The organism is Bacillus sp. FSL L8-0528 (assembly GCF_038593085.1).
Taxonomy (GTDB): domain Bacteria; phylum Bacillota; class Bacilli; order Bacillales; family Bacillaceae; genus Bacillus; species Bacillus paralicheniformis.
In genome coordinates this window covers 2003299-2118641 of the sequence record NZ_CP151961.1, presented here as the reverse complement: position 1 = coordinate 2118641, position 115343 = coordinate 2003299, and the positions used below count along the sequence as shown (strand labels likewise).

Genomic DNA, 115343 nt, shown 5'->3' with positions numbered 1-115343 from the left:
ATATTCGTCTCCATTTTCTGAGGAAGCATCAAAAAGACAGGGAGCGCGCTGCATGGACTGCGGCACCCCCTTTTGCCAAATCGGCATGGATATAGGCGGTTATACGTCAGGATGTCCGATTCACAATTTAATCCCTGAATGGAACGACCTCGTTTACAAGGGAAGGTGGAAAGAAGCGCTTGACCGCCTTCTGAAGACAAACAACTTCCCTGAATTCACGGGGCGGGTCTGTCCGGCGCCTTGCGAGGGCTCTTGTACGGTGGCGATTTCCGACCCTGCGGTATCCATCAAAGGGATCGAACGGACGATTATTGACAAAGGATTTGAAAACGGATGGATTCAGCCGCGGATTCCGAAAAAACGGAGCGGCAAGAAAATCGCGATCGTCGGCTCAGGGCCTGCCGGTCTGGCAAGCGCCGATCAATTGAATCAAGCGGGGCATTCGGTCACTGTTTACGAGCGCAGCGACCGCCCGGGCGGCCTGTTAATGTACGGCATTCCAAGCATGAAGCTTGAAAAAAGCGTTGTCGAACGCCGCATCAAACTATTGACGCAGGAAGGCATCGACTTTGTCACCAATACGGAAATCGGCAAAGATATTACAGCCGACGAGCTAAAAGAACAGTACGATGCGGTTATCCTTTGCACAGGAGCCCAAAAACAGCGAGATCTCTTGATTGAAGGCCGTGAAGCAAAAGGTGTCCATTTTGCCATGGACTATTTAACAGGCACTATAAAAAGCATGCTCGATTCGAATTTTAAAGATAAACAGTTTATCAATACGAAAAATAAAGATGTCATCGTCATCGGCGGGGGAGACACCGGGGCAGACTGCGTTGCAACGGCCTTGCGCCAAAAAGCGCGAAGCGTCGTCCAGTTCGGCAAACATCCGAAGCTGCCCGATACAAGAACCGCCGAAAATATGTGGCCTGAACAGCCGCATGTCCATTCACTGGACTATGCTTATGAAGAGGCGCAAGCAGCATTCGGCAGCGATCCGAGACAATATTCGATCCAAACGAAAAAGCTTGTCGCAGATAAAAACGGCCATTTGAAAGAACTGCATACGATTCAAATGAAAAAAGAAAAGAATGATCAAGGAAAATTTGAGTTTCACGAAATTCCGGGAACGGAAAAAGTATGGCCTGCTCAATATGTCTTTATTGCCATCGGCTTTGAAGGAACGGAACAGCCGCTGCTTGAACAATTCGGGGTAAATACGGTGAGAAATAAAGTTGACGCAGCATACGGGGAATTTAAAACGAATGTCGATGGAGTCTTCGCAGCAGGGGATGCGAGAAGAGGACAAAGCCTGATCGTTTGGGCGATTCACGAGGGACGCGAAGTCGCCCGTGAGGTTGACAAATATTTAATGGGAAGTTCTGTACTGCCGTAAAACAAAGGGGTATTCACATCATATAAATAAAGCCTGTCCTGCGACCTTCTTTAGGTTGACAGGGCAGGCTGTTTTTTGTTTGATTTACAATGCCATATCGTTATTTGTTCGAATTTATACAAAAGCAATGATAAAAAAATTGTGTACGTACTCCATTTCATGGTATATAACATAACCTAAATTATGCAACGCAATAAAGGAGGCTATAACAGTGGAAGAAACTTATCAATATCAAGATGACTGGACGGATGCGGATAGACAGCAGCCTTTTACTTATGGCGGCTACGGCGGCTACCCCTATCCGCGGCCAAGGCCGCGCCCTAGACCAAGACCGCCGTTTTATCCGTATCCATTCTTCTATCCGTTCTTTCCTTTTTATCCATACTACCCTTACTACCCGTACCCTTGGTAATGGGTAAAGCGAAGCTGTCTGGTGAAACAGACAGCTTTTTTCATTTTGATGAATTTTTCAAAACGCTTCCACGAATAATAACAGCGATATGATAAAAGCTCTATATTTCCAAAAGAGAACAAAATTGGATGTGGTATTCGTGTCGTTATTCGTCAAAAAGACCAGCAAGGAAAAGCGATATTTGATTTTCGCATTCAGTGTCATTCTTCTCTATGTCCTTCCGCTTTACATATTAAATGAAGACGCTCATATCCGCGTGCATGACAACCTGGATTCCAACATCGCATGGTATAAGGTGCTGGCGGAAAGCGGTCAACTGCTCGGCGGTGTTAAAGCCGTTATTCCGCAAATCATCAACGGACTGCCGCGGGATGCTTACGGAACGGAATGGAGCGGCATTGTATGGCTTCATGCCTTGTTTCCCTCGATGACCGCATACGCTATAAGCCAAACGATCACGAGGGTGTTTGCCTTTGTCGGGATGTATCTGCTGCTGAAAAGCCATTTGATTCGCGATGAAAAAGCGTATTTCATCAGAATCGCGGTATCGCTTGCTTTTGCTCTGACACCCTTTTGGCCTTCGGGAATGCTCAGCACGCTTGGCCATCCTTTAGCTTTATGGGCGTTTTTAAACATCAGGGCAGGAAGAGACTCATGGAAAGAATGGGCGACCCTTGCGCTTTTGCCGCTTTACTCAAGCTTTGTGCTCGGTTTCTTCTTTTTCCTTGCGGCCGTTTCGCTGATTTGGCTTTATGATTTGGTTACAAAGCGCAGCTTTAACCTTCGCTTTCTCGGAAGCATCGCTCTCATGACGGGCATTTTTCTGGCGATAGAATACCGGCTTGTTTATTCGGTTTTCGCTTCAGGCGAAACGATGCATCGGGTTGAATTTATTTCATCCAGGCATGACATCCTTCATTCGTTTCGGCTTTCATTTAAAAATTTCGTGCTCGGCCACAATCATGTCATGACCGTCCATACGGCGGTGATACTGCCTTTGATTGTGCTCACTTTCGGGCTCGTCGTTGCGAGACAACGAAAAAAGCGGCCAAGAGAAGAAAAGCTGTTCATCTTTTTATTCATTTTAAATTATGCGCTTTCTTTATGGTATGCCCTCTGGTTCAACAAGCTGTGGGCGCTTCCAAAGGAAAAGATCAGTCTGCTTTCGGCATTCAATTTCGCGCGTTTTCACTTTTTGCGCCCTCTTGTGATATACGCAAGCTTTGCAGTTGCATGCTACATATTGTGGAAAATGGGGAAGAGATGGCGGCGCTTCGTCCATGCCGCGCTGGTCGCCCAGCTGCTCGTGCTTATACCGTTTCATGAAGAGCTGACTTACGGCGCATACCACCATGCCCCGACCTTTCGGGAATTTTATGCATCAGATCAGTTCAAACAGATCAAACGGTTCATCGGCCGTTCTCCCGATTCCTACCGGGTGGCGAGCATCGGCCTTCATCCCGCGATTGCGCAGTATAACGGTTTTTACACACTTGATACGTATGCCAATATTTATCCGCTGAAATACAAGTATCAATTCCGGAAAATCATCGCCAAAGAGCTTGATAAAAATCCGGTCCTGAAGCGCTATTTCGATGAGTGGGGGAGCCGCTGCTACCTGTTTGTTGACGAGCTCGGAAAACATTACGCGTTCAAAAAGAACACGAAGAAAAAAATCACGAACCTCGAATTGAACACTGAAGCGTTCAAAAAAATGGGGGGGCGATATATTTTTTCTTCGGTTCCGATTATGAATGCAGAACAAAACAAGCTGGCGTTTTTAAATCGGTTCAGCCACCCGCAGTCCGCTTGGAACATCTATGTATATGAAGCGAAATAAGCATCGATAAGGAGGAAGCAAATTGAATCTTCAACAGCCTTTGCTGACAATCGTCATACCCTGCTATAACGAAGAGGACGTGTTTGCCGAAACCGCAAAACAGCTGACTGCGGTATTGGATGATCTCACAGCAGACAAGCTGATCTCTGCAGAGAGCAAGCTTTTATTTGTCGATGACGGATCGACGGACCGCACATGGCCGCTGATTGCTATGGAAAGTACAAGAAACCGCTATGTGACAGGCTTGAAGCTGGCCCGTAATTCCGGACATCAAAAAGCTCTCTTAGCCGGACTAGATAAAGCGAAGCAAAAATCGGATTGCGTTATTTCAATCGATGCCGACCTTCAGGATGACATTTCGGCGATTCGCCGGTTTATCGAAAAATATCATGAAGGCTATGAAATCGTCTACGGCGTACGCCGCAGCCGGAAAACAGATACATGGTTTAAACGAACGACAGCCGCATGGTTCTACCGGATCATGAATAAGCTCGGCATCCAGCTGATCGATAACCATGCCGACTTTCGGCTTTTGAATAAACGGGCGCTCGAAGAGCTCAGCCGCTATGCAGAAGCAAATGTTTTCCTGCGCGGTCTGGTGCCTTTGATCGGCCTCCGGTCGGCCAAAGTGTTCTATGACCGAAAAGAGCGGCTGGCTGGAGAAACGAAATATCCGCTGAAAAAAATGCTGTCTTTCGCTTTTCACGGGATTACGTCATTCAGTGTCGCTCCGATCCGTTTTTTTACCCTGATTGGCTTCTTCTTATTTTTCCTAAGCTGTATCGCAGGTATATATGCAATGATTCAAAAGCTGCTCGGCTACACGAATGCAGGCTGGGCTTCGTTGATCATTTCGATATGGTTTTTGGGCGGTTTGCAATTGATGGGGATCGGCATTATCGGCGAATATATCGGAACGATTTTCACCGAAGTGAAAAGAAGGCCGAGGTATGCGGTGGATATCGATTTATATACGGAACGGCTCGGCCGGCGCGAACCTGAAAAACGGCCGGGAACGAAGTTCAGTTGATGACGGGTCAAACGGATTACTTAACTTTTACAGTTCATTTTGAATAAGGAAGGATGTACAAATTTATGGCAGAAAAACAAACCTCTGGCATGACGGTTGTCGCTATCGGGTCGATCCCATTGATTATGACGTTGGGAAATTCGATGCTGATTCCGATTTTGCCGAAGATGAAATCTGAACTCAATTTATCGCAATTTCAAGTCAGCCTTGTCATTACCGTGTTTTCGATTACTGCAGCGCTCTTTATTCCGCTGCTGGGTTACTTGGCGGACCGCTTCTCAAGGAAAGTGGTGATTATTCCGTGCCTGTTCCTTTACGGGGCCGGCGGGATTCTTGCAGGATTTGCATCGACGACCTTTGCGAACGCTTTCCCGTGGGTGCTTTTCGGGAGAGGACTGCAGGGGCTTGGAGCAGCCGGTACAGCGCCGATCGCAATGGCGCTGACAGGAGACCTTTTTAAAGGATCTGAAGAAAGCCGGGTGCTCGGTCTCGTTGAAGCCTCGAACGGCTTCGGAAAAGTGCTGTCTCCGATTTTAGGATCATTGATTGCATTGATCGCTTGGTTTTGGGTGTTTTTTGCATTTCCTGCTTTCTGTATTGCACCGATCATTTTGACTTGGATTTTTATCAAAGAAAAAGACAAGAAAAAAGATCCGCCGCCTCTCGGAAAATATGTGAAAGGGCTGACAAGCGTTTTTAAACATGAGGGCAGATGGCTTTTCACCGCATATCTCGCAGGAGCCGTCTGTTTGTTTACTCTGTTTGGCATCCTCTTTTACTTATCTGATGTTTTGGAAAAAGAATTTCATACAGACGGCGTAAAAAAAGGTCTGATCTTGGCGATCCCCCTGCTTGTCATGTGTACAACATCATATATTACGGGCAGCAAAATCGGACAAAATCAGCAGCTGATGAAAAAAATGATGGTTATCGGGCTCGCTCTGATTACGATTTCCTACGGCACACTGTCTTTTTTCTCCGCGCTCATTCCTTTTATCTCGATCCTTGTCATCAGCAGCATCGGTACAGGCTTTGTTCTGCCGTGTGTCAACAGCTTCATAACCGGGGCTGTCGGAAAAGAGAGGCGCGGCTTTGTGACCTCGCTGTACGGATCGGTCAGATTTTTAGGAGTCGCGATCGGTCCGCCGATTTTCGGGAGGCTGATGGAATGGTCGAAACTCGGCATGTTTATGTCGATTGCAGGCCTGACATTAATCGTCGGTGTGCTGGTGCTGACTATGATTCACGTCAAAAAGGAAGACACCAAAAAAGGGGAGAAAGGGCTGCAGCCTGCTGACGCAAGATAGGAGGGAAGGAAAAAATATGCGCATTGAAAAGGTTGACACATTTCCGCTGTTCCACAAGCTTTCCTCCCCTTACGGCGATGCGAACGGATTGAAAAGCTACAGAACATGCTACCTGATTCGGATCACGACAGCTTCAGGCCTGTCGGGATGGGGGGAATGCGCGGATTGGCTGCCTGCTTTGGATGCGGGCTTTAAAAAACGGATCATTCCTTACTTAATTGGAAAAGAAGCGGGCAATCGCACGGAGCTTGTCACCGTCATTAAAAAGTGGCATCAGCGGGCCGCAGCTGCTGTAAGCATGGCTTTAACGGACATCACGGCGAAAAAAGCAGGCCTTTCGGTATGTGAATTATGGGGAGGAAAACTGAGGGAGCAGATCCCGGTCTATGCGTCATTCCAATCGTATTCAGACAGGCCCGATTGGAGCCGCCATTCCCTCCGGCTCGTCGAAAAAGCCGTGCGGTTCGGATTTAAAACCGTCAAGCTGAAAGCGGGAGGCAAGTTGTTTTCCGAAGATTTGGCGCATATTCAGGCATTCCAGGAGATGGCAGGGCAAAACACCGGACTGATCCTCGATGCAAACCAGAGTTATGACCAGGCCGCCGCACGGAAGTGGGAAACGTGGTTTTCCGCCTGGGGCAACGTACTTTGGTTTGAAGAGCCCATGCCGTTTGACGTTCCCGCTGAATACCGGATGCTGCGTTCAGCGCTTTCTGTTCCGGTTGCCGGAGGAGAAAATGTAAAAGGCGCAAAACCGTTTTTGCCGATTTTTCTGGAGAACGCAGTCGATATTGCTCAGCCAGATGTTATGCACTGTGACGGCACAGACGATTTTCAAACCGTTCTGAAGCTCGCCAGGCATTTCGGAAAAAGGGTTTCTCCCCACAGCTATGACGGCGGACTTTCAAGAATGTACGCCGTTTTCGGACAAGCCTGTCTGCCGCCTTGGACCAAAATGGACGGAGAAGATATCGAACCGCTCGAATGGGATGCGATGGAGAATCCGTTCACACAACTCGTGCCCGTCAGCATAAAAAACGGCTGCATTCAAGTCCCGGACAAAATCGAAATCGATACAGAGCTCGTAGAAGCGTATGGATGGGACGGCTCGTCTTACATGTGATAGCGCCAACTCGAAAAAATGTGATATTTTTCATTTCCCCTTACATATAGTAGGAAAGAGGACAAGTTTCTTTAAAGGGGATTATATCCGTATGGGAAGAAAGCTCAAAATCGTACAGGCTATCGTGTTGGGCAGCGTGTTACAGGGTCTCGGCATGGCGCTGTTTTTGTTTCCGAATCATATTCCTTCAGGGGGCGCAGCCGGCATCGCTGTTTTGCTCAATTTTTGGTTTCAGGTTCCGCACGGATTAACCGTCTGGGCTGTCAACTTTTCGCTGCTTTTGACGGCCGTTAAATGGCTTGAACCCGTGACAGTCTTCGGGACGATGGGGGCGATTACCATGACGTCCGTTTCGGTGCAGATCTTCGAATCCTGCATGCCCTTCATGACGACGAACAATATCTGGCTGGATTTATTTTACGGATCCGTCCTTTTGGGGACGGGGGTTGGACTGCTATATAAATACAATATTTCTAACGGCGGTTTTGGCGCCCTGGCTTTAATGATATCGATTTACCGCGGCGGAAAACCGGGAACTGCGCTGTTTATGATGAACGCATTTATCTTCCTTTTGACGGCGTCTGTCATCGCCTGGGGAATCGTTATCCAAGCTCTAATCTGCCAGTGGATTTCTACGAGGATCATCGATGCGATTTATCAGATTCGCTTCCGTCCGTTATTGATGCCTATCGCCAGTCTCCGCAATAAAAAATAGGCCGCTTTTCAAACGACCCTAATCATATAAATAAAATGTATCTGATCGAAGTCCCAGTCTCAGCGTTTCAAGCGGAATGGCATCCTGAAACGGTATATTAGCCAAATTGGCGTCAGGACCGATTTTTTCAATGAAACACGTCTGCAGCTGTTTCGTCGGCGCTTCAAAAATTAAATCCCTTGAAGCGATGCCGGAATGAAGGATCTCCTCAATAAGCTGGGACCGCATTTCTCCATCGCTTTTGCACAGCCCGCTCGTGCCGCTTTCCCTCGTTTCCGTGATCACTTTTTCGGCCCCGGCTTCAAGATCTTCGAGGATGTAATCGATCCATTCGGCTGACTCCAGCTCACTGCTGAGGGCGCTGTCTTTGCTGCCGACTTCGCTGAACACGTGAAACTCTTTCGAAAAATCGGAAATAAAGCTTGCTTTATCTTTATTAGAGAGACGGACCGTTCCGTTTGATATTTCCACATAACGACATCCATATAATTTGCAGTAGCGATAGTAATCTTCAATTTTATCCTGGCTTAAAAACTTCTCAAACAATGTTCCGCCAAAAAAGAATTGAACGTCATTTTGCTTCAGACATTCGATTTTCTCAACCAAATATTTCGTAATTAAAGATGTTCCCCAGCCAAATTTCACAAAATCTATATAATCTGCCGCTCCGTGAATCGTATCTTTAAAAAAGTTCAAGGGAACCCCGTTATCAATCAGGATGGTGATCCCTTTCAATCTTGGTTTAAGCTGCCTGTCGGGCAGTATCAGTTCAGAAGAAATCATTGATTACCCCTCACAATCTGCTGTATCTTTCATACTTTTAGGTAAATGTCTGTCGGCCATTATTCAGCTGTCACATTAAGAATTCACCTTTTCCCGTTTATCGTTTCTCCCATTCATGTGTTGCCGTTCGGCAAGGAGTGATCTTCGTCCACCTCCCCATTAGGCAGCATGTTAGCCTCTCATCGCCTGACTTGCTTCTCAACTAGGTATCTATCCATTTTGTGAAGTCAAAGTAAGTATATTCGCCGTCCTTTCATATGGTTCCTCACTAGTTCTTCACAATGAAAACTGACGTAAAAAGAAAGCCTGCGACAGATTCGCGAAGCCCTTACTTAACATTAGAAAATATATCAGTATATCAAATCCGGATCTCTCACCGTCAGTTTTTATTTTTAATGCCACAAGACAGATGTAATGATTGACTGATATGAATCGGTTTATTTCAATTTGGCGCGCCGGGTCTTTCAGATATTCACAAAATTGCTGAAATCAAAACAATTTCCAGATCACATTTAGTTTAAAAAGTGAATAATCTGCCTATATGTTCTTTCAGTTCATGTTTCGTATCAGGGGGTAAGAAAACTAACCTTTAGGACGTATTGGGGGAAAATCGATGAACGATGTTTTAACGTATCACACATGGAATGAAAAAGCTTCTGAAGAGGTGATGGATACCTTCAGCGGCGAGATGGACGTTTTGAAATGGGCGTACAGCACGTATCAAAAAATCGTTTATGCCTGCAGTTTCGGCGCGGAAGGAATCGTTTTGATCGACTTGATTTCAAAAGTTGTGAAAGAAGCGGACATCGTGTTTTAAGATACAGGACTGCATTTTCCGGAAACATATGAACTTATCAATGAAGTGAAAGATCGCTATCCCGGTCTGTCGATTCGCTTTTTAAAACCCGGCCTCTCACTTGAAGAGCAGGAAAAACGCTATGGCAGCGAACTTTGGAAACGCCATCCGGACCATTGCTGCCGCCTTCGCAAAATTGAGCCGCTCAGAGAGCATCTGTCAGGGATGGAGGCATGGATTACCGGGCTGAGGCGGGAGCAGTCGGAAACACGGAAACATGTCCGTTATATCAACAAGGACGACAATTTTAAACTGATTAAAATCTGCCCCCTTATTCACTGGACATGGGAAGATGTCTGGACTTACATTAAGCTGAATCAGCTGACGTATCACAAACTTCATGATCAAGATTATCCGAGCATCGGCTGTGAGGTGTGTACGTCTCCCGTGGCAGACGGCGGCAATTTAAGAGCGGGAAGGTGGGCCCGTCAGGAAAAAACAGAATGCGGGCTGCATCAATTCCGGTAGGAGCTGGGTAAAAGATGACGATTACCATTTTGGCATTCATTATCGCTTTGTTTTTTGCCATGAACATAGGAGCGAGCGGAGCAGCAGCTTCAATGGGAATAGCGTATGGCGCAGGCGCCGTCCGGAAAAGGCAGGCGGCCTTGTGGATCAGCGGAATCGGTGTATTTCTGGGCGCCATAATAGGCGGAGGAGAGGTTGTGAAAACAATCGGTTCAGGCATTATCCCCACGTCTATTCTCAATGTGCATATTGTCGTGATTATCCTCGGAGCATCTGCGATTTCACTGTTTATTGCAAACATCGCGGGGATTCCCCTTTCAACCAGCGAGGTGACGGTCGGCTCGATTGTCGGGGTCGGCGTCGCATTTCAAGCGGTATTTACCGATAAGCTGTTGGTGATTGTCATGTATTGGCTGATCATTCCGGTTGCCGCTTTTTTTCTCGCTTTTTTCATTGGACAATTGCTGAAAAAAGCCGAGAAGAGGCTGCGGTGGCTCAAACAGCAAAAATGGGCGCGGCTGCTCACCGCACTAGTGATTTTAACCGGGTTTTTAGAAGCCTTTTCGGCGGGAATGAACAATGTCGCCAATTCCGTCGGACCTCTCGTTGGAGCAGGCCTCTTGTCAGTCAGCAGCGGAACGTTTCTTGGGGGGCTGTTCGTGGCTATCGGAGCCATTTGCCTTGGAAGCAGAGTCATTGAGACGAACGGAAAAAAAATCACCGAGTTTTCGCTTTTGCAAGGGTCATGTGTTTCCGGACTCGGTGCGTCCCTGGTCATCGGCGCTTCGCTATTCGGCATTCCCGTGCCGCAAACCCAGATTACGACTTGCAGCATCATCGGGATTGGCCTTTCTGAAAAGGGAAGGGCAATTTTTCGTAAAAGCGTGATTTTGAAGTTAATGAAAGTATGGGTTGTTTCACCGGTTTTTTCACTTGTCATTTCGTATAGTCTCGTAAAAATCTTTCTCGATTTTGATTTATATTCAGTGGCAGTTGTTTTATGTGTTTTTCTTGCCACTCTTGGATCTGTAAGCCTTATGAAACATGCCAGGCAGAAACAATCAGATGTCCGAAGAAACAGGGATCATGTAAAGTCGATCGTTGGAGGAAGAGGACGTAAAAGAGAGCCTGCCGCATGGAGGGACTTTAGTTAACCGGGCCGCCTGTTTTGGATGATTGGGACTAAGGCCCGGAATCAGCCGGATTGAAAAAAGGCGCTCGTGCAGCTTTATCTGTTTCATTGCCTGATGTGATCGTGAGAAGTCAAGAGCGGAACGGCACTTCTCAGCCGTTTGAACGAAGAAGAGGTTGGCACGACGCCGCTATTTTTTGAAGAATACAATGGATTGGCTGAAGGCGCGGCGCAGCGCAGCAGATGGTCCTTTTTCTCAGGAAAAGTATTCCTCTGGTTTAAACTGCATCCCGATTGTTAACAATGAAGAGAGAGATTCGGGAGGGAACCTTGATGGAATATGTACACTTGGTAGTCGAACTGACGATAGGGTTTGCAGCTTTATTTCTGATGACGAAAATTCTGGGGAAAACCCAATTTGCCCAAATTACGCCGTTTGATTTTATTTCCGCTTTAATATTGGGGGAGATGGTTGGAAACGCGATTTTCGATCAGGATGTCACCATCTGGAAAGTCCTTTTCGCCATCCTCGTTTGGGCCATTCTAATCTATTCAATAGAAGTTTTATCACAAAAAGTTCAAAACATCAGAGGTTTTCTCGAGGGCAGGCCAAGTATTGTGATCAATAAAGGAAAAATCGATTACAGCGCCCTCAAAAAAAATAAATTGGACCTGAACCAGCTGCAGACATTGGCACGTGAAAAAGGCTGTTTTTCCTTAAACGAGATCCAATATGCCATCCTTGAAACAGACGGTTCGATCAGCGTCCTCCCAAAACACAAATACGGGATGCCGACAAAAGAAGACTTAAATATCCCTTACAAGCCGGTTCAGCTCCCGGTGCCGGTAATCCTCGACGGCGAGCTCGAAAAGAACAATCTGCATGAAGCCGGCTTTGATGAGCTTTGGCTGCAAAATCAATTATCAAGTCAAGGTATTACACAGTATCAAGAGGTGCTTTATGCGGAATGGCGCGGCGATGAAGGGCAGCTTTACGTTACAACATATTGATACTGGCAAGCGCGGGTTCGACATGCTTCGAGCCCGCGCTTTTCTATTTGCGCTCACACGGCTAAAGGATCATACTTTTTTACCAGTCCGAAAGGCTGTCAATCTCTAAAAAATTCCGTTAAATCATTCAAACGGCCTTCAAATGGAGGAAAGACAAACGACAAAAGGTGCAATTGAAGCTGAAAAATCTGCTTTCAGCCTCTTTTTCTTTTCCTTTTTTCTTCAAAAATCTCCATTTTTCACATGACCTGCGCCGTCCAATCAAAACACGCAAACTTGACATAAATATCTAAAGTGTTAATATACTAACCGTGTTCGAAAAATACGAACAGAAATGCGAACAAAGGGAGATGTTAAAGATCTTTAATCAAAAAAACGTAGCTTTTATAGGGGCAGGATCAATGGCAGAGGGAATGATCTCAGGCATCGTTCAATCCAAAAAACTGCCTGCTTCGCAAATCTATGTTACAAACCACACGAACCACCGGCGTTTAGAAGAACTCCAGCAGAAATATGGAATACGAGGCGTCAGAAAAGAAGAGCTTGACTATCAGAACATCGATTGCTTCATCTTGGCGATGAAGCCGAAAGATGCAGAGAGTGCTCTCATTTCCATGAAACCGCATATTCAACCCCATCAGCTTATCGTGTCAGTTTTAGCTGGCATATCAATTTCATTTATTGAAAACGAGCTGCACGACATGCAGCCTGTCATCCGAATCATGCCTAACACCTCAAGTGCAATCGGCGCATCTGCAACCGCCATGGCCGAAGGCAGCCATGTAACAGCCGATCTGTCAAAAACCGCGAAACAACTGCTTCAATGCATGGGAGAAGTCTATTCCATCGAAGAAAGCAAAATGGACATTTTCACCGGCATTGCCGGCAGCGGGCCTGCTTACTTTTATTATTTAATGGAGCACATCGAAAAAGCGGGAGCCGAGGCTGGATTAAGCCAAAAACTAACGAGGGAAATCGGCGCGCAGACATTGTTAGGTGCCGCCAAAATGCTCTTGGAAAGCTCTGAAGATACAGCTGTTCTCAAAGACAACATCACTTCCCCTAACGGTACGACTGCCGCCGGTTTAAAGGCCTTGGAGGAAAGCGGCGGAGGCGAAGCGATCGAACAGGCGGTCAAACAAGCCGCAAAACGATCCAAAACCATCAGTCTCGAACTTGAACAATTAGTCGCAGCAAAGTAAGCACCCGTAACGAAGAAAAATACTACAGGAGTGATAAAATGACCTCTAATCAACAGAGGGTAGTTGTCAAAGTGGGAAGCAGTTCTTTAACAAGTCTTCACGGCGAAATCAGCAGCAAAAAGCTCGAAAAGCTCGTTGAGCAGATCGTCCGCCTCAAAGATGAAGGGCACGAAGTCCTCCTCGTTTCATCTGGCGCTGTGGCGGCCGGATACCGGAAACTTGGCTTCATCAACAGGCCGGATACATTGCCTGAAAAACAAGCATCCGCTTCTGTCGGCCAAGGCTTATTAATCGAAGCGTATTCCAAGCTTTTTTTATCCCACGGCTATATCGCTTCACAAATTTTAATCACAAAAAGCGATTTTTCAGATGAAAAACGGTACAACAATGTGAGAAATACGATGAACGTGCTGCTGAAACGCGGCATTATTCCGATCATCAACGAAAATGATACGGTTACCGTCAATCGGCTCAAATTCGGAGACAATGACACGCTTTCTGCTAAAGTGGCGGGTCTGATCGACGCCGACCTGCTGACCATCCTCTCTGATATAGACGGCCTTTATGACGCGAATCCGCGAAAAACGCCGGACGCCGCACTCGTCCAGGAAGTAACTGAAATCACGCCGGAAATAGAAGCTTCAGCAGGGGATGCAGGAAGCGAAGTCGGAACCGGCGGCATGAAGTCCAAACTGGACGCTTTTAAAATTACAATGGCTTCAGGCATCAAAGGGTTTTTAGGGCGCGCGGACACCCCCGGCATTTTGCACGAAGCGATCTGCGGGACTGCGAGGGGAACGTATTTTATACCGAATGCGGATTCACACGCCCTCAACCATAAAAAGCAATGGATAGCATTTAACTCTGGACCTGAAGGAGACATCGTCGTCCACAACGAAAGCAAAGAGTTTATTATCGACCGTAAAAAAAGCCTGTATCCTTCTAGTATTTACGACATCAACGGCCGTTTCAGCAACGGATCCGTCGTTCGAATCCTTGATCAGGAAGGAGAGGAAATCGGCCTCGGCGTCGTCAACTTTTCCTCATCCCAGCTTCGTAAATGGAAGAAGGATACGAATCAGGAAACAGCCGCTTCCTCACAGGCTGTCGTTGACAGAGAAGCGTTTGTCTGTCATTTAGAGCTATCCGTTCCGCTTTAAAAAACAAATCAAAGGAGGAATTGACATGACTGCGACGAGCGAGAGCATCAGTGCACAAATCGAAGAAAAAGCGATAAAGGCAAAAACGGCCGCAAAATCTTTGCGGCTGGCAACTGAAAAAGAAAAGAACGAGGCGCTTGCTGCATTGGCCGACCACCTGAAACAAAACATGAGCTATATTCTCACTGAAAATGCCAAAGATATCGAAGCGGGACGAAAAAAAGGCTATGATGCAGCCTACATCGACCGCCTGTCGCTCAATGAAGACAGGGTTCTGGATTTTGCCGATGGGCTGCTGGAAGTCGCGGAACTTGATGATCCGGTCGGAGAAACGCTATCAAGCTGGACGCTCGACAACGGGTTAAAAGCGGAAAAAGTCAGCGTTCCTCTCGGCGTCATCGGCATGATCTATGAAGCGCGTCCGAACGTAACTGTCGATGCGACCGGGCTTGCTCTAAAATCAGGCAATGCGATCGTTTTGAAAGGCGGCTCTTCCGCCATTCATTCGAATACAGCGATCGTATCGGGCATGCATCAAGCACTTGAGACGACAAACATCCCCCGCGATGCCGTTCAATTCATCGAAAGCACAGACCGAAGCGCAACGAAGCAGCTCTTTAAGATGAAAGAACATATCGATGTACTCATCCCCCGGGGAGGCGGGGCCCTCATTCAGGAAGTCGTTGAGAACGCAACCGTTCCGGTCCTTGAAACGGGAGTCGGCAACTGCCACATCTATATTGACCGGGAAGCGGACCCTGAAAAAGCGATCGATGTCATGATCAATGCGAAAACAGACCGCCCCGCCGTCTGCAATGCACTTGAAACGCTGATCGTCCACGAAAAATGGCTTGAGGAAAACAGCGCCGCGCTTATCAATGCTTTAAACGAACACGGGATTCAAGTTCACGGGGACGAAAAGGCTGTTCAAATGATTCCAGGCGCAAGACCAGCAGGGGAAGCCGATTGGCAGAACGAATATTTAAGCCTTGATCTCGCGGTTAAAGTCGCAGGAAGTCTTGAAGAAGCCTGCGATCATATCGAAACATACGGAACAAAGCATTCAGAAGCGATTATCACCGAAAATCCGGAAACAGCCAAAGCTTTTCTGAATACCGTTGATGCTGCAGCATTGTACCACAATGCCTCAACCAGGTTCACCGACGGCGGCGCACTCGGATTCGGCGCTGAAATCGGGATTTCTACACAGAAGCTTCACGCCCGCGGACCTATGGGTCTGAAAGAATTGACCACATGCAAATATATCATGAGAGGCGACGGCCATATCAGAAGATAAATAAAGAGACCTGTACTGAAACTGCACCTGGTTTGTCAGACACCATCTGACAATCCGGAGGTGCAGTTTTTTTCGGCTGAATTTACATCCTCATAAAACATACAGGCGCAGAATTTTTTTACCAGGCACCTTTCAAACTCCTCCCTTTACATCCTTTCAATCACATTACATAATGATCTATGATATAAGAGTCAGAAGGAGAGTGTGCGTTATGCAAATCCCATCCGGAAAAACCTGCGTTCCGACCGGTGTGGAACTTAAAGACACCGGCTTTGGCTATACGTTGTCATTGATAAGCGGCAAATATAAAATAGTCATTCTATATTGGCTGTCTGAACGCGAAGTGATGCGGCATAATGAATTGAAGCGAAGCATCGGCACCATTTCCTTCAAAACGCTAAGCATCATGTTAAAAGAGCTGGAAGCAGACGGCCTTATCATTCGCAGAGAATTTCCCCAAATCCCCCCAAAGGTTGAGTATTCATTATCTGAACGCGGACGCTCCATCGTGCCTTTGTTAAATATGATGTGTGAGTGGGGGGAGAAAAACAGGCTGGGCTGACAGCCTGTTTCAGCCCGAATGATTTTCAGCAAAACCCCTTGCTACATATGATCAATAAAATGCAAATAATCTCGTGCGCTTTTCTCCAATTCTCCTGCTCCCGGCTCATTTTCTTCTTCCTCGTTTCCGCCAGGCTCTTTTTCCTTGCCGTAAAATGCAAAAAATGAACGATAATCTGCGCGGCAATACCGGAATGTCGTTTCAAATGGAACTAATATTTGTTCAAGCGTATACCGGTACCTTCCGTTTTCACGATAATCTTCCTCTTTAATTCCGGCGGATACACCTAATGCCACTTTACGATTGTTTAATCGATCTCCTCCATTTGAACCATAAGCCCAGCCGTAAGCTAATACATCATCAAGCCATTTTTTAAGAAGAGGCGGACAGTTAAACCAATAGATAGGGAATTGCAAAACAAGATTGCCGTGCGATTCCACCAATTTTTGTTCTTTTTCCGCGTCTATGTTTCCATCTGGGTAAACGTCGGACAATTCGTGAACCGTATACTTTTCCGGATATTTTTTGAGTTCCTCTACCCAGCGCTTATGAACCACTGATGTTTCTAAATTTGGGTGTGCAACGATAACTAGCGTTTTCAAAGATTTGCCCTCCTTCAGCATGTTTTCATCTTGAGTATAAAGTTCACACTGCCAATTTGTAAGTATGCACTTTTAGTTCAGGTACTTACATAAAGGTAAGTACCTGTTGGCGATCAAACATGCAATTTACCTGTCTAAAATCCTCTGGCATGAAAAATGCACTTTTTTAATATAATGTTACAAAGCTCTGCTGCCTAAGGAATTTGACGATCCAAAAAGGGGGGCACTTTATGAATTTTGAACTAACCAGAGAACAGCAAATGATTCGTGAACTCGCAAGAGATTTTGCGAAACAGGAAATTGCACCGCACGCCGAACATGTTGACAGGACGGGAGAATTTCCGATTGAGACATTTAAAAAAATGGGGGAGCTCGGCCTCTTGGGGATTCCGTTTCCTGAAAGCTACGGCGGTTCAGGCGGAGATACGATTTCCTATGCACTTAGCGTCGAAGAAATCGGCAAAGCGTGCGGAAGCACCGGTCTTAGCTATGCTGCGGCTGTATCGCTCGGGGCTGCACCGATTTATTATTTCGGCACTGAAGAACAAAAACAAGAATATCTCGTCCCGCTTGCGACGGGCCGGGCGCTCGGAGCATTTGGGCTGACCGAACCGAATGCAGGTTCCGATGCGGGCGGCACCCGGACAAAAGCCCGCTCGGAAGGGGACAGCTATGTGATCAGCGGTGAGAAATGCTGGATCACAAATGCAGGATTTGCCAGGACCGTCATCGTCACCGCCGTCACCGGAATAGATGACAACGGAAAAAACATCATTTCCGCCATCATCGTTCCGACAGATTCGGAGGGCTTCACCATTAAAAGCGAATATGACAAAATGGGTGTCCGCGGCTCCAATACATCACAGCTCATATTGGACAATGTCCGCGTACCAAAACAAAATCTATTGGGAAGCCCGGAAAAAGGGTTTAAACAATTTCTCAATACACTTGACGGCGGCAGAATTTCGATCGCAGCGCTGGCTGTCGGTATTGCCCAAGGCGCATTTGAGGCGGCGCTCACATACGCGCGCGAACGAAAACAATTCGGCCGACCGATCTCTTATTTCCAGGCGATTCAGTTCAAGCTTGCCGACATGGCCATGGAAATTGAGCTCGCCCGCAATATGGTGCTGAAGGCCGCCTGGCTGAAAGATCAAGGACGTCCGTTTACAAAAGAAGCGGCTTTTGCCAAGCTTTATGCCTCAGAAATGGCGTTCAGGACATGCAATCAGTCCATTCAAATACACGGAGGATACGGGTATATGAAAGAGTATGGAGTGGAGCGCATGCTGCGGGACGCAAAATTAATGGAAATCGGTGAAGGCACTTCAGAAATTCAACGGCTCGTCATCGCAAGGCAGCTCGGCATCGGCAAACAAGCGCTGAAATGAAAACGCTTTCTATCGGAAGGGAGGGACAACGTTGGCAGAGCTGCTCCATTTGACAATTGGAAAGTTATTGGAGAAAACCGCGGCAGACGCCCCTGATCACGAGGCTGTCGTCTATCCGGACCGCGGCCTGCGTTATACGTACCGGGAATTTGACCAGTTGTGCAGAAAAGTCGCAAAAGGACTGATGGCGCTCGGTATTGATAAAGGTGAACATGTCGCAATTTGGGCTTCCAATACTCCGGAATGGCTCACCGCCCAGTTTGCTTCGGCAAAAGCGGGTGCTGTACTAGTCACAGCCAACACGAACTATCAATTATCAGAGCTTGAATATGTGCTGAAACAGTCAGATGCCACAACACTCATTTTAATGGAATCATACCGGGGCACTTCCTACATTGATATCCTTTGCAAACTGATTCCTGAATTAAAGGAGGGCGAACCGGGCAGGCTTGCATCTGAAAGACTGCCTTTCTTAAAAAATATTATTTTGCTGGGGGATCAAAGGCATCCCGGCATGTACCTATGGGATGATTTATTAAAGCTCTCAGGGTCAGTAAGCGAAAAAGCGCTTGATCGCAGGATGGAACGGCTCAAAGAGCATGATGTCATTAATATGCAATATACATCAGGTACGACAGGCTTTCCGAAAGGCGTGATGCTCACCCATTCCAATTTGGCAAACAATGCGGCAAATATTGCGGAATGCATGAATTTATCGAAAAAAGACAGAATGTGCATCCCCGTTCCGTTTTTCCACTGCTTCGGCTGTGTACTGGGGACTCTCGCTTGCGTCACCGCCGGCGCGACGATGGTGCCGGTACAAGAATTCAGTCCGAAAGAAGTGCTTTCAGCCGTCGAAACGGAAAAATGCACGGCGCTTCACGGTGTACCGACCATGTTCATCGCCGAACTGAATGATCCAGATTTCGCATCATATGACCTGTCTTCTTTAAGAACGGGCATCATGGCCGGTTCAAACTGTCCGATCGAAGTCATGAAAAAAGTGATCGATAACATGGGGATGTCTGAAATAACGATTGCATACGGACAGACGGAAGCCTCACCGGTCATTACCCAGACTAGGGTCAACGATTCGCTCAAAAGAAGGGTCGAAACCGTAGGGCGCGCTTTGCCGAATGTAGAAGTCAAAATAACTGAACCGGGTACGAACCGGGAGGTTGAAAGAGGCGTTCAAGGCGAGCTGTGCACACGCGGCTACCATGTTATGAAAGGCTACTACAAAAATCCTGAGGCCACGGCAGCGGTCATCGATGAGGATGGATTTTTGCATACGGGAGATTTAGCCGTAATGGATGAAGAAGGCTACTGCCGGATTACCGGGAGATTAAAAGACATGATCATCAGAGGCGGTGAAAACATATATCCGCGGGAAATAGAAGAGTTTTTATACAAGCATCCCGACATTCTCGACGTCCAAATTGTCGGAGTGCCTGACGAAACATTCGGCGAAGAGGTATCGGCCTGGATCAAACTGAAAAGCGGAGCATCGATGACGGCTGACGAATTAAAAGAATACTGCAAAGGCAAAATCGCCCGCTATAAGATTCCGCGCTATATCGCATTTGTAGAAGAGTTCCCGATGACGGCATCAGGGAAAGTGCAAAAATTCAAGTTAAGGGAGCAGGCGCTTGAGCATTTTCAATTGTAATTTTCTCTTGCAAGTGCGACGAACTAAAATGAGGGACTCTTTTGTTTAACGGATCATCTGCACATGTAAACGGATGCCGTGTAGCCTAAAGCTTTTGAAAGCGAAGCAAAACTGTATCTTGATTGGTTAAGGTACAGTTTTTTTTATGAGGTTTTTCAAGAACACGTGAGACGATATTTTTTATGTATAAATGATGACAATTTATTTCCATTTCTCTCAGAGTGCGTTGAATTTCAGCTCTGTTTTTTGAATAAAATGGTATAAACATCCTGATATTCTCTCCGTTTACTCATTCTATTTAGAGCTTTTCATATGTTATGAGCAGTAAAGACAAGAATTTTGCAGATGAGATAAAATAACCATTTTCTAATAAATTATTGAATTTATTGTAAACATTGTTGTATTTTATCGAATTTGTATTACAATGATTCTCATACGTATGATTTAGCCATATATTGTCATATAACCTGTAATTATTTTACTTTTTTATTCTCTTATATTTGAAATGGAGGGGTTCCATTGAACACAACCTACACTTTGACCCATGCTCAAAGGAGAGTATGGTTTACCGAGCTGCTCGATCCGGGTACAAGTATCTGCAATCTTGCAGCCTGTGTCAAATTCAGAGGTGCTATCGACCTTGATGTGCTGCGGCGGGCTTTGGACTTTTCAGTTTCCCGGCATGATTCACTTCATTTTCAGCTGACAGAAGGGAAAGGGGAAGAGCCTGATCTTTATCTCGCTGAACATCGCCCGCTTTCCATAGAGACAATTGATTTGACAGAGGCCGTCAAGTCCGAACGGAATAAGTGGATTGACGATCAGACTTCGATTCCGTTTAAGCTGTTTCATTCACCGCTTTATCAATTCACCCTGCTGGCGATTTCAAGCGAAGAAGTTTGGCTCTATGCAAAATTCCACCATATCATAATGGACGGTATTTCTCTTAATCTGCTAGGCAATCAGCTGATTGAGATGTATCAAAAAATGATTCGGAATGAACCCTTACCTCAACATCATGAACCTTCCTATCTCACCTATATCGAAAAAGAGAAGCAATACTTGCAATCTTCCCGGTTTGAAAAAGACCGCTTATTTTGGACAAACACCTACCACACCATTCCAGAACATTTCCCACTAACAGAAAAAGCCTTGCCTCAACAACAAAGCACCGCCGCTATAAGAGAAACCCTGACTCTTTCACATCCCTTGGCAGAATCAATCCGACACTTTTGTGAAAAGAATCAAATCAGCATTCTTTCTCTGTTTATGGCTTCGTTTTACATATGCATCAGCAGGATGACATCCAGCAAGGATATTGTGATTGGAACCTATTACGGAAACCGCGCCTCCAGGCTGGAAAAAGACATGCTCGGTATGTTTGTCAGCACACTGCCAATCAGAATGGAAGTTGATCCTGATTGTGATGTTCTTTCCTTTGTCACAAGCATCGGGAAAGAACAGCTGTCAGTCATGCGTCATCAAAAATATCCCTACAATCTGCTGATGAACGAATTAAGGCATCAGCATGGTGATCTGCAAAATTTAATCGCCACTTCCATACAGTATCAGCCGCTTCAATGGCAACAAGCGGATGGCTTTGAATATGAAACGGCCATGTACTTCAGCGGGCGCACTGCAAATCAGCTGTCTGTTTCAATTAAAGAGCGCCTTGATACCGGTATCATACAGTTAAATTTTGATTATCAAACCGCTATGTTTACTGAACATGACATCAAACGGATTCAATCCCATCTTTTAACCGTTTTGGAGAAGGCGCTTGAGAAGCCGGATCAGCCGATTAAAAACATCGATATGGTAGAGTCCAACGAAAAGGAACGGATTTTGTCTGCTTTTAACGAAACAGATTCCGTCAAACCTTTGGCGTCGACGCTGCATAACTTTTTCACCCGCCGCGCGGCTCTGTCGCCGAACATGCCGGCGCTTCGTTTTTCCGGCGGTATCTTAACGTATCGAGAGCTTGATCAGTATACCAATCAGCTCGCTATTCGGTTGAGGAAAAAAGGCGTGGCCAAAGAAAGTGTGGTCGGCGTGCTCGCCGACCGTTCACCGGAGATGGTGATCGCGGTGCTGGCTGTTTTGAAAGCCGGCGGCGCTTACGTGCCGCTTGATCCAGACTATCCTGATGAACGGCTCAGATACATGTTGAGCGACAGCGGTGCCAAGCTTCTCGTCACAGGGCCGGGTTTGTCCGTCTCCGGATTTTCCGGGGAAACGCTTGAAGTCAACCTGTCATCACTTCGAACGGAACCAGCGGAGACCGAACCGGTTTGCGCTCATACGGATGGCGGCTCACTCGCCTATGTCATCTATACATCCGGTTCAACCGGGACACCGAAGGGCGTCGCGGTTGAGCACCGACAGGCTGCCGCCTTTTTGTCCGGGATGCAGCGCCAGTTCCCATTAACTGAAGATGATGTCATCGTGCTCAAGTCATCGTTTTCATTTGATGCTTCGATCTGGCAGTTGTTTTGGTGGATGATTCCCGGCGCCTCCATGTATTTGCTTCCGCCGGGCTGGGAGAAAGATCCCGCTTTGATGACAGAAGCCTTCGTCAATGAAGGGGTGACAACGGCGCATTTTATCCCGGCGATGGCCAACAGCTTTTTAGATCAGGTCGAGATGGAAACAGAGGAGAAAAGGACAAGCCTTGCGAAAACCTTGAAACGCGTATTCGCCGGAGGTGAAGCGCTCGCTCCCCAGACAGCCGCCCGGTTTGCCCGGTCTTTGCCGGAGACTGCGGTAATTCACGGCTATGGGCCGACAGAAGCTACGGTGGATGCCGCATTTTTTCGGTACGACCACGAAAAAGACAGGGAACGGATGCGGCTTCCGATCGGAAAGCCTGTACCAGGGGCGCGCCTTTATATTTTAGACAGTGAGAAAGCCGTCCAGCCGATAGGGGTGGCCGGAGAACTGTATATCGCAGGCACGGGTGTCGCACGGGGCTACTTGAACCGTCCGGAGCTGACGAAAGAACGGTTTCTCGATGACCCCTTTTATCCAGGGGAACGCATGTATCAAACGGGCGATCTGGCGAGATGGCTCCCGGACGGCACCGTTGAATGGCTGGGCCGCACGGACGGCCAAGTGAAAATCCGCGGCTACCGAATCGAACCGGGAGAAGTCGAAGCGGTGCTTCGCCAGATCGACGGTGTGCGGGAAGCGGCGGTTGTCGCCCGGACAGAAGGGGAGGAAACCGCGCTTTACGCCTATATTGAAGGTCAGGATCAACAGACCGTAAGGACAGAGCTGGGCAAACGCCTGCCGGCCTATATGATGCCGTCATCCTTTATCGAGATGCGTGAGTGGCCTGTCACTCCGAGCGGAAAGCTTGACCGCAAGGCGCTGCCCGCTCCCGGCGGAGCGGCTGAACGACGCGCTTACACCGCGCCGCGAACCATTACGGAAATGAAGCTCGCCAAGCTTTGGGAAGAGGTGCTGAAATACGGCCCTGCCGGCATTCGCGACCACTTTTTCGAACAAGGCGGCCACTCGCTGAAAGCGACTGCGCTCGTCTCCCGCATCGCCAAAGCGTTTGGCGTGCAGGTGCCGCTGAAGGAGATCTTCGCCAAGCCGACACTGGAAGAGCTCGCCGCCGTGATTCAGGAATTGGATGAAAGCCCGCATGCGGCGATTGAACCGGCGGAAAAACAGGACACCTACCCGGTGTCCTCGGCGCAAAAGCGGATGTATGTCCTTCAGCAGCTGGAAGACGGCGGTGTCGGCTATAATATGCCGGCGGCGCTTAAGCTGACAGGACCGCTCGACCGCGCCCGGCTTGATGAGGTTTTCAGGCAGCTGATCCGCCGCCACGAATCGCTCAGGACGTCGTTTGAAACCGGGGCAGACGGCGAGCCTGTCCAGCGCATCCATGATGATGTCCCTTTTCAGCTCATGGAGTTGACGGCGGCTGAAGACTTTGTCCGTCCGTTCCGGCTTCAAGAAGCGCCGCTTTTCCGCGCCGCTCTTGTGAAGGAAGCGGAGGAGAGCCACCTGTTGTTGGTGGACATGCATCACATCATTTCCGACGGGGTGTCTGTCGGCACCTTAATCCGCGAATTCAGCGAGCTGTACGCCAGCCGGACGCTTCACCCGCTGCGGATTCAATATAAAGACTACGCCGTCTGGCAACAGGCATTCAAACAAGGGGAGGCGTACAAAAGACAGGAAGCCTATTGGCTGAAGCAGCTCGACGGAGAGCTGCCGGTGCTTGCGCTTCCGGCCGACAACGCCCGCCCGGCGGTGCGAAGCTTTGCGGGTGGTACAGTGTCCCGCACGCTTGATGCAGAAACGACAGCCGGCCTTTACAAGATTGCCCGCGACAACAGCTGCACCCTGTATATGGTTCTTCTCGCCGCATACAGCACGCTTCTTGCCCGTCTCAGCGGACAGGAGGATATCATCATCGGTTCACCGATCGCCGGAAGGCCGCACAAAGACTTAGAGCCTGTCATCGGCATGTTTGTCAACACATTGGCGATCAGAACGCAGCCGGCAGAAAACAAATGTTTCAGTGATTTCTTAAGAGAGGTCCGCGAAACGGCGCTTGAGGCGTTCGAGCATCAGGATTATCCGTTTGAAGAGCTTGTCGACCGCCTCGATGTCGTCCGTGATATGAGCCGCAATCCGCTGTTTGACGCCATGTTTATTTTGCAAAACATGGAACAGCACGATATGCAATTAGCCGGCCTTCAAGTCAATCGCGTTCAAACATTTGCCCATCAAGTATCTGTTTTTGACCTTACATTGACCGCTTGCGAATCTAACGGAAATATCCGTCTCGACATGGAATTCAGCACCGATCTTTTCTTAAAAACAACCATCGAGCGCTGGATGAAACATTTGTTTGTACTTTTGCGCCATATCGCCCATCAGCCCGAGACAGATCTTGCGCGCTTCAATCTTCTGAACGATGAAGATCAACACCAAATTCTTGTTGAATTTAATCACAAACACCTTCAACTTCCAGAACGAGCAGGAGTGTTTCACGAACTGTTTGAAGAAACAACAGCGAATAATCCTCAGCAAATCGCAGTCATTGAGGGCTCGAAACAGATCAGCTATCACCAGTTGAATGGTCGCGCCAATCGACTGGCGCGGACGCTTCAAACAGCCGGAATCGGTCCTGGAAAACGAGTTGCGATTTTGGCCAATCGTTCGATTGAAGCCATCATAGGTGTTTTGGCCGTGCTGAAAGCGGGAGGAGCGTATATCCCGATAGATTCCCATTATCCAGAAGAAAGAATTCGGTTTTTATTAAAAGACAGCGAAGCATCTGCGCTGCTGGCCCAGGCTGAATATATAGACATCGCTTCACTTTTGACAGATGGCGTTATGCCTTGCATCCATCTTGACCATGAACATAATGGCCTGCACGCGGAAAATATTGTTTCAACAGCAACTCCAAAAGATACTGCCTATGTCATCTATACTTCAGGAACAACAGGAGCGCCAAAAGGAGTTGAAGTCAGACATCGCAATTTCACACATGCAGCGCTTGCTTGGCGAAGCATCTATGAGCTTGACCGCACACCAGCGAGAGTACTGCAAATGGCCAGTTTCTCGTTTGATGTCTTTTCAGGAGACATAGCCCGGGCATTCTTAAACGGGGGAACGCTTGTGATTTGCCCGGATGATGTCCGAATTGAGCCCGAGCTGTTATGTAAGCTGATGAATCAACAGCAGATTACATTAATGGAATCAACGCCAGCCCTGATTGTTCCCTTTATGGAATATGTTTACCGGCGGAAATATCGATTACCGAGCCTAAAGGTGCTGATCCTGGGTTCAGATATTGTCAGTGCACAGGATTTTTACACACTAAATGAACGATTCGGAAAAGAGATGCGGATCATCAACAGCTATGGTGTAACAGAGGCGACCATTGATTCAAGCTATTATGAAATCACGATGAGTAAAGAGCCTTATCACGATTTTGTACCGATCGGCATTCCGCTCCCAAATGTACAAATGTATGTTCTTAACAAGAACAAACAAGTTCAGCCCATCGGCGTCCCGGGAGAACTTTTTATTGGGGGAGAAGGCGTGGCCAAAGGCTATTGGCGAAAAGCTGAATTGACAAAAGCCAAATTCAGCGATCCTTTAGCGCAAGGTCGGCCGCTCTATCAAACCGGAGATCAGGCCTGCTGGCTTCCTGATGGCACCCTTCGTCTTTATGGGCGTCTTGATCAACAAGTCAAAATAAAGGGCTACAGAATTGAGCTCGAAGAAATAGAAAATGCGCTTTTGAAGAACGAGCATGTCAAAGAAGCGGCAGTCGCCATTCAAAAAGATATTGAAGGGAAAACCTATTTGGCGGCATACGTCGTTCCTAAAGAAGCAGACATCAGCGATCTGCGTTTAGATTTGGCAAAAAGGCTTCCGGCTTACATGATTCCAGCTCATTTTGTCGGTTTAGAGAAAATGCCGCTTACATTTAACGGGAAATTGAATAAAGACGCTTTGCCTGATGCACATGTTCAGCGCCTGGAAACTTACCATGCCCCGCAAAATGAAAAACAAGCATTGCTATGCCGGATTTGGGAGGATGTGCTCCATGTACGGCAAGCCGGCATCACCGACTCTTTCTTTCAGCTGGGGGGAGACTCCATAAAAGCGCTGCAAGTGTCGGCTCGTCTTGCCGCTGAAGGATGGGATATGACGATTCGGGATTTATTTCAATTTCCGACCATTGAAGAACTGGCGAGTCACCTGACTCCGGCCGTATCAATTGCCGATCAGGGGCCTGTTGAAGGAAATGCCAGTCTAACACCTGTCCAGCAAAGGTTTTTTGCCTATCCTGGCGCCTTTGAACATCATTACAATCAAGCAGTCATGCTCACAAGTGAAAAAAGATTGGACGAGACTGCACTGCGCCGGGCCGTATCCGCTTTAATCAAGCATCATGACGCACTGCGGATGATGTTTAAAAAAGATGATAACGGACGCATCCTTCAATATAATCGCGGAATCAGTCAAACGGATGAGGATGGATTCAGCTTTAAGACCATAGACCTCGCCGATGAGACGCAGATCGCCGAACGCATAGAAGCGGAGGAAAAACGAATACAGCGGGCTATGCGTTTGGACGAAGGACTTCTTTGTCACATTGGATTGTTCAGATTGCGGGATGCAGACCATCTGCTGATCGCAATTCATCATCTGATAGTGGATGGTGTGTCATGGAGAATTTTGCTTGAAGATTTACAAACAGCTTATCAGCAAGCTTTAACAGACAGAAAAATTAAATTGCCGCAGAAAAGCGATTCTTACGCAACATATGCAAACAGGCTGCATCCATTGTCAACAAGCAACGAACTGCTTGAGGAAGCGGCATATTGGGAGCATGCGATATCTTTTGAAACGGCTTCATTGCCAAAAGACGGTCACAGGAATGCGGAAAGGCTGCAAAAAACGGCACTCACCACTTCTCGCATGTTAAGCGTGAAACTGACAAACCAGCTGCTGTTTCAGACAAAACAGGCATACGGCACAGAGGTGAATGAACTGATGCTGGCGGCCTTGGGAATGGCGCTTGCCGATTGGACGAAAGATGAGCAATTCCTTGTCAGTGTTGAGGGACATGGCAGGGAAGGACATGTTCCGGACATTGATATTTCCAGAACTGTAGGATGGTTCACCTCGATATATCCGGTTCTTCTGGACATGAGCGCGCCGGACAATTCAAGCGAAAAAACCGCTTGCCGTATAAAAAACGTGAAAGACATGATGAGACGCGTGCCGAACCAAGGAACCGGATACGGGCTTTTGCAATCGTCCCAACGTATTCAGCACCGTGAACCTGAAATCTGCTTTAACTATCTCGGACAGTTCGACGGTCTCGAAGGAATGATGCGGATGTCTCCTTATCAGCCGCGCCACAACATTGCTGAAGAGCGGCCGAGAGAATTTGATTTGGACATTAATGCCATGGTCGTCAATCAGCGGCTTGATATTCAAACTGTCTATACCGACGTCTTTTCCAGGCGTACGATTGAAACATTTATGGATGGCTTCCGTGACCGCCTTTGTGAGGTGATTGAGCATTGTTCCGCCAAGAAAAAACGAGAAAAAACATTGAGCGATTTCAGCAATAAACAATTGACTTCCGCTTCACTCGAAAGTATTGCCAATCTCGTAAAAGAACTTTAATTTCGCCGGAAAGGTGTGTGGCATTCATGGCGCAAGAGACAGAGATTCAAGATATTTATCCATTGTCGTATATGCAGGAAGGAATGCTGTTTCATTCACTGCTTCACCCTGATTCAAACGCCTATATTGAACAAATTTCCTTCACCATCAGCGGTGATTTGTGTCTGGATTCATTTCAGAAGAGTCTGGATCTATTGATTGAACGTTACGACATTTTCAGAACGATTTATATAAAAGAGGTGCCTGATCTGGACGGGCCGCAGCAAGTCGTTCTGTCACACCGAAAAGTAGCTGTTCAGACGGAGGATATTTCTGCCTTGACGGCTAAACAACAGAATACGTTGATAAATAGCCGCAAACAAGCAGATCGGCTTCAACGGTTCGACCTGCAAAAAGGTCCATTAATGCGGCTGACCCTTTATCAAACAGGAGAAAAACGGCATACATGCGTCTGGACCCACCACCACATCATGATGGATGGATGGAGCTTAGGTATTGTGCTGCAAGATTTTTTCCACATGTACTACGCTCTAAGAAACGGCCGGCCTTTCCGCCTTGGGAAGCCGGCGCCTTACAGCACATACATGACTTGGCTTCGCGGTCAGAATAGAACAAAAACAGCTGCCTTCTGGTCCGATTATCTGGAAGGGTACGGGGAGCCTGTCTCTGTCCCCGGTTCAAAAAGCAAAACAACGGAAGGCATTTATACACCGAGACACCTTCAATTCTCACTCAAGCCGGAAACGGTTGAAAAACTTTCCGATTTAGCAAGGCGATTGGGTGTGACGTTAAACACGTTGTTTACAAGTATATGGGGCTTGCTTCTGCACCGCTACAACGCGACTGATGACGCTGTATTCGGCGCAGTTGTTTCAGGGAGGCCTTCCGCCATTGACGGGATCGAATCAATGGCCGGACTGTTCATTAACACGGTGCCTGTCCGGATTCGCTCTTCCGAGGGTATGTCATTTTCTTCACTCGCCAAACAGGTGCAAAAAGACATTCTGGCTTGTGAAGATCACGGCTATTATCCGCTCTATGAGATACAAAATGAAAGCGGCTTAAACAAAGACCTGATCAATCATATCCTTGTATTTGAAAATTATCCCGTCCAAATGCAGAAAGAGGTTAACGGCTGGGAAGAATCGGAGGAAAACGCTCTTCATCTTGATCATTTTTCCACGTCAGAGGAAACCAATTACGACTTGAATATTGTCATTGTTCCAGGTGAGAACTTTTACATGAAATTCAGCTATAATGCCGAAGTCTACGATCAAACCGACATACTTCGGCTTCAGGGGCATGTAAATGAGGTGATCAAATCTATACTGTCAGATCCCGATCGATTGATCACTAGCATTGATCCTGTGCCACTTGCTGAAAAAAAACTGATTCATTCCTTTCACGGCAAACAGCGAACTTATCCGGATCAAACAGTTTATGAGCTGTTTGAAAAGCAAGCTGCCAAAACACCGGAACAAGAGGCGCTCAGATTCAATGAAACAAGCTGGAGCTACCGCGAATTAGATGAACGAGCCAATCAAATCGCTCGTGCGCTAAGGAAAGAAGGCGCTGGCCCAAATCAAGTTGCAGCTGTTATGCTGCGCCGCTCAAAAGAAACTGTCGCAGCTCTTCTCGGCATCTGGAAATCGGGCAGCGCGTTTATGCCGCTTGATCCGGATCATCCGCCTGAGCGGCTCTCGTTTCTCTTAGGTGACAGTCAAGCCAAATGGCTCGTTACGCAGCAAGAACTGCTCCCATTCGTCCCTGTGGATTACAAAGGGAAGATTGTCACAATTGAAGAAACCGCTGTTCAACCAACAGATCCTCTTTCAGCCCAGTCAGACAGCGAAAATTGGGCCTACATCATTTATACATCAGGGACAACGGGGCGGCCGAAAGGTGTGCTCGTCAGCCACGGAAGCATTTCCAATACATTGCAATGGAGACGGGAAGAATACAGCATGACAGACCGCGATATCGCGCTCCATCTCTTTTCATATGTATTTGACGGGTCAATAACAGGTCTGTTCACACCGCTCTTGTCAGGTGCCTGCGTCTTGCTGACCGATGAAGATGATGCAAAAGATGTCGTGGCTATGAAACAGCTTATCGCCCAACACGGCGTCAGCCATCTGCTCTTCGTTCCTTCGCTGTACCGTGTTCTATTGGAAACCTTGACAAAAGAAGATGTGAAATCAGTCCGTGTTGTTACATTGGCCGGAGAAGCTGTGACACCTGATGTCATCGCCTTAAGCCGCGAGATTTGCAGTGGTGCCGAGCTGATAAACGAATACGGACCGACAGAAAACAGCGTGTCGACAACGGTGCTGCGGGATCTTCAGAAAAGGGAGCGATTGACAATCGGCCGTCCGGTTGATAATACATCTGTCTATATTATGCACGGGAACCTCCTTCAGCCGATCGGCGCTGTCGGTGAATTATGCATTTCAGGAAAAGGCCTGGCTGAAGGGTACTTTCAGCAAAAGGAATTGACAGATCAAGCCTTTACCGCCCATCCCTTTCATGAAGGAGAACGGCTGTACAGGACAGGGGATAAGGCGCGCTTTTTGCCGGATGGAACGATCGAATACTTTGGACGGTTGGATCACCAAGTAAAAGTCAGAGGATTCAGAATAGAACTAGGAGAAATTGAATCCGCGCTTCGCGGCATTTCCGGGGTAAAAGACGCGGCGGCACTCGTACGCACCACAGCAGATGGAGAACAGGAGCTTGCGGCTTATGTTGTGTTGCAAAAGGAAACAGAGCGCTTGGACCTGCATAGAGCCCTTGCCGGGAAATTGCCGGCCTATATGATGCCTGACAGCTTTACAATACTGCCCAAAATGCCGCTTACAACGAGCGGAAAGCTGGATCGCTCCGGTCTCCCGGAACCGGCACATTCAGGCGGGACAGACGTCATGCCGAAAGCGCCCCGCACTTTGCTGGAAACAGAGCTTATGTCGATTTGGCAAGACGTGTTGAAGCGGGAGCGGATTAGCATACATGATGATTTCTTCCAATTGGGCGGTCAATCTCTTAAAGCGGCGGCGCTTGTCTCAAAAATCTATCAGCGGCTTAATGTTCAGCTGCCGATTCGCGAAGTCTTTTCATATCCGACGATTGCCAGCATGGCTCCTGCAATAGAACGGGTCAAAAGTGAGACCCGTCCGGAGATAAAACCGGCGCCGGAAAAAAATCTGTATCCTTTGTCTTTCGCGCAAAAAAGGCTCTATGCCCTGCATCAGCTGGCAAAAGACAGTACAAGCTACAACATGCCCGCTTGCTTGGAACTCTGCGGAACACTGAACCGAAAGCGCTTGAAAGAAACTTTTGCAACATTAATTGACAGACATGAGGCGCTGCGTACTTCGTTTGTTTTACAGGACGGGGAGCCGATGCAAAAAATCGTATCATCTGCCAAAGTGAAATGGACAGAGTTGCACATCCAATCCGAGGAATCGCTCAATGAAGTGTTGGAATCGTTCGTTCAGCCGTTTGATCTTGAAAGAGCTCCGCTGATCAGAGTCTGCTTAGCCGCGTTGAACAAAGACCGGCATTTCTTCCTGCTTGATATGCATCATCTCATTGCTGACGGTATGTCAATGAGCACGTTTATTCGTGAATTCACGGACATTTACAGCGGGAAAGAGCTGCCTCCATTGACACTGCAATATAAAGATTTCGCTGTATGGCAAAATGAACAGTTTTCAACCGGGGCATTCGGCAGCCAAAAACAGTACTGGCTGGAAGTGCTGAAGGGGACGTTGCCGGTGCTGGACTTGCCGCTTGATCAAAAACGGCCGCTTCTTCCCGATTTTAGCGGAGACACTTTGACCACGCATATTGACAGGGAAACTGGGGCAAAGCTGCGCCAGTTAATGGATGAGACCGGTTCAACGTTATATATGGTGTTGCTGGCTGGCTTCTCAATCTTTCTTTCTAAACTGAGCGGTCAAGAGGATATTGTCATCGGTTCGCCGGCACATGGCCGAGAACACGCAGAACTTGATGACGTGATCGGGATGTTCGTGAATACAATGGCGATGCGAAGCAAGCCTGAAGGGAATAAAACAGTCCGTACATATTTGAAAGAGATCAAAACACTGACACTTGAGGCTGTTGACAACCAATATTATCCGTTTGAGGAGCTCGTCCAACACCTTGACGCCCCACGAGAAGTGAACCGCAACCCGCTTTTTGACGCTATGCTGGTGCTTGAAAACAGCGATGATTTCAAGATGGAATTACCGGAACTGACGCTTTTATCACATAAACTGCCGCATCACTCGTCAAAGTTTGATTTGACTTTGCATGCCGAAGAACAAGATGACGGAACGATCAGCTGTCATTTTGAGTACAGTACCGCCTTATTTGAAAAGGCAACGGTCGCGCGCTGGTCTGATCATTTTAAAGCGCTAATCGGCAGCATGTCGGCCAATCATGACATGAAACTGTCCGACATGCAAATGCTGACTCCGAAAGAACAAAACATGCTGATCAATCCTGCAGGAGAAACGGCTGAATACCCGAGACAAGAGAACATCGCGAGTCTATTTGAAAAACAGGCAATGGCCGCTCCGGATCAAATAGCCGCCGTGATCGATGATCGTCAGCTGTCTTACCGGGAACTTGATGAAAAGGCTGAACGGACAGCTGCTGTGTTAAATGAACATGGTGTCGGTTCAGGGCAAGTGGTCGGTTTAATGACAGACCGTTCACTCGATATGCTGGTTGGGATTCTCGGCATCTTAAAAGCGGGAGGCGCCTATTTGCCGATCGACCCTGATTATCCAGCTGAACGGATCCGCTTTATGCTGAATGACAGCGGGGCCAAACTGCTGCTTACCCAATCCGGACAACAATGGGAAGAACCCATTGACATACCTGTTTTATATATTGACGAGGCAGAAAAAGCCGCAGCGAAAAGGCGGCGCCAGCCGATATCAGCCGAACAGCCGGCATATGTGATCTACACATCGGGAACAACAGGAAAGCCGAAAGGTGTAGTCATTGAACACCGCAATGTGGTCAGCCTGATCAAACATGACGATCTGCCTTTTTCATTCGGATCCCGGGACGTCTGGACGCTGTTCCATTCCTATTGTTTCGACTTCTCGGTTTGGGAAATATTCGGCGCTCTTTTACACGGCGGAAAAATTGTCATTGTCCCGAAAGAAACCGCCCGCGATCCCCATGTCTACCGGCGGCTTTTACAAAAAGAAGGCGTGACTGTGCTAAACCAGACGCCTACAGCTTTTCACGGGCTTATCGATGAAGAATTAAGGCATTCGGACCGCTTACAGCTCCGCTATGTCATCTTCGGCGGAGAAGCCCTGCAGCCCGGGATGCTGATGAACTGGCTTGAGAAGTATCCAGAAACGGATCTCATCAATATGTACGGCATTACCGAAATAACGGTGCACGCCACGTATAAAAAACTGACTCGAACCGATATGAAACACAATAAAAGCAATATCGGAAAACCTCTGGCAACCCTACAAGCCTATGTCGCGGACGCCTATATGAACCTGCAGCCCGTCGGTGTGCCGGGAGAACTGTATATCGCAGGCGCCGGAGTCGCAAGAGGATATATCAACAGAGAAGAGCTGACCGCTTCCCGTTTCATCACAAATCCATATGTCGGAGGTCAGCGCCTGTATCGTACGGGAGACATCGTCAAAAGGCTGCCAAACGGCGAGCTGGAATATGTCGGCAGAAAAGATGCGCAAGTAAAGATCAGAGGATACCGGATTGAGTTGGGAGAAATCAGAAGCGCCCTTCAAGAACTGCCTCCAATCAAGGAAGCAGCAGTCATAACAAGAAATGACAAAGACGGACAGCAATCGATCTATGGATATGCGGTAACGGCGCAAAGCCTGAATGAAGCAGAGATTCGTACATCTCTCAGAACGCTCCTCCCGGAATACATGATACCCGCGCGGATCATACAGGTTGACGAACTGCCGCTGACAGCTAACGGCAAGCTCGACGAAAATGCGCTGCCAGAACCGGCGGCGAATCGGGGCGCAGTTGAAGATATAAGCCCAAGAAACGATATTGAACAGATGATGGCTGAGATTTGGGAAGAGCTCTTAGGAATGGAGGGGCTCGGTGTGAACGCCCATTTCTTTCACCTTGGCGGAGATTCTATTAAAGCGCTGCAAGTATGCGCAAGGCTAAAGCAGCGAGGCTATGAAACAACGGTTCGCGACCTGTTTAAACATCAGACGCTTGGCGAACTGTCAAAGCGGGTAACGAAAGTCCGGCGCGAGATTGATCAAGCGCCCGTCAACGGGGAAGTGCCGCTGACGCCTGTACAGCACTGGTTTTTCTCACAATCTTTGTCACACGATCACTTTCATCAATCTGTCATGCTGCACAGCTCCGCGCGATTTGATGAAACAGCTCTGCAAAAAACGCTCGCCCATATCGCGATCCATCATGACGCATTGCGGATAGTATGCGGATATCAAGACGGAGCTTTAACACAGTACAACAGAGCCGAAGAGCTTGCCATAGAGGAGCTGTTTTCGTTTGAACTGCTTGATGTAAGAGAAGCAGGATTATTAGCTCAAGAGCATGTGATGATTGAAAGGGCCGCGGAACATATTCAGAAATCGATTCAGCTTCAGACAGGGCCGCTTGTTGCAGCCGGCGTTTTTCGCGGATCGGACGGCGATCATTTGCTGCTTGTGATTCATCACCTTGTCATCGACGGAGTATCATGGCGCATCCTCTTCGAAGATTTAACTGCCGGATACAAGCAGGCGCTGGCGGGAAAAGAAATCGTGCTTCCGGAAAAGACAGATTCCTATCAAACCTATGCCAAGCGGCTGACTGATTACGCAACAAGCCGACAGCTATTACGGGAAATAGATTACTGGACTGAAAGGGAAAAAACAATAGTTGAACCGCTTCCGAAAGATGCCGAAACCTTTACGAATCTGCTGCAAGATACAGACACCATAGACATTCGGCTGACAAAACAAGAAACAGAGCGTCTGTTAACGGCTGTAAACAAGCCGTATACGACAGATACAAATGACATATTACTCGCCGCGTTAGGTCTTGCGCTTCACAAATGGACCGGCAATGATCGATTCAAAATCAGCTTGGAAGGCCATGGAAGAGAAGCTCATTTGGAGGATATTGATATCAGCCGGACGGTTGGCTGGTTTACCTCGATTTATCCTGTTTTACTCGATGCAAGCCTTCCGGAGTCCGCAGATGATCATGAGCGTTTCGGCTACCACATCAAGCGGACAAAAGACATGCTGCGCCGTATTCCGTATAAGGGCGTTGGCTACGGGGTGCTGAAATACATCGGCGGCATGTGGGAACCTGAAGATTCCCAGTGTCCCGACATCAGCTTTAACTATTTGGGACAGTTTGACGAAGATATCAAGTCGAGCGGGTTTCGCGTTTCCCCCGTCAAAGCGGGGCATGAGATCAGTCCGGATTGGGAGCGGCCTCATCTTCTCGATATCAGCGGCGCCGTATCTTCAGAATGTCTCGTCATGCACTTTGTCTACAACCGGCTTCAATATAAGAAAGAAACAGTACAAGCTCTGGCAAACCATGTTCAATTTTTTCTCAAAACGATCATCAAGCATTGCACAGAAAAAGAAACTCATGAAAAAAGTGCAACAGACTTCACTGATGAAGATTTAACATTGGAGGAACTAAGCGACATTATGGGAGCCGTCAATAAATTATAGAAAAGGAGAGTCGCTGATGGTGCAGCAACCGGAAATACAAGATATCTATCCTTTATCTTTTATGCAGGAGGGCATGCTGTTTCATTCGCTGTTGGATCAGGAATCTAGAGCCTACTTTGAACAGGCATCATTTACGATAAACGGCTCGCTCGATACAGAACGGTTTCAAAAAAGTTTAGACGCGCTGATTGAACGCTATGATATTTTCCGCACTGCGTTTATACACAAAAATGTGGTAAAGCCGCGCCAAGTCGTGTTAAAAGAGCGGCAAATCCGCCTTCAATTTGTTGATATTTCTCATCTAGACGAGGCGGCTAAAGAAACATTTGTCGATCATTTCAAACATGACGACAAGAAAAAAGGATTTGATCTGCAAACAGACCCTCTTATGAGAGTATCTATCTTAAAAAGGGCACATGAACAATATCATTGTATTTGGAGCCACCACCACATTTTAATGGATGGCTGGTGCTTTGGTATTGTGATGAAAGAATTTCTTGCGATTTACAAGGCTTTAGGAAAAGGGCAGCTTCCTGATTTTGAACCGGTTCAGCCGTTCAGCAAGTATATTAAATGGCTGATGCGACAGGATCGAAAAGAAGCTGAAGCCTTTTGGAAAACAAGGCTTGTCGATGTCAAACAAACCGCATCACTTCCCAAAACATCGTCATCCTCAAAAGGAAAGCTTGAGCAGATGGCATTCACCATATCTAAAGAACAGACTGAAAGGCTGCGAAAATTGGCCTTGAAAGCAGACGCAACGCTGAACACGGTTTTTCAAGCATTATGGGGAATCATTCTGCAAAAGATCAACCGCTGTGATGACGCAGTCTTCGGCTCCGTTATTTCCGGGAGGCCGTCTGATCTTGAGGACGTAGAAAAAATGGTCGGGCTTTTCATTAACACCATTCCCGTCCGGGTCAAAAGCGGGCCGGAGTCCTTTTTGACATTGGTCAGCCGCTTGCAGCAGGAATCACTGAAAGCGGAAGCGTACAGTTATTATCCTTTATATGATATTCAGGCGCAAAGCACGCTGAAACATGAGCTGTTTGACCATATTGTCGTATTTGAAAACATACCGGCCCAGCGCGAAATTGAAAGTCTGAATCAAGCTGATGCGTTCGATTTCACAGTCGATCATTTTGATATGGAGGAAGTTACCAACTATGGATGCAGCATTAAAATCATTCCGGGAAGCTCGCTTTATATTCGCATAAATTTTGATATCGGACTGTATGATCCAGCCATGATGAAAAAAATCGAACTGTATTTACGCCATATCATCGGCTCTGTCATCGCTGATCCCAATCAACAAATCGCACAAATTGCATTGCTTGGCGAAGAAACTGCCAAAAAGATGCTGTACGAATTCAATCAAACAGAGCTCGCTGCACCTTTAGCGCCGACGCTGCATAGCTTTTTCACCCGCCGCGCGGCTCTGTCGCCGAACATGCCGGCGCTTCGTTTTTCCGGCGGTATCTTAACGTATCGAGAGCTTGATCAGTATACCAATCAGCTCGCTATTCGGTTGAGGAAAAAAGGCGTGGCCAAAGAAAGTGTGGTCGGCGTGCTCGCCGACCGTTCACCGGAGATGGTGATCGCGGTGCTGGCTGTTTTGAAAGCCGGCGGCGCTTACGTGCCGCTTGATCCAGACTATCCTGAAGAACGGCTCAGATACATGTTGAGCGACAGCGGTGCCAAGCTTCTCGTCACAGGGCCGGGTTTGTCCGTCTCCGGATTTTCCGGGGAAACGCTTGAAGTCAACCTGTCATCACTTCGAACGGAACCAGCGGAGACCGAACCGGTTTGCGCTCATACGGATGGCGGCTCACTCGCCTATGTCATCTATACATCCGGTTCAACCGGGACACCGAAGGGCGTCGCGGTTGAGCACCGACAGGCTGCCGCCTTTTTGTCCGGGATGCAGCGCCAGTTCCCATTAACTGAAGATGATGTCATCGTGCTCAAGTCATCGTTTTCATTTGATGCTTCGATCTGGCAGTTGTTTTGGTGGATGATTCCCGGCGCCTCCATGTATTTGCTTCCGCCGGGCTGGGAGAAAGATCCCGCTTTGATGACAGAAGCCTTCGTCAATGAAGGGGTGACAACGGCGCATTTTATCCCGGCGATGGCCAACAGCTTTTTAGATCAGGTCGAGATGGAAACAGAGGAGAAAAAGACAAGCCTTGCGAAAACCTTGAAACGCGTATTCGCCGGAGGTGAAGCGCTCGCTCCCCAGACAGCAGCCCGGTTTGCCCGGTGTTTGCCGGAAACTGCGGTCATTCACGGCTACGGGCCGACAGAAGCTACGGTGGATGCCGCATTTTATCTGTACGACCACGAAAAAGACAGAGAACGGATGCGGCTTCCGATCGGAAAGCCTGTACCAGGGGCCCGACTTTATATTTTAGACAGTGAGAAAGCCGTCCAGCCGATAGGGGTGGCCGGAGAACTGTATATCGCAGGCACGGGTGTCGCACGGGGCTACTTGAACCGTCCGGAGCTGACGAAAGAACGGTTTCTCGATGACCCCTTTTATCCAGGGGAACGCATGTATCAAACGGGCGATCTGGCGAGATGGCTCCCGGACGGCACCGTTGAATGGCTGGGCCGCACGGACGGCCAAGTGAAAATCCGCGGCTACCGAATCGAACCGGGAGAAGTCGAAGCGGTGCTTCGCCAGATCGACGGTGTGCGGGAAGCGGCGGTTGTCGCCCGGACAGAAGGGGAGGAAACCGCGCTTTACGCCTATATTGAAGGTCAGGATCAACAGACCGTAAGGACAGAGCTGGGCAAACGCCTGCCGGCCTATATGATGCCTTCATCCTTCATCGAGATGAAAAAATGGCCTGTCACTCCGAGCGGAAAGCTTGACCGCAAGGCGCTGCCCGCTCCCGGCGGAGCGGCTGAACGACGCGCTTACACCGCGCCGCGAACCATTACGGAAATGAAGCTCGCCAAGCTTTGGGAAGAGGTGCTGAAATACGGCCCTGCCGGCATTCGCGACCACTTTTTCGAACAAGGCGGCCACTCGCTGAAAGCGACTGCGCTCGTCTCCCGCATCGCCAAAGCGTTTGGCGTGCAGGTGCCGCTGAAGGAGATCTTCGCCAAGCCGACACTGGAAGAGCTCGCCGCCGTGATTCAGGAATTGGATGAAAGCCCGCATGCGGCGATTGAACCGGCGGAAAAACAGGACACCTACCCGGTGTCCTCGGCGCAAAAGCGGATGTATGTCCTTCAGCAGCTGGAAGACGGCGGTGTCGGCTATAATATGCCGGCGGCGCTTAAGCTGACAGGACCGCTCGACCGCGCCCGGCTTGATGAGGTTTTCAGGCAGCTGATCCGCCGCCACGAATCGCTCAGGACGTCGTTTGAAACCGGGGCAGACGGCGAGCCTGTCCAGCGCATCCATGATGATGTCCCTTTTCAGCTCATGGAGTTGACGGCGGCTGAAGACTTTGTCCGTCCGTTCCGGCTTCAAAAAGCGCCGCTTTTCCGCGCCGCTCTTGTGAAGGAAGCGGAGGAGAGCCACCTGTTGTTGGTAGACATGCATCACATCATTTCCGACGGGGTGTCTGTCGGCACCTTAATCCGCGAATTCAGCGAGCTGTACGCCAGCCGGACGCTTCACCCGCTGCGGATTCAATATAAAGACTACGCCGTCTGGCAACAGGCATTCAAACAAGGGGAGGCGTACAAAAGACAGGAAGCCTATTGGCTGAAGCAGCTCGACGGAGAGCTGCCGGTGCTTGCGCTTCCGGCCGACAACGCCCGCCCGGCGGTGCGAAGCTTTGCGGGTGGTACAGTGTCCCGCACGCTTGATGCAGAAACGACAGCCGGCCTTTACAAGATTGCCCGCGACAACAGCTGCACCCTGTATATGGTTCTTCTCGCCGCATACAGCACGCTTCTTGCCCGTCTCAGCGGACAGGAGGATATCATCATCGGTTCACCGATCGCCGGAAGGCCGCACAAAGACTTAGAGCCTGTCATCGGCATGTTTGTCAACACATTGGCGATCAGAACGCAGCCGGCAGAAAACAAATGTTTCAGTGATTTCTTAAGAGAGGTCCGCGAAACGGCGCTTGAGGCGTTCGAGCATCAGGATTATCCGTTTGAAGAGCTTGTCGACCGCCTCGATGTCGTCCGTGATATGAGCCGCAATCCGTTGTTTGACGTTATGTTCGCTCTGCAAAATATGGAGCGGGAATCACTGACTCTGCATGACTTGCATTTGACGACTGTAGCTCATAACGCTCATAAAGTCTCTAAGTTTGATATGACTTTTTATGCAGCTGAAGAAGATCAAGAGACAATCCGTTTTGATATTGAATTCAATACAGACATCTATCAAAAACAAACGATCAAGAAATGGCTTTCCTACTATATTCATATTCTCCATCATGTGATCAAACATCAGAACATTCATCTCGGAGATATCCATGTATTAGATGAACATGAGACAAGCTCATTCATTCACACATTTAATCAGACAAAACAAGACTACCCGAAACACGAAACGATCAGCCGTTTATTTGAATATCAAGCAGCCAAAACACCTCATGCCCCGGCCGTTATACATGATAGGCAAACCTTGACTTACCGTGAACTAAACGAACGCGCCAACAGAATAGCCGCTGCGCTTCGAGCAAATGGCGTCGGTTCAGAAAGTGTTGTCGCACTATTAACAAGTCGCACCCCTGAACTTGCGGTCGGAATTCTAGGTATTTTAAAAGCCGGCGGAGCCTATCTTCCCGTCACTGAAGACATGCCGACAGAACGGCTGGAATGGATGTTGTCTGACAGCAATGCTGTGATGCTCCTCCAATCAGATCGATTAGAATCTCATATGGCAGGAAAACGGTTATTCATAGAAGACATCCAGCTTGAGGCCGGCATTTCAGCAAACAATCCCGAACAGCAGGGCGGTCCTGATTCTCTCGCTTATATCATGTATACATCCGGATCAACCGGCACGCCAAAAGGCGTAATGGTTGAACAGCGCGGCGTCGTCCGTCTCGTGAAAAACAGCGATATGGCATTTTCACCTGAAGACAGGATTTTATTGACAGCGTCATTGGGATTTGACGCGATGACATTTGAAGTATTCGGACCGCTATTAAACGGTGCTTGTTTATACATCAGTGACAAGGAAACTTATTTAGATTCCGATCGGCTCAAGACATTCATACAGCAGAACGGAATCACGACTTTATGGCTGACATCATCCTTATTTAATCAATTATCAGAACAAAATGAACGAACATTTTCCGACCTGTCCAGATTGATTCTCGGCGGAGAAGCCCTGTCGCCAAACCATGTCAATCGCGTTCGCAACGCGACGCCGGATCTCGCGCTATGGAATGGCTACGGCCCAACGGAAAACACAACATTCTCAACGTGCTTCCGGATTGAACACGAGTATAAGCATTCCATTCCGATCGGCCGCCCAATCGCTAATTCAACCGCTTATATTGTCAACAGCCGCGGGAGATTGCAGCCCATGGGTGTCATCGGAGAATTATGCGTTGGCGGGGACGGGCTAGCCAGAGGCTACTTCGGGAGACCTGAACTGACGAAAGAAAAATTTGTGCCAAATCCCTTCGCACCTGGTGAACGAATGTACCGGACCGGTGACCTGGCCCGATGGCTGAAGGATGGGACGATTGAATATATCGGCCGGGTGGATGATCAAGTGAAAATTCGCGGCTACAGGATTGAGCTGGGAGAAATTGAAGCAGCATTACGGCAGATTGACGGTGTCAAAGAAGCCGCTGTCATCGTGCGAACCGATCCCTCAGGACATAAAGAACTCCTTGCCTATATGAGTCTGCAAGCGGAAATGAATATCGAGAAAGTCAGATCTCTTCTTTCTCAGCAATTGCCCGCGTTTATGATCCCGGCGCATTTGGTTGAGCTTGCCGCCTTGCCTCTGACACAAAACGGAAAGCTCGACAGAAGAGCGCTGCCTGAGCCGGAGACCACAACAATCAACACAGCATACGCCCCTCCGCGCAACCAGCTGGAGGAACGGCTTGCCGTGATCTGGCAAGAGGTGCTCGGCGTTGAAAAAGTCGGGATTGAGGATTCGTTTTTTGAACTGGGAGGCGATTCGATTAAAGCCCTCCAAGTATCTGCGCGCCTTGGACGGTTTGACTTAAAAATCACGGCAGGCGACTTATTCCGCCATCCAACTATTAAAGAAGCCGCACCTCTCATCCGCAAGACGGAGAGAAGTATAGATCAGCGGCCGATTGAAGGAGAAGTACCTTGGACGCCCGTTCAGCGCTGGTTCCTCGCACAGCATATCGAAGAGAGGCAGCATTTCAACCAATCTGTCATGCTTCACAGCTCAGAAGGATTTCAGGAACAGCCGCTGCGAACAGCTTTACAGCATCTTGTTATCCATCATGATGCCCTCCGCATGACAATCATCGATGACGGCGGCCAGCTGCAGCAATTTAACAGGGGAATTCATGGAGAACTTTACAGCCTGAACATAAGAGACCTTTCTAAAACGGCACAATGGGAGAACATGATTGAAGACGAAGTCGCTGATTTGCAGCGCAGTATCCATTTGCAAACAGGTCCACTGCTAAAAGCAGGCTTGTTCAACACAATGTCGGGAACTTATTTATTTCTCACCATTCATCATTTGGTCGTCGACGGGGTCTCATGGCGGATTTTGCTTGAGGATTTATCGGCAGCATACAGTCAGGCGGCCGCAGGACAACCGGTTCAGCTTCCGCGGAAAACGGACTCATACCAATATTTCGCAAACCGGCTTGCCGAATACGCAGAGAGCAGCAAGATCATTCGCGAGCAATCGTATTGGCGCACTGTTGAAGAAGAAAAAGCCGCTTTACTTCCTTGCGAAAAACCGCATAGCGCTGCGGACAACATTCGGAAAACGGAAAGCTTTACCCTTTCCGAAGAAGACACACACGTTTTAATCCACAAGGTCAACAACGCCTACAACACAGACACCCAGGATATTCTGCTGACGGCAGCATCATTAGCCCTGTGTGATTGGATGGGAGAGAGGAAACTGCGGATCGCGATGGAAGGACACGGGAGAGACCACACCCTTCCTGAATTGGATATCAGCCGGACAGTCGGTTGGTTTACCACAATATATCCTGTGTTGATTGATTTACATGCAGCCGAAGGCGAGTTGGGGCTGGCGGTGAAAACAGTCAAAGATACACTCGGCAGAATACCGGACAAAGGAATCGGATACGGTATTTTGAAATATTTAACATCCCCTGAAAACAAAACAATCCAGTTCGGCACAGCGCCTGAAATCGGTTTTAACTATTTAGGGCAATTCAATGATACAGAACGTCAACAAAAGTTCAGCTTTTCGGGGCTTGCAAGCGGGAAAGACATTACACCTACATGGCAGCGTGAGCAAACGCTGGAGATGAGCGCCATGGTAAGGCAAAATCAGATGCATTTCAATTTGAGCTATCCGCCAAGCCGGTTCCATACAACAACAATGAAACAGCTGCTGCACATGGTGAAACATAATTTGCACCAAATCATCAAACATTGCGCATATAAACAAGAAACAGAGAAAACGGTCAGCGATTTTAGCAGCCAATCGTTAACAGCGGAAGATTTGGACAATATTGCGAGCTTTGTCGAAGAACTGTAGGAACAGGAGGCAGGGAAAAAATATGACAAAAAAACATGAGATTCAGGATATTTATCCGCTTTCTTATATGCAGGAAGGCATGCTATTTCACACCCTTCTTAACAAGGACACACAGGCATACGTCGAACAAGCCTCATTTTCAATGACAGGAAAGGTTGACACCGGCATTTTTCAGAAAAGCATCGCTGCTCTGTGCGCCCGGCACGACATTTTCAGAACGATTTTTGTCAGTCAAAATGTATCCGTTCCGCAGCAGGTCGTCTTAAAAGAACGGACGATCACCGTTGAAGAAAAAGATCTGACTCATTTGGACCGATCCAGCCAGCTCAGATTGATCGATGACGTCAAAAAAACAGACAGAGCCAAAGGATTTCATTTGCAAAAAGATGGATTGATGCGCGTCATTCTTTTCAAAACAGGAGAACGCGAATTTACATGTATATGGAGCTTCCATCACATCATTATGGACGGCTGGTGCCTCGGGATTGTCCTGAAGGAGTTTTTCCATATATACGCTTCCCTTTTGCACCAAACACCATTAAAGCTTGAGCCTGCTGTGCCTTACGGGAGCTATATTCAATGGCTGATGGAGCAGGACAAAGAAGCCGCCGCCCGGTACTGGGAGGGTTATCTTGAAGGATATGACCAACAGAGCCGGCTGCCGAAGCAAAAAAAAGCGGGCGCCAAAAACAGACAAGAAGAAGTCACCTTTACCCTTTCTAAAACAGTTACGGATAAGCTGAAAGCGCTGGCCGCAAAGGAAGAAGTCACATTGAGCACCATTTTTCACACGCTTTGGGGAATGTTGCTGCAAGCTTATAACCAGACGGATGATGCGGTTTTCGGTTCGGTTATTTCCGGCAGACCGGCTGAAATTGCAGGGATAGAGCGGATGATCGGCCTTTTCATTAACACGGTGCCGGTGCGGGTTACCGGTATAAAAGTGCCTTTTGTGAAACTGATCAAACAAGTGCAAAAAGATGCGCTCAATGGGCAGCCGTACAGCTACCACCCGCTCTATGAGATACAGGCGGAATCCGCCGTCAAACAAGGCTTAATCGACCATATTCTTGTTTTTGAAAATTATCCTGTTGAAAAAGAAATCGCACTGCTGAACAGCGGACAAGATGCAGAGGATCTGTTTCGCATTCATGATTTCAACATGGAAGACGAGACCAACTACAGCTTTTATCTCATGGTGGCACCAGGTGAAAACATTCATCTCAAAATGAGATTTGATTCCGGCATCCATGAACGTTCCTTCATCGAAAGCGTCAAAGGCCATTTGCAGCATATCATCGCACAAGTGCTGGAAAATCCGAATTTGACCCCGGAGGAATTGACGATCACAACACAGCAGGAACAAAAAGACCTGCTCAGCGCGTTGAAAATAGAGACTAAGCAGCGTGAATATGAAACGATCCAGTCGATGTTCGAACGTCAGGCGGCACAATCCCCTGATGAAAAAGCAATTCACTATGAAGGGCAGTCGATCACTTATAAAGAGCTGAATGAAATGGCAAACAAACTTGCGCGCCTTCTCCGAAAACGGGGTGTCAAACGCCAGGAGCCGGTGGCGATCATGGTCGAACGATCTCCCGCATTAGCGGCGGGAGTCCTCGGTATTTTAAAAGCGGGTGCGGCTTTTGTTCCGATTGACCTGAGCCATCCTGCCGAACGCATTCGCTATTGCATAGAAAACAGCGGCTGTCAGCACATTGTATCACAGCGTCATGTAGCGGCTTTAGCAAAGTCAGCCGCAACAAAACGATCTGTGACATTCATAGAAGAAGCAGATGCGGAAAGAGACGGAAGCAATGTCGAGACGGTAAACACACCGGAAGATTTGCTTTACATCATGTATACATCTGGAACAACGGGGAAACCGAAGGGTGTTTTATTTGAACATCGAAATATGGCCAATTTGCTTCATGACCAATTTGAAAACTCACGTATTGATTTCAAAACAAATGTGCTCCAGTATGCATCTTGTGCGTTTGACGTTTGCTATCAAGAATTGTTTACAACTTTGCTTAGCGGCGGCACGCTTTGCATCGCGCCTGAATCAATCAAGCGCGACCCAGCTCAGTTGTTTTTGTTGATCAATACACAGCGAACAGAAGTCGTCTTTTTCCCGACGGCTTTTGTGAAGATGCTTTTTAATGAGGAACACTATGCGAACCACTTTCCAAACTGTGTGAAGCATGTTATCACTGCGGGGGAGCAATTGACGGTCTCGCATATTTTTAAGGCATTGCTAAAGCGGCGCGGCATACACTTGCATAATCATTACGGCCCGGCGGAAACCCATGTCGTCACGACATGCACCATTCATCCTGAGGGAGACATCCCGGATTCTCCGCCGATCGGAAAACCGATCAGCCAAAACGCCTTGTATATCCTTGACAAATACAAACGGCTTCAGCCCTGCGGTGTAGCAGGGGAGCTTTATATATCCGGCGCGAGCGTCGGGAGAGGATATGTTAACAATCCAGTCTTGACAAAACAGAAATTTTTGCCCGATCCGTTCAGAGCGGGAGCCGTCATGTATCGAACAGGAGATATCGCAAGGCTTCGTGCAGACGGACAAATGGACTATATCGGCAGGACGGATGATCAAGTGAAAATCAGGGGCTACCGGGTCGAACCGAAGGAAATTGAGGTGACATTGGCAAATCATCCTGCTGTTAAGGAAGCGGTTGTCCTGGTTCAAAAAGACAGTGAAGGGGAACATGAATTGTGCGCATACTACAGCACGCGGAAACCGATCGACCCTTCTGCATTGCGTCACGATTTGGCCGACGCCATCCCTGACTACATGATGCCAGTAAAATGGACTGTTGTGCCAGCGATTCCGCTTACCGTAAATGGAAAAGTCGATAAAAGCGCCCTCCCAGAACCAACATCATCTGCTTCACATCAGTTATACACCGCACCTCGCAATTTGAACGAGCTCAGGCTTTCACAGCTTTGGGAAGGTCTACTGAAAAGGGGGCCGGTCGGCATCCGCGACAACTTTTTTGAACTGGGCGGCCATTCTTTAAAAGCAACATCGCTCATCTCTCGCATCGCCAAAGAATGGAACGTTCAGATTCCGTTAAGTGATGTCTTTGCCCATCCGACCGTAGAAGGGTTGGCAGCAGTCATCAGTGAAGCGGAGGAAAACCCGTTTGCTTCGATTCAGCAAATAGAGAAGAAGGAGGCATATCCGGTTTCTTCCGCACAAAAAAGGATGTATGTTCTGCACCAGCTTGATGACGGAGGAGTCAGCTACAACATTCCGGCCGTTTTGGAGCTGACAGGCGCGCTCGATCGACAGAGGGCGGAAGCTGTATTTCGCGAACTGATCCGCCGGCATGAACCCCTTAGGACATCATTCGAAGCAGGAGAAGACGGCGAGCCGGTGCAGCGGATTCATGAAAAGGTGCCGTTTGCTTTTTCAAACGAATCTTCATCTGAATCATTTATCCGGCCGTTTGATCTTGGAAAGGCTCCGCTTTTCAGGGCGGGCTTAGTGACCATTGAAAAAGGACGATATCTGCTTTTAGTGGACATGCACCATATTATTTCAGACGGTGTCTCCATCCAATTGCTTATGCAGGAATTCAGCGAGCTGTATAAAGGACATGAACTGGCCCCGTTGCGCATTCAATACAAAGACTATGCAGCATGGCAAGAAACATTCAAAACAAGCGACATATACAAACGGCAAGAATCGTATTGGCTCAAACAACTGGCCGGTGAGCTGCCAGTGCTCGAATTGCCGACGGACAAACCGCGGCCCGCGGCAAAAAGCTTTGCAGGTGACAGGGTTACGTTCGTGATCAGTCAAGAGCTTACATCACGTTTACAACAGCTCGCAGGAGAAAACAGATGCACACTGTATATGACGCTTCTTGGGATATATACCGTTTTATTATCACGGCTAAGCGGGCAGGAAGAGATCATCGTCGGTTCGCCGATCGCGGGCAGACCGCATGCTGACCTTGAATCCGTGCTCGGAATGTTTGTGAACACATTGGCTTTTCGAACACGTCCGGTGAGCGGAATATCTTTCAAACAATATTTACAGGATATTCGAGAAACAGCGCTAGAAGCCTATGAACACCAGGACTATCCGTTAGAGGAGCTGGTTGACCGCCTCGGCGTTCAGCGGGAGATGAGCCGAAATCCGCTCTTTGATACAACGTTTGCACTGCAAAATATGGAGCGGCAACAATTGTCGATGGAGGGGCTTGAGCTTCGGCAGAAAGATATCAGCCACCCGATTTCTAAATTCGACCTGTCACTGTACATGGCCGAAAGCGGCGGACAAATATACTGTCAGTTTGAATACAGTACAGATTTGTTTGAACGGAAAACGATTCAAAAATGGGCCGATTTTTTTAAAACTTTGGCTAAAAACGCTGCACAGCATCCGGAGTTGGAACTGGACCATTTGTCAATCCTTTCGAAAAAGGAAGAAAGCGCACTTCTGCACAACTTCAGCCCGATGCAAAAAATCGATTTCCCACTGGATCAGCCGCTTCATCATCAGCTCGAGCAGCAGGCGGAAAAGACGCCTGATCGTCCGGCCGTTTTGGCGGATGGCGTCTCCATCTCCTACAGAGAACTGAATGAACGAGCCAATCAAATTGCATGGAAGCTGATTGGCCTCGGTATTCAACAGGAAGATGTGATTGCCGTGATGGGGAGACGTTCACCAGATATGCTGATTGGAATTTATGGCATTTTAAAAGCGGGAGCTGCTTACGTGCCGATCGACCCGGATTATCCTGAAGAACGAATCCGTTTTTTAATGAAGGACAGCGGCGCAAAGACCTTGCTTGCAGAATCTAATCTATCGATGTTTGAGGGAACCATTTTGCCGCTAGATGGCGGGCGCGAGAATCACGGAGAAGCGGCAGCCAATCCGAATCTCCCGGTGTCGCCCGATGCCTTGGCCTATATCATCTATACATCCGGCTCAACGGGACGCCCAAAAGGCGTCATGGTGGAACACAGGTCCGCGGTCAACTTTTTATACTCACTGCAAACCCGCTACTCACTTAACGACTCGGACATCATTCTGCATAAAACGTCTTACTCGTTTGATGCTTCAATATGGGAGCTGTTCTGGTGGCCATTCGCCGGGGCTTCTGTTTATCTGCTTCCTCAAAGAGGGGAAAAAGATCCTGAAATCATCTTAAAAGCGCTGGAGGAAAAGGAAGTTACAGCGGCCCATTTTGTCCCTTCTATGCTTCACTCATTCTTGGAATATATGAATCATAGAAAAAAACCGGCCAACATCAGACATTTAAAAAGAGTCTTCGCAGGCGGCGAGCAGCTGGGGGCACACCTCGTCTCCCGTTTTCATGAGCTTCTGCCGGGAGTGGAATTGACAAATTCCTACGGACCGACGGAAGCGACGGTAGAAGCGGCATACTTTGATGTCCCTAAAAGGAAAACACTTAACCATGTCCCGATCGGCCGATCAGGACACAATATGAGACTCTATATTTTAAATAAAAAGCGGCAGCTTCTGCCGTTCGGCTGTCGAGGAGAACTGTATATCGCAGGCGCGGGTGTCGCAAGGGGCTACTTGAACCGTCCGGAGCTGACGAAAGAACGGTTTCTCGATGACCCGTTTTATCCAGGGGAACGCATGTATCAAACGGGCGATCTGGCGAGATGGCTCCCGGACGGCACAGTTGAATGGCTGGGCCGCATGGACGGCCAAGTGAAAATCCGCGGCTACCGAATCGAACCGGGAGAAGTCGAAACGGCGCTTCGCCAGATCGACGGTGTGCGGGAAGCGGCGGTTGTAGCCCGGACAGAAGGGGAGGAAACCGAGCTTTACGCCTATATTGAAGGTCAGGATCAACAGACCGTAAGGACAGAGCTGGGCAAACGTCTGCCGGCCTACATGATGCCTTCATCCTTCATCGAGATGCGTGAGTGGCCTGTCACTCCGAGCGGAAAGCTTGACCGCAAGGCGCTGCCCGCTCTCGGCGGAGCGGCTGAACGACGCACTTACACCGCGCCGCGAACTATTACGGAAATGAAGCTCGCCAAGCTTTGGGAAGAGGTGCTGAAATACGGCCCTGCCGGCATTCGCGACCACTTTTTCGAACAAGGCGGCCACTCGCTGAAAGCGACTGCGCTCGTCTCCCGCATCGCCAAAGCGTTTGGCGTGCAGGTGCCGCTGAAGGAGATCTTCGCCAAGCCGACACTGGAAGAGCTCGCCGCCGTGATTCAGGAATTGGATGAAAGCCCGCATGCGGCGATTGAACCGGCGGAAAAACAGGAGGCCTACCCGGTGTCCTCGGCGCAAAAGCGGATGTATGTGCTCCAGCAGCTTAAAGAAGACAGTACAGGCTACAATATGCCGGCAGCGCTCGAGTTGGCAGGTCCGCTTGACCGTGCGCGACTTGATGCGGTTTTCAGCGAACTGATCAAGCGTCACGAATCGCTCAGAACGTCGTTTGAAACAGGCACAGACGGTGAGCCTGTCCAGCGCATCCATGACAAAGTTCCATTCCAGCTTACAGAGGAGGCATCAACAGAACACTTTGTCCGTCCGTTCCAGCTCCAAGAAGCGCCGCTTTTCCGTGTCGCTCTTGTGCAGGAGGCGGAGGAGCGCCACTTGTTATTGGTGGACATGCATCACATTATTTCCGACGGGGTGTCTGTGAACACGCTCATCCGCGAGTTTTGTGAGCTGTATGCAAACCGGACACTTGACCCGCTGCGGATTCAATATAAAGACTATGCCGTCTGGCAGCGGTCATTCAAAAAGGGGGAAGATTACAACAAACAGAAGGACTATTGGCTGAAGCGTCTTGACGGAGAGCTGCCGGTGCTTGCGCTTCCGGCCGACAACGCCCGCCCGGCGGTGCGAAGCTTTGCGGGTGGTTCAGTGTCCCGCACGCTTGATGCAGAAACGACAGCCGGCCTTTACAAGATTGCCCGCGACAACGGCTGCACCCTGTATATGGTTCTTCTCGCCGCGTACAGCACGCTTCTTGCGCGTCTCAGCGGACAGGAGGACATCATCATCGGTTCACCGATCGCCGGGCGTCCGCACAAAGACTTAGAACCTGTCATCGGCATGTTTGTCAACACATTGGCGCTCCGAACGCATCCGGCCGAAAACAAATGTTTCAGCGATTTCTTAAGAGAGGTCCGCGAAACGGCGCTTGAGGCATTCGAACATCAGGATTATCCGTTTGAAGAGCTTGTCGACCGGCTTGATGTCGTCCGTGATATGAGCCGCAATCCGTTGTTTGACGTTATGCTTGTCGTACAAAATATGGATCGCCAAGAGCTTTTCCTGGATGGACTGCATATTCAGCCTGCCGATATGCCTCAGACTGGGGCGAAGTTTGACCTGACGCTGCAAGTTTCAGAAGGGGATGAACACATACATTTTCGGTTTGAATATGCATCATCTTTATTTAAACAAGATACGATCGAACGCTGGGCATCACATTTCACGACAATGCTTCAGCACATTGTCCATGCGCCGCAGACAGCGTTACATGACATCAGCATGCTGACAGCTAAAGAACAACAGCTGCTGATGTCAAACTTCAACAGAATGCCGGAACAACACCGCCCTAACATAACCGTTCACGAACTATTCGCCCGCCAGGCGGAAAAATCGCCGAGTGCAACTGCACTCATCACTCGGGAAGGGGTGCTCACTTATCAAGAATTAGACGAATGGTCCAACAAAATAGCGAGAACATTGCAAGATCAAGGGATTGGTCCGGATCTCGCTGTAGGTATTATGATTCCTAAATCAACAGGCTTGATCGCAGCCGTTCTCGGAACTTGGAAAGCAGGGGGCGCCTATGTCCCAATTGATCTTGGATATCCGGACGAGCGCAAACAATATGTATTAGCCGACAGCGGAGCAAAACTGCTGATCACCGATAAAAAAGCAATTCATCAAGTACCTGATGGTTTTAAAGGCGAAGTGCTTCTGATTGAAGATGTACAGGAACAGGACACCTCACCTATTCTAACTGCTTCCGGGCCTGATCATTTGGCATATATCATCTATACATCAGGTACGACGGGCAAGCCAAAAGGCGTCATGGTGGAACACAGAGGAGTCGCTTATACAGTTCAGTGGCGCAGTGCTTTTTATGAATTTCATGATCATGATATCGCACTTCAGCTTTCCTCATTTTCTTTTGACGCATTTGTCACAAGTATGTTTGCACCGCTTATATCAGGAGTGCAAACCGTTATCCCGGCTGAGGAAGAAGCGAAAGACATTCTCGCTATTAAACAATACCTGGCCGATTACGGCATTACGCATATGAATCTCGTTCCGATTCTATACCGGACACTGCTTGACGTATTGCAGCCGGAAGATGTACAAACACTTCGACTTGTCACATTAGGAGGCGAAGCGATTGAACCGAATTTGCTGGATCGCAGTTTCTCGCTCCGCCCTGACATAGAGATTTCCAATGAATACGGACCGACAGAAAGCAGCATCACGGCCACTGCGGCCAGAAGATTAAAACGACAGGAAAGCGTCACGATCGGCCGGCCGATCGGTTATACAAATGTTTATATTTTAAATGGAGATCACTTGCAGCCTATCGGAGTCACCGGAGAACTTTGCATTACAGGACCGGGGCTTGCAAGAGGATATATCAATCTTCCTGAGCAAACGGCAAAAGCTTTCGTTCAAGATCCGTTTCATCCGGATCAGCGCATGTATCGGACGGGAGATTTGGCGAAATGGCTGCCGGACGGCACATTGCAGTATGTCGGCAGGATGGATGAACAAGTCAAAATCAGAGGCCACCGGATAGAGATAAAAGAAGTTGAAGCGGCACTCTCCGGCCTTGCCGGAGTAAAAGAAGCGGCAGTGGTGGATTCTGTTACCGCAGCAGGTCATAAGGAACTGTGCGCTTATATCGTTGTTGAAGACGGCGCAGATTGCGGCATGGTGCGCAAAGCTATGGCCAAAAAAGTGCCGTCTTACATGGTACCGGCGTTTTTCCAAACGCTTGATGCATTGCCTACCATGCCAAACGGGAAGCTGAATAAGCCCGCACTTGCAAAGATCCCGCACAAGGAAGAGACTAGGCAAACATTTACGGCTCCGGCCACTGATATTGAAAAAGAATTGGCTGCCATCTGGCGCGGGGTGCTCGGTGTGGACAAGATCGGAATTGATGAATCATTTTTTGAGCTTGGCGGAGATTCCATTAAAGCATTGCAAGTCTCTGCGAGATTGCATCAATCAGGAAAGCAATTGGCCGTAAAAGATATCTTCAGCCATCCGACAATCCAAGAATTGGCGCCATATGTCCGTTTATCACAACAACCGATCAGCCAAGCATCTGTAGAAGGCGAGATTACATGGTCACCGGTGCAAAAATGGTTCCTGTCTCAAGATATAAAAGAAGCCCACCATTTTAATCAGTCGGTTATGCTGCATCGGTCAAATCCGTTAGATGAAGATGCATTGAAGAAAACGCTAAAAGCGATAACCGTCCATCACGATGCACTCAGGCTAATATGCGCCAAAGATGAACAAGGGAACTTGCGCCTGTACAATCGTCCAGCGAACATCGGGGAGGACCAGCTTTACAACCTGCGACTCTTCAATCTGACCGGCGAGCCAAAAGATCATGAACACATCATCAAACACCAAGTTCGCAAGCTGCAAAAAGCAATGGACTTGGAAAACGGGCCGCTGGTCCAAGCCGGGCTTTTCCGCTCAAGCGAAGGAGATGATTTGTTTCTTGCTATCCATCACTTGGCCGTCGACGGCATATCATGGCGGATTATCCTGGAAGACTTGGCAGCCGGCTATGAGCAGGCGATTCGCGGAGATGACATAGCACTCCCGCCAAAAACCGCATCATTCCAGACATATACCGAGCAATTAGCCAAGTATGCAGAAAGCCGGCGACTATTACAGCAAGCAGACTATTGGCGCGCCATCGAACAACATGAAACAGTTGCACTGCCAAAAGAGCAGACACATATCGACAAATCCGCTTTGAAAAAACGAAACACCGTATCATTTACTTTAGCTCAACAAGAAACAGACGCGATTCTAAAAGATGTGCACAATGCTTACAATACGGATACCCAAGACCTGCTATTGGCGTCAGCGGTACTCGCTATATGGCAATGGGTGCCGCAAAAGGCGCTAAAAATCGCGCTTGAAGGGCACGGCCGTCAATCTGAGGCGGTACATCCCGATATCAGCCGAACCGTAGGGTGGTTTACTTCCATATATCCAGTATTGCTTCAGCTTGAACCCAATACACGGGGTGTCCATCATGAAGAATATATGATCCGCACATTAAAAATAACAAAAGACACGTTAAGGCGGATACCTGATAAAGGATTTGGATACGGGGTTCTCAAATATATGACACCGCCTGAAAAAGCAAAGATCGAATTCGGCAAAGCGCCCGATATCACCTTTAACTATTTAGGACAATTTGAAATCGGAAACCGTGCGCAAACCGAAACAGAACAGCTTGATGCATTTACATTTTCTCCTTTGGGAGGCGGCGAGGATATCACCGGCACTTGGAAGCGTGAACAGTCGCTGGACATCAGCGCACTCGTAGCCGAAGGCAAACTGACCGTTAACATGACATATGAAACAGGTCGTTTTCAAAAAGAAACCATTGAGCGGCTTTCCCAAGATTGCCAGTACTATCTCAGAAAGCTGATGAACCATTGCCTCGGCAAAACTGAAACAGAGAAGACCGTCAGCGACTTTGATGATCGCGAGTTGACCGAGGAAGCTTTTAAAAATATAACCGACTTACTCGGATTTCATTAAACGAGCGGAGGGAAACAATGGATCATACACAAAAAATCCAAAACATTTATCCTTTAAGCCACATGCAGGAAGGAATGCTTTTTCATTCTTTCCTGCAAGACGAAGGAACCGCATATATTGAACAGTCCGTCTTCACAATAAGGGGTCAGCTCCATTTAGACTGGTTCCAACAAAGTGTCCAATCGATCATTGACCGCCACGATATTTTCAGAACGGTTTTTTTGCCTCATGTTGCCGGGCTGAAAGAACCGCGTCAGGTCGTTTTACGCGATCGATCCTTTCAGTTGCATGCTGAAGACTTGACCGAAATGCCGGAGACTGATCAAACCGCATATATCAGCCAGTTTAAAGAGCGGGACCGGCGGAAAGGCTTCAATCTGCAAAAAGATATGCTGATGCGTATTTCTCTGTTCAAAACGGCGCCGGAAAAACACGTGTGTGTATGGAGCCATCACCATATCTTAATGGACGGCTGGTGTCTCGGGATCGTGCTGCAAGAATTTATGCAGTTGTACGAATCCATCTATACGGGAGAATCTGTGCCTTTAGATCCTGTTCAGCCATACAGCGCATATATTTCCTGGTTGTATGATCAGGACAAAGACAAAGCCAAGGAATATTGGAAGAACTACTTGACAGACTTCAATGCGCCAACAGGTCTTCCGAAAGTGTCTGCAAAACCTGCGGAAAAGGGATATCGGCAGAAAGAGCTGATGTTTTCATTAGACCGAAAGTTGACGGCCAGACTCAAAACAATCGCCAAACAGCATGGAGCCACACTCGCCACTCTCATACAAACCGTGTGGGGCTTAATGCTTCAGCGCTATAACCGGACAGATGATGTCGTCTTCGGCTCTGTCGTTTCCGGCCGTCCTTCCGTGATTCCGGGCGTTGAGAAGATCATCGGTTTATTTATCAATACTGTGCCGGTGCGAATCAAGACCGAGAGCGAAAATGAAACCTTTTCAGAGCTGCTTCGCCGCTCCCAAAAAGAAAGGCTCGCTCAAGACATGTTCAACTTTTATCCATTGGCTGACATTCAGTCGCATATCGCTTTTAAACAGAATGCTATTGACCATATTTTCGTTTTTGAAAACTACCCTTTGCAGCAAATGCAAGACTCGGCAAACCGCGCCGAATCACCGCTTCAGATCGAAAATGTAAAAGTGTCGGAGCAATCAGGCTACAACTTCAACCTCATGATTGCGCCGGATGATGAACTTGTCATCAAGTTCATCTACAATGCAAACGTTTATGATGAATCATGGATTGACTGTGTGAGGGGCCACCTGCTGGAAGCCTTGCGAAGAGCGGCGGAGGACACCGATATCCCCGCCTCCAGGCTGCCGATGATCGCGCCTGACGAAAAAGCCCGGATCATCAGGGAATTCAACGATACAAAAACGGATTACGATACGAACAAAACAATCACTGACTTGTTTTCCAATCAAGTAGAGAAAACGCCGGATCATATCGCACTACATGCCGGCGGCTTGACGATGACATACCGGGAGCTGGATCAAACATCCACTGCATGGGCCCGCATCTTCCAAGAACAAGGCTTAAAGAAAAACGGAATTGCCGGGATTTTAGCAGAGCATTCCCCTGAATTCATCATCGGTGTTCTTGCCGTTTTGAAAGCGGGTGGTATCTATCTCCCGCTCGATGCCGAACTGCCGCCTGAACGGATCAGCTGCATGCTGAAAGAAAGCGGGGCGGACGTATTGGCCGTTCAGAAAGGACTCAAGACGGACATTGATTTTCCGAAAAAAGTGTTGATATCCAAGGAAGCGCAATTGGCACCTGTCAGCGAGATAAACATAAATACGCGTCCGGATGATCTGGCTTATATCATGTATACATCAGGTTCGACAGGCAAACCAAAGGGCGTAATGATTTCGCACCGCAATGTCGTATCACTGATCTCAAACAGCAATTACACATCAGCCGATACAAATGACCGATTGATCTTAACCGGTTCACTCGGCTTTGACGCCATCACATTTGAAATATTCGGAGCGCTCCTGAAAGGAGCATGCCTTCATGTCATTGACCGCTCGACGATGTTGACTCCTGCCCGTTTTGGCAGCTATTTGCTTCACCATGATATCACAGTGCTGTTTTTAACAACGGCTCTCTTTAACCAGCTGGCACAAGCCCAGCCGGACATGTTTTCAGGACTCTCCACTTTATATGTCGGCGGGGAAGCTTTGACGCCTGCACTGATGAATACGGTCAGACATCGGTGCCCAAACCTGAAGCTTTATAACATATATGGTCCGACGGAAAATACAACATTCTCTACATTTTATGAAGTCAAGCAAGATTTTTCACAAGCGATTCCCATCGGAAAACCGATCAGCAATTCAAATGCCTTTATTGTTGACGAGAGCGGTCAGCTCGCGCCGATCGGCGTTCCTGGCGAACTTTGCGTCGGCGGCGATGGAGTTGCAAAAGGATATTTGCACAGACCTGATTTGACGAGTGAAGCATTTGTAGAGCATCCGTTTCAACCAGGTGAAAAAATGTACAAAACCGGCGATCTGGCGCGCTGGCTGCCAGACGGCAACTTAGAATATATCAGCCGGATGGACCGGCAAATCAAAATTCGCGGCAAACGAACTGAACCGGCTGAAATAGAAGCGCGGCTCATCGAGATTGAAGGCGTTCAAGAAGCAGCTGTCATCATTAAAGAAAAAAACGAAGAAGCGTTTCTTATCGCATATTATGTAAGCGATGATCAAACAGAGGAAAAAACGATCCGTTCATTACTATCAAGGCAGCTTCCCGACTATATGATTCCTCATGATTGGGTTAAACTGGACCGCATGCCTCTTTCGGCAAACGGCAAAATCGACCGCCGCGCGCTGCCTGCACCTGACCAAAAAACGACTTTGAAACAGATCGTGCCGCCAAGAAACTGGGTCGAAAAAGAACTGATTGACATATGGAAACCTATCCTTGGCGTGAAGGAGCTCGGTATTGAAGATGACTTTTTCGAACTTGGCGGTCATTCGCTAAAGGCTCTTCAAGTCATTCACCAGCTGAAAAACAGCCAGGGGATCGATATTCCGATTGAATTATTATTCGAGAATCCGACAATTGAACAATTGGCCGAAAAGCTGTTTTCACATGAGCTGCGCGCCTCGGCCGTACAGCATGTCAGCAGACTGAATCCGCCGACCGGAGTGAACCTTTTCTGCTTTCCTCCCATTTCGGGCTTCGGGATATTTTATAAAGATCTCGCTGCCAAGCTAAACGGCAAAGCGACCGTGTACGGATTTAACTTTATTGAAGAAGACAGCCGTATGGAACAATACGTGAACAACATCATCCAAAAACAGCCTCGGGGCCCTTATATCCTGCTGGGATATTCAGCGGGAGGCAACACGGCTTTTGAGACTGTCAAAGAAATGGAAAACCGCGGTTTGGAGGTCAGCGATCTCATTATTGTCGATGCGTATCAAAAGAAACAAGCATTGCCGCCTCAGCCAAGCAGCACCTCGGCAGAAAATGTTCCAGCTCACCTCAGGGAAGCAGTCATCAAAAAGACGGCAAACTATCAAAAATATTGGGCACAATTAATCAATGGCGGCCAAATCAACGCAAACATCCACTTTATTGAAGCCGGCATTCAGACGGATCAAATCGACAGATTCACATTGCAAAAATGGGCTGACGCCACAACAAGAAACTATCAAGAGTATAAAGGAGCCGGGCCGCATAAAGATATGTTCGAAACTGCCTTTCTGTCAAAAAACGCCGAGATCATTCAACATATCCTCACAAACAGCGGCAAACATGCAGAGCATTCTCGGTAAAAGCCGTCCAAACACCAACAGGCCTGAGCCAAAACATTGAGAGTTCTAAAGCGATTTCTTCAGCTTTAGGACTTTTTTCTTTCAAATCATCATAAGCTGTAAAGAACAGACAAGACCCGGCAGCAAACAGGATAAGCTACTTCACTTTCGAATTCGCACAATGAGTAAATGAAGGCGCTTTCAAATTCCATTTCAGACACTTTTGAATATGAAAGGGGGCATTTTTTTGTTTCAAAAATTGCTTATCGCCAATCGCGGCGAAATCGCACTTCGGATCATCCGAACTTGTAAACGGCTCGGTATTCAGACAGCTGCCGTCTACTCTGAAGCGGATGCGGAGTCCCTGCATGTTAAAGCTGCAGATGAAGCCTGGCTGATCGGCAAACCGCGGGTCAGTGAAAGCTATTTAAATATCGAAAAAATCATCGAAACCGCTAAAAAAGCGGGGGTCTGTGCCATCCACCCGGGATACGGCCTGCTTTCCGAGAACAGCCGTTTTGCCGAAAGATGCCTGCAGGAAAAAATCACGTTTATCGGTCCGCCGTCCGATGTGATCGCCAAAATGGGGAGCAAAATTGAAGCAAGGCAAGCGATGGAACAAGCCGGGGTTCCCGTCGTTCCCGGCGTGACAAAAAGCTTGTCCGGTCTGAATGAAGCCCGGGCTCTTGCCGAATCCATCGGCTATCCCGTGATGCTCAAGGCTTCTTTTGGGGGCGGCGGCATCGGAATGCAGCTGATCCGCAATGAAAGCGAATTAGAAAAAGCATATGAAGGCAACCAAAAACGAGCCGCCGATTTTTTCGGAGACGGGGCTATGTACATCGAGAAATATATCGAACAGGCAAGACATATCGAGATTCAGATTTTAACAGACAAATACGAAAATGCCGTCTATCTTTGGGAGCGGGACTGTTCGATTCAGAGACGCCAGCAAAAAATCATCGAAGAAGCACCTGCTCCGTTATTCGATGAAACCATGCGCACAAAGCTCGGTGAAGCGGCCGTGAAAGCTGCGCTGTCGATCGGCTATGTCAACGCCGGGACAATCGAGTTTTTAGTAGACAAGGAGAATCATTTTTATTTTCTTGAGATGAATACCCGCCTGCAAGTCGAACACCCGGTGACAGAGGAAATTACAGGGCTCGACCTTGTCGAAGAACAGCTCAATATCGCAGCGGGAAAACCGCTTTCCCATAAGCAGAAAGACATTCGGCGGGACGGACATGCGATCGAAGTCAGAATCTGTGCCGAAGATCCGAAAACATTTTTCCCTTCGCCGGGGCGGATTACCGACCTTAAGCTGCCTGAGCAACCGAATGTCCGTCATGAATGCGCAGCAGCCCCGGGTATGACTATCACCCCGTATTACGACCCGATGATCGCCAAGATGATCGTCAAAGGAAGCAGCAGAGAAGAAGCCATCTGCACATTGGCCGAAGCGCTTTCACAATATCAAGTGAAAGGCATTAAAACGAACATTCCTCTGCTTGAAGACATCGTACGTTCTGACGAATTCCGAAAAGGCGGGGTCCAAACCGATTTTATCAGTCGCTATCAGTCAAAATGAAATCAAGGAGGCGTACTATGAATACTGTTGTCACCAATATGGCGGGAAACGTGTGGAAAATATTAGTGAAAGCGGGGGACAAAATCGAAAAGGGGCAGGAAGTCGCCATTTTAGAATCGATGAAGATGGAGATTCCGATTGTCGCCGAAACGGCCGGAACAGTCAAAACCGTTAGAAAGAACGAAGGTGATTTTGCCGATGAAGGGGATGTCTTATTGGAGCTTCAATAAGGTCTGGAGGATGGCAAATGGACGTACCGAAGAACATTTTCATTAAAGAAGTCGGGCCGCGCGACGGTCTGCAAAATGAACAAACCGCACTTTCGACAGCTGATAAAATTACCTGGATCGACATGCTTTCTGCCACAGGGCTTTCGTATATCGAAATCACTTCATTCGTCCATCCTAAGTGGATTCCTGCACTGTCTGATGCCCTTGACGTCGCCAAAGGCATTAACCGGAAGCCGGGCGTCACCTACGCAGCCCTCATTCCGAACCGAAAAGGGCTGGAACGGGCTCTCGAAGGAGGGATCGATGAAGCTTCTGTTTTCATGTCGGCAAGCGAGACACACAACCGGAAAAATATTAACAAATCGATCGGAGAAACGCTTCCCGTCTTACAGGAAGTCACCGGGACAGCAAAACAAGCGGGCCTCACCGTCAGAGCCTACCTGTCCACCGTATTTGGCTGTCCTTATGAGCATCACGTTCCATTGGAGCAAATCATACGCATCTCTGAAGCGCTGTTCGACATGGGCATCGACGAACTTTCTCTCGGAGATACGATCGGCGCAGCAAATCCCGTACAGGTTCAAAGGGTGCTTGACGTACTTTTAAAACGCTTTCCGAAAGAGAATATCGCCCTTCATTTTCATGATACGAGAGGGATGGCGCTCGCCAACATGATCGCAGCGATGGATATGGGAATCACCGTATTTGACGCATCATGCGGCGGGCTGGGCGGCTGTCCTTATGCCCCTGGAGCAACGGGAAATGCGGCAACTGATGATTTGATTTACATGTGCGCCCAGATGGGCATCGAAACCGGAGTTGATCTCAGCAAGCTGCTTTCAGCTGCTAAATGGATCGAAGACAAAACCGGAAGAGAGCTGCCAAGCCGAAATTTGCAGGCGGCTAAATCAAAGAACTGTTTTTCATAGATAAAGAGGAGGAAGATCGAATGGAGCCCAATGTTCTTTATTCCATCAACGAGCAGGCTGTTGCCGTGTTGACGTTGAACAGACCGCAGGCTGCAAATGCCCTCTCGCTCGGACTTCTCGACGACTTTCAGCGCATCCTTCGCGATATCCGTTCAAACCCGGCCGTCCGCTGTGTCATTATAACGGGAACAGGGGACAGGACGTTTTGTGCAGGTGCCGATTTAAAGGAAAGAGCCCGCATGAGCCGCACAGAAGCGAAGCAGGCCGTTTCCATGATTCAACAAGTGGTCAGCGAGACGGAAAAACTGCCGCAGCCCGTCATCGCTTCATTAAACGGAAGCGCTTTGGGAGGGGGGCTGGAGCTTGCATTGGCGTGCGACATCAGGATCGCAGCCGAACATATTGAACTCGGTCTCCCCGAAACAACGCTCGCGATCATTCCCGGGGCAGGGGGAACACAGCGGCTGCCCCGCTTAATCGGCAGGGGAAAGGCGAAAGAAATGATCTATACCGGCTGCCGCATCAGCGCCGAAGAAGCGCAAAAGATCAGCCTAGTTGAACATGTCGTTCCGCTTCAAAAGTTAAAGGAAACGACCGAAAGTATCGCAGCAAACATCGCGGCGAACGGACCGGTTGCCGTCAGACAGGCGAAGTTCGCCATCAACCAAGGGCTTGAGACAGATATCGAAACTGGACTCGCGATTGAACAAAAAGCCTATGAACTGACGATTCCGACGAAAGACAGAACCGAAGGGCTGAAAGCTTTTACAGAAAAACGGAAGCCGTATTATACGGGAGAATAAAACGAACGGGGGGACAGCCGATGCCGGCCGAAAAGGAATTGTATGAACGCATCCGCCGGATTCAGGAAGGCGGAGCGCAAAAATACCATGAAGCCAATGAGAAAAAAGGGAAATTATTTGTCAGAGACCGATTAAAGCTGCTGCTTGACGAAGGCCTCGACCTTGAGGACGCTTTTTTTGCCAATTGCATGGCAGACGGGCTTCCGGCAGACGGAGTCGTCACGGGAATCGGAAAAATCGGCGGCCGAACCGTTTGCGTCATGGCTAATGATTCAACGGTTAAAGCAGGATCATGGGGAGCGAGAACCGTCGAAAAAATCATCCGCATCCAGGAAACAGCCGAAAAACTGAATTGTCCGCTTCTTTATTTGGTCGATTCGGCAGGCGCAAGGATTACGGATCAAGTTGACATGTTTCCGGGGCGAAGAGGAGCAGGGCGGATTTTTTATCAGCAAGTCAAATTATCCGGGCGTATCCCGCAAATCTGTCTTTTGTTCGGGCCTTCAGCCGCAGGCGGCGCCTACATACCGGCTTTTTGCGATATCGTCATCATGGTCGAAGGTAACGCCTCGATGTATTTAGGCTCGCCGCGTATGGCGGAAATGGTGATCGGCGAAAAAGTGTCGCTTGAAGAAATGGGCGGCGCGCGAATGCACTGTTCTGTTTCAGGCTGCGGAGACATTCTTGCCGAAACGGAAGAAGATGCGATCAAGTCGGCGCGTCGGTATCTTTCCTACTTTCCGCCGAACTACACCGAAAAAGCGCCTGTCATTGAAGCAAAACCCGCCCGTCCGTTTGACCGGCCGTTGGAGGAGATCATTCCGAAAAACCAAAACGCACCGTTTCAAATGATGGATTTAATCGATCAGATCATTGATGAAGCGTCTTTTTATGAGATCAAAAAATTGTTCGCGCCAGAGCTGATTACCGGTTTGGCAAGGATTCACGGGCAGCCTGTCGGCATCATCGCCAATCAGCCGCGGGTCAAAGGCGGTGTGTTGTTTCACGATTCGGCAGACAAAGCCGCAAAGTTTATCAATTTGTGTGATGCCTATCATATCCCGCTGCTGTTTCTGGCTGATATCCCCGGCTTTATGATCGGAACGAAAGTCGAGAGGGCGGGTATTATCAGACACGGTGCGAAAATGATTTCAGCGATGGCCGAAGCAACCGTGCCGAAAATATCCGTCATCGTCAGGAAAGCTTATGGCGCAGGCTTGTATGCGATGGCTGGGCCGGCCTTTGAGCCTGACTGCTGTCTGGCGCTGCCTACAGCTCAGATTGCCGTGATGGGGCCGGAAGCAGCGGTAAATGCCGTTTATGCAAAAAAAATCGCACAATTGCCTGAAGAAGAGCGGTCCGCCTTCATTGCCGAAAAACGGGAAGAATACCAAAAAGACATAGACATTTACCGGCTTGCTTCAGAAATGATTGTCGACGGGATCATTCCGGCCGATTCGCTTCGTACGGAACTCATCAAACGGCTGAATGCATATATGACCAAATACATGACATTTACGGAACGGAAGCATCCTGTTTATCCCGTCTAAAGGCCAATGAAACGAAAAGGAGGAAACGGCATGGCCGAAAAAGCGGTTTGGCAGCCTGATCCGGAATTTGTAAAAACGACCCGGCTGTTTCAATGGATGACAGCCCTCGGTTTTTCCGACTATGATGATTTTTTGAAAGCAAGTACAGACGATATCGCCTGGTTCTGGGAAGAGGCCGAAAAAGCGCTCGGCATCAGCTGGTACAAGCGGTACAGCCAAACATTGAATCTCGATAAAGGCATAAAATGGCCGAAATGGTTTTCCGGCGGACGCTTAAATGCCGTTTGCAGCGCCGTCGAAAAATGGTCCCGACAGCCTGATACGGCCGGCAGGACGGCCCTCATCTGGGAAAGTGAAGACGGAAAAACAGAACGGATCACCTATTCTTCTTTACATCAAAAAGTCGCCCGTGCGGCGGCAGGCTTTAAAAAACAAGGCATATCAAAAGGGGATGTCATTGCGATTTACATGCCGATGATCCCGCAAACGGTCATCGCCATGCTCGCCGCCGCTAAAATCGGCGCGGTATTCTCACCGGTTTTTTCAGGCTACGGCGCCCATGCGGCAGCCGCGAGACTCAGCGCTGCCGGAGCAAAAATTCTTGTCACAGCAGATGCCTTTTTACGAAGGGGAAAGAAGGTCTGTATGAAGAAAGAAGCTGACAAAGCAGCAGACCGTGCCCCCACTGTCCAAAAAGTTGTCGTCTGCCGGCTTCACGATGGCGAACAAGATTGGAATCATAATAGAGATATAGACTGGAATGAATTGATGAAAAGCGATCCTCTCCAGATTACAGAAGAAATGGACAGTTCAGATCCGCTCATGCTGCTTTACACATCGGGCACGACAGGACAGCCGAAGGGAGCGGTTCATACCCACGCCGGTTTTCCGCTGAAAGCTGCATTTGATGCGGGCTTCGGGATGGATGTCAAACAAGGGGACACGTTTTTCTGGTTTACAGACATGGGCTGGATGATGGGGCCGTTTTTAATATTCGGGGGTCTCATAAACGGAGCGGCAGTTTTGCTGTATGACGGAGCACCGGATTTCCCGGCCCCGGATCGGCTGTGGGAGCTCGTCAGCAGACACCGGGTGTCGCATCTCGGCGTCTCTCCGACGCTCATTCGCTCGCTGATGCAGCACGGCGAAGATTTTCTTCATCAATGCGACCTGAGCAGTCTGAAGGCAATCGGCTCAACGGGCGAACCATGGAATTATGAACCGTGGATATGGCTGTTCCGCCATGCTGGAAAAGAGCGGATTCCTATTTTTAATTATTCAGGAGGAACGGAAATTTCAGGCGGCATTTTGGGCAATGTGCTCCTGCGGCCGATCACGCCGATGACGTTTAATTCGCCTCTGCCCGGCATGGCGGCCAATGTCTTCAACGAAAAAGGGGAGGAAGTCGTCAATGAAGTCGGGGAGCTTGTCCTGACAAAGCCGTGGGTCGGCATGACATACGGTTTTTGGAAAGAGCCGTCCAGATATGAAAAAGCATATTGGAGCCGCTGGACTGACGTCTGGGTGCACGGCGATTGGGCAAAACGGGATGAAAACGGCTACTGGACGATCAGCGGACGTTCTGATGATGTCATCAATACTGCAGGGAAAAGGATCGGGCCCGCTGAAATAGAGTCCGTTCTGGTCGGCCATCCGGCGGTGGTGGAAGCAGGCGTTATCGGCGTTCCGGATAAGCTCAAAGGTCAGGCTGCCGTCTGCTTTGTCGTCCTCGCACAGTCGGAAAAGCCGTCGGAAAAACTAAAAGATGATTTGCTGAACCTCGCCTCTGATGCCATCGGTAAAGCGATCAAGCCAAAAGCGGTTTACTTTGTCAGCGGTCTGCCGAAGACGAGAAATGCAAAAGTGATGAGACGGCTGATCAGAGCTGCCTATTTGAACGAGCCGGCAGGCGATTTGTCAACATTGGAAAACCGTGAAACATACGATGAAATTGCCGGCCTTTCAGCGCAAAAAAATCTGTAGTATACTGGATAAGGCTTGCAGACAAAGAAGAAGGACACGTCCTTCCTCTTTTTATTTTAATGAAGCTCGATTGACCAAAAACTCACATTCTGACGATAACCGAACCGCCGCCTGCCGCGCAGACGCGGTTCTGCTGCTCTTCAATTGAACGCAGCAGCTGATTGTTGCTTTCCATGAGTTTGATCAGCAATTCCATTTGATCTTCGAGATTTTTCAGCCTTTGATTCATCTGCTGAGAAGATTGACCGGTATGCATTTGCGGGGCTGAAGGCGGATAAAACGTTTCAGCATTCCATTTTGAATACATAGAATAGGCCTCCATCATCTAAACTGATATATCTTATCGTATGATCCTAAAATCGCAACGTTCGCCTAAATCAAAACGAGAGGAACCAAAACATGGACTTGACAATAAAGGAAACCGCAGAATATTTAACGCTTTCAGAAGCATATGTTGAACAGCTTGTGAGAGAAAAGAAAATCCGCACCGTCTTCGACGGACAGCAGCATTTAATTAACAAAGAACAATTCAATACCCATATGGAACAGATGGAAAAGTATAAAGCGTGGGCGGAATCCGTTCTGAACGAACCCATCCCCGAAGATCCGGATGTTAAAGATGAAGATTAACTCGAGGCAACAATAATTTTATTATGTAAACTAATAGATGCGATTCTCTGACATTTTCGGACGTCTCCCGTCTCTATCATGACATGACGTTTCGTAAAAAAAAGACACAATATAGGAAATAAAAGGAATGAAAGAAGCCCTATATATAAAGTTTTCTATGATTTTATTTCATTTCCGAAACAATCACGTTCATTTTTTGTTCAAAAAGTGTTATCATTTAGTAGTAAAAAATACAGCGTGTTTTGAGATTGCGGGTTTTCGGGAATTCCAGACTGAAAACAGCAATACAAACACAAAAGGGGAGAACCTTTTTGCGGACTTGTTTGTGCACAAATTCACAAACTATGAAAAAGGGGTTCCTTCAAAAAACAGCACATCGCTTATTGAAAAGGAGAATTGGTTATGCCGGAAACAATCGATCAAACAGCTGATCAAACAAACGAATCTGTAAGCCAAAGCCAACGCGATCTTATCGATCAACTGCTAAAACCTGAAGTACAGGAGTCTTTGACTACTTTAGTCGACCAGCTTCCAAAGCTGACAGAACTGGTCAACATTTTGACAAAGTCTTACGATTTCGCACAATCCGTTGCAACTGATGAAGTATTAAAAAATGATACGGTCGGTGCCATTACAGAAATTCTTGAGCCTGTCAAAGATACGGCAAAAGAAATCGCGGCTACCGCCATTGAAGCAAAAGACCGCGCTGACGAAAGCAATGAAGTCATCGGACTTTTCGGTTTGCTGAAAATGCTTAAAGATCCGCAGGCCCAAAAGCTGTTCCGCTTTGTTCAAAGCTACCTGCAAATCATGTCAGAACGCGAAAAACAAAAATAATCACTATACATTCAGAATAAGGACGGAGGATTCACGATGTCAAAACATATCGTCATTTTAGGCGCTGGTTACGGCGGATTACTGTCTGCTTTAACAGTTCGCAAACACTACACAAAAGAAGAAGCAAAAGTCACAGTGGTTAACCAATACCCGACACATCAAATCATCACAGAACTGCACCGTCTTGCTGCGGGCAACGTGTCAGAACAGGCAGTTGCAATGCCGCTTGCAAAGCTTTTCAAAGGAAAAGACATCGATCTTAAAATCGCCAAAGTCAACTCGTTCTCAGTTGACAAAAAAGAAGTCGCTCTTTCTGACGGCTCTACCTTGACGTATGACGCGCTTGTCGTCGGTCTTGGTTCTGTCACTGCTTACTTCGGCATTCCAGGACTTGCAGAAAACAGCATGGTGCTCAAATCTGCAAACGATGCAAACAAAATCTTCAAGCATGTTGAAGAGCGCGTGCGCGAATACGCTAAAACGAAAAACGAAGCGGATGCTACGATCTTAATCGGCGGCGGCGGACTAACAGGCGTCGAGCTTGTCGGTGAACTTGCCGATATCATGCCGAACCTTGCGAGAAGCTACGGTGTCGATCCGAAAGAAATCAAGCTGAAGCTTGTTGAAGCCGGTCCGAAAATCCTGCCGGTTCTTCCGGATGAGCTGATCGAACGTGCGACAAAGAGCCTTGAAAAACGCGGCGTTGAATTCTTGACAGGACTGCCTGTCACAAATGTAGAAGGAAACGTTGTTGATTTGAAAGACGGGCAAAAAATCGTCACAAATACATTTGTCTGGACCGGCGGTGTTCAAGGCAATCCGCTGATCGGCGAGTCAGGTCTTGAAGTCAACCGCGGACGCGCAACTGTAAACGATTTCCTTCAATCCACATCACATGAAGACGTATTTGTTGCAGGAGACAGCGCCGTTGTCTTCGGTCCGGATGGCCGTCCGTACCCTCCGACAGCTCAAATCGCTTGGCAAATGGGCGAGCTGATCGGCTACAACCTGTATGCATACTTAGAAAACAAATCAATGGAAACGTTCAGCCCTGTCAACTCAGGCACGCTTGCAAGCCTTGGCCGCAAAGACGCAGTTGCCGTTATCGGCGCGAACAGCACATCTCTTAAAGGCCTGCCTGCTTCATTGATGAAAGAAGCGAGCAACGTCCGCTACCTGAGCCATATTAAAGGTCTGTTCAGCCTGGCTTATTAATCCGAAATGAAGCGCTACTTATAGTTTAAACTATAAGTGGTGCTTTTTTTTGCTTTAAATTTGACGGGCAAATGAAAATATTGTGGTAAATTTGAACCAAAATATATTGACAAAAAGAGGGACGCAGCGCATTATATGAATATAAAATCAAAATATTCATATGTTTATAAAACAAGGAGAGACTGCCATGCCGAAATTTACCAAAAAAGAAAAGGAAGTGATCCGTTCAGCTTTAGTACAAAGCGGAAGGGAGCTTTTCGCGCAGCTTGGATTGAAAAAAACGAGTGTCGGAGAGCTAACAGCCTCGGCCGGAATTGCCCAAGGCTCATTTTATACATTTTTCGACTCGAAAGAGGAGCTTTATTTTGAGATTTTGCAGCAGGAAGAAAGTAAGATTCGCGCCAAGCTTGAGGCATCATTTTCTGAAAGCGGGAAAACATTTGCACAGTTTTTGCGTGAAGCATTGGCGGTGATGGAACATAACCCGTACATTCGCCAAGTTTACGATGACAACTTACTCGAGACGCTCTTCCGCAAACTCCCTGAAGAAAAGCTGCAGGCGCATTTCGCCAGCGATGAAGATTTTTTCAAGCCTTTAATTGAAATGGGCCAGGAAAAAGGCTGGCTTGTCAGAAAAAAACCGGAGACGATCATCAGTGTGATTCGCGCCATTGTTCTTTTATCCTTTCAAAAAACAAACATTGGGGAAGACCGCTACGACGAAACGATGGATTTGCTTATCGAATTGGTCGGACAGGGACTTTCGGCCAAGGAGGATGCAGCTCATGATTGAAGTCAGCGGGCTTCGCTTCACATACCCCGGACAAAAAACGCCCGTATTGAAAGGAATCGACTTTTCGATTCAAAAGGGTGAAATTTTTGGATTTCTCGGCCCTTCCGGCGCCGGGAAAAGCACGATTCAAAAAATCTTAATCGGTATTTTAAAGCAATATGAAGGCCGGGTTTCTGTGATGGGAAAAGAATTGAATCAAGCCGACAGCTCCTTTTATGAGAAAATCGGCGTCGCTTTTGAATTTCCGAATTTTTATCAACGATTAACTGCGCTGGAAAACTTAAATTTGTTCCGTTCCTTGTATGCATCTGAAACTGAGGAGCCGGAAACGCTGCTCGCTTTAACGGGTCTTGAAGAGTACGGCCGGACAAAGGTATCCGCTTACTCAAAAGGCATGAAAATGAGGCTGAATTTTTTGAGAGCCCTGATCAATCAGCCTGATCTTTTATTTCTAGACGAACCGACCTCAGGGCTCGATCCCGTGCATGCCAAAACATTAAAACAGCTTATCCTGAACAAAAAGGCGGAATGGAAGACGATTCTGATCACAACGCACCACATGCAGACAGCTGAAGAAATCTGCGACCGCGTCGCTTTCATCGTTGACGGCAGGGTGGCTTTGATTGATTCTCCGCGCGCCTTGAAAGTGCAAAAAGGAAAAAGGCACGTAAAAGTGGAATACCGCAGCCGCAGGCAGCTGGAAACCGCTCAATTCGACCTTGATCAGATCGGCAGCAGCCCGGAATTTTTGAACTTGATCAAGGAGCACCCTGTGGAAACCATCCATTCCCAAGAAGCGTCGCTTGAAGACATCTTTATCGATGTGACGGGGAGACGTTTAAGTTGAGGATCTTGTCAGCGATTTCCCATGATATCAAACTTCAGTTCAAGCACGGTTTTTATTATGCCTATTTGCTGATCAGCACGGTGTATATCGCCGTATTGCTGTTTCTTCCGGCTGATTACAGGGAGGCGGCCAGCATTGCCTTGACGTTTTCAGATCCGAGCTTCCTGGGGTTTTTCTTCATCGGGGGTCTTGTTTTACTGGAGAAAGGGCAAAACATCCATGACAGCCTGTTTGTCACACCGCTAAGTGCGAGTGAGTATATTCTTTCCAAAACGGCGTCCTTGTCCGTTTTGTCTCTCGGATCGAGCATTTTCATCCACAGCAGCGTGTTCGGCTATGGAACAAATTCCGGTTTGTTCGCTTGCGGCGTGCTTTTCACTTCATTTTTCTTCACGATGATCGGCTTAGGTTTGGCAGTGCGGTGCGAAACCTTAAACGGATTTTTCTTTTTGTCTTCGTTGAGCACCTTTGTGTTCGTTCTGCCTTTGTTTGAAACAGCGGGCATTTGGAGCAGCCCGCTGTTTTACGCTCTGCCGTCAAAGGCCTCATTAATGCTGTTAGGTTCCGTGTTTACCGGCCTTCAGCAATGGGAGCTCGTCTACGCGATTTCCACTCTCTTGTTCTGGAACGGAGCCGCGTATTTGTGGGCGAGGCATTCACTTCAGACGTTCATCACATTAAAGCTTGGCGGAGGTGATACACGATGATGAAAATCATTCAGCTGATACGCGGAGATATGAAACAGATCAAGCGTGATTCAATGCTCGCTTTTTACGGTCTGGCGCCTTTTCTGCTCATCATCGTGACGGCAGCAGGCATTCCTTTGTCAGCGGAACTGACGGGATTTAATATCATCCCATACCGGCATTTGATCATGAGCTTTGCCATGCTTTTCATCCCCCTGATTCTCGGTACCATGTCGGGGTTTATCCTGCTTGATGAGCGCGACGAAAATATGATTCAGTATTTTGCCGTGACGCCCTTGTCGAAGCACGGATATGTCTTGATCCGCCTCATCCTGCCGATGGCGCTCACTTTTTGCTACAGCATTTTGCTGTTTGCATCCGGCGGTTTAATGGCACCCGGCTCTGTGTACCTTTTGTTCGTCCTGATTATGGTGACGCTTCAAGCCCCGATTTACACGCTGCTTTTAGCCGCCTATGCTTCGAACAAAGTGGAAGGGCTTGCTTTAATGAAAGGGTTCAGCCTGCTCACTCTTATGCCGGCCGCGGTTTATTTTATTCCTTTTCCGTGGCAGCTTTTCGGCGTTTTCACGCCGACCTACTGGACAGCGAAAACGTACTTGGCGGGAACTACTCAGGAAGGGCTTGTTTTCGTTTTCGGGTTCATCGGAGTTGTGCTGCATGTCATGATACTGCTGCTTTTATACCGGAGGTTTTTGGTGAAAACCGACCAATAGGAGTATATCCCGCCGCGTTTTGCAATAAAGTATTAAAACATCAGCGGGAGGCGGGATATTTTATGAAGAAAAATATGAAGCTTTGTCTGTGTATGATCATGATCTTTGTATTGACGTTGGCCGGCAGCATAGACGGCTTGGCCGCCGGGGAAAAAGGCGGCGGCCTCAAAGAGCAAATCGATCAGCTGTTAAAGACCGAACCTGATTTAAAAGGTGCGCTCGCAGGCATCAGCGTCAGATCCGCGGAAAGCGGGAAAATGATATACGGCCATATGAGCGATACACGGATGAGGCCGGCGTCCAATCTGAAGCTTTTAACGGCAGCAGCTGCCTTTTCCGTCCTGGGCGGGGACTATACCTTTCCCACAGAGGTGATGACAGACGGCGCGCGAGCCGCGGGCACACTCAAAGGCAGCCTTTATATCAAAGGAAAAGGCGATCCGACGCTTTTGAAAGCGGATTTTCAGCAAATGGCCGAAGCACTCCGAAAACAAGGGATCACAGTCATCCGGGGAGACTTGGTCGGCGATGATTCCTGGTATGATGATGTCCGCTACTCTCCAGACCTTTCCTGGAGCGATGAAGACGCATACTACGGAGCGCAGATCTCGGCTTTAACAGCTTCGCCAAACGAAGACTATGATGCCGGAACGGTCATCATCGACGTGAATCCTGACGTCAAAACCGGAAAAAAACCCGTTGTATCGCTTACCCCGCAAACGAACCATGTCAAAATCGAAAACGGTGCCAAGACCGTTGCTGCAGACGGAAAAAAAGATATCACGATTAAAAGGGAACACGGCGGAAATACCATCCAAATCAAAGGGACGATTCCACAAGGCGCTTCAAGGGTCAGACAATGGGTTGCGGTTTGGGAGCCGTCAGAATATGCACTCGATTTATTTAAACAGGCTTTACAGCAACAAGGCATTCGAATCCTGGGAGAGACTAAAACCGGCAAAGCGCCAAAAAAAGCGCGCCGCATCACCGCACATCAATCCATGCCGCTTTCAGAGCTGATGATCCCCTTTATGAAGCTCAGCAACAACGGCCATGGCGAAACACTGATCAAGGAAATGGGAAAAGCCGCGAACCGTGAAGGAAGCTGGGATCAAGGTATGGAAGTGTTGAATAAAGAACTGCAGGGATTTGGAATGGACACAGAAAAGATCGTTCTCAGAGACGGCTCAGGCATCTCGCATATCAATTTGATTTCTGCCGACCAGATCACAAAGCTATTGTATTCCGTTCAAGAGGAGAAGTGGTTTCCGTCGTTTGCCCGTTCACTCCCGGTTGCGGGGGATAGCGACAGAATGGTCGGCGGCACATTAAGAAACCGGTTGAAAGACCCGGCTCTAAAAGGCAAAGTCAGAGCGAAAACAGGTTCTCTTTCAACCGTCAGTACATTGTCGGGCTATATCGATACTGCAAGCGGCAAGACATTGATTTTCTCCATTCTTCTCAATCAGCTCGCGGATGATGAAAAAGGAAAGGATATTGAAGACAAAATCGTTCAAATATTAGCTTCTTCATGACATCTCCCATTGCTGAAGGCAATGGGGTTTTCTTTATTTCATGTTTTGCTGCCGGCCGATTTTGATTTTATAACCCGGTTCTTTTTTATATAACAGATCCCCTCTATTTTGATTTTATTATAATACAGAATCATCAAAAGAAAATAGCTTCAAACAACGGCTGAAATGAGAAAAAACGCGATGTTCAAAGAACTTTCTCAAATTTGTTAACTATTTCACAAAATATGTGATTTTTATCACATTCAAACCTGTTATATTGAACATAAGATATAAATGCAACAACTGTTATATCATTTCAACTTGAAAAGAGGGGGATTTAAATGGAACAATGGAAAGGTTTCACCACAAACGTTTGGCAAAAAGAAGTCAATGTCCGCGATTTTATTCTCTCGAACTTTGAGCCATATCAAGGTGACGAATCGTTTCTCGAACCTCCGACGGAAGCTACATCGGCATTATGGGATCACGTAATGGATTTGACAAAAAAAGAGCGTGAAAACGGAGGCGTCCTTGATATGGACACAGAGATCGTCTCAACGATCACCTCGCACGGTCCCGGCTATTTGGACAAAGACTTGGAAAAAGTCGTCGGCGTTCAAACCGATGAGCCGTTTAAACGGTCGCTTCAGCCTTTCGGCGGCATTCGCATGGCGAAGCAAGCATGTGAATCCTATGGTTTTGAACTGAATGAAGAAGTGGAAAGGATCTTTACCGATTACCGCAAAACCCATAACCAAGGCGTGTTTGACGCGTATACGGACGAAATGAAGCTTGCCCGAAAAGTCGGAATCATTACCGGACTGCCTGATGCTTACGGGCGCGGACGCATCATCGGTGATTACCGGAGAGTGGCGCTTTACGGCGTGGATTTCTTGATCGATGAAAAGAAAAAAGATGCGGCCGGCACCTCTCGGGTGATGTCTGAAGAAAACATCCGCCTTCGTGAAGAACTGTCAGAACAAATCCGGGCATTGAACGAACTTAAAGCGCTTGCAGCAAGTTATGGATTTGACATTTCCGAGCCTGCGGCGAATGCAAGAGAAGCATTTCAATGGCTGTATTTTGCCTATTTGGCTGCCATTAAAGAGCAAAACGGAGCAGCAATGAGCCTTGGCCGCGTGTCCACATTCCTTGATATTTACATCGAAAGAGATTTAAAAACGGGCGCATTAACAGAACAGGAGGCCCAAGAGCTTGTCGACCATTTTGTCATGAAGCTGCGCTTGGTCAAATTTGCGCGCACACCTGACTACAATGAACTGTTCAGCGGCGATCCGACGTGGGTGACAGAATCAATCGGCGGAATAGCGCACGACGGACGCGCACTCGTCACGAAAAACTCGTTCCGTTTCCTGCATACGCTTGACAATTTAGGTCCGGCGCCGGAACCGAATTTAACCGTCCTTTGGTCTGTCAGGCTTCCGCAAAAGTTTAAAAACTACTGTGCCAAAATGTCGATTAAAACGAGCTCGATCCAATACGAAAATGACGATATCATGCGTCCTGAATACGGGGATGACTACGGCATCGCCTGCTGTGTATCGGCAATGGCAATCGGCAAACAAATGCAGTTCTTCGGAGCACGCGCCAACTTGGCGAAAGCGCTTTTATATGCGATCAACGGAGGAAAAGACGAAAAACATAAAATGCAAGTCGGTCCGGAAATGCCTCCGGTTGCTTCCGATGTGCTGGACTATGACGAGGTCATGCATAAATTCGATCAGATGATGGAATGGCTTGCAGGCTTGTACATCAATACGCTCAATGTCATTCACTACATGCATGATAAATATTGCTATGAAAGAATTGAAATGGCGCTGCACGACACGGACATTTTGCGGACGATGGCAACCGGGATCGCCGGCTTGAGCGTTGTGGCCGATTCGTTAAGCGCTATCAAATATGCCAAAGTCAATGTGGTCCGCGATGAAAACGGCATTGCCGTCGATTTTGAAACAGAAGGCGACTTTCCGAAGTACGGAAATAATGATGACCGCGTCGACGCGATCGCCGTTGACATTGTCAAGCGCTTTATGAAAAAACTGCGCAAGCATCAGACATATCGCCAGTCCGTTCATACCATGTCCATTTTAACGATCACGTCAAACGTCGTTTACGGCAAGAAAACCGGAAATACGCCGGATGGACGCCGCGCGGGAGAACCGTTTGCACCAGGCGCGAATCCGATGCACGGCCGCGATACTAAAGGAACGCTTGCATCGCTGTCTTCAGTGGCAAAGCTGCCTTACAGCTATGCGCTCGACGGCATATCCAACACCTTTTCGATCGTCCCGAAAGCGCTTGGCAAAGACGAAGAGAGCCGCGCCGTCAATTTATCAAGCATCCTTGACGGATACGCCGCAAAAACAGGGCATCACTTAAATGTTAACGTATTTAACAGAGAGACATTGCTCGACGCCATGGAACATCCAGAGGAATATCCGCAGTTAACAATTCGCGTCTCAGGCTATGCGGTCAACTTTATTAAGCTGACGAAAGAACAGCAGTTAGACGTCATTAGCCGTACCTTCCATGAATCGATGTAACGAGCAAAAAGCGGAGCGCGGCCAAGGCGCTCCGCCTCCATAAAAAGAGGTGATCTTCATCATGGATGGAAATATTCATTCGATCGAAACATTCGGCACCGTTGACGGTCCGGGCATCAGATATGTCGTCTTTACACAAGGCTGCCTGATGCGCTGTCAATTTTGCCATAATGCTGATACTTGGGAAATCGGAACCGGAAAACAAATGACGGTTTCCGAAATCGTACAGGATGTCCAGCAATATCTCCCGTTTATTCAAGCTTCAGGCGGAGGCATCACCGTTAGCGGAGGCGAGCCGCTTTTACAACTGCCATTTTTAATCGAGCTGTTCAAAGCCTGTAAAAGCCACGGCATACACACGGCACTCGATTCGTCCGGCGGATGCTATTCGGCGGCGCCGGCATTTCAAGAGCAGATCAAAGAGCTGATCCAGTATACAGACCTTGTTTTGCTTGACCTCAAGCATATCAACAGAAAAAAACATATCAACCTGACAGGAATGCCGAATGACCACATATTGGATTTTGCCCGGTTTCTCGCTGATCATCAAGTCCCCGTCTGGATCCGTCATGTACTGGTTCCGGGGATCTCTGATATCGATGCCGATTTAGCAGCCCTCGGCACGTTTATCGGCACGCTGGCGAACGTTCAGAAGGTGGAGGTTCTTCCTTATCACAAACTCGGCGTCTACAAGTGGGAAGCGCTTGGCCTGGATTATCCATTAAAAGGGGTTGAACCGCCAAGTGCCGCCAGGGCCGAAAACGCATACAGACTGCTCACCGCCCACTTGCAAGGCGGAGCCATGCTGCAAGAAACATAAACCCTTTTAACCGGACAGACTTTTTCCAACAAAAAGCTGTCCTTTTTGTCTTACCGCACAACCGTATAAAAAATCCCTTTTTTTACAATAGTAAGATGAGAAAGACGCGCCTGCTGCGGCAGGCCGACAATAAAACAGCAAGGTGGGCGGGAAGCATGTATCATTTGTATTCTCACAACGACTTGGACGGAGTCGGCTGCGGAATTCTCGCAAAGGTGGCTTTTGGCGAACGGGTCGAGGTCCGCTACAATTCGGTCACCGGACTTGATATGCAAGTCGGGCGTTTTTTGGAACGGACAAAAGGAAAAGAAAAACAGCATGAAGGCCTGTTTATTACCGACTTGTCCGTCCATCAAGAAAATGAAGAAAGGCTGGACCAATATGCTGAAGCGGGCGGAAAGGTCAAACTTATCGACCACCATAAAACTGCGCTGCATTTGAATGAACGCTCTTGGGGCATGGTAAAAGTTCAATATGAGGACGGCAGGCTCGCTTCAGCGACTTCTCTTTTTTATGAATACTTAATAGACAACGGCCATATTCAAGAGACAAAAGCGATGGATCAGTTCGTCGAACTCGTACGCCTCTATGATACATGGGAATGGGAACAGACGGACGCACTCGAAGCGAAACGCCTGAATGACTTGTTTTTTATGGTTTCCATCGACGAATTTGAGGAAAAAATGGTCCGGCGCCTTAAAGAAAGCGACGCGTTTTCATTTGATGAATTCGAAGAAAAAATCTTGGATATGGAAGAAGAAAAAATTGAACGGTATATCCGCAGGAAACGGCGGGAAATCGTTCAGACCTTCATCAATGCACACTGCGTCGGCATCGTGCATGCGGAATCCTATCATTCCGAAGTGGGGAACGAACTCGGAAAAACGTATCCGCACCTTGACTATATCGCCATCTTAAATATGGGCGGCAAAAAAGTGAGCCTTCGCACCATCCATGATGAAACAGATGTATCAGAAATCGCCGGCACGTTCGGCGGCGGCGGCCATGCCAAAGCAGCGGGGTGCCCGCTGACAGATGAAGCATTCAAGCTGTATGTGACTGAACCGTTTCCGCTGGAGCCCTTGAGAGCGGATGCCTTTAAAAACGTCTATAATGTAAAAGAGTCGGACAACGGCAGCCTTTATATCAACAGGGACGAAGACCAGTTTTTTCTCTTTCCTGGAGAACACGGCTGGAACATTCAATTAAACGGCGTGACTCAGCATGAGACATTTACTTCATTCGAAGAGGCAGAACGGTTTATTAAAAGAAATTATGCTGCATGGCTCGCAAGGGATGAAGCATTTGTCCAATATTTGATGCAGCAGGTGAAACAGGCGATCCAAACGACAGGCTAAAGACTTCGACAGTCTTGGCCTGTTTTTTCATATACAAAAAAGAACACCTGGCATATAATAACAGAAAGTTCCGATTTTTCCAAAAGGGGAGATGTTCATGAAAGAAAAGAACACAAGCTGCGAAACAACAGAATTTCGGGCCGTGTGGATCGCCACCGTCACAAACATTGACTGGCCTTCGAAAAAAGGGCTGACAATCGAAGAGCAAAAAACAGAGTATGTGAAGCTTTTGGATGATGTGACAGCCATGGGGATGAACGCGGTTGTCGTTCAAATTAAGCCGGCGGCGGATGCGTTTTATCCTTCCGCATACGGGCCGTGGTCGGAATACTTAACAGGCGTTCAAGGAAAAGACCCCGGTTACGATCCGCTGTCATTTTTGCTCGAAGAAACCCACCGGAGAAAGCTTGAATTTCATGCATGGTTCAACCCTTATCGGATCACGATGAATCATACGGATTTAAACAGGCTCTCACAGGATCACCCGGCTAGAATGCACCCCGATTGGGTCGTTGCCTACGGCAGACAGCTGTATTACAATCCCGGCATTCCTGAGGCGCAGGAATTCATTGTCCAAGGCATAGCGGAAGTCGTCAAAAATTACCAAGTCGACGCCGTTCATATGGATGACTATTTTTATCCGTATAAAATTGCAGGCGTCGAATTTCCCGACTTGAGCACGTATGAACAATATGGAAAGGACCGCTTTTCAAATATTGAAGATTGGCGGAGGGACAACGTCAACCAGCTTGTCAAACAGATCAACGCCGCCGTCAAAAAAGAAAGAGCATCGGTCAAATTTGGAATCAGCCCCTTTGGTGTATGGCGAAATATAGCAGATGATCCGACGGGATCGAATACAGCCGCCGGAATGACAAACTATGACGACCTTTATGCTGACACGAGGGAATGGATCAGGCAGGGATACATCGATTACATCGCCCCGCAAATCTACTGGAGCATCGGCTTTGCCCCGGCTTCCTACGACATTTTAGTAGACTGGTGGAAAAATGAAGTCAGCCAACGCCCCGTTCATTTATACATCGGACAAGCAGCCTATAAAATCAATCAAAACTCAGATCCTGCCTGGTCAGACCCTGAAGAATATCCGCGACAGATCGCCTTAAACCGCGACTCAATGGTGATGGGAAGCATCCATTTCAGCCTGAAAGATTTAAACCGGAACCCGCTCGGCATAAAAGACAGGCTGATCCAGGACTTGTACAAAAAACCGGTAGCTATTCCCGGTATGCCTTGGCTTGACAGCGTAAACAGCAAACAGTGAAAACTGATATTTTAGTGATACGGCCGCCGGTAACAGTACCAATCCATTTTGACAATGTTCAAAATGGATTTTTTGTGTTAAAAATCGCATGAATAGAGCACCTTAATAGATAAAAACAAAGAAAGAAAGGTTTACATCAAATGGACATTTTCTTAGCGATTTTACCAGCGATTTTCTGGGGAAGCATTGTGCTCTTTAATGTAAAGCTTGGGGGCGGACCGTACAGCCAGGTGCTCGGTACGACATTCGGCGCTTTAATTTTTTCAATCGGAATCTACTTCGTCGTCCAGCCTGAATTATCCCCCCGTATATTTGCCGTCGGCGTCGTCTCCGGACTATTTTGGGCGCTCGGTCAGACCAATCAGCTGAAAAGCATCAAGTTGATCGGCGTGTCTAAAACGATGCCGATCTCAACAGGACTTCAGCTTGTATCCACTTCTTTGTTCGGCGTGCTTGTTTTTCGCGAGTGGGCGACGACAATCTCGATTGTTCTCGGGATTCTGGCGCTGATTTTCATCATCGTGGGAATCGTGCTGACATCGCTGGAAGACCGCAGCCAAAAATCGGAGGAAAAAACCGGCGACATGAAAAAGGGAATCGTGATTTTGCTGATTTCCACATTCGGCTATCTCGTGTATGTCGTCGTCGTACGGCTTTTCGATGTCAGTGGCTGGGCGGCTCTTTTTCCTCAGGCTATCGGCATGGTAGCCGGTGGCTTGATCTTGACATTCAGGCATAAGCCGTTTAATTTTTACGTCATCAAAAATATCATTCCGGGTTTAATCTGGGCAGCCGGAAACATGTTTTTATTCATTTCCCAGCCGCGGGTCGGCGTAGCGACCAGTTTTTCGCTATCGCAGATGGGAATCGTCATCTCAACGCTCGGCGGCATTATTTTGCTCGGCGAAAAGAAAACGAAGCGGCAGCTGATCGGTATCGCCATCGGCATTATATTAATCGTCGCAGCCGGCGTTTTGCTGGGCATTGCAAAAGCTTAAAGGACGGCTTCTAAAGCCGTCCTTAAGCTTTTTGACAAAATCCCAAAACGATATTTAGTTTTGGGATTTTGTCATCCTTTCAGCGTGATTGAAAACCCTTGCAGTCTAGGAAGACCGAGCATCGGAAGCTGACTTTCACAGGATGTGATGACGGCGGCGTTCAGGCAGGACGCCTGGGCGGTTAGCCGCCGATCCTTCTCCTATTCGTGAGCACCGACGCACAGGCCTGACAACGAATGCGAGGGTTTGTCGACACGCTGAAGGACGGCTTCTAAAGCCGTCCTTTAATATGTGACAATGCCCTTAAGCGGCAGGTGGTCGGAAGCGCTCGGATCAACGGCGACAACTTCAGCCGCTGACACATGAAAAGACCGGCTGAGAAAGATGTAGTCCAAGCGTCGTCTCGGGCGGTGCGAAGGGTAGGTGAACCCCTGTCCGTATTGTCGTTCATCCCACAGGTCGGCCAGTTTTTCCGAGACCTTTGTCCATCCCCGTGAATGAGGCCTCATATTAAAGTCTCCCATGACGATCACAGGCCGATCGCTCTCTTGAACCCTCTCGATTAAAAAATCCGTCTGCTTGCCGTGAAGCCACGGATTCAGACTCAAATGCGTAACAAAGACGCGAAAGAGCCGATCACCGATCCGGACATCAGCCTCAAGAAGAGACCTTCCTTCGATCAGCCCTTTGACAAAGTTGAATGAATGATGCCGTTCTTTCACAATCGGAAAACGCGTTAAGAGGGCGTTCCCGTATTGCCTGTTCACTGAAGAATCACCGGAACTCAATGAAAGGGAGGGGCAGTACGCATAGTGCATGTTCAATTGTTCTGCTAACGAGCCGATTTGGTCTTCGTAATCGCTTCTATTGGAGAAATGCTGATCCACTTCATTAAGACCGACGATGTCGCAGCCGCTCTCGGCGATCACACCGGCTGTTCTCTCTAAATCAACGCGACGGTCCCTTCCTTTTCCATGATGGATATTAAACGTCATGATGCCAAATTTCATAATCAACCCGCCTCTTCTTTAAGCTAAGCATATTGTACCTCCGGAACGATTAAAATATTTCTGCTGTCGGCGGAGCGAGATTAGGTTAAAATGACATTATGATATAAAGAGGAGTGTTCCTTGATGACAAATAGCAGAACGAACCCAAAGGTTGATGAATTTTTAAGCAAAGCCGAGAAGTGGAAGGAAGAGTTTGAGAAGCTGCGTCAAATCGTTCTTGACTGTGAGCTGAACGAAGATTTCAAGTGGAAGCATCCTTGTTATACGTTCGAGAACAAAAACATCGTATTAATCCATGGATTTAAAGAATATTGTGCCCTCTTGTTTCATAAAGGCGCATTGTTAAAGGACCCCAACGGGATTCTCATCCAGCAGACGGAGAATGTACAAGCCGCGCGGCAGATTCGATTCACCAATGTACAAGAAATAGCTGAAATGGAAACCATCTTGAAAGCTTATATAAATGAAGCGATTGAAGTGGAAAAAGCCGGTCTTGAAGTGGATTTTAAAAAGGCTGCGGAATATACGATTCCAGAAGAACTGCAAAAAAAATTCGCAGAAATCCCGGCTTTAAAAACGGCTTTTGAAGAATTGACGCCGGGCAGGCAAAGAGCGTATATTCTTTATTTTTCTAAACCAAAACAATCCAAAACCCGAGAATCGAGGATTGAAAAATATACAAAGCAAATTCTTGATGGAAAGGGATTGAATGACTAGTCTATTTCGCAACTACCGTTTTCATGAGAGAGGCGAATCATAACCATATGACCGAAGAAGCGGTGAATTGATTAGTGAAGGGCCGCTCAATTTTTCGAATGGCACGAGATCCATACCTTGATGATCACCGCTTGATTATATAAAAAGACATTTATATAATGGAGGCAATATACCGGCTGCAAAGCGCCTGAGATTGGAGGGAATGTCATGACCGTACAAACGAAGCTTGATTCGAAAAGCACGGTGAGCTGCATGAAGATATTGAACGATTCGACCCGGCTCTTGATCCTGAAACTGCTTCAGGAGAAACCTTATTGCGTCTGCCAGCTTGTCGATATGTTTGAAACAAGCCAGCCCGCCATAAGCCAGCATTTACGAAAGCTGAAAAGTGCAAATATGATCAAGGAAGAAAGAAGGGAGCAATGGCGCTTTTATTCGCTTCATGACAACTTTCCGGAACGCGAATTGGTCCTTGCCATTCTCAATCAGATCGATGAACACGATGAGGTTCTTCAAACCGTTAAAAGAAAAGAAAGACCCGTTTCGTGCCAATAAAAAAGCAGAGGGAGGACAGTTCCCTCTTTTTCATTTCACTTTTTATATAAGCATTGACTTATATAACGATTTTATTATAAGATGTGTCCGGAGAGGAAACCTATGAAGGAGGCGTACACGCGATGACGACAGTCTTAGCCATTTTGATTTTTCTGCTGACCCTCACGCTTGTCATTTGGCAGCCGAAAAATCTATCCATCGGCTGGTCGGCCTGCGGAGGTGCGGTGCTGGCTTTAATTGCCGGGGTCGTCAATTTTCAGGATGTATTAGATGTGACGGGAATCGTATGGAATGCGACTTTGGCTTTTGTCGCGATCATCATCATCTCCCTGATTCTTGATGAAATCGGATTTTTCGAGTGGGCCGCCCTGCACATGGCCAAGGCAGCGAAAGGAAACGGCATTCGGATGTTCGTCTATGTCTCCCTGCTGGGAGCCATAGTAGCCGCGCTGTTTGCCAATGACGGAGCTGCTTTAATTTTGACGCCGATTGTGCTTGCCATGGTACGCGCGTTACATTTTCAAGAAAAGCTCGTTTTTCCTTTTATTATCGCAAGCGGATTTATCGCGGATACAACATCGCTGCCGCTTGTTGTCAGCAACCTTGTCAATATTGTCTCAGCAGACTTTTTCAACATCGGATTTATCGAATATGCAACAAGAATGATTGTTCCAAACCTGTTTTCGCTTATTGCAAGCATCATCGTGCTTTTTTTGTTTTTCAAAAAAAGCATTCCGCGGCATTATGACATGACAAATGTAAAACAGCCGGCGGAAGCGATTAGAGACAGGAAAATGTTCCGCTTGTCATGGCTCATATTAGCCGTTTTGTTGGCGGGATACTTTATCAGCGAACTGCTCGCAATCCCCGTCTCAATCATCGCAGGCGTGATCGCCGTCATTTTCTTAATTACAGCGAAAAACAGCCCCGCGGTACAAACGAAGAAAGTGCTGAAGGGAGCGCCTTGGGCGATTGTTTTCTTTTCACTAGGAATGTATGTCGTCGTATACGGTTTGAGAAACGCCGGCTTAACAGATATTCTCTCACAGGTCATCCAGACCGTCAGTGATCAAGGGCTGTTTGCCGGAACAATCGGAATGGGCTTTATCGCAGCCACCCTGTCTTCATTGATGAATAATATGCCGACGGTGATGATTGATGCGCTTGCGATTCACAATACCGACACACACGGGATTCTCAGAGAAGCGCTGATTTACGCCAATGTCATCGGCTCTGATCTCGGTCCGAAAATCACGCCGATCGGCTCCCTGGCGACGCTTTTGTGGCTTCACGTCCTTTCACTGAAAGGCGTAAAGATTTCTTGGGGAACCTATTTTAAAACAGGTGTCATTTTGACCATTCCAACCCTGTTCATCACGCTTGCCGGACTTTATGTGTGGCTGCTGATTATCCACTAAACATGATAGGAGACGATGACCAATGTCAAAAAAGACCATCTATTTTTTATGCACAGGCAACTCCTGCCGCAGCCAAATGGCTGAAGGCTGGGCGAAGAAACACCTCGGAGACGAGTGGAACGTCTACAGTGCAGGGATTGAAGTGCACGGTTTAAACCCGAACGCGGTCAAAGCCATGCGAGAAGCAGGCATCGATATTTCTGAGCAGACGTCCGATATCATTGATCCCGATATCTTACACAACGCAGACCTCGTCATTACGCTGTGCGGGGACGCGGCTGATAAATGCCCGATGACACCGCCGCATGTCAAGCGCGAGCATTGGGGTTTTGACGATCCCGCCAAAGCAGAAGGGACAGAAGAAGAAAAATGGGCATTCTTTCAGCGCGTGCGCGATGAAATTGGAGAGCGGATCAAGCGATTTGCGGAGACAGGTGAATAAATACAAAGCTCAAGTATTGTTACTTGAGCTTTGTATTTTTTAGAAACATATAACAACACGTCTGGAATGCATGCGGCCGTTCATGTGAAAATACAGAAATCAATGCACCCGAGGAATGCGGTCACTAAAAACCCCCAGGGCGGGGATTTTTCACTTTAAAAAGAAAAGGTGACCTGACTTAAATGTTACTTGTTTTCTTTACCTAAAACTGCTGGAGAAGCGCATGACATTCTAATGTTTAATTCAGGGTCCATTTTTTGAGTTAATGGTATTGAGCCCGGCTCACGAATAAGAGACAGCAGAGAATCAACCATTTTGTGAGCCAATTGATCGATTGGAACCCCGACGCTCGTCAGCGGGGTTTCAAGGCTTGCCATTTGAGGAATATTATCATAAGAAATTAAAGATAGGTCTTCCGGTATACGGAGCTGTTGTTCTTTTACGGCTCGTAAAATCCCTACACTGATATCGTAGCTTCCGCTAATGATTGCTGTAGGTTTTTTGGTTTGTTGTAATAGTTTTTTCGCAGCAGTGTAACCGTTATACCAGCTTAAACCATTAGTATTTAAAATACTATTTCGACTTAATTTCAAACCGGCTTCCATCATCACCTCTTCAAACCCTTTGCTTTTTTCAATCTGACGCTTGTCGGCAGGGGAGAGGTCGCCGACGTAGCTAATGTTTTTGTGGCCGAGTTGATACAGATACGTAACGGCTTTGTAAATTGCTTTTTTATGATTAACATCGATAATAGGATGTGTATGTTCACCCGACACTCCATAAGATAAGATAGGAATCGTTAATCCCGCATCATCACTAAGCTGAGTTTCGCCGCCTTCTTCAAAAACCATGATCCCATCCACGCGAAAACTCTTGAACAATTCTACTGCCTCTTTAGCTTTGTTAACAGACAAAATCATTGAATAGCTGTTCTTTTCGACCACTTCATTTATTTTTGTAACAAGTGCCGATAAAGCGATTCTTTCAATTGTAGGCCAGACAAGACCGATCGTTTGACTTTTTTTAGATGCCAAGCTTCTCGCTGCAAAATTCGGAGTATACCCTAATTGTTCGGCAACTTGCAAGACCTTTTTCTTTGTATCCGGTTTTACAAGAGGGCTGTTTCTTAAAGCCTTTGAGACTGTTGAATAGCTTACTCCGGCAGCATGGGCGATGTCTTTGATGGTTACAGTCATTTTGGATCCTCCAAAAAATCTTTAAAAATATAATATTGCAAATTTTCCGAAATAAATTTATGATAATAAATAACAACGTTGTTATTATAAATGATACATCATAAAATAACAATCATATACATCTGCCGAAGGAAATAACAACGTTGTTAAAAGAACTTTTCGGATGATGAAGCAACGTTTATTTTTAACAACGTTGTTAAACTTATCGTAAAGGAGGGGAAGTGTGAGAAAGACGATCATCTAATGTCTCGCACAAAACATAATCGGAAACGGAATTCAGGGGATAAACCGAAACATACAATGCCAAAATTCTGCTTATTCGTTCACTATTCGAGCGAAATTGTAAACGCTATCAAAAAAATATGGCTGTGAATGTATGACGATGAAAGAAAACATGAATCGCTATCAATCTTTGGTTAGAAAGCAACAGTCATGAGATTCAAGGAGGGTAGTTCATGAGAAAAATGCTATCCGTGTTTTTTGTATGCGCTTTAATCTTTGGAATGCTTACGGGGTGTAAAAGCAGCGATGTACTAGGCACCGATAAAACCGTAACATTACGGCTCGCTCACAACCATAATGAGGAGCACCCCGTCCACAAGTCTTTACTCAAATTTTCAAAAGACGTAGAAAAGAAAACCAATGGCACTGTTAAAGTGCAATTGTATCCAAATGCTCAGCTCGGTTCAGAGCGTGAAGTGATTGAATTGACGCAAACCGGGGCTGTCGATTTGGCTAAAGTAAGTGCAAGCGCTTTAGAAAGTTTTTCAGAGGTCTACTCCATCTTCAGCCTGCCTTATTTATTTGACAGCAAACAGCATTTCTATGAAGCCATGGACAGTGATATTGCAAAAGAAATGTATGATGCAACGAAAAACATAGGGTTTATTGGATTAACCTACTATGATGCCGGTTCACGGAACTTTTACACAAAGAACAAACCGATTATGCATCCAAATAACCTTAAAGGTTTAAAAGTTCGCGTGCAGCCGAGTGCTACAGCGATTCGAATGGTGGAACTCATGGGTGGAGCACCTACTCCAATGGCTTATGGAGAAGTATATACAGCATTGCAGTCAAGTGTAATCGATGGCACCGAAAACAACGAAATGGCTTTAACAAGCAACAATCACGGGGAAGTGGCAAAAGAATATTTGTACTCAGAACATGCGATCGTTCCGGATATTTTAATCATGAATTTGGACAAAAAGGATCAATTAAGCGAAGAGCAGCAGAATGCGGTGATCGAAGCGGCGAAAGAATCTACTGAGTATCACAAAATCGTATGGGCTGAAGAAACTGAAAATGCGGTTAAGAAAGCAAAGGAAATGGGAGTGAAGTTCCACAAACCAGACAAGACTCCATTCCGAAATGCGGTAAGCCCGCTTCATGATGAGTTTGCCAAAAAAGAATTGATCGGAAAATACTATAAAGAAATTCGTGCGAAAGCTAAAAAAGTAAAATAACTCTGGATGAGCGAATCGAATATTTTTCGATAAGGGAGGGATGTATATGCTCACTTTAAAAAAAGCGGTGGATAAAACGATTGAATGTTTGACTTGCACACTAATGGCAGTCATGGTTTTTGTTGCGATATGGCAAGTATTTACGCGATATGTACTGAATTCTCCTAGTACGTTTTCAGAAGAATTTTTACGCTATTCATTGATATGGATTTCTATGTTGGGTGGTGCCTATGCATTTTGGAAAAAAAAGCACTTGGCCATTGAATTTATCGTTCGAAAACTTCCAATAAAAGCAGCTGTTTTCCTTCATACTTTCATTCAGATTCTCTTGATTGCTTTTGCTCTGATTGTGATGGTGATGGGAGGATCAAAAGCAGTGATCACCACAATGGGGCAATCTTCAGCAGCATTAGGGATACCGGTGGGATTTGTTTATCTATCACTTCCTGTTGCAGGCATACTCATCATTGGATACAGCTTGGCCGGTTTATATGAATCTTTACATGAATTCAATTCAAAACAAAAGTCAGGTGATGATGTAAAAAAAGCAGAAAAGATGTGACTAAGGCTTTTTGAAAACTAAAAAAAGAGGTGAAATGATATGACCATAGCAGCAGGTCTCATTTTATCGGCAGTATTCTTCATATTATTGTTTCTCGGCGTTCCGATTTCCGTAAGTATTGCGGCGGCGTCCATTGTAACAATGCTTACCATTTTTCCTTTTGATGTTGCCATTTTCACTTCGGCGCAAAAAATGGTAACTGGAATCGACAGCTTTTCTTTATTAGCGGTACCGTTCTTCATTTTATCAGGCATTATTATGAATAATGGCGGTATTGCAATGCGGCTCATTAACGTCGCAAAATTGATCAGCGGCAGGCTGCCTGGTTCTCTGGCCCATACAAATGTTATCGGAAACATGTTATTCGGATCGATTTCCGGTTCGTCTGTAGCTGCTGCTGCTGCAATCGGCGGGGTCATGTCGCCGCTCCAAGAAAAAGAAGGATATGACCGGACTTACTCTGCCGCAGTAAACATTGCTTCTGCACCAACTGGTTTGCTTATTCCGCCTAGCGGTCTTTTGATCATTTTCTCATTAGTCAGCGGCGGAACATCTGTAGCCGCTTTATTTATGGCGGGCTATTTGCCCGGAATTTTGTGGGGGCTGGCTACGATGGTTGTCGCCTGTATAATTGCAAAAAAGAAAAAGTATCCTGTTGCGCCAAAGATTACGATGAGTCAAGGTTTTAAAGTACTTCTCGATGCGATTCCAAGCCTGTTGCTCATTGTAATCGTAATCGGGGGTATTATCGCCGGCATATTTACAGCAACTGAAGGTGCAGCAATAGCGGTGGCTTATTCCTTATTGTTATCACACTTTTATAGGACATTGAAATGGAAACAGCTCCCCCAAATGCTGCTGGAAACGGTCGAAATCACAGCTGTTATTATGTTTTTGGTTGGGACTTCAACAATGCTGTCATTGGTCATGGCGTTTACAGGCATACCGGCGGCAATCAGCAATGGAATGCTAGGGATTACAGATAACCCCATTTTGATCCTGCTGATGATGAATATCATCTTATTAATAATCGGTACATTTATGGACATCACTCCGGCTGTTTTAATTTTTACTCCAATCTTTCTGCCAATTGTTCAAAGCTTTGGCATGGATCCGGTGCATTTTGGAATTATGATTGTATTTAACCTTTGTATCGGCAATATCACTCCACCTGTGGGAAGTGCTCTGTTTGTGGGATGCAGCATAGGTAAAGTTGATATTGAACGAGTGGTTAAACCGATTCTGCCATTTTACGCTGCGATCATGATTGTCCTTTTAATTGTTACCTACATTCCACAAATCAGCTTAATGCTGCCTCAATTATTTGGACTTTAAGACAGGAGGCGTCTGTTTAATGTCAATTAAAGAAACCTACATGTTTACATTTATAAAAGAAGAGAAAAATGTGCTGCATTTTCATTTAAATGACGGCCATGCACAAGCAAAAATATTCATTCTTGAAGAAGATATGATTCGGATTTTGCTGACAGAGGGAGAAGCGTTAACGCTTGAAAAAACGTGGAGTGTCGCGCCTGGACAGATCGATGTGCCATGGGAGGGCCGCCATCGTTTAGACATGAGCGGATTTACATTGCCTCAATACGAATTTCAGCAAGTCAAAGATGTTTTTATCGTAAAAACCGGCAAGATCAAGCTTCATGTTCAATTGAACGGTTTTAAGATCAGCTGGTTTTATCACAGTGGTTCTGAATGGATCAATGTTGCAAACGATCGGCAAACACAAGGGTATAATTTTGAAGGGGCTTTTGGAAAGGGCGTATACCATTATTTACAACGCGATTTCCAGGAACAATATTTTGGATTTGGCGAGAAAACGGGAAACATCGATAAACACGGGAAACGCTACCGGATGTTAAATATCGATGCGATGGGGTATGACGCAGAGCGGTCAGATCCGCTATACAAACATATCCCATTTTATATTACACGCCATAAGAAAACAGGCATCTCCTATGGAATTTTCTATGATAATCTATCAGCTTCCATTTTTGATATGGGTTCAGAGCTTGATAACTATCATGGACTGTACCGCTATTATCAGGCCGAAAAAGGGGATTTAGACTACTACTTCATAGCCGGTCCGAAAATAAAAGATGTAGTCGAAACATTCTCTTGGCTGACAGGCAAAACGATCTTGCCGCCAAAATGGAGCCTGGGCTATTCAGGCTCTACGATGAGCTATACCGATGCTCCAAATGCACAAGAACAATTAAAAAATTTCGTTCATCTTTGTGAAGAACATGATATGTTATGCGATTCGTTTCAGTTATCGTCAGGATACACATCTATCGGTGACAAACGTTATGTCTTTAACTGGGATGAGAGCAAAATTCCTGCTCCAAAAGAGATGGTGCAACAATTCCATGAGAAGGGCGTGCGTTTATGCGCCAACATTAAACCGTGTTTGCTAAAGGATCATCCGTACTTTGATGAACTAAAAGAAAAAGAAATGTTTATCGTAAACAGAGAAACACAAAAACCGGTGATGGCTCAATTTTGGGATGATATCGGGGCTTATTTAGACTTCACGAATCACCAAACGTTCGACTGGTGGAAGGCTCAAGTGACAGAAAAGCTGTTGGAATACGGAATTGATTCAACCTGGAACGACAATAACGAGTTTGAAATATGGAGTCAAAACGCCAAGTGTCACGGCTTCGGCAAAGAAGTGGAATTTGAATTGATCCGCGCGCTTCACCCGCTTTTGATGATGAAAGCGTCTTTCGAGGCGCAGCTAGAACACAACCCGGAATTACGCCCGTATCTGATCTCAAGATCCGGCTGTCCCGGCATGCACCGTTATGCACAAACTTGGACCGGTGACAACCGAACAAGCTGGAAAACATTAAAATTTAATATTCAAACTGGCATCGGTTTAAGTTTATCAGGCATTTACAATTTCGGCCATGATGTCGGGGGATTTTCTGGACCGGCCCCTGAACCGGAGCTATTCGTAAGATGGGTGCAAAACGGCATCATGCATCCGAGATTTACCATTCATTCGTGGAACGATGACGGGACAGTTAATGAACCATGGATGTTTCCTGAAACAATCGATGAAATCCGTGAACTCATTAAGTTTAGACATAAGATCATCCCTTACATTTACACCGCGCTGTATGAGGCGCACGAACATTATCAGCCGATCATTCGACCGACATTTTATGATTTTGAACATGATGAGAAAACATTTGAAGAAAACGATGAATTTATACTTGGTGAATCTTTGCTGGTTGCATCTGTCGTCAAAAAAGGAATGACGGAGCGGGAGGTGTATTTACCGAACCATGAAAAAGGCTGGTACGATTTCCATACGGGAACTTGGTATGAAGGAGGAAAGACAGTCGTTCTGCCGGCACCATTACATTATACTCCGCTATTAGCGAAAGCGGGAGCGATCGTTCCGGTAAATGATGCAAAAGTGACATTCCAAACAAAGAACCAAGATGAAAGAGGATTTTTGTTATTCCCATTCAAAGGAAAAGGAAAATCAACTTATCGTTTGTATGAAGATGATGGGTTAACAAATGAATATACTTATACATTTGCCTTTATTCATGTCGATATGGAAACAACAGAAGACGGGATCAAACTTTCAATACAAAAGGAAGGAACATACGAGTTACCGTATGATCAACTCACTTTTCACGTACCAAATGGAGAAAAGAGAAAACTGATCGTAAATGGCACAGAGCTGGAAAGCAAGAACGGAGAGTTTTCTTACAGTTTGCCGTGTGGTTAAAAGATTAAGGCCACATGATGATAATGTTTTCCATTACTCGAGGCAAGAATCTTTGTCCGCGGTTACATCCCGGCAAGCTACATGAATAATTATCACGAAAATTATGTAAGGGAATACTAATCAGCAAATTCTTTTTTAGAAAATCGGTCCAATATATTGTTATTGTCATGCGAAATGATGGCATCGAATGTTAAATAAAAAGAGGGAAGAGGATGGGAGAACCATGCAAATGACGTTTCGATGGTATGGAGACAGCGATCCGGTCACATTAGAGTATATTCGCCAAATTCCCGGCGTTACTGGAATTGTTTCGGCTATTTATGATATTCCTGTAGGGGAAGCCTGGCCTTATGAGAAAATTGCGGAATTAAAAGAAAAAATTGAAAATCATGGTTTATCGTTAAGTGTCATTGAAAGTGTACCTGTCCATGAAGATATTAAATTAGGTCTTCCGACAAGAGATCAATATATTGAAAACTATAAAACGACGATACGCAACTTGGCAAAAGCGGGTGTTAAAATCGTTTGTTATAATTTCATGCCTGTCTTTGACTGGACTCGTTCTTCTTTAGACTATGCACTAGAAGACGGTTCTACAGCATTAATTTATGAAGAAGAAAAAGTTAAACAAATGAACCCTTTGCATGGTGAACTAAAACTTCCCGGTTGGGACACAAGCTATGAAGATGGACAGCTAAAGAATCTTTTTCAACAATACCAGCACGTTACAGAAGAGGATTTATGGGGAAATCTTTCGTATTTTATTAAAGCGGTTATACCGGCGGCAGAAGATGAACAAGTCAAAATGGCGATTCACCCGGATGATCCGCCATGGCCTATCTTTGGACTGCCCCGAATCATAACGAACAAAGAGAATTTGGAGCGATTGATTAATCTCTATGACAGCTCCTTTAACGGTTTGTGTTTATGCAGCGGGTCGCTGGGGGTGAATTCAACAAATGATATTCCCGCATTGATTCGTTATTTCGGAAAAAAAGGAAAAGTCAACTTTGTGCATCTGAGAAACATTAAGATCATCGGGGAAAAGTCATTTCAAGAATCCTCCCACCGTTCAGAAGACGGTTCTTTAGATATGTATGAAATCGTAAGAGCATTAAGAGATATTGATTTTGCCGGGCCAGCCAGACCGGATCATGGGAGAATGATTTGGGGAGAGACCGGAAAACCGGGTTATGGTTTATATGACCGGGCGCTGGGTGCAGTGTATTTAAATGGAATGTGGGAAACATTGACGAAAGAAAAGAAGCGGATCGCCTTGGAATGCAATAAATGAACAAGCACTAACTAAAATGCAGAGACGGGGGATGAATGTGCAGATACCTTTTCATGTCAACTTGAAAGGTAAGGTGGCTGTAGTGACAGGTGGAGGCGGCATTTTATGCAGCTGTTTCGCTAAAGCATTAGCTCAATGCGGTGCAAAAGTAGCAGTAGTCAGCCGAAGAGCTGAATCGGCTGACAGCGTAGCGAAAGAGATCCAAGCAAACGGAGGCGAAGCACTTGCCCTTACAGCAAACGTCCTTGATAAACAAAGCCTTGAACAAGCAAAACATCTCATTAACAGAACATTCGGCAGATGCAATATCCTAATTAACGGTGCAGGCGGCAACCATCCAAAGGGAACAACAGATAAAGAATATTTATATAAAAAAGACTTGAATACTAAAGAATTGACTACGTTTTTTGATTTAGAAATAGAAGGTGTAAGGTCTGTATTTGATTTAAACTTTCTTGGCACACTGTTAACCACTCAAGTATTTGCAAAAGACATGGCTGATCACGACGGAAATGTGATCGTTAACATCTCATCCATGAACGCCTATACGCCGCTTACGAAAATTCCCGCCTACAGCGGTGCAAAAGCGGCCGTCAGTAACTTTACACAATGGCTTGCTGTGCATATGTCAAAAGTCGGTATTCGTGTCAATGCCATTGCCCCAGGCTTTTTTCTTACCGCCCAAAATAGGAGCCTATTGCTCAATGACGACGGAACGTATACGGAGCGAGCACAAAAAATTATCAACCAGACGCCGTTGGATAGATTTGGGGTTCCGGAAGATCTAATCGGAACATTATTATGGTTGGTAAGCGATAAAGCCTCGGGATTTGTCACTGGAACCATCATACCGGTCGATGGAGGGTTCTCCGCCTATTCTGGAGTATAACTAAGAGGATTTGCTCCAAAAAGCTGATTTTCAACACTGATAAAAATCCCAATTTCTCTGTGTCACATTGAGAAATTGGGATTTATTCATTCAATTTTTCCTTTTTACAGGCAAGAAGATAAACAACATTGTTGTATGATCTGCTTCCTTATTTCTTCAATTGCTACGTAATACAAAACCATTGCAATTGATATGCATTGTTTTGTTATTGTTTGACAAAGGTGTTATAACTGTTTATATTGTATATATACAGTTATAACGAATAGAGGGATGTCATGCATTGAATATCATCATTTCAAATTCATCTGATGAACCGATTTATTTGCAGATCGTCAACCAATTAAAAGATCAAATCGTCAAGGGAGAACTCTCGGAGTCAGAGGCGCTCCCATCGATCAGAAACCTGGCCAAAGAGCTTAAAATCAGCGTAATTACAACAAAAAGAGCCTACGACGAGCTGGAGAGAGAAGGGTTTATCGTCACAGTTGCAGGAAAGGGCTCGTATGTCGCAGCCATCAACAAAGACGTGCTTCGAGAAACAAAAGTCAAATTGATCGAAGAACACATAGCAGAAGCCGTCACTGAAGCGAAACAAATCGGCTTTACATACGAGGAACTCCAAGAGATGCTCAAACTGGTTTATGAGGAGTGGTAAAAGTGACCAGCATACTGGAATTAAAAAATGTATCAAAACATTATCAAGATTTCTCTTTAAAAAACATCAATTTCTCGCTTGAAAAAGGATATATTATGGGTTTTATCGGCCCGAACGGAGCCGGAAAAAGCACAACCATCAAGCTGATCATGAACCTGATCAAAAAAGACGAAGGGGACATCAGCATTTTCGGTCTCGACAATGAAAAGCACAATATCGAAATCAAGCAGAGGATCGGCTTTGTTTACGATGAAAATCATTTTTACGAAGAACTGACGCCGAACGAAATGAAAGGAATCATCAGACCGTTTTACAAAAAGTGGGATGAGGCTGTTTTTCAGCGGTACGCAAAAGACTTCCAGCTCCCTTTAAACAGGCAGATCAAAAACTTGTCAAAAGGGATGAAGATGAAATTCTCACTGGCGGTCGCGCTTTCCCATCATGCCGAATTATTGATTATGGATGAACCGACATCAGGACTTGATCCTCTTGTCAGATCGGAGCTCCTCGACGTGCTGCAAACATTGCTGCAGGATGAAAACAAGTCGATTTTCTTTTCGACGCATATTACCTCTGACTTAGAAAAAGTAGCGGACTATATCACTTTCATTCATAACGGCCGGCTCGTACTGAGCAAAACAAAAGATGAGCTGTTGGAGGAGTACTGCATTGTAAAAGGAGACCTCGATACGCTGCATAAAGGAAACGAAGACGCCTTAATCGGCATCAAGAAAAACAACTATGGCTTCGAAGCGCTCTCCAAAGATAAGCGGGGAGTCGTTCAGCATTTCGGGGATTCCGTCATGATCGAAAAACCGACTTTGGAGGATATTTTGGTATTTTCAACCGGCAGGAGTGATCAACATGTATCATCTTATTAAAAAGGATATTTTAATGCAGAAAAGGGCAATGAAACTATCGCTGTTATTGATGATATTTTTCACTTTTACATTGTCGCAGCTTGAGCTTGTCGGATATACAGTGGCGGTTTTGGCTGTCACATATCAGCTGGCATTAGGCGCAAGCTCCTTAGAAGATAAAAACAACAGTGATAAAATCCTGATCAGCTTGCCCATTAGAAGAAACATCATCGTCTTATCAAAATATGTATCGGTTTATGTCTATGCGACTTATGCCATTCTCTTCTATTCTTTGATCAATGCTATCGGACATATGCTGCACTTGCCGCTTGATTTCCCATTGACACTTTCAGGCGTCATGGGTGCTGTTGTGGCTGTCACTTTATTTAGCTCGATCTCATTTCCGCTGCTTTTTAAGTACGGCTATTTGAAGTCCAAAATGGCGAACATCATCATATTTTTCGTCATTATATTTGGAGGGACGGCCTTATTTAAATTTATAAATGCGGGGGAAAACCTTGCACTAAGCCAAAAATTAACGGCTTTTCTGAGCGAAATGTCAAATGCGGGCACATTTATCCTTTTGGTTGGCGTACTGCTCGTGATGATCTCTGTTTCATATGCGATATCGCTCAGCTTTTATAATAAAAGAGAATTTTAGTATAAGGATCAGCGGGAGGAACTCCGCTGATCCTTTTTTCGTTGCTCAGAACCGTACGGCTGTTTTACTTTCCTCCTACTATCATCTATTAAAAAAATTCCCGTGTTGATAAAAGCATTTTTTCCGGAAGTTTCGGTAAAAAACGAAACTTTTGGCCCTTTTATTTCACTGTATAATGTAAACGGTTACGTTTGTAGTATACTTATACTATCATTTCTTTTTAGGGAAGGATAGAAAAACAGGTGAGAGAGATATGAATACAAGGCAAAAAGACATTCTGAATCTGTTGTTATCTGAACCTGAAGACTATTTAGTCGTACAAGATTTCGCAGACAGGGTAAAGTGTTCTGAAAAAACGATCAGAAATGATCTGAAAACGATTGAAGATTATCTCAATCAGCATTCTGATGCTCAATTGATTCGCAAACCGGGACTGGGCGTTTATTTGAATATTGAAGATCATGAAAGGGTCCGTTTAAGCCGGCAGTTATATACCGAACATCACGCCGCACAGCAGCAATCCGATGAAGAAAGAATGCTGCAAATCGCTTATCAGTTATTAATGAATCCAAAGCCGGTTTCTGCAAAAGAAATGGCTGCCGAGCACTTCTTGAATAAGTCTTCCATCAAAAGGGATTTGAATCAAATCGAAGTTTGGCTCCAGCGGTTTGGCCTCACTCTGGTGTCCAAGCAGCGCCTCGGTTTAAAGATCGAAGGGAGTGAAAAAAATAAGAGAAAAGCGCTGGCGCGCATCTCGGAGTTGATTGACAACCCGGAGTTTACAAGCCGATTTATTAAAAGTCAATTTTTAAGCCATGAAGTGGAATTTGTTAAAAGCGAAATCAGATCATTGCAAAAGCGACATTCTTTATATTTCACTGATGAAACGTTCGAAAATTTACTGTTGCATACACTGCTGATGATTCGCCGCATCAAAATGAAACAGCCGATTACTATTTCTCCAGGGGAAATAGATGCAGTCAAAAAGAAAAAAGAATTTCAGTGGACGTTTGCTTGTTTAAAACGGCTGGAAGCGGTTTTTGCGATCCGCTTTCCTGAAGAAGAGGCCGTCTATTTAACATTGCATATATTAGGCGGCAAAGTCCGTTACCCATTTGGGAAAGAAGGGGAGAGCGGACTGGAAAACCCTTTGCTTCCAAAGGTTGTCGAATATTTAATCCATCGTGTCTCAGAGTTGAAAATGATGAATTTCCGCGAGGACCGGGTTTTGATCAATGGATTGAAAGTTCACCTTAATACCGTTTTAAATCGGCTGAGCTATGACCTTTCCGTATCAAATCCGATGCTCAACGATATCAAAAAAATGTACCCTTATCTGTTTCATATTGTCATTGATGCTCTTGAAGACATCAACCAAACGTTTTCACTTTCGATTCCCGAGGAAGAAGCCGCCTATCTGACATTGCATTTCCAAGCGGCGATCGAGCGCTTCAGCTATGGAAAAGACAAGCATAAAAAAGCGATCATTGTCTGTCATATGGGCATCGGGATGTCACAGCTGCTGCGGACAAAAATCGAACGGAAATTCCACCAAATTGCCGTGATGGACTGCATCGCAAAAGCTGATTTGGCGGACTATACTGCACGACATGAAGATATCGATCTTGTCATATCAACGGTCAGCCTGGAGGATTTATCAATTCCCCATATCGTTGTATCTCCGCTGCTCGAGTCGGCCGATGAGAAAAAGCTCGGCGCTTTTATGGATCAGCTCGGTGAATCGTCCCGGCAAACACAAAAAACGTTTAAAGTGCTGAATGACACGACTCCTTTCCTCGTCTTCCTGCAGCAGGAATCAGAACACCGCTACAAGCTGATTGAACAGCTGGCAATGGCTTTATACGAAAAAGGCTATGTGGAAAAAGAATATGCTGTGCACGCCGTCATGAGAGAAAAAATGTCGGCGACAAACATCGGAGCGGGCATCGCCATTCCTCACGCGAACGCCAAATTGATTAAACAATCAGCCATTGCGATCGCCACATTAAAAGAGCCGCTTGACTGGGGCTCTGAAAAAGTATCGCTCGTCTTTATGCTGGCTGTCAAACACGAGGATCAAAACATGACAAAACAACTGTTTCAAGAGCTGTCCAGCTTAAGCGAGCAGCCGGCATTCATCCAAAAGCTGACGAAAGAAACAAATGTGATGACATTTTTATCTTATTTGGATTATTAAAGGCGGGGCGTAGATACAACGACAAGAAGTTCTCTAAGCTTGAAAGAAGGATTCATGAGTTAGAGGAACGATTCAATAATTAAGTTAAAATCTGTATTTTATGAAATCTGTTTCAGTATCAACGAATATATCGTCTATTTCGGCATCCTTATATTCTTTTAAAATATTTGTCCAGAGCCCTGAATTAGTGAGTAGTAGGTTTCTTTCTAATTCAACAGGTCTGGACACTTTTTTATTTCTCAAATAGGATTATCAATTTTTCACAATGAAACGAACTGAATACCATTCTTTAAAAATACCTCATTCCTAGTGCCTGAAAGCTCTGATTATGATTTAATAAAAAATGAAGAAAGGTATGATATACATGATGAGATTACTTATTAGTTTTATACTCGGGGCTTTAGGGGCAGTTATAATGTATAACGTAAAATCAAACTTTTCTTTCCCTGTGACAACAACTGTTTTAGTGGTTCTTATGACTGCTTGTTTGATTTTTGACCTGGTTAAACATAAGAGGAGTCAAGATCAGAGTGATAAAAAGTATGAGTTTATATGGTGGATTGCAACACTCCTCATGATTCTAGTGATGACTTTTAATACTGTCTTTTTAAAAATTGACCCTAAGTATAATATCATCGTTGTATTGATTTACATTTTGTTCATGGTGATGATTAAGAGTAGATGGAAGAAAGCTAAGACAGACTAAGCAGGTGGGCGGCCTGCTTTTTTCGTTCCATCCTGGCAGATTCATTTCCGGTGTCTGCAATTGATTTTTCACCTTCAATTTCAAAATAAAAGAGACACCTATTAGGATGCCTTTTCTTTCTCCTTTAATGTCAGACATTATAGATACCTCTTTATTGAAGTATCGTATCCAATAGTCTAACTTTATTCATTTTAATAAACCATATTTATTTTTAATCACGGTTATTTAGAGCTATTACTATAGTGTCTAGGCGAAAATACGTTTTTTAATGCACTTATTATTCCTGGCACAAGAAAGAAGACGCCAAAAAAGACAGTAAGTAAATTTAATTGTGGTGTTTCATAAAAAGTAAACCATTCTTTAAAAATTGACGATTCCGTAATTTTCCCAAATAGTGTTCCATCAATCTCTCTATAATTAGGTATCCATCCTGTTGTTTCAAATGTAATAAAAATTATCTGTGACAATAAAAATACACCAATTTGAGAAACCCAATATTTTTTCAAAAATGGAACACTTTTTTGCTTTTCAGCCAACTAATATCCCTCCCCGCATTAGATACCATTTTATATTGATATACGGAAAATGAAAGATTAAGTTTCAAAATGCAATACGGCACATTCAGTCCCAAAAGTGTTACAAGTCGCACTCATTGCAGTCCGGCTTTTTTTAAAAAAAAAAGCCGGTTTTTCCGGAACATGCGGTAAAAAACAACGCTTTTACACACACGTTTTTATTATAAAGTAATGACAAGAGCTGCTCACTACTTTAGTTTCAGAAGGAGGATTCGCATGAAACTGTTAGCGATTACATCATGTCCAAACGGAATTGCCCACACGTATATGGCTGCGGAAAATTTGCAAAAAGCGGCCGATCGAATGGGCGTTCAAATGAAAGTCGAAACACAAGGCGGCATCGGGGTGGAAAATGAGCTGACCGAGCAGGAAATCCGCGAGGCAGACGCGATTATCATAGCCGCAGACCGCTCGGTCAACAAAGACCGTTTTATCGGGAAAAAACTTCTGGCTGTCGGTGTTCAGGAAGGCATCCGAAAACCGGAAGAATTAATACAAAAAGCGATCAACGGCGATATACCTGTCTATCGTTCGGCTGCGAAAACGGAAGCCTCCGCTCAAACTGAGAAAAAACAAAATCCGATTTACCGGCATTTAATGAACGGTGTATCGTTTATGGTTCCTTTCATTGTCGTCGGCGGATTATTGATTGCGGTCGCACTGACGCTTGGAGGTGAAAAAACGCCGAAAGGGTTAGTGATTCCTGATGAATCTTTTTGGAAAACGATTGAGCAAATCGGGGCTGCCTCATTCTCATTCATGATCCCGATTTTAGCCGGTTATATTGCCTACAGCATCGCCGATAAACCGGGGCTTGTGCCGGGAATGATCGGCGGATACATCGCAGCGACGGGAAGCTTTTACGGCAGCGTAAGCGGTGCGGGGTTCCTCGGCGGCATTATCGCGGGCTTTTTAGCCGGATATGCGGCGCTGGCCATCAAAAAATTAAAAGTGCCAAAAGCCATTCAGCCGATCATGCCGATCATCATCATACCGGTGGTTTCCTCGCTTATTGTCGGCTTGGCGTTCGTATTGCTGATCGGCGCGCCTGTCGCGCAAATCTTTGAATCATTGACAGTTTGGCTGGCTGGTATGCAGGGCTCTAGTTCGATTCTTCTGGCATTAATTTTAGGGGCGATGATTTCGTTTGATATGGGCGGTCCCGTCAATAAAGTGGCATTCCTGTTTGGTTCAGCCATGATCGGTGAAGGAAACTATGAAATTATGGGTCCGATCGCCGTCGCCATTTGTATTCCTCCGATCGGGCTTGGCATCGCAACGTTTTTAGGAAAAAGAAAATTTCAGGCGCAAGAAAGAGAAATGGGAAAAGCAGCATTTACAATGGGGTTATTCGGCATTACTGAAGGTGCCATACCGTTTGCTGCACAGGACCCGCTTCGCGTCATCCCAAGTATTATGGCGGGTTCAATGACTGGTTCCGTGATCGCCATGATCGGTAATGTAGGGGACAGAGTCGCCCACGGCGGACCGATTGTAGCAGTGCTTGGCGCTGTCGATCATGTGTTGATGTTCTTCATCGCCGTTATTGCCGGATCCCTAGTCACCGCTCTTTTGGTCAATGTACTCAAAAAAGAGGTCGCAGCCGCTCCCGCAGGGGTAAATGAAACTGTTGCAGATCATAACATTCCGCAGCCGAACATCGAAATAAAAACAGAAAGCAAAAAATCCGAAATACCGGAAATTAAAAAGCTCACAGACATCATCGATACAGATTTGATCGAACCTCATTTATCAGGGGATACGAGAAACGACATTATCGATGAAATGATTCAAAAATTGTCCCGTAAAGGCGCACTGCATTCGGAAAGCGAATTTAAACAAGCGATCATGAACCGCGAACTAGAGGGGACAACGGCGATCGGCATGAACATCGCGATCCCGCACGGGAAGTCTGACGCCGTCAAGAAGCCGAGTGTAGCATTCGGCATCAAACGTTCAGGCGTGGACTGGAAGAGTCTTGACGGAACTGACGCCAAACTGATCTTTATGATCGCCGTCCCGAAAGAAAGCGGGGGAAGCGAGCATCTGAAGCTTCTGCAAATGCTCTCCCGAAAACTGATGGATGACACCTACAGGGACAAGCTTCTCTCTGCTCAAACAAAAGAAGAAGCATACAAACTTCTGGATGAAATCATCTAAAAAAGGAGGATGCCTGTCATGACTGAACCATTATTTTTCGAGCCTGTTTTTAAAGAAAGAATATGGGGCGGCACGGCTTTAGCCTCTTTCGGCTACGAGATTCCATCCGAACAAACGGGGGAGTGCTGGGCTTTCGCCGCCCATCAAAATGGGCAAAGCGTCGTGAAAAACGGCATGTATAAGGGGCTCACACTCAGCGAATTATGGAATGAACACCGCCATTTATTCGGACATATAAAGGGAGACCGCTTTCCTCTTCTGACAAAAATTTTGGACGCCGACCAAGACCTATCCGTACAAGTGCATCCAAACGATGAATATGCAAAACTGCACGAAAACGGGGAGCTTGGAAAAACGGAATGCTGGTATATCATTGATTGCAAAGAAGATGCGGAGATCATTTACGGCCACCATGCCAAAACGCGGGAAGAACTGGTCTCAATGATCGAACACGGGAAATGGAACGAACTTTTGCGCCGCTTCAAAGTGAAGCCGGGAGATTTCTTCTATGTGCCGAGCGGAACCGTCCATGCGATCGGAAAAGGCATTTTGATTTTGGAGACGCAGCAGAATTCAGACACAACCTACAGACTATATGATTATGACAGAAAAGATGCTGAAGGAAACCTGCGCGAGCTCCATTTGCAAAAAAGCATAGAAGTGATCGACGTCCCGTCTTCGCCTGGCCGCGAAGACGTTCAATATGAAACATCGGGTGATGTCAAGACTGCCGCACTGATTGAGTGTCCTTATTTCTCAGTAGCAAAATGGGATGTAAAAGGATCAGCCTGTTTCAAACAGGATAAACCGTTTCTTCTTGTCAGCGTCATAGAAGGGGAAGGTCAAATCAACGCGTCTTGCGGCAACGACTTTTCTTTTAAAAAAGGAGATCACATGCTGCTGCCTGCGGGCTTTGGAGAATTTACAATCGCCGGCCGTGCAGAATGTATCGTCTCAAGCCTGTCAAATGAATAAGCCATCAACGGTACACTTTCTAAACAGACCATCAAAACGATGGTCTGTTTTATTTTTTCAAAAAAAGAATGCCGGCTTGCCAAAACGCGGAAAATGCATATTCCCAAGCTTTCACAAGTAAAATAGAGTAAACCAAAAAAACATTTGGAAATCTTCCAATTATTTGATAAGCTGATATTAAAAGCTTCATAACTTACACATCAGCTGCATTGCCCGGAGCTTTTCGCGGAACAGTTGCTTCATGAAACAAAAAAGCGGGGCTGTGTTCCGGCGACAGGCACAAGAAAAGCCTGCTAAATGACCGAAACAACCGTGCCCTTCATAATTGGTTGGTTCTTATCTGGATGAGAAAAGGAGACGATGATTCGTATCAGGAAAAATGTAAGCGGATTCATCGTCTTTTTATCTCAGTTTATCACTCTTTTTAGCGGAAGCGAGGAGGAAAGCAATGGGGAAAGCAAAACTTCGATGGAATGAACCCTTGATTTCTCAACACGAATCGGCTGCTGAAGGATTTACGCCGGAAGATTTCACAGAGGAAGATCAACTGATTTCAAAAACGACAGAATCATTTGTCAAAAACGAAGTCATGCCCCTTCTTGAATCGATCGATCAGCAGGATCACGAAAGCGTGAAAAAATTGTTTCAAAAAGCGGGAGAGCTCGGATTGCTCAGTATCGAAGTTCCGGAGGAATACGGCGGCCTTTCACTCAGCAAGAAGCTTTCCGGGTTAGTGGCAGAGAAAATGGGAGCCGGCGGATCGTTCAGCGTCTCCTTTAATATTCATGCCGGAGTCGGGACATTGCCGTATATTTATTATGGAACAGAAGAACAAAAACGAAAATACCTTCCGAAACTGGCATCGGGCGAATGGATCGGAGCATATGCTCTGACAGAGCCGGGCGCAGGCTCAGATGCTTTAAACGCAAAAACGACGGCCGTTTTGAATGGGGAAGGAACATCCTGGGTTTTAAACGGGGAAAAACAGTGGATTACGAATGCGCAAGTAGCTGATGTATATGTTGTCTTTGCAAAAACGGCGGAAGGCATGACAGCATTTATCGTCGAACGTTCGTTTAAAGGCGTTTCCATCGGACCTGAAGAGAAGAAGATGGGAATCAAAGGTTCTTCGACGGCAACCTTAATCCTCGAAGAAGTCGAGGTGCCAAACGACAATGTTTTGGGTCATGTCGGGAAAGGTCATCATGTCGCTTTGAACATTTTAAACATGGCGCGCTTAAAGCTCGCGTTTTCGAACATTGGAATGGCAAAGCAAGCATTGAACCTTGCCGTTAGCTACGCCAAACAGCGCAAACAATTTAACAAGCCGATCATCGGTTTTTCAATGATTCAAGAAAAGATTGCCGACATGGCGGTCTCGATTTTCGGCGCCGAAAGCGCTGCTTACAGAACGGCAGACTGCCTGGACCATGTTTTAAATTCGGCTGAGCCATTAGACGACAGACTGAGAAAACTCACAAACTATGCATCCGAATGCGCGATCAATAAAGTTCACTGCTCCGAAATACTCGACCGAAATGCAGACGAGGCGGTGCAGATTCATGGCGGTTACGGATACATGCAGGAGTACGAAGTCGAACGTTTGTACCGGGACGCGAGGATCAGCCGGATTTTCGAAGGGACAAACGAGATTAACCGTTTGACGATCGCCAAACTGATGATGAAAGAAGTTCAGCAAAACGGCATCTCAGAGCCGGAAGCTCAATTAAGCAGCGAGGAAAACCGAAACCGGCGGTTTATTCAGCTGTCCAACAGGCTTTTCGGCAAAACATTAAAAGCGCTTAAACGCTCCCGCGTGAACATTCAAGAGGAGCAGGAATACGCGCGGATTCTCGCCGACATGCAAAAAGAACTCTATGTGATGGAATCCGCCGCCCGCCGGACCGAAAAAGCTAGGCAAATATACGGTGGTGAAAAAGCACGGTTGAAAGAAATGATGACGAATGTCATTTGTGAAGAAGGCTACCGCAGAATCGAAGAGATGGCGGTGACCGCCTTATCAAGCATAGCATCTGATGAAGCCGAAAGAAAACTCGCATTTGAAGAGGCTCGCAGCCTTTCTTTGCCTCTTTTCAGCAATCTGTTTACTCAAAAACGCGAAATCGCAGAAAAAATAGCCGCTCATGAAAAATATACGGTGTGATCGGAGGGAAACTGTTTGAAAAAAATCGGATTTATCGGTTTGGGCAATATGGGTCTGCCAATGTCGAAGAATCTGCTTCAGGAGAACTTTACGGTTTATGGAATGGACCTTAACAAAGAAGCTGAATTGGCCTTGCATCATGCAGGAGGAACGATCGGGATTTCAGTTGAAAAAATGGTTGAAGAGTGTGACGCCATCCTCACAAGCCTTCCTTCATCAAAAGCTGCAGAGGAGGTTTTTCTGGGGAAAAAGGGGCTCGTACACCTGGCTGAACCAGGCGTCCTTCTGATCGATACAAGCACGGTCGCTCCTGAACTGAATATCCGAATTGCGGAGGAAGCGAAAAGCAAAGGTATCGATTTTCTTGCGGCGCCGGTCAGCGGCGGTGTGATCGGGGCGGTCAACCGGACGCTTACCTTTATGGTCGGGGGCCCGAAGTCCGTTTTTGATAAAGCGTTGCCTGTTTTCAACGCATTGGGCGAGAATATTTTTCATGTGAACGAAAACATCGACAGCGGAACGAATACGAAGCTGGTCAACAACCTCTTAATCGGTTTTTATACAGCCGGTGTCAGTGAAGCCTTGCACCTTGCCAAAAACAGCAATCTCGATCTCGACCAATTGTTTGAGATGCTGAACGTCAGCTACGGGCAGAGCCGAATCTATGAGCGCAACTATAAAAGTTTCATAGCGGATGAAAACTATGAACCTGGCTTTTCTCTGAAGCTGCTGCTGAAAGACCTTGGCTTTGCATTGGATTTGGCTGAGAAGAACAACGTTGAACTGCCGGTGAGCAAGATTCTCTTCGGCATTTACGAAGAAGCCGATCAGAACGGATACGGGGAAAAAGATATGTCTGTTTTATACAAAAAAATAAGCGAACAGAAGACAACTTATCAGTAAGGAGAGGTGAGAAATCAAATGATCACAACCAATGCAAAAAAAATGATGAACCATATCGACGGGGAATGGGTCAATTCTCTAGGTGCGGAATCGGAAGAAGTCGTCAATCCTGCAAACGGAAACGTCATCGCTTATGCGCCTCTATCTGTGAGAGCGGATGTAGATCGTGCCGTGCAGGCTGCCAAGCACGCTTATCAGACCTGGTCGCTTGTGCCCGTCCCCAATCGGGCAAGGCTTTTATACAAGTATTTACAGCTTCTCCAGGAGCAAAAAGAACAATTGGCAGACATTATTACGACGGAAAACGGCAAAACGTTAAAAGACGCCCGAGGCGAAGTTCAGCGGGGAATCGAAGTTGTTGAGCTTGCGACAGCCACACCTACTTTAATGATGGGAGAATCCCTGCCCGCGATTGCAGGGGGAATCGACGGATCGATTTGGCGCTATCCTTTGGGGGTCGTCGCCGGCATTACGCCGTTTAACTTTCCAATGATGGTTCCTCTGTGGATGTTTCCGCTCGCCATTGCTTGCGGAAACACGTTCGTCCTGAAGCCTTCGGAACGCACTCCTATTCTTGCCGGTAAACTTGTCGAGCTGTTTTATGAAGCCGGGTTTCCGAAAGGTGTGTTGAACCTCGTTCATGGAGGAAAGGATGTTGTAAACGGAATATTGGAGAACGATGATATTAAAGCCGTCTCCTTTGTCGGTTCAGAACCGGTCGCAAAATATGTGTATCAAACGGGCACAGCCAACGGGAAACGCGTTCAGGCGCTGGCCGGCGCAAAAAACCATGCGATTGTTATGCCGGATTGTCACCTTGAAAAATCGGTTCAAGGCATCATCGGGGCGGCATTCGGGAGCAGCGGAGAACGCTGTATGGCCTGCTCCGTCGCGGCGGTCGTTGATGACATCGCCGATGACTTCATAGAAATGCTCGTCTCCGAAACACGGAAGCTGAAGACAGGGGACGGCAGATCAGAGGATCACTTTGTCGGTCCGCTGATCCGTGAAGTCCATAAACAACGCGTCCTTGACTATATCGACAGCGGTATAAAAGAAGGCGCCGCACTCGCCGTGGACGGACGCAATCTGGATGTTCAGGAAGGATATTTTGTGGGAGCCACGATTTTCGATCATGTGACACCGGAGATGAAAATCTGGCAGGACGAAATCTTCGCGCCGGTCTTGAGTGTCGTCCGCGTACAAGACCTTGATGAGGGGATCAAGCTAACCAATCAATCCAAGTTTGCCAACGGCGCTGTCATATACACGTCGAGCGGGAAAAGCGCCCAGCAGTTCCGCGACAAAATCGATGCCGGAATGATCGGCGTCAATGTCAACGTACCGGCTCCGATGGCATTCTTCTCCTTCGCAGGGAACAAGGCCTCTTTCTATGGAGACCTTGGGACAAACGGAAAGGACGGCGTCCAGTTTTACACGCGCAAAAAGGTCGTCACTGAACGCTGGTTCTAATTCTTAACATAAGGCTCCCTCTCATGCGCAACAGATTTTTTCAGAGGGGCCTTTTCTATTTAAACAGGGAGGGATCAATATTGAACTTGAAATATGCCACACTTAAAACAGAACATAGCATCACGACCGTCACGTTGAACAATCCGCCGGCAAATACACTCTCTTCTTCCTGTATCGCCGAATTACGCTCTCTTTTTCGGGAATTGGCCCGCGACGAGGAGACAAAAGCGATCATCGTCACAGGAGAAGGACGATTTTTTGTGGCGGGAGCGGATATAAAAGAATTCGTTTCAAAACTCGGGGACCAAAAACAAGGGGTGGCACTCGCAAAAGGGGGCCAGGCGCTCTGTGATGAAATTGAAGCTTCCAATAAGCCCGTCATTGCGGCGATAAACGGACCGGCTCTTGGCGGAGGCCTGGAACTTGCGATGAGCTGCCACTTCAGAATCGTATCAGACGATGCAACACTCGGCCTTCCCGAATTAAAGCTCGGCTTGATTCCCGCGTTTGGAGGTACACAGCGGCTTCGTAACATAACGGATACAGCGACAGCACTCGATCTCATCCTGACGGGCCGAACGCTTTCAGCTCAAGAGGCGGTAGAGATGAATATTGCGCAGATGGCGGTAAAGGGGGAGGAACTGATGAAGACGGCAGCAGGGGTCGCGTCGTCTTTTATCGAAGGAAAAAGCATGACCAGCGTGAGGCGCGCCGTCGAATGTGTCGTACAGGGCGCCTCTGAAAGCATGGAACAGGCACTGGAGAGGGAGCGAAACAGATTCGCCGAGCTGTTTGTCACTTCAGATGCCAAAGAAGGAATTCACGCATTTGTCGAAAAGCGCAAACCAAACTTTCATCATTCATAAAAGGAGTGGATCCAGATGTCCGATGACGTGCTGTTTTCCGTTAATCAAAACGGCGCCGCAGCGATTGTTTTGAATCGCCCGAAAGCGCTCAACTCCCTCACATACGACATGGTCCGTCTGATTGGTGAAAAGTTAAACGAGTGGGAGACAGATCAAAACGTTTCCGTTGTGGTCATCAAAGGTGCGGGACCAAAAGGACTGTGTGCCGGAGGGGATATTAAGGCACTCTATGAAGCACGTTCGTCAAAACAGGCCCTGCAAGAAGCCGAGCGCTTTTTTGAAACAGAGTACGAAGTCGATATGTCAGTCCATCGATTTCCGAAACCGATCATCGCCTGCTTGGACGGGATCGTTATGGGGGGAGGCGTCGGCCTGACATACGGGGCCAGCCACCGGATTGTCACGGAGAGGACAAAATGGGCGATGCCCGAAATGAATATCGGTTTCTTTCCGGATGTCGGCGCGGCCTATTTTTTAAACAGAGCCCCGGGACACTTAGGAAGGTTTCTTGGATTAACGGCGTCTGTCATCCATGCGTCCGACGTGCTGTATATCAATGGGGCAGACGCCTACATGGAGAGCGGCGCTTTAGAACGATTGATCCAAACAGTGGAACAAACAGATTGGCGCCTTGCAAATGTTGAAGAAAAGCTCAATCAGCTGATCGGCGAATCGAAAACGAAACCCTCCCAAGAAAGCACGCTCGCCCGTGATCAGCAAGCGATTGACCGTCATTTTAAGTATGATAAGCTGGAAGAGATCCTTCAATCGCTCGAAAGCGAAGGAAGCACTTTTAGCTCGAATGTGAAAAAAACGATGCTTTCCAAATCGCCATTTTCATTGAAAATCACATTGAAACAGCTGGCGGACGGACGTCAAAAAACATTGGAAGAATGCTTTGCAACGGATCTGGTGCTGGCAAAGAACTTTTTGAAGCACAATGATTTCTTCGAAGGCGTCCGGTCCGTCCTGATCGACCGTGATCAATCACCGAACTATACGTACCGGCACGTTTCAGATGTAACCGATGAAGCGGTGGACCGGTTTTTCCAACCTTCTGAATCTGTCCGATTTTAAAAGCAGGAGCTGACGATTAACGTCAGCTCTTTTTTTGTAAGAGCCATATGAAAGAGGTATATATTTCTATCTGGAGAATATGTATACTAACAATATTTGGTTGGAGGCTGACAACATGAACATCGGAAAATTAAGCAAGTATTTCTTGTCCCTTGGCATGGCCCTCGCGACGGTGATGTCCTTTCATGCCGTCTCTGTAGATGCTGCATCAGTCGGTACCATTAAACCGAGCGAATGCTCAACTCATATCCTCACCGTGAAACAGTCGGCATTGGCGGTTCCGGACGTGCACATTTTTATTGCGGCAGTATAAATGGCGGTCCTCAAATTGAATTTTCGGACGACGATTTAGAGGTTGCGGTCGATGATCCCTTTATTCTTCACGCATATGCTAATCCGGGCTTAAATTCGGTAGACTACGAAGGACGCCAAAAGGGGGATGCGGAGGTAACGATTTATTGGAAAAACAAACCGGAGGGCACCAAATACACATTTTTATTGGTGCAAATCAAATAATGACGGCACGCATTTACCTCATAAAAAAGAACTCTCCAAATTGGGAGGGTTCTTTACATTTACGATGGTATGATCCCATACACAGCGTCACACTGGCGATGATGCAGGTATAATCGATAGAATAGGAAGAAGCAAGATATCATCCTAAAAAGGAAGGAACAATGAAAAAAATCATGATGTTTTTATTCATTTTTATCATCGTATTCGGCGCGGCTGTTTTATTGTTCATCAATATACACCCCGTGTTTGGGGGAAATCCAAGCAAAGAACAAAAAAAACTGTATCAAAGCTTTGACAATTATGCGGATGGCAAATTTGTCAATCAAGCTCCGGAAAAGATGGATATGGGCGGAATCTCCGGCGTTTTCTCGATAATGAGAGACGCTGTTTCCGGCGGCAAGGAACGCAATCCTTCCGGCCAAATCCCTGTTTCTAAGATCGATTGGAGCACAGTTAAAAGTAACGAAGACAGCTTAACGTGGTTTGGACATTCCGCTTTTTTACTGAGCATCGATCGCAAAAAAATACTCGTAGATCCTATGCTGGGTCCAATTGCTTCACCCGTATCATTTATCGGAAGCAGACGCTACAGCGAAGACATCCTGCATATGGTCGATGATATGCCGCCGATTGACGCCGTCTTGATTACACATGATCATTATGATCACTTAGATTATCCATCCATCTTAAAACTGAAGGAAAAGGCCGGTCATTTCTTCGTTCCCCACGGAGTCAGCGCACACTTGATACGGTGGGGAGTTAAGAAAGAAAAAATCACAGAGCTCAATTGGTGGGATGAAACGGAGTTTCAAGGTTTGACGATAGCCTTGACACCCTCCAAACACTTTTCGGGTAGAGGATTGTTGAATCGAAACACGACCCTGTGGGGCGGCTGGATTATCCTCGGAAAGCATACGCGTTTTTATACGAGCGGTGACGGGGGATATGATGAACATTTTAAGGAAATCGGCAAAAAATACGGCCCTTTTGATATCACCTTAATGGAGGGCGGTCAATATGACAGACGCTGGTCCGGGATTCATATGACACCTGAACAATCTGTACAGGCCCACAAAGATGTAAAAGGAAAGCACATGATGTTGATTCACTGGGGCGCGTTCACCCTCGCCTATCATGGCTGGAAAGAGCCGATTGAACGCGCTTTGAAAGAAGCTGAGAAAAAAGACGCCAACATGATTGCTCCCGCGATTGGTGAAACGGTTCTGTTAAACGGACAATACTCGCTTCCCGATTCCTTTTGGTGGGATATGTAAGCAGGTGGTTTGCACTCCCTTTGCAACTCTAAGAAAAAGCCGTTTCCAGCGCAGACCGGAGACGGCTTTTATCAGGAAATTTCACAAAACCCCTTGCGTTAAAGTGGACTTTAACGATTATTCTGTAGATGCAGCTTATTCGCAGCCTTAATCGAAAAAAAGCAAGGAGAGTTATGATGTTAGTAACAAAATCAACAGTTCGGCTTCCGCGAGGGCTACAGGCCAGACATACGACTCTGTTTGTCCGCAAAGCGATTTCATTTAAAAGTGAAATCGTACTCGCGAAAAACGGGCAGACAGCAAACGGGAAAGATTTGATGGAAATCCTTCAATTAGGCGTTCAAGAAGGGGATGAGATCACGTTAATGGTCAATGGAACGGATGAGCAAACCGCAAAGGAAACTTTGGAAAAATTTCTTTTGAATTTGCTGCAATGAGAAAGGATGCAAATCACTTTTCATCCGCTTTCAAGGATATTTCCTGATTCTTTTTTTCTAATCCATCATAGTACATGATTTTCTCATCGATCTTTAAAAAGGTGCGTTCCAGAACTCTTTGTTTTTCAAGCATTTTTTCTTTATGTTTTTCAAGTATTTGTTTGCGTTTTGGCACGGTCCAATCTCCTTCTTTTGTTAAATTGACGATTTCCCGTAATTCCGAAAGCGCAATGTCGGTTTTTCGCAAGCAGATCACAAGCTCCAACCACGACAAATCTTTTTCTTCAAAAATGCGGTTTCCATTGGCGTCTCTTTTAATAAAAGGCAGTAGACCTTCTTTTTCATAATATCGTAGTGTATGTGTAGGCAAGCCTACTTTTTCAGCAACTTCTTTTATAGAATACCCCATTTTGAATCCTCCATCATATTCATCAATATTCTAATTGTCACAACACACAATGATTATAGACCTTAAAGTGGGCTTTAACGCAAGCCAAAGGAAGAGAAGCTATTTTTTTAGAAAAACCTCTTGCCTTAAAGCGAACTTTAAGGTTTAACCTTAACTTGCACCTCTTCTCGATGAATTGGCGCGATATGACGTAAGAAAGGATAGATATATATGTGTAATCAGCAGCAAAACATCTCAACCCGTGTACTGAGTGTTCGGAGTGCCAAAGCAAAATTTGAACAGACCACAATTGAAAGAAGGGAATTAAAATCAAATGACGTGTTAATCGACATTAAGTACAGCGGCATTTGCCATTCGGATATCCATAGCGCGTACGATGAATGGGGAGGCGGAATCTTTCCAATGGTTCCGGGACATGAAATCGCCGGCGTTGTCAAAGCAGTAGGGCCAGACGTTAAAAAATTTGCTGTCGGCGACCGCGTCGGGGTCGGCTGCTTCGTTGATTCCTGCGGCGAATGTGAATACTGTCGAAGCGGAGAGGAGCAATTTTGTACGAAAGGCGTGATCCAAACATATAACTGTTTAGACTACGATGGTCATCCGACATACGGCGGTTACAGCCAGTGCATCGTGGTCAAAGAAGATTTCGTTGTCCGCATTCCGGACAGTCTGAACTTGGATGCTGCCAGCCCGCTCTTATGCGCGGGCATCACCACGTACTCTCCTTTGAAGCATTGGAACGCAGGTCCCGGCAAGAAAATTGCCGTTGTTGGAATGGGGGGACTCGGCCATGTCGCCATCCAATTCGCGCATGCCATGGGGGCAGAAGTAACGGTCCTGAGCCGCTCTTTGAATAAACAAGAAGAAGCCTTGCGTTTTGGCGCAGACCATTATTTTGCAACTAGTGATCCTGCTGTATTTATTGAAATGGCCGGCCGTTTTGACCTCATTTTAAACACGGTGTCCGCCAATCTGGACGTTGATGCCTATTTATCACTTCTTCGCGTAGATGGAACACTTGTTAACGTCGGCGCACCGGCAGAACCGGATCAGTACAGTGTGTTTTCCTTAATTATGGGCCGCCGCAGCATTGCAGGTTCGCTAGTCGGCGGCATTCGCGAGACACAAGAGATGCTTGATTTCGCTGCTGAACACGGCATAGCTCCGCAGATTGAAGTCATCGGAGCGGACCAAGTAGATGAAGCGTATGAGCGCGTACTTCGCAGCGATGTGCGTTATCGATTCGTGATTGATATCTCCACTTTGTAAATCATATTGAATACCAGACAGGCCAGTCATTTTATTTGACTGGCCTTTTTTCGCATGATCCGGCAATTTCAGCGGAGCGGATGGACATACAGCTTCATTCTATGTGTCTCGCTTGGAAATTGGCGGGCTTGGCACTCTGAAAAAGAGCAGCTTAGGCGACAAAAAAGTCAGAGCTGAGACGTTCTCCCATCAATTAGATTTTCTTACCGCTCTCATAATAACATATACGATGCCGAATACGATTAATACCGAAATGATTGCAGGCCCTAATGGCATTTCACAACCTCCCAAATGTGAATTTCCTTTTCGTTATTATTTTTACATGTTGCAACAAACTTGTAAATCCATTTCAAAGTAAGAGCATGACGCAGTTTTTTATACAGACGAAACCTTTGACAATACAAGCAACACCTACTATAGTAGGATAGTACTTTTATTTAATATTTACTGATAATTCAGGACATTTATTTATGAAATTTTTATCGTGCTACACTGCTGACTACTAAAAACACACTAATAGCTTAACCCGAATCGGAGGACTCATCATGGCAAAAAAAATTCCTTTTTCATTTATCCTAATCATAGGATTAATGCTGTTTGCATTATTTTTCGGTGCAGGAAATCTCATTTTCCCGCCTATGCTTGGTCAGATGGCCGGAGAGAATGTATGGACAGCCAATGCAGGATTCTTAGTGACCGGAGTCGGATTGCCCTTACTCGCCATTACGGCATTCGTTTTTTCAGGAAAAAATGATTTGCAGTCTCTGGCCAGTCGTGTGCATCCATTGTTCGGCATTGTATTTACGACGGTTCTCTATTTAGCAATCGGCCCTTTTTTCGCGATTCCCAGATCCGGTAATGTGTCGTTTGAAATAGGGGTTAAACCTTTTTTATCAAATGATGCGGGCCCTGTTGCCTTAATCATATTTACCGTATTATTTTTCACAGTGGCCTGCTTGCTGTCCCTGAATCCAACTAAAATTATCGATGTAATCGGAAAATTTTTAACTCCTATTAAATTAACATTTATCGGATTGCTCGTCGTTACGGCAATTATTCATCCAATCGGAAGCTTTCAAGCTCCGTCTGAAGGATATGCATCACACGTATTTTTTAAAGGGTTCAAAGAAGGTTACTTTACACTTGATGCCCTCGTCGCTTTTGTTTTTGGAATCATCATTGTGAACGCCATGAAAGAGAAGGGAGCGGTCTCCAAAAAACAGCTCATGATCGTTTGTGCAAAATCGACGGCGATTGCAGCGGCGCTCCTGGCTCTGATCTATTCAGCGCTTTCATATATGGGGGCTTCCAGCGTTGAAAAACTGGGTCTTTTAGAAAATGGAGCCGAGGTTTTAGCGAAGGTTTCATCCTATTATTTCGGACCATATGGTTCCGTTTTTTTGGGCTTAATGATCACGGTGGCATGTCTGACAACAAGTGTGGGACTCATCACAGCATGCTCTTCGTTTTTCCACGGCTTGTTTCCAAACATCTCCTACAAAAAAATTGCTGTCATTCTATCAATGTTCAGCACCCTTGTAGCAAATATAGGATTAACACAGCTGATTAACGTTTCAATGCCGGTTTTAACAACTTTGTATCCCATTGCGATTTCTTTAATATTCTTAACATTTTTACATCCTTTGTTTAAAGGGAAGAGGGAAGTGTATCAAGGCAGTCTGATATTGACCTTTATCATCAGCCTGTTTGACGGCCTGAATGCTGCCGGACTCAAAATTGCAGCTATTAATCAATTTTTCAATCAGTTTCTCCCGATGTATGACATCGGATTAGGATGGGTGCTTCCGTCGATTTTAGGAGGAATAGGCGGCTATATTATTCATAGACTGCGGAAGTGCTGAATGAACTCATAAACATGGAGGCAACCCTTTGATTACAGGGTTGCCTTTTTCTTTCAAATGTTTGCGATGGTTTTCCATAAATGGATATTCTATAATGGTGTTAGTTTATCCATTTTGAAAAGAAAAGAGAGCTGAGTATGAGAAAATGGTATTTTATTTTATCAGCGTGTATTTTAGTTTCTGTTATCATCGCTTTTGCTTACGATAAGACCGGAGCAAAAGAAGCAGAACCGGCTAACAGCTTGTATGTTTCCCCCGATGGAAATGATCAAAATGAAGGAACGAAAGAAAAGCCGTTTCGAACTCTGGGACATGCAGCAAAAAAAGCGGTCCCCGGCACAACTGTTATGATTCGGGAAGGCACGTATCATGAAACGCTTGATGTGAAGAAGAGCGGGTCGGCTGAAAAGCCTATCACATTTCAAAACTATGAGAATGAAAAAGTCGTCATCAGCGGAGAATCTATTCAGGATGCTGAATATGAAACACCGCTCATTCAGATTCACAATCAACAGTACATCACAATCAGCGGCCTGACGATTCAAGACCTTTCCGTTTCATCGGAAGAAGCAACCGCCATGGGAATTTATGTTTCAGGATCCAGCAGTCATATTACCATTAAAAACAATCACGTCCGGGATATAAAAACAACAGCGGATGATGGCAATGCCCACGGGATTGCCGTCTATGGCTCCGGCAGCATGAAAGACATTAAGATCGAGGACAATACGGTTGAAAAGCTGACACTCGGAGCGAGTGAAGCGGTTGTGCTGAACGGAAACATTGACGGTTTCACGGTGAGAGGCAATGTGGTTCGCGACAATAACAACATCGGAATTGATCTGATCGGATATGAAGGAACGGCCGCTCAAAACGATTTTGTGCGCAACGGTATCGTAGAAAACAACACGGTTTACAATAACTCCACTTACGGAAATCCTGCCTATGGTGATGACTACTCTGCGGGCGGAATTTATGTTGACGGAGGACAAAGCATTGATATTAAGGAAAATACGGTCTACGGCAACGATATCGGAATTGAAGCAACGTCTGAACATAAAGGGAAATATGCTGATGATATTCAAATAACCGACAACAAAGTGTATGAGAATGCGTATACGGGCATTTCTATCGGCGGATACGACCAAAAGCGGGGAGGCACCAGCCATTCTGTCATTGCACACAATATTATTTACCGCAATGATACAAAGGGGCTGGATGGCGGACAGCTTTTGCTCCAGTATGATACAAAAAACAATACAATCGAAAAAAACATCATAACAGCAAGCGATTCGCGAATATTTATCGCAAACGATTTTACGAAAAATGAAGGAAATAAAGTGAATCATAACGTGTACCACAAGGAATCCGGCAAAGACGGACTATGGATTTGGAAACAGAATGAATACGACTCGTTTTCGCCGTATCAAAACGCAACAAATCAAGATCAAGACTCGATTTATGCCGATCCGATGTATCGCGACGAGTCATCTCATGACTTTA

The 115343-nt window shown here is 46.7% G+C and carries 74 protein-coding genes and 1 pseudogene (2 of these 75 only partly in view); 68 read left to right on the top strand and 7 right to left on the bottom strand.

All coding sequences use genetic code 11. From position 1 onward, the window contains the following. The 7 genes from gltD to MHI30_RS10605 all read left to right on the top strand — a co-directional run. On the top strand, positions 1 to 1396 hold the 3' portion of the coding sequence (gene gltD / locus MHI30_RS10635) for a glutamate synthase small subunit (RefSeq protein ID WP_075754357.1). The gene continues 86 nt to the left of window position 1, outside the view; 1396 of the gene's 1482 nt are visible here — the last part of the coding sequence; its start codon lies off the left edge, out of view; the stop codon is at positions 1394 to 1396. Between the two features lie 211 nt (positions 1397 to 1607). After that, positions 1608 to 1808, top strand: coding sequence for a hypothetical protein (locus MHI30_RS10630; RefSeq protein ID WP_020451719.1), 201 nt, complete (start codon positions 1608 to 1610; stop codon positions 1806 to 1808). Positions 1809 to 1947: 139 nt separating this feature from the next. Next, positions 1948 to 3648, top strand: coding sequence for a DUF6044 family protein (locus MHI30_RS10625; protein ID WP_342410058.1), 1701 nt, complete (start codon positions 1948 to 1950; stop codon positions 3646 to 3648). A 22-nt stretch (positions 3649 to 3670) separates the two neighbouring features. Continuing rightward, on the top strand, positions 3671 to 4678 hold the full coding sequence (locus tag MHI30_RS10620) for a glycosyltransferase family 2 protein (RefSeq protein WP_075754361.1): 1008 nt from the start codon (positions 3671 to 3673) through the stop codon (positions 4676 to 4678). A gap of 65 nt (positions 4679 to 4743) precedes the next feature. Further along, on the top strand, positions 4744 to 5985 hold the full coding sequence (locus MHI30_RS10615) for an MFS transporter (RefSeq protein WP_075754363.1): 1242 nt from the start codon (positions 4744 to 4746) through the stop codon (positions 5983 to 5985). A gap of 16 nt (positions 5986 to 6001) precedes the next feature. Next, positions 6002 to 7108: a mandelate racemase/muconate lactonizing enzyme family protein gene (locus MHI30_RS10610; RefSeq protein ID WP_075754365.1), complete on the top strand. Its 1107-nt coding sequence runs from the start codon at positions 6002 to 6004 to the stop codon at positions 7106 to 7108. Positions 7109 to 7199: 91 nt separating this feature from the next. Beyond that, positions 7200 to 7823, top strand: a complete 624-nt coding sequence (locus tag MHI30_RS10605; RefSeq protein ID WP_075754367.1) for a YitT family protein — start codon at positions 7200 to 7202, stop codon at positions 7821 to 7823. An 18-nt stretch (positions 7824 to 7841) separates the two neighbouring features. Here the strand turns inward: MHI30_RS10605 and MHI30_RS10600 are convergent, their stop codons facing one another. After that, positions 7842 to 8606, bottom strand: coding sequence for a phosphosulfolactate synthase (locus MHI30_RS10600; RefSeq protein WP_075754369.1), 765 nt, complete (start codon positions 8604 to 8606; stop codon positions 7842 to 7844). A 613-nt stretch (positions 8607 to 9219) separates the two neighbouring features. Here MHI30_RS10600 and MHI30_RS10595 point away from each other — a divergent pair. From MHI30_RS10595 to MHI30_RS10565, 7 genes and pseudogenes are all read left to right on the top strand, one after another. After that, positions 9220 to 9930 (top strand): annotated as a pseudogene (locus MHI30_RS10595) (phosphoadenylyl-sulfate reductase). 14 nt (positions 9931 to 9944) lie between these two features. Further along, positions 9945 to 11084 (top strand): inorganic phosphate transporter, encoded by a 1140-nt coding sequence (locus tag MHI30_RS10590; RefSeq protein WP_075754371.1) that lies wholly within the window; start codon positions 9945 to 9947, stop codon positions 11082 to 11084. Between the two features lie 311 nt (positions 11085 to 11395). After that, positions 11396 to 12073 carry a DUF421 domain-containing protein gene (locus MHI30_RS10585; protein ID WP_075754373.1) on the top strand — a complete coding sequence of 226 codons (678 nt, stop codon included), beginning with the start codon at positions 11396 to 11398 and terminating at the stop codon, positions 12071 to 12073. 350 nt (positions 12074 to 12423) lie between these two features. Then, positions 12424 to 13275: a pyrroline-5-carboxylate reductase gene (proC, locus tag MHI30_RS10580; protein WP_075754402.1), complete on the top strand. Its 852-nt coding sequence runs from the start codon at positions 12424 to 12426 to the stop codon at positions 13273 to 13275. Positions 13276 to 13313: 38 nt separating this feature from the next. Beyond that, on the top strand, positions 13314 to 14435 hold the full coding sequence (gene proB / locus MHI30_RS10575; protein WP_003182466.1) for a glutamate 5-kinase: 1122 nt from the start codon (positions 13314 to 13316) through the stop codon (positions 14433 to 14435). A 25-nt stretch (positions 14436 to 14460) separates the two neighbouring features. Next, complete coding sequence (locus MHI30_RS10570; RefSeq protein WP_075754375.1) at positions 14461 to 15732, top strand: glutamate-5-semialdehyde dehydrogenase; 1272 nt, start codon at positions 14461 to 14463, stop codon at positions 15730 to 15732. A 211-nt stretch (positions 15733 to 15943) separates the two neighbouring features. Continuing rightward, positions 15944 to 16294: a helix-turn-helix domain-containing protein gene (locus MHI30_RS10565; RefSeq protein ID WP_003182462.1), complete on the top strand. Its 351-nt coding sequence runs from the start codon at positions 15944 to 15946 to the stop codon at positions 16292 to 16294. Positions 16295 to 16335: 41 nt separating this feature from the next. Here the strand turns inward: MHI30_RS10565 and MHI30_RS10560 are convergent, their stop codons facing one another. Beyond that, on the bottom strand, positions 16336 to 16896 hold the full coding sequence (locus MHI30_RS10560; RefSeq protein ID WP_003182460.1) for an NAD(P)H-dependent oxidoreductase: 561 nt from the start codon (positions 16894 to 16896) through the stop codon (positions 16336 to 16338). Between the two features lie 230 nt (positions 16897 to 17126). On the opposite strand from MHI30_RS10560, the gene MHI30_RS10555 reads away from it, so the two are divergent. From MHI30_RS10555 to MHI30_RS10495, 13 genes are all read left to right on the top strand, one after another. Then, positions 17127 to 18287 (top strand): acyl-CoA dehydrogenase family protein, encoded by a 1161-nt coding sequence (locus MHI30_RS10555; RefSeq protein WP_009328128.1) that lies wholly within the window; start codon positions 17127 to 17129, stop codon positions 18285 to 18287. 31 nt (positions 18288 to 18318) lie between these two features. Next, positions 18319 to 19956, top strand: a complete 1638-nt coding sequence (locus MHI30_RS10550; RefSeq protein ID WP_003182456.1) for an AMP-binding protein — start codon at positions 18319 to 18321, stop codon at positions 19954 to 19956. Positions 19957 to 20475: 519 nt separating this feature from the next. Further along, positions 20476 to 28131, top strand: coding sequence for an amino acid adenylation domain-containing protein (locus MHI30_RS10545; protein ID WP_342410048.1), 7656 nt, complete (start codon positions 20476 to 20478; stop codon positions 28129 to 28131). Between the two features lie 26 nt (positions 28132 to 28157). Then, on the top strand, positions 28158 to 35852 hold the full coding sequence (locus MHI30_RS10540) for a non-ribosomal peptide synthetase (protein WP_075752727.1): 7695 nt from the start codon (positions 28158 to 28160) through the stop codon (positions 35850 to 35852). 16 nt (positions 35853 to 35868) lie between these two features. Beyond that, entirely contained in the window at positions 35869 to 43509 is a 7641-nt protein-coding gene (locus MHI30_RS10535) for an amino acid adenylation domain-containing protein (protein WP_342410046.1), read from the top strand. Positions 43510 to 43531: 22 nt separating this feature from the next. After that, positions 43532 to 54322 (top strand): non-ribosomal peptide synthetase, encoded by a 10791-nt coding sequence (locus MHI30_RS10530; RefSeq protein WP_145699646.1) that lies wholly within the window; start codon positions 43532 to 43534, stop codon positions 54320 to 54322. A gap of 17 nt (positions 54323 to 54339) precedes the next feature. Further along, entirely contained in the window at positions 54340 to 58143 is a 3804-nt protein-coding gene (locus tag MHI30_RS10525; RefSeq protein WP_075754701.1) for a non-ribosomal peptide synthetase, read from the top strand. A gap of 226 nt (positions 58144 to 58369) precedes the next feature. Next, positions 58370 to 59710: an acetyl-CoA carboxylase biotin carboxylase subunit gene (locus MHI30_RS10520; protein ID WP_075754699.1), complete on the top strand. Its 1341-nt coding sequence runs from the start codon at positions 58370 to 58372 to the stop codon at positions 59708 to 59710. Positions 59711 to 59727: 17 nt separating this feature from the next. Then, positions 59728 to 59940 (top strand): acetyl-CoA carboxylase biotin carboxyl carrier protein subunit, encoded by a 213-nt coding sequence (locus tag MHI30_RS10515; protein ID WP_003182452.1) that lies wholly within the window; start codon positions 59728 to 59730, stop codon positions 59938 to 59940. A gap of 17 nt (positions 59941 to 59957) precedes the next feature. After that, the gene (locus tag MHI30_RS10510) at positions 59958 to 60869 is read left to right on the top strand and encodes a hydroxymethylglutaryl-CoA lyase (RefSeq protein ID WP_075754695.1); all 912 of its coding nucleotides are present in this window, start codon (positions 59958 to 59960) and stop codon (positions 60867 to 60869) included. A 20-nt stretch (positions 60870 to 60889) separates the two neighbouring features. After that, positions 60890 to 61672: an enoyl-CoA hydratase gene (locus MHI30_RS10505; RefSeq protein WP_075754693.1), complete on the top strand. Its 783-nt coding sequence runs from the start codon at positions 60890 to 60892 to the stop codon at positions 61670 to 61672. A 20-nt stretch (positions 61673 to 61692) separates the two neighbouring features. Further along, the gene (locus MHI30_RS10500) at positions 61693 to 63222 is read left to right on the top strand and encodes an acyl-CoA carboxylase subunit beta (protein WP_075754691.1); all 1530 of its coding nucleotides are present in this window, start codon (positions 61693 to 61695) and stop codon (positions 63220 to 63222) included. 30 nt (positions 63223 to 63252) lie between these two features. Next, complete coding sequence (locus MHI30_RS10495) at positions 63253 to 65205, top strand: AMP-binding protein (protein ID WP_075754689.1); 1953 nt, start codon at positions 63253 to 63255, stop codon at positions 65203 to 65205. 82 nt (positions 65206 to 65287) lie between these two features. Here the strand turns inward: MHI30_RS10495 and MHI30_RS10490 are convergent, their stop codons facing one another. Then, positions 65288 to 65512: a hypothetical protein gene (locus MHI30_RS10490; RefSeq protein ID WP_075754687.1), complete on the bottom strand. Its 225-nt coding sequence runs from the start codon at positions 65510 to 65512 to the stop codon at positions 65288 to 65290. A gap of 92 nt (positions 65513 to 65604) precedes the next feature. Here MHI30_RS10490 and MHI30_RS10485 point away from each other — a divergent pair, with 92 nt between their 5' ends. The 13 genes from MHI30_RS10485 (at position 65605) to MHI30_RS10425 (ending at position 79489) form a co-directional block, all read left to right on the top strand. Beyond that, positions 65605 to 65835 carry an excisionase family DNA-binding protein gene (locus tag MHI30_RS10485; RefSeq protein ID WP_075754685.1) on the top strand — a complete coding sequence of 77 codons (231 nt, stop codon included), beginning with the start codon at positions 65605 to 65607 and terminating at the stop codon, positions 65833 to 65835. Between the two features lie 402 nt (positions 65836 to 66237). Next, complete coding sequence (locus tag MHI30_RS10480) at positions 66238 to 66672, top strand: DUF1641 domain-containing protein (RefSeq protein ID WP_043929066.1); 435 nt, start codon at positions 66238 to 66240, stop codon at positions 66670 to 66672. 36 nt (positions 66673 to 66708) lie between these two features. After that, positions 66709 to 67887 (top strand): NAD(P)/FAD-dependent oxidoreductase, encoded by a 1179-nt coding sequence (locus MHI30_RS10475; protein WP_065643150.1) that lies wholly within the window; start codon positions 66709 to 66711, stop codon positions 67885 to 67887. A gap of 187 nt (positions 67888 to 68074) precedes the next feature. Continuing rightward, positions 68075 to 68680, top strand: a complete 606-nt coding sequence (locus tag MHI30_RS10470) for a TetR/AcrR family transcriptional regulator (protein WP_075754683.1) — start codon at positions 68075 to 68077, stop codon at positions 68678 to 68680. Then, positions 68673 to 69527: an ABC transporter ATP-binding protein gene (locus MHI30_RS10465; protein WP_075754681.1), complete on the top strand. Its 855-nt coding sequence runs from the start codon at positions 68673 to 68675 to the stop codon at positions 69525 to 69527. The genes MHI30_RS10470 and MHI30_RS10465 overlap by 8 nt, the downstream gene beginning before the upstream one ends. After that, entirely contained in the window at positions 69524 to 70234 is a 711-nt protein-coding gene (locus MHI30_RS10460) for a hypothetical protein (RefSeq protein WP_075754679.1), read from the top strand. Before MHI30_RS10465 ends, MHI30_RS10460 begins: the two co-directional genes overlap by 4 nt. After that, positions 70231 to 70947 carry a hypothetical protein gene (locus MHI30_RS10455; RefSeq protein WP_075754677.1) on the top strand — a complete coding sequence of 239 codons (717 nt, stop codon included), beginning with the start codon at positions 70231 to 70233 and terminating at the stop codon, positions 70945 to 70947. The genes MHI30_RS10460 and MHI30_RS10455 overlap by 4 nt, the downstream gene beginning before the upstream one ends. 62 nt (positions 70948 to 71009) lie before the next feature. Beyond that, positions 71010 to 72482: a D-alanyl-D-alanine carboxypeptidase/D-alanyl-D-alanine-endopeptidase gene (gene dacB, locus MHI30_RS10450; protein WP_075754675.1), complete on the top strand. Its 1473-nt coding sequence runs from the start codon at positions 71010 to 71012 to the stop codon at positions 72480 to 72482. Positions 72483 to 72802: 320 nt separating this feature from the next. Further along, on the top strand, positions 72803 to 75028 hold the full coding sequence (gene pflB, locus MHI30_RS10445) for a formate C-acetyltransferase (RefSeq protein WP_065643156.1): 2226 nt from the start codon (positions 72803 to 72805) through the stop codon (positions 75026 to 75028). Between the two features lie 61 nt (positions 75029 to 75089). Then, the gene (pflA, locus tag MHI30_RS10440; protein WP_065643157.1) at positions 75090 to 75848 is read left to right on the top strand and encodes a pyruvate formate-lyase-activating protein; all 759 of its coding nucleotides are present in this window, start codon (positions 75090 to 75092) and stop codon (positions 75846 to 75848) included. A gap of 155 nt (positions 75849 to 76003) precedes the next feature. Beyond that, positions 76004 to 77206: an oligoribonuclease gene (locus MHI30_RS10435; protein ID WP_025810777.1), complete on the top strand. Its 1203-nt coding sequence runs from the start codon at positions 76004 to 76006 to the stop codon at positions 77204 to 77206. Positions 77207 to 77297: 91 nt separating this feature from the next. Continuing rightward, the gene (locus MHI30_RS10430) at positions 77298 to 78491 is read left to right on the top strand and encodes a family 10 glycosylhydrolase (protein ID WP_237562727.1); all 1194 of its coding nucleotides are present in this window, start codon (positions 77298 to 77300) and stop codon (positions 78489 to 78491) included. 140 nt (positions 78492 to 78631) lie between these two features. Then, entirely contained in the window at positions 78632 to 79489 is an 858-nt protein-coding gene (locus MHI30_RS10425) for a RhaT/GlcU family sugar-proton symporter (RefSeq protein WP_020451679.1), read from the top strand. Between the two features lie 284 nt (positions 79490 to 79773). On the opposite strand, the gene MHI30_RS10420 is transcribed toward MHI30_RS10425, so the two are convergent. After that, on the bottom strand, positions 79774 to 80499 hold the full coding sequence (locus tag MHI30_RS10420) for an endonuclease/exonuclease/phosphatase family protein (protein ID WP_075754671.1): 726 nt from the start codon (positions 80497 to 80499) through the stop codon (positions 79774 to 79776). Positions 80500 to 80622: 123 nt separating this feature from the next. Between MHI30_RS10420 and MHI30_RS10415 the strand changes: the two genes are divergently transcribed. The 4 genes from MHI30_RS10415 to arsC all read left to right on the top strand — a co-directional run bounded on the left by MHI30_RS10415 (position 80623) and on the right by arsC (position 83631). Next, positions 80623 to 81216 (top strand): YdeI family protein, encoded by a 594-nt coding sequence (locus tag MHI30_RS10415; protein WP_075754669.1) that lies wholly within the window; start codon positions 80623 to 80625, stop codon positions 81214 to 81216. Between the two features lie 207 nt (positions 81217 to 81423). Continuing rightward, positions 81424 to 81771 carry a metalloregulator ArsR/SmtB family transcription factor gene (locus MHI30_RS10410; protein WP_020451676.1) on the top strand — a complete coding sequence of 116 codons (348 nt, stop codon included), beginning with the start codon at positions 81424 to 81426 and terminating at the stop codon, positions 81769 to 81771. Positions 81772 to 81893: 122 nt separating this feature from the next. Continuing rightward, on the top strand, positions 81894 to 83189 hold the full coding sequence (locus tag MHI30_RS10405) for an arsenic transporter (RefSeq protein WP_075754667.1): 1296 nt from the start codon (positions 81894 to 81896) through the stop codon (positions 83187 to 83189). 22 nt (positions 83190 to 83211) lie between these two features. Continuing rightward, positions 83212 to 83631: an arsenate reductase (thioredoxin) gene (arsC, locus tag MHI30_RS10400; protein WP_075754665.1), complete on the top strand. Its 420-nt coding sequence runs from the start codon at positions 83212 to 83214 to the stop codon at positions 83629 to 83631. A 185-nt stretch (positions 83632 to 83816) separates the two neighbouring features. Here arsC and MHI30_RS10395 read toward each other — a convergent pair whose 3' ends face one another. Further along, on the bottom strand, positions 83817 to 84827 hold the full coding sequence (locus tag MHI30_RS10395) for a LacI family DNA-binding transcriptional regulator (protein WP_075754663.1): 1011 nt from the start codon (positions 84825 to 84827) through the stop codon (positions 83817 to 83819). A 455-nt stretch (positions 84828 to 85282) separates the two neighbouring features. Here MHI30_RS10395 and MHI30_RS10390 point away from each other — a divergent pair, with 455 nt between their 5' ends. The 11 genes from MHI30_RS10390 (at position 85283) to MHI30_RS10340 (ending at position 97880) form a co-directional block, all read left to right on the top strand. Then, complete coding sequence (locus tag MHI30_RS10390) at positions 85283 to 86293, top strand: TRAP transporter substrate-binding protein (RefSeq protein WP_075754661.1); 1011 nt, start codon at positions 85283 to 85285, stop codon at positions 86291 to 86293. A gap of 46 nt (positions 86294 to 86339) precedes the next feature. Next, complete coding sequence (locus tag MHI30_RS10385; protein ID WP_075754659.1) at positions 86340 to 86855, top strand: TRAP transporter small permease; 516 nt, start codon at positions 86340 to 86342, stop codon at positions 86853 to 86855. Positions 86856 to 86894: 39 nt separating this feature from the next. Beyond that, positions 86895 to 88190, top strand: a complete 1296-nt coding sequence (locus MHI30_RS10380; protein WP_075754657.1) for a TRAP transporter large permease — start codon at positions 86895 to 86897, stop codon at positions 88188 to 88190. A 19-nt stretch (positions 88191 to 88209) separates the two neighbouring features. After that, on the top strand, positions 88210 to 90618 hold the full coding sequence (locus tag MHI30_RS10375) for a glycoside hydrolase family 31 protein (RefSeq protein WP_075754655.1): 2409 nt from the start codon (positions 88210 to 88212) through the stop codon (positions 90616 to 90618). 223 nt (positions 90619 to 90841) lie between these two features. Beyond that, positions 90842 to 91912 (top strand): mannonate dehydratase, encoded by a 1071-nt coding sequence (uxuA, locus tag MHI30_RS10370; protein WP_075754653.1) that lies wholly within the window; start codon positions 90842 to 90844, stop codon positions 91910 to 91912. Between the two features lie 37 nt (positions 91913 to 91949). After that, entirely contained in the window at positions 91950 to 92801 is an 852-nt protein-coding gene (locus MHI30_RS10365) for an SDR family oxidoreductase (protein ID WP_075754651.1), read from the top strand. A gap of 280 nt (positions 92802 to 93081) precedes the next feature. Continuing rightward, a complete protein-coding gene (locus MHI30_RS10360) occupies positions 93082 to 93456 on the top strand; it encodes a GntR family transcriptional regulator (protein ID WP_020451666.1) in 375 nt (124 codons plus the stop codon). Positions 93457 to 93467: 11 nt separating this feature from the next. Next, complete coding sequence (locus tag MHI30_RS10355) at positions 93468 to 94337, top strand: ABC transporter ATP-binding protein (protein WP_197197202.1); 870 nt, start codon at positions 93468 to 93470, stop codon at positions 94335 to 94337. Then, positions 94321 to 94977 (top strand): ABC-2 transporter permease, encoded by a 657-nt coding sequence (locus MHI30_RS10350; protein ID WP_075754649.1) that lies wholly within the window; start codon positions 94321 to 94323, stop codon positions 94975 to 94977. Before MHI30_RS10355 ends, MHI30_RS10350 begins: the two co-directional genes overlap by 17 nt. Positions 94978 to 95230: 253 nt before the next feature. After that, positions 95231 to 97174: a BglG family transcription antiterminator gene (locus MHI30_RS10345; protein ID WP_075754647.1), complete on the top strand. Its 1944-nt coding sequence runs from the start codon at positions 95231 to 95233 to the stop codon at positions 97172 to 97174. Between the two features lie 415 nt (positions 97175 to 97589). After that, on the top strand, positions 97590 to 97880 hold the full coding sequence (locus MHI30_RS10340; protein ID WP_228119630.1) for a hypothetical protein: 291 nt from the start codon (positions 97590 to 97592) through the stop codon (positions 97878 to 97880). A 221-nt stretch (positions 97881 to 98101) separates the two neighbouring features. On the opposite strand, the gene MHI30_RS10335 is transcribed toward MHI30_RS10340, so the two are convergent. Further along, a complete protein-coding gene (locus MHI30_RS10335; protein ID WP_025810013.1) occupies positions 98102 to 98416 on the bottom strand; it encodes a YfzA family protein in 315 nt (104 codons plus the stop codon). 255 nt (positions 98417 to 98671) lie between these two features. On the opposite strand from MHI30_RS10335, the gene MHI30_RS10330 reads away from it, so the two are divergent. The 10 genes from MHI30_RS10330 to MHI30_RS10285 all read left to right on the top strand — a co-directional run bounded on the left by MHI30_RS10330 (position 98672) and on the right by MHI30_RS10285 (position 110300). Then, entirely contained in the window at positions 98672 to 100615 is a 1944-nt protein-coding gene (locus tag MHI30_RS10330) for a PTS fructose transporter subunit IIABC (protein WP_075754645.1), read from the top strand. Positions 100616 to 100624: 9 nt separating this feature from the next. Then, entirely contained in the window at positions 100625 to 101590 is a 966-nt protein-coding gene (gene manA / locus MHI30_RS10325) for a mannose-6-phosphate isomerase, class I (protein WP_178388320.1), read from the top strand. 448 nt (positions 101591 to 102038) lie between these two features. Further along, a complete protein-coding gene (locus tag MHI30_RS10320) occupies positions 102039 to 103754 on the top strand; it encodes an acyl-CoA dehydrogenase family protein (protein ID WP_075754641.1) in 1716 nt (571 codons plus the stop codon). A gap of 15 nt (positions 103755 to 103769) precedes the next feature. Beyond that, entirely contained in the window at positions 103770 to 104657 is an 888-nt protein-coding gene (locus MHI30_RS10315; protein ID WP_075754639.1) for an NAD(P)-dependent oxidoreductase, read from the top strand. Positions 104658 to 104675: 18 nt separating this feature from the next. Continuing rightward, a complete protein-coding gene (locus MHI30_RS10310; RefSeq protein WP_075754637.1) occupies positions 104676 to 106130 on the top strand; it encodes a CoA-acylating methylmalonate-semialdehyde dehydrogenase in 1455 nt (484 codons plus the stop codon). 80 nt (positions 106131 to 106210) lie between these two features. Next, the gene (locus tag MHI30_RS10305; protein ID WP_075754635.1) at positions 106211 to 106996 is read left to right on the top strand and encodes an enoyl-CoA hydratase-related protein; all 786 of its coding nucleotides are present in this window, start codon (positions 106211 to 106213) and stop codon (positions 106994 to 106996) included. A gap of 15 nt (positions 106997 to 107011) precedes the next feature. After that, complete coding sequence (locus tag MHI30_RS10300) at positions 107012 to 108073, top strand: enoyl-CoA hydratase/isomerase family protein (RefSeq protein ID WP_075754633.1); 1062 nt, start codon at positions 107012 to 107014, stop codon at positions 108071 to 108073. Positions 108074 to 108188: 115 nt separating this feature from the next. Next, positions 108189 to 108386, top strand: coding sequence for a hypothetical protein (locus tag MHI30_RS10295; RefSeq protein ID WP_237562725.1), 198 nt, complete (start codon positions 108189 to 108191; stop codon positions 108384 to 108386). Between the two features lie 376 nt (positions 108387 to 108762). Next, positions 108763 to 109863: an MBL fold metallo-hydrolase gene (locus MHI30_RS10290; RefSeq protein ID WP_065643202.1), complete on the top strand. Its 1101-nt coding sequence runs from the start codon at positions 108763 to 108765 to the stop codon at positions 109861 to 109863. A 173-nt stretch (positions 109864 to 110036) separates the two neighbouring features. After that, positions 110037 to 110300: an HPr family phosphocarrier protein gene (locus tag MHI30_RS10285; RefSeq protein WP_081379941.1), complete on the top strand. Its 264-nt coding sequence runs from the start codon at positions 110037 to 110039 to the stop codon at positions 110298 to 110300. Between the two features lie 13 nt (positions 110301 to 110313). Here MHI30_RS10285 and MHI30_RS10280 read toward each other — a convergent pair whose 3' ends face one another. Then, positions 110314 to 110709 (bottom strand): MerR family transcriptional regulator, encoded by a 396-nt coding sequence (locus MHI30_RS10280; RefSeq protein ID WP_075754629.1) that lies wholly within the window; start codon positions 110707 to 110709, stop codon positions 110314 to 110316. A gap of 210 nt (positions 110710 to 110919) precedes the next feature. On the opposite strand from MHI30_RS10280, the gene MHI30_RS10275 reads away from it, so the two are divergent. The 3 genes from MHI30_RS10275 to MHI30_RS10265 all read left to right on the top strand — a co-directional run. Further along, positions 110920 to 111978: an NAD(P)-dependent alcohol dehydrogenase gene (locus tag MHI30_RS10275; RefSeq protein ID WP_075754627.1), complete on the top strand. Its 1059-nt coding sequence runs from the start codon at positions 110920 to 110922 to the stop codon at positions 111976 to 111978. Positions 111979 to 112523: 545 nt separating this feature from the next. Beyond that, positions 112524 to 113840 (top strand): branched-chain amino acid transport system II carrier protein, encoded by a 1317-nt coding sequence (brnQ, locus tag MHI30_RS10270; protein WP_142238638.1) that lies wholly within the window; start codon positions 112524 to 112526, stop codon positions 113838 to 113840. A 137-nt stretch (positions 113841 to 113977) separates the two neighbouring features. Then, a protein-coding gene (locus MHI30_RS10265; RefSeq protein ID WP_065643178.1) for a right-handed parallel beta-helix repeat-containing protein crosses the window boundary here: on the top strand, positions 113978 to 115343 show its 5' portion. The gene runs 41 nt beyond the window's last position; the window shows 1366 of its 1407 coding nt (coding positions 1-1366); the start codon lies at positions 113978 to 113980; the stop codon falls past the right edge of the window.

Excerpts from the sequence above, each read along its gene's own strand:
- MHI30_RS10615 (WP_075754363.1), top strand. The coding sequence starts at position 4,744 with ATGGCAGAAAAACAAACCTCTGGCATGACGGTTGTCGCTATCGGGTCG.
- MHI30_RS10610 (WP_075754365.1), top strand. The coding sequence starts at position 6,002 with ATGCGCATTGAAAAGGTTGACACATTTCCGCTGTTCCACAAGCTTTCC.
- MHI30_RS10605 (WP_075754367.1), top strand. The coding sequence starts at position 7,200 with ATGGGAAGAAAGCTCAAAATCGTACAGGCTATCGTGTTGGGCAGCGTG.
- MHI30_RS10600 (WP_075754369.1), bottom strand. The coding sequence starts at position 8,606 with ATGATTTCTTCTGAACTGATACTGCCCGACAGGCAGCTTAAACCAAGA.
- MHI30_RS10590 (WP_075754371.1), top strand. The coding sequence starts at position 9,945 with ATGACGATTACCATTTTGGCATTCATTATCGCTTTGTTTTTTGCCATG.
- MHI30_RS10585 (WP_075754373.1), top strand. The coding sequence starts at position 11,396 with ATGGAATATGTACACTTGGTAGTCGAACTGACGATAGGGTTTGCAGCT.
- proC (WP_075754402.1), top strand. The coding sequence starts at position 12,424 with ATGTTAAAGATCTTTAATCAAAAAAACGTAGCTTTTATAGGGGCAGGA.
- proB (WP_003182466.1), top strand. The coding sequence starts at position 13,314 with ATGACCTCTAATCAACAGAGGGTAGTTGTCAAAGTGGGAAGCAGTTCT.
- MHI30_RS10570 (WP_075754375.1), top strand. The coding sequence starts at position 14,461 with ATGACTGCGACGAGCGAGAGCATCAGTGCACAAATCGAAGAAAAAGCG.
- MHI30_RS10565 (WP_003182462.1), top strand. The coding sequence starts at position 15,944 with ATGCAAATCCCATCCGGAAAAACCTGCGTTCCGACCGGTGTGGAACTT.
- MHI30_RS10555 (WP_009328128.1), top strand. The coding sequence starts at position 17,127 with ATGAATTTTGAACTAACCAGAGAACAGCAAATGATTCGTGAACTCGCA.
- MHI30_RS10540 (WP_075752727.1), top strand. The coding sequence starts at position 28,158 with ATGGCGCAAGAGACAGAGATTCAAGATATTTATCCATTGTCGTATATG.
- MHI30_RS10535 (WP_342410046.1), top strand. The coding sequence starts at position 35,869 with ATGGTGCAGCAACCGGAAATACAAGATATCTATCCTTTATCTTTTATG.
- MHI30_RS10530 (WP_145699646.1), top strand. The coding sequence starts at position 43,532 with ATGACAAAAAAACATGAGATTCAGGATATTTATCCGCTTTCTTATATG.
- MHI30_RS10525 (WP_075754701.1), top strand. The coding sequence starts at position 54,340 with ATGGATCATACACAAAAAATCCAAAACATTTATCCTTTAAGCCACATG.
- MHI30_RS10515 (WP_003182452.1), top strand. The coding sequence starts at position 59,728 with ATGAATACTGTTGTCACCAATATGGCGGGAAACGTGTGGAAAATATTA.
- MHI30_RS10510 (WP_075754695.1), top strand. The coding sequence starts at position 59,958 with ATGGACGTACCGAAGAACATTTTCATTAAAGAAGTCGGGCCGCGCGAC.
- MHI30_RS10505 (WP_075754693.1), top strand. The coding sequence starts at position 60,890 with ATGGAGCCCAATGTTCTTTATTCCATCAACGAGCAGGCTGTTGCCGTG.
- MHI30_RS10500 (WP_075754691.1), top strand. The coding sequence starts at position 61,693 with ATGCCGGCCGAAAAGGAATTGTATGAACGCATCCGCCGGATTCAGGAA.
- MHI30_RS10495 (WP_075754689.1), top strand. The coding sequence starts at position 63,253 with ATGGCCGAAAAAGCGGTTTGGCAGCCTGATCCGGAATTTGTAAAAACG.
- MHI30_RS10490 (WP_075754687.1), bottom strand. The coding sequence starts at position 65,512 with ATGTATTCAAAATGGAATGCTGAAACGTTTTATCCGCCTTCAGCCCCG.
- MHI30_RS10485 (WP_075754685.1), top strand. The coding sequence starts at position 65,605 with ATGGACTTGACAATAAAGGAAACCGCAGAATATTTAACGCTTTCAGAA.
- MHI30_RS10480 (WP_043929066.1), top strand. The coding sequence starts at position 66,238 with ATGCCGGAAACAATCGATCAAACAGCTGATCAAACAAACGAATCTGTA.
- MHI30_RS10475 (WP_065643150.1), top strand. The coding sequence starts at position 66,709 with ATGTCAAAACATATCGTCATTTTAGGCGCTGGTTACGGCGGATTACTG.
- MHI30_RS10470 (WP_075754683.1), top strand. The coding sequence starts at position 68,075 with ATGCCGAAATTTACCAAAAAAGAAAAGGAAGTGATCCGTTCAGCTTTA.
- MHI30_RS10465 (WP_075754681.1), top strand. The coding sequence starts at position 68,673 with ATGATTGAAGTCAGCGGGCTTCGCTTCACATACCCCGGACAAAAAACG.
- MHI30_RS10455 (WP_075754677.1), top strand. The coding sequence starts at position 70,231 with ATGATGAAAATCATTCAGCTGATACGCGGAGATATGAAACAGATCAAG.
- dacB (WP_075754675.1), top strand. The coding sequence starts at position 71,010 with ATGAAGAAAAATATGAAGCTTTGTCTGTGTATGATCATGATCTTTGTA.
- pflB (WP_065643156.1), top strand. The coding sequence starts at position 72,803 with ATGGAACAATGGAAAGGTTTCACCACAAACGTTTGGCAAAAAGAAGTC.
- pflA (WP_065643157.1), top strand. The coding sequence starts at position 75,090 with ATGGATGGAAATATTCATTCGATCGAAACATTCGGCACCGTTGACGGT.
- MHI30_RS10435 (WP_025810777.1), top strand. The coding sequence starts at position 76,004 with ATGTATCATTTGTATTCTCACAACGACTTGGACGGAGTCGGCTGCGGA.
- MHI30_RS10430 (WP_237562727.1), top strand. The coding sequence starts at position 77,298 with ATGTTCATGAAAGAAAAGAACACAAGCTGCGAAACAACAGAATTTCGG.
- MHI30_RS10425 (WP_020451679.1), top strand. The coding sequence starts at position 78,632 with ATGGACATTTTCTTAGCGATTTTACCAGCGATTTTCTGGGGAAGCATT.
- MHI30_RS10420 (WP_075754671.1), bottom strand. The coding sequence starts at position 80,499 with ATGAAATTTGGCATCATGACGTTTAATATCCATCATGGAAAAGGAAGG.
- MHI30_RS10415 (WP_075754669.1), top strand. The coding sequence starts at position 80,623 with ATGACAAATAGCAGAACGAACCCAAAGGTTGATGAATTTTTAAGCAAA.
- MHI30_RS10410 (WP_020451676.1), top strand. The coding sequence starts at position 81,424 with ATGACCGTACAAACGAAGCTTGATTCGAAAAGCACGGTGAGCTGCATG.
- MHI30_RS10405 (WP_075754667.1), top strand. The coding sequence starts at position 81,894 with ATGACGACAGTCTTAGCCATTTTGATTTTTCTGCTGACCCTCACGCTT.
- arsC (WP_075754665.1), top strand. The coding sequence starts at position 83,212 with ATGTCAAAAAAGACCATCTATTTTTTATGCACAGGCAACTCCTGCCGC.
- MHI30_RS10395 (WP_075754663.1), bottom strand. The coding sequence starts at position 84,827 with ATGACTGTAACCATCAAAGACATCGCCCATGCTGCCGGAGTAAGCTAT.
- MHI30_RS10390 (WP_075754661.1), top strand. The coding sequence starts at position 85,283 with ATGAGAAAAATGCTATCCGTGTTTTTTGTATGCGCTTTAATCTTTGGA.
- MHI30_RS10385 (WP_075754659.1), top strand. The coding sequence starts at position 86,340 with ATGCTCACTTTAAAAAAAGCGGTGGATAAAACGATTGAATGTTTGACT.
- MHI30_RS10380 (WP_075754657.1), top strand. The coding sequence starts at position 86,895 with ATGACCATAGCAGCAGGTCTCATTTTATCGGCAGTATTCTTCATATTA.
- MHI30_RS10375 (WP_075754655.1), top strand. The coding sequence starts at position 88,210 with ATGTCAATTAAAGAAACCTACATGTTTACATTTATAAAAGAAGAGAAA.
- uxuA (WP_075754653.1), top strand. The coding sequence starts at position 90,842 with ATGCAAATGACGTTTCGATGGTATGGAGACAGCGATCCGGTCACATTA.
- MHI30_RS10350 (WP_075754649.1), top strand. The coding sequence starts at position 94,321 with ATGTATCATCTTATTAAAAAGGATATTTTAATGCAGAAAAGGGCAATG.
- MHI30_RS10345 (WP_075754647.1), top strand. The coding sequence starts at position 95,231 with ATGAATACAAGGCAAAAAGACATTCTGAATCTGTTGTTATCTGAACCT.
- MHI30_RS10340 (WP_228119630.1), top strand. The coding sequence starts at position 97,590 with ATGTATAACGTAAAATCAAACTTTTCTTTCCCTGTGACAACAACTGTT.
- MHI30_RS10330 (WP_075754645.1), top strand. The coding sequence starts at position 98,672 with ATGAAACTGTTAGCGATTACATCATGTCCAAACGGAATTGCCCACACG.
- manA (WP_178388320.1), top strand. The coding sequence starts at position 100,625 with ATGCCTGTCATGACTGAACCATTATTTTTCGAGCCTGTTTTTAAAGAA.
- MHI30_RS10320 (WP_075754641.1), top strand. The coding sequence starts at position 102,039 with ATGGGGAAAGCAAAACTTCGATGGAATGAACCCTTGATTTCTCAACAC.
- MHI30_RS10310 (WP_075754637.1), top strand. The coding sequence starts at position 104,676 with ATGATCACAACCAATGCAAAAAAAATGATGAACCATATCGACGGGGAA.
- MHI30_RS10300 (WP_075754633.1), top strand. The coding sequence starts at position 107,012 with ATGTCCGATGACGTGCTGTTTTCCGTTAATCAAAACGGCGCCGCAGCG.
- MHI30_RS10295 (WP_237562725.1), top strand. The coding sequence starts at position 108,189 with ATGAACATCGGAAAATTAAGCAAGTATTTCTTGTCCCTTGGCATGGCC.
- MHI30_RS10290 (WP_065643202.1), top strand. The coding sequence starts at position 108,763 with ATGATGTTTTTATTCATTTTTATCATCGTATTCGGCGCGGCTGTTTTA.
- MHI30_RS10285 (WP_081379941.1), top strand. The coding sequence starts at position 110,037 with ATGATGTTAGTAACAAAATCAACAGTTCGGCTTCCGCGAGGGCTACAG.
- MHI30_RS10280 (WP_075754629.1), bottom strand. The coding sequence starts at position 110,709 with ATGGGGTATTCTATAAAAGAAGTTGCTGAAAAAGTAGGCTTGCCTACA.
- MHI30_RS10275 (WP_075754627.1), top strand. The coding sequence starts at position 110,920 with ATGTGTAATCAGCAGCAAAACATCTCAACCCGTGTACTGAGTGTTCGG.
- brnQ (WP_142238638.1), top strand. The coding sequence starts at position 112,524 with ATGGCAAAAAAAATTCCTTTTTCATTTATCCTAATCATAGGATTAATG.